Annotated in this window: 124 protein-coding genes, 1 tRNA gene, 4 pseudogenes and 2 riboswitches; of the genes and pseudogenes, 42 read left to right on the forward strand and 87 right to left on the reverse strand. The window is 40.0% G+C overall.

What is annotated here, in order from left to right; genetic code table 11:
• Positions 1 to 287: 287 nt before the first annotated feature.
• The gene (locus KP78_RS17710; RefSeq protein ID WP_041090968.1) at positions 288 to 1202 is read right to left on the reverse strand and encodes a DMT family transporter; all 915 of its coding nucleotides are present in this window, start codon (positions 1200 to 1202) and stop codon (positions 288 to 290) included.
• Between the two features lie 127 nt (positions 1203 to 1329).
• Between KP78_RS17710 and KP78_RS17715 the strand changes: the two genes are divergently transcribed.
• Positions 1330 to 2013: an MgtC/SapB family protein gene (locus KP78_RS17715; RefSeq protein ID WP_041091139.1), complete on the forward strand. Its 684-nt coding sequence runs from the start codon at positions 1330 to 1332 to the stop codon at positions 2011 to 2013.
• 135 nt (positions 2014 to 2148) lie between these two features.
• Here KP78_RS17715 and KP78_RS19490 read toward each other — a convergent pair whose 3' ends face one another.
• A complete protein-coding gene (locus KP78_RS19490) occupies positions 2149 to 2304 on the reverse strand; it encodes a DUF1540 domain-containing protein (RefSeq protein ID WP_084220146.1) in 156 nt (51 codons plus the stop codon).
• Between the two features lie 233 nt (positions 2305 to 2537).
• On the opposite strand from KP78_RS19490, the gene KP78_RS17720 reads away from it, so the two are divergent.
• The 4 genes from KP78_RS17720 to KP78_RS17735 all read left to right on the forward strand — a co-directional run bounded on the left by KP78_RS17720 (position 2538) and on the right by KP78_RS17735 (position 5875).
• On the forward strand, positions 2538 to 3476 hold the full coding sequence (locus tag KP78_RS17720) for an acetamidase/formamidase family protein (protein ID WP_041090969.1): 939 nt from the start codon (positions 2538 to 2540) through the stop codon (positions 3474 to 3476).
• A gap of 206 nt (positions 3477 to 3682) precedes the next feature.
• Positions 3683 to 4120 (forward strand): DUF6376 family protein, encoded by a 438-nt coding sequence (locus tag KP78_RS17725; protein ID WP_041090970.1) that lies wholly within the window; start codon positions 3683 to 3685, stop codon positions 4118 to 4120.
• Positions 4121 to 4452: 332 nt separating this feature from the next.
• Complete coding sequence (locus tag KP78_RS17730; protein WP_157841529.1) at positions 4453 to 5049, forward strand: hypothetical protein; 597 nt, start codon at positions 4453 to 4455, stop codon at positions 5047 to 5049.
• 127 nt (positions 5050 to 5176) lie between these two features.
• Positions 5177 to 5875 carry a site-specific integrase gene (locus tag KP78_RS17735; protein ID WP_084220147.1) on the forward strand — a complete coding sequence of 233 codons (699 nt, stop codon included), beginning with the start codon at positions 5177 to 5179 and terminating at the stop codon, positions 5873 to 5875.
• Positions 5876 to 5971: 96 nt separating this feature from the next.
• Here the strand turns inward: KP78_RS17735 and KP78_RS17740 are convergent.
• Positions 5972 to 6044, reverse strand: a tRNA-Ala gene (locus KP78_RS17740).
• Positions 6045 to 6166: 122 nt separating this feature from the next.
• Between KP78_RS17740 and KP78_RS17745 the strand changes: the two genes are divergently transcribed.
• Complete coding sequence (locus tag KP78_RS17745; protein WP_084220148.1) at positions 6167 to 6949, forward strand: ion channel; 783 nt, start codon at positions 6167 to 6169, stop codon at positions 6947 to 6949.
• Here KP78_RS17745 and KP78_RS17750 read toward each other — a convergent pair.
• The 3 genes from KP78_RS17750 to KP78_RS17760 form a co-directional block, all read right to left on the reverse strand.
• Complete coding sequence (locus tag KP78_RS17750; protein ID WP_041090972.1) at positions 6940 to 7341, reverse strand: YugN family protein; 402 nt, start codon at positions 7339 to 7341, stop codon at positions 6940 to 6942. The genes KP78_RS17745 and KP78_RS17750 overlap by 10 nt on opposite strands.
• Positions 7342 to 7479: 138 nt before the next feature.
• Positions 7480 to 8829 carry a glucose-6-phosphate isomerase gene (locus tag KP78_RS17755; RefSeq protein WP_041090973.1) on the reverse strand — a complete coding sequence of 450 codons (1350 nt, stop codon included), beginning with the start codon at positions 8827 to 8829 and terminating at the stop codon, positions 7480 to 7482.
• 166 nt (positions 8830 to 8995) lie between these two features.
• On the reverse strand, positions 8996 to 10159 hold the full coding sequence (locus KP78_RS17760; protein WP_106388604.1) for an iron-containing alcohol dehydrogenase: 1164 nt from the start codon (positions 10157 to 10159) through the stop codon (positions 8996 to 8998).
• A gap of 143 nt (positions 10160 to 10302) precedes the next feature.
• Between KP78_RS17760 and KP78_RS17765 the strand changes: the two genes are divergently transcribed.
• Positions 10303 to 10548 (forward strand): DUF378 domain-containing protein, encoded by a 246-nt coding sequence (locus tag KP78_RS17765; protein WP_041090974.1) that lies wholly within the window; start codon positions 10303 to 10305, stop codon positions 10546 to 10548.
• A gap of 194 nt (positions 10549 to 10742) precedes the next feature.
• Here the strand turns inward: KP78_RS17765 and KP78_RS17770 are convergent, their stop codons facing one another.
• From KP78_RS17770 to pruA, 3 genes are all read right to left on the reverse strand, one after another.
• Positions 10743 to 11987: a Glu/Leu/Phe/Val family dehydrogenase gene (locus KP78_RS17770; protein ID WP_041090975.1), complete on the reverse strand. Its 1245-nt coding sequence runs from the start codon at positions 11985 to 11987 to the stop codon at positions 10743 to 10745.
• Positions 11988 to 12078: 91 nt separating this feature from the next.
• Positions 12079 to 13272, reverse strand: a complete 1194-nt coding sequence (locus KP78_RS17775; protein WP_041090976.1) for an ornithine--oxo-acid transaminase — start codon at positions 13270 to 13272, stop codon at positions 12079 to 12081.
• 176 nt (positions 13273 to 13448) lie between these two features.
• Positions 13449 to 14996: an L-glutamate gamma-semialdehyde dehydrogenase gene (pruA, locus tag KP78_RS17780; RefSeq protein ID WP_041090977.1), complete on the reverse strand. Its 1548-nt coding sequence runs from the start codon at positions 14994 to 14996 to the stop codon at positions 13449 to 13451.
• 150 nt (positions 14997 to 15146) lie between these two features.
• Between pruA and KP78_RS17785 the strand changes: the two genes are divergently transcribed.
• The gene (locus KP78_RS17785) at positions 15147 to 16532 is read left to right on the forward strand and encodes a sigma-54-dependent Fis family transcriptional regulator (RefSeq protein WP_041090978.1); all 1386 of its coding nucleotides are present in this window, start codon (positions 15147 to 15149) and stop codon (positions 16530 to 16532) included.
• A 29-nt stretch (positions 16533 to 16561) separates the two neighbouring features.
• Here the strand turns inward: KP78_RS17785 and yugI are convergent, their stop codons facing one another.
• The 3 genes from yugI to KP78_RS17800 form a co-directional block, all read right to left on the reverse strand.
• Positions 16562 to 16951: a S1 domain-containing post-transcriptional regulator GSP13 gene (gene yugI / locus KP78_RS17790; protein ID WP_041090979.1), complete on the reverse strand. Its 390-nt coding sequence runs from the start codon at positions 16949 to 16951 to the stop codon at positions 16562 to 16564.
• A gap of 208 nt (positions 16952 to 17159) precedes the next feature.
• Entirely contained in the window at positions 17160 to 17444 is a 285-nt protein-coding gene (locus KP78_RS17795) for a hypothetical protein (RefSeq protein WP_041090980.1), read from the reverse strand.
• 93 nt (positions 17445 to 17537) lie between these two features.
• On the reverse strand, positions 17538 to 17831 hold the full coding sequence (locus KP78_RS17800) for a hypothetical protein (protein WP_041090981.1): 294 nt from the start codon (positions 17829 to 17831) through the stop codon (positions 17538 to 17540).
• 252 nt (positions 17832 to 18083) lie between these two features.
• On the opposite strand from KP78_RS17800, the gene KP78_RS17805 reads away from it, so the two are divergent.
• Positions 18084 to 19421 carry a sodium-dependent transporter gene (locus tag KP78_RS17805; protein WP_041090982.1) on the forward strand — a complete coding sequence of 446 codons (1338 nt, stop codon included), beginning with the start codon at positions 18084 to 18086 and terminating at the stop codon, positions 19419 to 19421.
• Between the two features lie 103 nt (positions 19422 to 19524).
• Here the strand turns inward: KP78_RS17805 and KP78_RS17810 are convergent, their stop codons facing one another.
• The gene (locus KP78_RS17810; RefSeq protein ID WP_200889241.1) at positions 19525 to 19785 is read right to left on the reverse strand and encodes a DUF1871 family protein; all 261 of its coding nucleotides are present in this window, start codon (positions 19783 to 19785) and stop codon (positions 19525 to 19527) included.
• A 300-nt stretch (positions 19786 to 20085) separates the two neighbouring features.
• Here KP78_RS17810 and KP78_RS17815 point away from each other — a divergent pair, with 300 nt between their 5' ends.
• Complete coding sequence (locus KP78_RS17815) at positions 20086 to 21246, forward strand: MalY/PatB family protein (protein ID WP_041090983.1); 1161 nt, start codon at positions 20086 to 20088, stop codon at positions 21244 to 21246.
• A gap of 84 nt (positions 21247 to 21330) precedes the next feature.
• Here the strand turns inward: KP78_RS17815 and gntK are convergent, their stop codons facing one another.
• The 3 genes from gntK to KP78_RS17830 form a co-directional block, all read right to left on the reverse strand.
• Positions 21331 to 22869 carry a gluconokinase gene (gene gntK, locus KP78_RS17820; protein WP_041090984.1) on the reverse strand — a complete coding sequence of 513 codons (1539 nt, stop codon included), beginning with the start codon at positions 22867 to 22869 and terminating at the stop codon, positions 21331 to 21333.
• A 161-nt stretch (positions 22870 to 23030) separates the two neighbouring features.
• Positions 23031 to 23240 (reverse strand): hypothetical protein, encoded by a 210-nt coding sequence (locus KP78_RS17825; RefSeq protein WP_041090985.1) that lies wholly within the window; start codon positions 23238 to 23240, stop codon positions 23031 to 23033.
• 486 nt (positions 23241 to 23726) lie between these two features.
• On the reverse strand, positions 23727 to 24500 hold the full coding sequence (locus tag KP78_RS17830; RefSeq protein WP_084220149.1) for a peptidylprolyl isomerase: 774 nt from the start codon (positions 24498 to 24500) through the stop codon (positions 23727 to 23729).
• Between the two features lie 92 nt (positions 24501 to 24592).
• Between KP78_RS17830 and kapB the strand changes: the two genes are divergently transcribed.
• Positions 24593 to 24994, forward strand: coding sequence for a kinase-associated lipoprotein KapB (kapB, locus tag KP78_RS17835; RefSeq protein WP_041090986.1), 402 nt, complete (start codon positions 24593 to 24595; stop codon positions 24992 to 24994).
• A 49-nt stretch (positions 24995 to 25043) separates the two neighbouring features.
• On the opposite strand, the gene kapD is transcribed toward kapB, so the two are convergent.
• Positions 25044 to 25667 (reverse strand): 3'-5' exonuclease KapD, encoded by a 624-nt coding sequence (gene kapD / locus KP78_RS17840; protein ID WP_041090988.1) that lies wholly within the window; start codon positions 25665 to 25667, stop codon positions 25044 to 25046.
• Positions 25668 to 25951: 284 nt separating this feature from the next.
• Between kapD and KP78_RS17845 the strand changes: the two genes are divergently transcribed.
• Together KP78_RS17845 and KP78_RS17850 are read left to right on the forward strand one after the other, a co-directional pair.
• Positions 25952 to 27124 (forward strand): MFS transporter, encoded by a 1173-nt coding sequence (locus KP78_RS17845; protein ID WP_052474943.1) that lies wholly within the window; start codon positions 25952 to 25954, stop codon positions 27122 to 27124.
• 24 nt (positions 27125 to 27148) lie between these two features.
• Positions 27149 to 28999: a transglycosylase domain-containing protein gene (locus tag KP78_RS17850; RefSeq protein ID WP_041090990.1), complete on the forward strand. Its 1851-nt coding sequence runs from the start codon at positions 27149 to 27151 to the stop codon at positions 28997 to 28999.
• A 57-nt stretch (positions 29000 to 29056) separates the two neighbouring features.
• Here KP78_RS17850 and KP78_RS17855 read toward each other — a convergent pair whose 3' ends face one another.
• Entirely contained in the window at positions 29057 to 29629 is a 573-nt protein-coding gene (locus KP78_RS17855) for a DUF5366 family protein (protein ID WP_041090992.1), read from the reverse strand.
• Positions 29630 to 30035: 406 nt separating this feature from the next.
• Between KP78_RS17855 and KP78_RS17860 the strand changes: the two genes are divergently transcribed.
• From KP78_RS17860 to mnhG, 7 genes are read left to right on the forward strand one after another with little or no spacing between them, the layout of a single operon-like run.
• Positions 30036 to 32441 carry a Na+/H+ antiporter subunit A gene (locus KP78_RS17860; RefSeq protein WP_041090994.1) on the forward strand — a complete coding sequence of 802 codons (2406 nt, stop codon included), beginning with the start codon at positions 30036 to 30038 and terminating at the stop codon, positions 32439 to 32441.
• Positions 32438 to 32863, forward strand: a complete 426-nt coding sequence (locus tag KP78_RS17865) for a Na(+)/H(+) antiporter subunit B (RefSeq protein ID WP_041090996.1) — start codon at positions 32438 to 32440, stop codon at positions 32861 to 32863. Before KP78_RS17860 ends, KP78_RS17865 begins: the two co-directional genes overlap by 4 nt.
• Positions 32863 to 33204, forward strand: coding sequence for a Na(+)/H(+) antiporter subunit C (locus KP78_RS17870; protein WP_041090997.1), 342 nt, complete (start codon positions 32863 to 32865; stop codon positions 33202 to 33204). Before KP78_RS17865 ends, KP78_RS17870 begins: the two co-directional genes overlap by 1 nt.
• Positions 33197 to 34678, forward strand: a complete 1482-nt coding sequence (locus KP78_RS17875; RefSeq protein WP_041090999.1) for a Na+/H+ antiporter subunit D — start codon at positions 33197 to 33199, stop codon at positions 34676 to 34678. Before KP78_RS17870 ends, KP78_RS17875 begins: the two co-directional genes overlap by 8 nt.
• Before the next feature lie 6 nt (positions 34679 to 34684).
• Positions 34685 to 35161: a Na+/H+ antiporter subunit E gene (locus KP78_RS17880; protein WP_041091001.1), complete on the forward strand. Its 477-nt coding sequence runs from the start codon at positions 34685 to 34687 to the stop codon at positions 35159 to 35161.
• On the forward strand, positions 35161 to 35445 hold the full coding sequence (locus tag KP78_RS17885; protein WP_041091003.1) for a Na(+)/H(+) antiporter subunit F1: 285 nt from the start codon (positions 35161 to 35163) through the stop codon (positions 35443 to 35445). The genes KP78_RS17880 and KP78_RS17885 overlap by 1 nt, the downstream gene beginning before the upstream one ends.
• On the forward strand, positions 35429 to 35803 hold the full coding sequence (gene mnhG, locus KP78_RS17890; protein ID WP_041091005.1) for a monovalent cation/H(+) antiporter subunit G: 375 nt from the start codon (positions 35429 to 35431) through the stop codon (positions 35801 to 35803). The genes KP78_RS17885 and mnhG overlap by 17 nt, the downstream gene beginning before the upstream one ends.
• Positions 35804 to 35823: 20 nt before the next feature.
• Here the strand turns inward: mnhG and KP78_RS17895 are convergent, their stop codons facing one another.
• The 5 genes from KP78_RS17895 to KP78_RS17915 all read right to left on the reverse strand — a co-directional run bounded on the left by KP78_RS17895 (position 35824) and on the right by KP78_RS17915 (position 40237).
• Complete coding sequence (locus KP78_RS17895) at positions 35824 to 36192, reverse strand: DUF2188 domain-containing protein (RefSeq protein ID WP_041091006.1); 369 nt, start codon at positions 36190 to 36192, stop codon at positions 35824 to 35826.
• Between the two features lie 63 nt (positions 36193 to 36255).
• Entirely contained in the window at positions 36256 to 36642 is a 387-nt protein-coding gene (locus KP78_RS17900; protein WP_041091153.1) for a hotdog fold thioesterase, read from the reverse strand.
• Between the two features lie 198 nt (positions 36643 to 36840).
• Positions 36841 to 37068 carry a hypothetical protein gene (locus tag KP78_RS17905; RefSeq protein ID WP_041091007.1) on the reverse strand — a complete coding sequence of 76 codons (228 nt, stop codon included), beginning with the start codon at positions 37066 to 37068 and terminating at the stop codon, positions 36841 to 36843.
• Between the two features lie 102 nt (positions 37069 to 37170).
• Positions 37171 to 38499, reverse strand: a complete 1329-nt coding sequence (locus KP78_RS17910) for a Na+/H+ antiporter family protein (protein ID WP_041091009.1) — start codon at positions 38497 to 38499, stop codon at positions 37171 to 37173.
• 232 nt (positions 38500 to 38731) lie between these two features.
• Positions 38732 to 40237, reverse strand: coding sequence for a leucyl aminopeptidase (locus KP78_RS17915; RefSeq protein WP_052474932.1), 1506 nt, complete (start codon positions 40235 to 40237; stop codon positions 38732 to 38734).
• Positions 40238 to 40382: 145 nt separating this feature from the next.
• On the opposite strand from KP78_RS17915, the gene KP78_RS17920 reads away from it, so the two are divergent.
• Together KP78_RS17920 and KP78_RS17925 are read left to right on the forward strand one after the other, a co-directional pair.
• The gene (locus tag KP78_RS17920) at positions 40383 to 40862 is read left to right on the forward strand and encodes a divergent PAP2 family protein (RefSeq protein ID WP_041091010.1); all 480 of its coding nucleotides are present in this window, start codon (positions 40383 to 40385) and stop codon (positions 40860 to 40862) included.
• Between the two features lie 26 nt (positions 40863 to 40888).
• Positions 40889 to 41698, forward strand: a complete 810-nt coding sequence (locus KP78_RS17925; protein ID WP_041091012.1) for a cobalamin-binding protein — start codon at positions 40889 to 40891, stop codon at positions 41696 to 41698.
• Between the two features lie 63 nt (positions 41699 to 41761).
• On the opposite strand, the gene KP78_RS21135 is transcribed toward KP78_RS17925, so the two are convergent.
• The 5 genes and pseudogenes from KP78_RS21135 to KP78_RS17945 form a co-directional block, all read right to left on the reverse strand.
• Positions 41762 to 42418: a 3D domain-containing protein gene (locus tag KP78_RS21135; RefSeq protein ID WP_084220150.1), complete on the reverse strand. Its 657-nt coding sequence runs from the start codon at positions 42416 to 42418 to the stop codon at positions 41762 to 41764.
• 140 nt (positions 42419 to 42558) lie between these two features.
• Positions 42559 to 42885 carry a YuiB family protein gene (locus KP78_RS17935; RefSeq protein WP_041091013.1) on the reverse strand — a complete coding sequence of 109 codons (327 nt, stop codon included), beginning with the start codon at positions 42883 to 42885 and terminating at the stop codon, positions 42559 to 42561.
• A gap of 212 nt (positions 42886 to 43097) precedes the next feature.
• On the reverse strand, positions 43098 to 43229 hold the full coding sequence (locus tag KP78_RS20195) for a YuiA family protein (RefSeq protein WP_235420985.1): 132 nt from the start codon (positions 43227 to 43229) through the stop codon (positions 43098 to 43100).
• A 288-nt stretch (positions 43230 to 43517) separates the two neighbouring features.
• Positions 43518 to 43854 (reverse strand): annotated as a pseudogene (locus tag KP78_RS17940) (NUDIX domain-containing protein); the annotation flags it as partial.
• Positions 43855 to 43924: 70 nt separating this feature from the next.
• Positions 43925 to 45139: an NAD(P)/FAD-dependent oxidoreductase gene (locus KP78_RS17945; protein ID WP_041091017.1), complete on the reverse strand. Its 1215-nt coding sequence runs from the start codon at positions 45137 to 45139 to the stop codon at positions 43925 to 43927.
• Positions 45140 to 45530: 391 nt separating this feature from the next.
• On the opposite strand from KP78_RS17945, the gene KP78_RS17950 reads away from it, so the two are divergent.
• On the forward strand, positions 45531 to 46526 hold the full coding sequence (locus KP78_RS17950; RefSeq protein WP_041091019.1) for an NAD(P)/FAD-dependent oxidoreductase: 996 nt from the start codon (positions 45531 to 45533) through the stop codon (positions 46524 to 46526).
• Between the two features lie 72 nt (positions 46527 to 46598).
• Positions 46599 to 47246 carry an SDR family oxidoreductase gene (locus KP78_RS17955; RefSeq protein WP_041091021.1) on the forward strand — a complete coding sequence of 216 codons (648 nt, stop codon included), beginning with the start codon at positions 46599 to 46601 and terminating at the stop codon, positions 47244 to 47246.
• A gap of 53 nt (positions 47247 to 47299) precedes the next feature.
• Here KP78_RS17955 and KP78_RS17960 read toward each other — a convergent pair whose 3' ends face one another.
• The gene (locus KP78_RS17960; protein ID WP_041091023.1) at positions 47300 to 47662 is read right to left on the reverse strand and encodes a HesB/IscA family protein; all 363 of its coding nucleotides are present in this window, start codon (positions 47660 to 47662) and stop codon (positions 47300 to 47302) included.
• 205 nt (positions 47663 to 47867) lie between these two features.
• On the opposite strand from KP78_RS17960, the gene KP78_RS17965 reads away from it, so the two are divergent.
• Positions 47868 to 48578 (forward strand): DUF2225 domain-containing protein, encoded by a 711-nt coding sequence (locus KP78_RS17965; RefSeq protein ID WP_235420986.1) that lies wholly within the window; start codon positions 47868 to 47870, stop codon positions 48576 to 48578.
• A 48-nt stretch (positions 48579 to 48626) separates the two neighbouring features.
• On the opposite strand, the gene KP78_RS17970 is transcribed toward KP78_RS17965, so the two are convergent.
• Complete coding sequence (locus tag KP78_RS17970; protein ID WP_041091025.1) at positions 48627 to 48863, reverse strand: YuzB family protein; 237 nt, start codon at positions 48861 to 48863, stop codon at positions 48627 to 48629.
• Positions 48864 to 49123: 260 nt separating this feature from the next.
• Between KP78_RS17970 and KP78_RS17975 the strand changes: the two genes are divergently transcribed.
• The gene (locus tag KP78_RS17975) at positions 49124 to 50191 is read left to right on the forward strand and encodes an NAD(P)/FAD-dependent oxidoreductase (protein ID WP_041091026.1); all 1068 of its coding nucleotides are present in this window, start codon (positions 49124 to 49126) and stop codon (positions 50189 to 50191) included.
• A 68-nt stretch (positions 50192 to 50259) separates the two neighbouring features.
• Here the strand turns inward: KP78_RS17975 and KP78_RS17980 are convergent, their stop codons facing one another.
• Complete coding sequence (locus KP78_RS17980; RefSeq protein ID WP_041091027.1) at positions 50260 to 51249, reverse strand: zinc-binding dehydrogenase; 990 nt, start codon at positions 51247 to 51249, stop codon at positions 50260 to 50262.
• 130 nt (positions 51250 to 51379) lie between these two features.
• Between KP78_RS17980 and KP78_RS20200 the strand changes: the two genes are divergently transcribed.
• A complete protein-coding gene (locus tag KP78_RS20200; protein WP_157841533.1) occupies positions 51380 to 51529 on the forward strand; it encodes a hypothetical protein in 150 nt (49 codons plus the stop codon).
• A gap of 295 nt (positions 51530 to 51824) precedes the next feature.
• Here KP78_RS20200 and KP78_RS17985 read toward each other — a convergent pair whose 3' ends face one another.
• The 3 genes from KP78_RS17985 to KP78_RS17995 form a co-directional block, all read right to left on the reverse strand.
• Positions 51825 to 52076 (reverse strand): hypothetical protein, encoded by a 252-nt coding sequence (locus KP78_RS17985; protein ID WP_041091028.1) that lies wholly within the window; start codon positions 52074 to 52076, stop codon positions 51825 to 51827.
• Between the two features lie 459 nt (positions 52077 to 52535).
• Entirely contained in the window at positions 52536 to 52961 is a 426-nt protein-coding gene (locus KP78_RS17990) for a phage holin family protein (protein ID WP_157841534.1), read from the reverse strand.
• A gap of 217 nt (positions 52962 to 53178) precedes the next feature.
• Entirely contained in the window at positions 53179 to 53613 is a 435-nt protein-coding gene (locus tag KP78_RS17995; RefSeq protein WP_041091029.1) for an ArpU family phage packaging/lysis transcriptional regulator, read from the reverse strand.
• Between the two features lie 178 nt (positions 53614 to 53791).
• Between KP78_RS17995 and KP78_RS18000 the strand changes: the two genes are divergently transcribed.
• A complete protein-coding gene (locus KP78_RS18000) occupies positions 53792 to 54133 on the forward strand; it encodes a helix-turn-helix domain-containing protein (protein ID WP_041091030.1) in 342 nt (113 codons plus the stop codon).
• Between the two features lie 118 nt (positions 54134 to 54251).
• Positions 54252 to 54782: an ImmA/IrrE family metallo-endopeptidase gene (locus tag KP78_RS18005; RefSeq protein ID WP_041091031.1), complete on the forward strand. Its 531-nt coding sequence runs from the start codon at positions 54252 to 54254 to the stop codon at positions 54780 to 54782.
• 105 nt (positions 54783 to 54887) lie between these two features.
• Here KP78_RS18005 and KP78_RS18010 read toward each other — a convergent pair whose 3' ends face one another.
• Complete coding sequence (locus KP78_RS18010) at positions 54888 to 55214, reverse strand: YuzD family protein (RefSeq protein WP_041091032.1); 327 nt, start codon at positions 55212 to 55214, stop codon at positions 54888 to 54890.
• Positions 55215 to 55280: 66 nt separating this feature from the next.
• Between KP78_RS18010 and KP78_RS18015 the strand changes: the two are divergent.
• Positions 55281 to 55573 (forward strand): annotated as a pseudogene (locus KP78_RS18015) (NifU family protein).
• Between the two features lie 257 nt (positions 55574 to 55830).
• On the forward strand, positions 55831 to 56343 hold the full coding sequence (locus tag KP78_RS18020; protein WP_041091036.1) for a phosphatidylglycerophosphatase A family protein: 513 nt from the start codon (positions 55831 to 55833) through the stop codon (positions 56341 to 56343).
• Positions 56344 to 56409: 66 nt separating this feature from the next.
• Here KP78_RS18020 and KP78_RS18025 read toward each other — a convergent pair whose 3' ends face one another.
• Together KP78_RS18025 and KP78_RS18030 are read right to left on the reverse strand one after the other, a co-directional pair.
• A complete protein-coding gene (locus tag KP78_RS18025) occupies positions 56410 to 57177 on the reverse strand; it encodes a TIGR01457 family HAD-type hydrolase (protein ID WP_041091037.1) in 768 nt (255 codons plus the stop codon).
• A 131-nt stretch (positions 57178 to 57308) separates the two neighbouring features.
• A complete protein-coding gene (locus tag KP78_RS18030; RefSeq protein ID WP_041091038.1) occupies positions 57309 to 57746 on the reverse strand; it encodes a DUF86 domain-containing protein in 438 nt (145 codons plus the stop codon).
• A 156-nt stretch (positions 57747 to 57902) separates the two neighbouring features.
• On the opposite strand from KP78_RS18030, the gene KP78_RS18035 reads away from it, so the two are divergent.
• Both KP78_RS18035 and KP78_RS18040 read left to right on the forward strand, forming a co-directional pair.
• On the forward strand, positions 57903 to 58169 hold the full coding sequence (locus KP78_RS18035) for a DUF3055 domain-containing protein (protein ID WP_041091040.1): 267 nt from the start codon (positions 57903 to 57905) through the stop codon (positions 58167 to 58169).
• A gap of 51 nt (positions 58170 to 58220) precedes the next feature.
• Complete coding sequence (locus tag KP78_RS18040) at positions 58221 to 58511, forward strand: hypothetical protein (RefSeq protein WP_041091041.1); 291 nt, start codon at positions 58221 to 58223, stop codon at positions 58509 to 58511.
• A gap of 13 nt (positions 58512 to 58524) precedes the next feature.
• Here the strand turns inward: KP78_RS18040 and KP78_RS18045 are convergent, their stop codons facing one another.
• Positions 58525 to 58806: a YutD family protein gene (locus KP78_RS18045; RefSeq protein WP_041091042.1), complete on the reverse strand. Its 282-nt coding sequence runs from the start codon at positions 58804 to 58806 to the stop codon at positions 58525 to 58527.
• Between the two features lie 115 nt (positions 58807 to 58921).
• Between KP78_RS18045 and KP78_RS18050 the strand changes: the two genes are divergently transcribed.
• The gene (locus tag KP78_RS18050) at positions 58922 to 59623 is read left to right on the forward strand and encodes a YhcN/YlaJ family sporulation lipoprotein (protein ID WP_052474934.1); all 702 of its coding nucleotides are present in this window, start codon (positions 58922 to 58924) and stop codon (positions 59621 to 59623) included.
• A gap of 334 nt (positions 59624 to 59957) precedes the next feature.
• On the opposite strand, the gene lipA is transcribed toward KP78_RS18050, so the two are convergent.
• The 29 genes from lipA to KP78_RS18185 all read right to left on the reverse strand — a co-directional run bounded on the left by lipA (position 59958) and on the right by KP78_RS18185 (position 89270).
• On the reverse strand, positions 59958 to 60878 hold the full coding sequence (lipA, locus tag KP78_RS18055) for a lipoyl synthase (RefSeq protein WP_052474935.1): 921 nt from the start codon (positions 60876 to 60878) through the stop codon (positions 59958 to 59960).
• A 243-nt stretch (positions 60879 to 61121) separates the two neighbouring features.
• Positions 61122 to 61229: a methionine/alanine import family NSS transporter small subunit gene (locus KP78_RS19670; protein ID WP_106388602.1), complete on the reverse strand. Its 108-nt coding sequence runs from the start codon at positions 61227 to 61229 to the stop codon at positions 61122 to 61124.
• A gap of 1 nt (position 61230) precedes the next feature.
• Positions 61231 to 62739, reverse strand: a complete 1509-nt coding sequence (locus tag KP78_RS18060) for a sodium-dependent transporter (RefSeq protein ID WP_041091046.1) — start codon at positions 62737 to 62739, stop codon at positions 61231 to 61233.
• Positions 62740 to 63042: 303 nt separating this feature from the next.
• On the reverse strand, positions 63043 to 64677 hold the full coding sequence (locus tag KP78_RS18065; RefSeq protein WP_041091048.1) for a Na+/H+ antiporter NhaC family protein: 1635 nt from the start codon (positions 64675 to 64677) through the stop codon (positions 63043 to 63045).
• 122 nt (positions 64678 to 64799) lie between these two features.
• Positions 64800 to 64981, reverse strand: a riboswitch (Lysine riboswitch).
• A gap of 70 nt (positions 64982 to 65051) precedes the next feature.
• Positions 65052 to 65810, reverse strand: coding sequence for a sporulation protein YunB (gene yunB / locus KP78_RS18070; RefSeq protein ID WP_041091050.1), 759 nt, complete (start codon positions 65808 to 65810; stop codon positions 65052 to 65054).
• Between the two features lie 52 nt (positions 65811 to 65862).
• Positions 65863 to 66960, reverse strand: a complete 1098-nt coding sequence (locus tag KP78_RS18075) for an HD-GYP domain-containing protein (RefSeq protein WP_041091051.1) — start codon at positions 66958 to 66960, stop codon at positions 65863 to 65865.
• A gap of 92 nt (positions 66961 to 67052) precedes the next feature.
• The gene (locus tag KP78_RS18080) at positions 67053 to 68408 is read right to left on the reverse strand and encodes a bifunctional metallophosphatase/5'-nucleotidase (RefSeq protein ID WP_041091053.1); all 1356 of its coding nucleotides are present in this window, start codon (positions 68406 to 68408) and stop codon (positions 67053 to 67055) included.
• Positions 68374 to 69255: a sulfite exporter TauE/SafE family protein gene (locus tag KP78_RS18085; RefSeq protein WP_327063198.1), complete on the reverse strand. Its 882-nt coding sequence runs from the start codon at positions 69253 to 69255 to the stop codon at positions 68374 to 68376. The genes KP78_RS18080 and KP78_RS18085 overlap by 35 nt, the downstream gene beginning before the upstream one ends.
• 17 nt (positions 69256 to 69272) lie before the next feature.
• Positions 69273 to 70121, reverse strand: a complete 849-nt coding sequence (locus KP78_RS18090) for a DUF72 domain-containing protein (protein WP_041091055.1) — start codon at positions 70119 to 70121, stop codon at positions 69273 to 69275.
• Between the two features lie 549 nt (positions 70122 to 70670).
• Positions 70671 to 72068 (reverse strand): Fe-S cluster assembly protein SufB, encoded by a 1398-nt coding sequence (sufB, locus tag KP78_RS18095; protein WP_041091057.1) that lies wholly within the window; start codon positions 72066 to 72068, stop codon positions 70671 to 70673.
• A 43-nt stretch (positions 72069 to 72111) separates the two neighbouring features.
• Entirely contained in the window at positions 72112 to 72549 is a 438-nt protein-coding gene (gene sufU / locus KP78_RS18100; protein ID WP_041091059.1) for a Fe-S cluster assembly sulfur transfer protein SufU, read from the reverse strand.
• Entirely contained in the window at positions 72539 to 73768 is a 1230-nt protein-coding gene (locus tag KP78_RS18105; RefSeq protein ID WP_041091060.1) for a cysteine desulfurase, read from the reverse strand. The genes sufU and KP78_RS18105 overlap by 11 nt, the downstream gene beginning before the upstream one ends.
• Complete coding sequence (sufD, locus tag KP78_RS18110) at positions 73768 to 75075, reverse strand: Fe-S cluster assembly protein SufD (RefSeq protein ID WP_041091062.1); 1308 nt, start codon at positions 75073 to 75075, stop codon at positions 73768 to 73770. The genes KP78_RS18105 and sufD overlap by 1 nt, the downstream gene beginning before the upstream one ends.
• 17 nt (positions 75076 to 75092) lie before the next feature.
• The gene (gene sufC, locus KP78_RS18115; RefSeq protein ID WP_041091064.1) at positions 75093 to 75875 is read right to left on the reverse strand and encodes a Fe-S cluster assembly ATPase SufC; all 783 of its coding nucleotides are present in this window, start codon (positions 75873 to 75875) and stop codon (positions 75093 to 75095) included.
• A gap of 221 nt (positions 75876 to 76096) precedes the next feature.
• Positions 76097 to 76273 carry a YuzK family famiily protein gene (locus tag KP78_RS20350; protein WP_235420987.1) on the reverse strand — a complete coding sequence of 59 codons (177 nt, stop codon included), beginning with the start codon at positions 76271 to 76273 and terminating at the stop codon, positions 76097 to 76099.
• 163 nt (positions 76274 to 76436) lie between these two features.
• Positions 76437 to 76787 (reverse strand): carboxymuconolactone decarboxylase family protein, encoded by a 351-nt coding sequence (locus KP78_RS18120; RefSeq protein ID WP_041091066.1) that lies wholly within the window; start codon positions 76785 to 76787, stop codon positions 76437 to 76439.
• A gap of 117 nt (positions 76788 to 76904) precedes the next feature.
• On the reverse strand, positions 76905 to 77759 hold the full coding sequence (locus tag KP78_RS18125) for a MetQ/NlpA family ABC transporter substrate-binding protein (RefSeq protein ID WP_041091068.1): 855 nt from the start codon (positions 77757 to 77759) through the stop codon (positions 76905 to 76907).
• Positions 77760 to 77784: 25 nt separating this feature from the next.
• On the reverse strand, positions 77785 to 78453 hold the full coding sequence (locus KP78_RS18130) for a methionine ABC transporter permease (RefSeq protein ID WP_041091070.1): 669 nt from the start codon (positions 78451 to 78453) through the stop codon (positions 77785 to 77787).
• Complete coding sequence (locus KP78_RS18135; RefSeq protein WP_041091072.1) at positions 78446 to 79471, reverse strand: methionine ABC transporter ATP-binding protein; 1026 nt, start codon at positions 79469 to 79471, stop codon at positions 78446 to 78448. Before KP78_RS18135 ends, KP78_RS18130 begins: the two co-directional genes overlap by 8 nt.
• 89 nt (positions 79472 to 79560) lie before the next feature.
• Positions 79561 to 79668: riboswitch (SAM riboswitch) on the reverse strand.
• Positions 79669 to 79766: 98 nt separating this feature from the next.
• Positions 79767 to 80096, reverse strand: a complete 330-nt coding sequence (locus KP78_RS18140; protein WP_041091074.1) for a hypothetical protein — start codon at positions 80094 to 80096, stop codon at positions 79767 to 79769.
• A gap of 209 nt (positions 80097 to 80305) precedes the next feature.
• Positions 80306 to 80620, reverse strand: coding sequence for a thioredoxin family protein (locus tag KP78_RS18145; protein WP_327063200.1), 315 nt, complete (start codon positions 80618 to 80620; stop codon positions 80306 to 80308).
• A gap of 18 nt (positions 80621 to 80638) precedes the next feature.
• Positions 80639 to 80983, reverse strand: coding sequence for a toprim domain-containing protein (locus KP78_RS18150; RefSeq protein ID WP_041091075.1), 345 nt, complete (start codon positions 80981 to 80983; stop codon positions 80639 to 80641).
• 197 nt (positions 80984 to 81180) lie between these two features.
• The gene (gene gcvH, locus KP78_RS18155; protein ID WP_041091077.1) at positions 81181 to 81564 is read right to left on the reverse strand and encodes a glycine cleavage system protein GcvH; all 384 of its coding nucleotides are present in this window, start codon (positions 81562 to 81564) and stop codon (positions 81181 to 81183) included.
• A gap of 79 nt (positions 81565 to 81643) precedes the next feature.
• On the reverse strand, positions 81644 to 82003 hold the full coding sequence (locus KP78_RS18160; protein ID WP_041091078.1) for an arsenate reductase family protein: 360 nt from the start codon (positions 82001 to 82003) through the stop codon (positions 81644 to 81646).
• Positions 82004 to 82082: 79 nt separating this feature from the next.
• Positions 82083 to 82379 carry an ArsR/SmtB family transcription factor gene (locus KP78_RS18165; RefSeq protein WP_041091080.1) on the reverse strand — a complete coding sequence of 99 codons (297 nt, stop codon included), beginning with the start codon at positions 82377 to 82379 and terminating at the stop codon, positions 82083 to 82085.
• A gap of 134 nt (positions 82380 to 82513) precedes the next feature.
• Positions 82514 to 84298 (reverse strand): acyl-CoA dehydrogenase family protein, encoded by a 1785-nt coding sequence (locus KP78_RS18170; protein WP_041091082.1) that lies wholly within the window; start codon positions 84296 to 84298, stop codon positions 82514 to 82516.
• A gap of 36 nt (positions 84299 to 84334) precedes the next feature.
• Positions 84335 to 85513, reverse strand: a complete 1179-nt coding sequence (locus KP78_RS18175; RefSeq protein ID WP_041091083.1) for an acetyl-CoA C-acetyltransferase — start codon at positions 85511 to 85513, stop codon at positions 84335 to 84337.
• Positions 85514 to 85716: 203 nt separating this feature from the next.
• Positions 85717 to 88056, reverse strand: coding sequence for a 3-hydroxyacyl-CoA dehydrogenase/enoyl-CoA hydratase family protein (locus tag KP78_RS18180; RefSeq protein ID WP_235420990.1), 2340 nt, complete (start codon positions 88054 to 88056; stop codon positions 85717 to 85719).
• A gap of 296 nt (positions 88057 to 88352) precedes the next feature.
• Positions 88353 to 89270 (reverse strand): proline dehydrogenase family protein, encoded by a 918-nt coding sequence (locus KP78_RS18185; RefSeq protein ID WP_041091087.1) that lies wholly within the window; start codon positions 89268 to 89270, stop codon positions 88353 to 88355.
• Positions 89271 to 89476: 206 nt separating this feature from the next.
• Between KP78_RS18185 and KP78_RS18190 the strand changes: the two genes are divergently transcribed.
• The gene (locus KP78_RS18190; protein ID WP_084220152.1) at positions 89477 to 89701 is read left to right on the forward strand and encodes a hypothetical protein; all 225 of its coding nucleotides are present in this window, start codon (positions 89477 to 89479) and stop codon (positions 89699 to 89701) included.
• Between the two features lie 12 nt (positions 89702 to 89713).
• On the forward strand, positions 89714 to 90034 hold the full coding sequence (locus KP78_RS18195) for a spore coat protein (RefSeq protein WP_041091091.1): 321 nt from the start codon (positions 89714 to 89716) through the stop codon (positions 90032 to 90034).
• 72 nt (positions 90035 to 90106) lie between these two features.
• On the opposite strand, the gene KP78_RS18200 is transcribed toward KP78_RS18195, so the two are convergent.
• From KP78_RS18200 to KP78_RS18215, 4 genes are all read right to left on the reverse strand, one after another.
• On the reverse strand, positions 90107 to 90364 hold the full coding sequence (locus KP78_RS18200; RefSeq protein WP_041091093.1) for a DUF2573 family protein: 258 nt from the start codon (positions 90362 to 90364) through the stop codon (positions 90107 to 90109).
• A 78-nt stretch (positions 90365 to 90442) separates the two neighbouring features.
• A complete protein-coding gene (locus tag KP78_RS18205) occupies positions 90443 to 91264 on the reverse strand; it encodes an ABC transporter ATP-binding protein (RefSeq protein WP_041091094.1) in 822 nt (273 codons plus the stop codon).
• A gap of 282 nt (positions 91265 to 91546) precedes the next feature.
• On the reverse strand, positions 91547 to 91828 hold the full coding sequence (locus tag KP78_RS18210) for a hypothetical protein (protein WP_041091096.1): 282 nt from the start codon (positions 91826 to 91828) through the stop codon (positions 91547 to 91549).
• 53 nt (positions 91829 to 91881) lie between these two features.
• Positions 91882 to 92736 carry a type 1 periplasmic-binding domain-containing protein gene (locus KP78_RS18215; RefSeq protein WP_131272643.1) on the reverse strand — a complete coding sequence of 285 codons (855 nt, stop codon included), beginning with the start codon at positions 92734 to 92736 and terminating at the stop codon, positions 91882 to 91884.
• A 90-nt stretch (positions 92737 to 92826) separates the two neighbouring features.
• Between KP78_RS18215 and KP78_RS18220 the strand changes: the two genes are divergently transcribed.
• Positions 92827 to 93144 carry a thioredoxin family protein gene (locus KP78_RS18220; RefSeq protein ID WP_041091100.1) on the forward strand — a complete coding sequence of 106 codons (318 nt, stop codon included), beginning with the start codon at positions 92827 to 92829 and terminating at the stop codon, positions 93142 to 93144.
• Between the two features lie 132 nt (positions 93145 to 93276).
• Complete coding sequence (locus tag KP78_RS18225; protein WP_041091102.1) at positions 93277 to 94029, forward strand: HAD family hydrolase; 753 nt, start codon at positions 93277 to 93279, stop codon at positions 94027 to 94029.
• 441 nt (positions 94030 to 94470) lie between these two features.
• On the opposite strand, the pseudogene KP78_RS18230 reads toward KP78_RS18225, so the two are convergent.
• Positions 94471 to 95428: pseudogene (locus KP78_RS18230) on the reverse strand (aldo/keto reductase).
• A 316-nt stretch (positions 95429 to 95744) separates the two neighbouring features.
• Here KP78_RS18230 and KP78_RS18235 point away from each other — a divergent pair.
• Positions 95745 to 98831 (forward strand): efflux RND transporter permease subunit, encoded by a 3087-nt coding sequence (locus KP78_RS18235; protein WP_041091103.1) that lies wholly within the window; start codon positions 95745 to 95747, stop codon positions 98829 to 98831.
• A 167-nt stretch (positions 98832 to 98998) separates the two neighbouring features.
• Here KP78_RS18235 and KP78_RS18240 read toward each other — a convergent pair whose 3' ends face one another.
• The 3 genes from KP78_RS18240 to KP78_RS18830 all read right to left on the reverse strand — a co-directional run bounded on the left by KP78_RS18240 (position 98999) and on the right by KP78_RS18830 (position 101054).
• Positions 98999 to 100282 (reverse strand): alkaline phosphatase, encoded by a 1284-nt coding sequence (locus tag KP78_RS18240; RefSeq protein WP_041091166.1) that lies wholly within the window; start codon positions 100280 to 100282, stop codon positions 98999 to 99001.
• Positions 100283 to 100373: 91 nt separating this feature from the next.
• Positions 100374 to 100607 (reverse strand): hypothetical protein, encoded by a 234-nt coding sequence (locus KP78_RS18825; RefSeq protein ID WP_052474938.1) that lies wholly within the window; start codon positions 100605 to 100607, stop codon positions 100374 to 100376.
• A 141-nt stretch (positions 100608 to 100748) separates the two neighbouring features.
• Positions 100749 to 101054: a hypothetical protein gene (locus KP78_RS18830; protein ID WP_052474939.1), complete on the reverse strand. Its 306-nt coding sequence runs from the start codon at positions 101052 to 101054 to the stop codon at positions 100749 to 100751.
• Positions 101055 to 101074: 20 nt separating this feature from the next.
• Here KP78_RS18830 and KP78_RS19495 point away from each other — a divergent pair.
• Positions 101075 to 102073, forward strand: a pseudogene (locus KP78_RS19495) (IS4 family transposase); the annotation flags it as partial.
• Positions 102074 to 102146: 73 nt separating this feature from the next.
• On the opposite strand, the gene KP78_RS18250 reads toward KP78_RS19495, so the two are convergent.
• The 6 genes from KP78_RS18250 to KP78_RS18275 all read right to left on the reverse strand — a co-directional run bounded on the left by KP78_RS18250 (position 102147) and on the right by KP78_RS18275 (position 106775).
• Positions 102147 to 102398: a type B 50S ribosomal protein L31 gene (locus KP78_RS18250; protein ID WP_041091105.1), complete on the reverse strand. Its 252-nt coding sequence runs from the start codon at positions 102396 to 102398 to the stop codon at positions 102147 to 102149.
• Positions 102399 to 102541: 143 nt separating this feature from the next.
• Positions 102542 to 103501, reverse strand: coding sequence for a siderophore ABC transporter substrate-binding protein (locus KP78_RS18255; protein ID WP_041091107.1), 960 nt, complete (start codon positions 103499 to 103501; stop codon positions 102542 to 102544).
• A gap of 31 nt (positions 103502 to 103532) precedes the next feature.
• Positions 103533 to 104291 (reverse strand): iron ABC transporter ATP-binding protein, encoded by a 759-nt coding sequence (locus KP78_RS18260; RefSeq protein WP_041091109.1) that lies wholly within the window; start codon positions 104289 to 104291, stop codon positions 103533 to 103535.
• The gene (locus KP78_RS18265) at positions 104291 to 105235 is read right to left on the reverse strand and encodes an iron chelate uptake ABC transporter family permease subunit (protein WP_041091111.1); all 945 of its coding nucleotides are present in this window, start codon (positions 105233 to 105235) and stop codon (positions 104291 to 104293) included. The genes KP78_RS18260 and KP78_RS18265 overlap by 1 nt, the downstream gene beginning before the upstream one ends.
• Positions 105225 to 106190, reverse strand: coding sequence for an ABC transporter permease (locus KP78_RS18270; protein ID WP_041091112.1), 966 nt, complete (start codon positions 106188 to 106190; stop codon positions 105225 to 105227). The genes KP78_RS18265 and KP78_RS18270 overlap by 11 nt, the downstream gene beginning before the upstream one ends.
• A 144-nt stretch (positions 106191 to 106334) precedes the next feature.
• On the reverse strand, positions 106335 to 106775 hold the full coding sequence (locus tag KP78_RS18275; protein ID WP_041091167.1) for a MarR family winged helix-turn-helix transcriptional regulator: 441 nt from the start codon (positions 106773 to 106775) through the stop codon (positions 106335 to 106337).
• Between the two features lie 186 nt (positions 106776 to 106961).
• Here KP78_RS18275 and KP78_RS20355 point away from each other — a divergent pair, with 186 nt between their 5' ends.
• Positions 106962 to 107138: a hypothetical protein gene (locus tag KP78_RS20355; protein ID WP_200889242.1), complete on the forward strand. Its 177-nt coding sequence runs from the start codon at positions 106962 to 106964 to the stop codon at positions 107136 to 107138.
• A 639-nt stretch (positions 107139 to 107777) separates the two neighbouring features.
• Here the strand turns inward: KP78_RS20355 and KP78_RS19500 are convergent.
• The 6 genes from KP78_RS19500 to hxlR all read right to left on the reverse strand — a co-directional run bounded on the left by KP78_RS19500 (position 107778) and on the right by hxlR (position 112169).
• Positions 107778 to 107912, reverse strand: coding sequence for a YpzI family protein (locus KP78_RS19500; RefSeq protein WP_084220154.1), 135 nt, complete (start codon positions 107910 to 107912; stop codon positions 107778 to 107780).
• A gap of 182 nt (positions 107913 to 108094) precedes the next feature.
• Positions 108095 to 109390: a DEAD/DEAH box helicase gene (locus tag KP78_RS18285; protein WP_041091116.1), complete on the reverse strand. Its 1296-nt coding sequence runs from the start codon at positions 109388 to 109390 to the stop codon at positions 108095 to 108097.
• 176 nt (positions 109391 to 109566) lie between these two features.
• On the reverse strand, positions 109567 to 110484 hold the full coding sequence (locus KP78_RS18290; protein ID WP_041091117.1) for an NAD-dependent epimerase/dehydratase family protein: 918 nt from the start codon (positions 110482 to 110484) through the stop codon (positions 109567 to 109569).
• 468 nt (positions 110485 to 110952) lie between these two features.
• Positions 110953 to 111603 (reverse strand): DsbA family oxidoreductase, encoded by a 651-nt coding sequence (locus KP78_RS18295; RefSeq protein ID WP_052474941.1) that lies wholly within the window; start codon positions 111601 to 111603, stop codon positions 110953 to 110955.
• A gap of 29 nt (positions 111604 to 111632) precedes the next feature.
• Complete coding sequence (locus KP78_RS21010; RefSeq protein ID WP_268747538.1) at positions 111633 to 111761, reverse strand: pirin-like C-terminal cupin domain-containing protein; 129 nt, start codon at positions 111759 to 111761, stop codon at positions 111633 to 111635.
• A 42-nt stretch (positions 111762 to 111803) separates the two neighbouring features.
• Entirely contained in the window at positions 111804 to 112169 is a 366-nt protein-coding gene (gene hxlR, locus KP78_RS18300) for a transcriptional activator HxlR (RefSeq protein ID WP_041091119.1), read from the reverse strand.
• Positions 112170 to 112423: 254 nt separating this feature from the next.
• On the opposite strand from hxlR, the gene KP78_RS18305 reads away from it, so the two are divergent.
• Complete coding sequence (locus KP78_RS18305; RefSeq protein ID WP_041091120.1) at positions 112424 to 113683, forward strand: glycosyl hydrolase family 18 protein; 1260 nt, start codon at positions 112424 to 112426, stop codon at positions 113681 to 113683.
• Positions 113684 to 113843 lie beyond the last annotated feature (160 nt).

The following is a 113843-nucleotide window of genomic DNA, read 5'->3' on the forward strand; positions in this document are numbered from 1 at the left end:
TTGATGTAGCTCTTAAATGTTACTTAAATCAAGAATTAACGTTGACGTTTTAGGTTGTTTAGTTTTCAAGGTTCAAGGTGTTTCTTGCTCGCATTTCATTTATGAGCGACTTTATTATCATACATCCTTCAGATCGTTATGTCAACAACTTTTTTATTGTTCAGTTGTCGTTCAGCGTTTGTCTTTCTCCGCTTTCTTAAGGACGTTCAATAATATATCATGCATAAAAAGATTAAGCAACAACTTTTATAAAATAATTTTTAAAAAATTTTATAATAAATCCCCCTTCATTTTGCCCTTAATACTTTTCTTATGAAAGCAGTGCTCCAGACCTTTTTTCCATCAAGAATAAAAACGGCAAGACCAAGCAATACAATACTGCCTCCCATTACCTGAGTCGCAAACACTTTTTCCCCCAATAATAAATACGCAAGTATTGTAGCCCCTATTGGCTCGAATAAGATGGCCATTGAAATAACAGTTGTACTGATCCATCTTAATGCCCAATTAAATAATGTATGACCAAATAATGTAGGTACCATGGCAAGCAGAATAAAATAGATCCACTCCTCCATTGGCAACGGACCGAAACTCTCCCTTTTGATAAGAACATAGAAGAAAAGAACCGCTGTACTAATACTATATAAGATAAATGTATAAGTCACTATGGAAAGTCGCTTTCTGACATCCTGACCAAATAGAAGATAGGCCGTAACAAGTGCACAGGCAATTAATGCAAGAACATCTCCATAAAGAGCCATTCCGCTTATTTGAAAATCCCCCCAGCTTATGATGATGCTTCCGCCTATAGCAATAACAGCTGCTACAGCTGCTCTCATTGTTATCCGTTCATTAAAGAAGAAGTATGAACCTACAAATGCAAAAAGCGGCTGCAGTGTTACCAAAACTGTTGAACTGGCCACTGAAGTATAATTCAATGATTCAAACCATAAAATGAAGTGAAACGCCAAAAAGATACCAGCAATAATCGAGAAGACCCAATCTCTCCGCTTAAGCTTCTTTACTTCTTTTCTATAGAAAAGAAAAAAATACGGCGACATAATGAGAACAGTGAAAAATAGTCTATAAAAAGCAATCACTCCCGCTTCAGCAGCGGAAAGCTTTACCAAAATAGCAGAAAAGGATACCGACAATACGCCAATTATGATCGCGATATAAGCATTTCGATTTGGATGCTGCATAGTGGAATCTCCTTCTACAAGATATACTAAGATTACGGTACTAATAACGGAGAGCTTGATTGCTATATTGTACATGTCTTATTACCTTTTTGCTATCTGTGTTTAAGGAGGATTGTTTGTGTTTGAAATTGATGAAATTATTATTGTTAAACTTGGGCTTACAGCACTTCTTGGTTTAATTATTGGACTAGAGCGAGAATTAAAACGCAAGCCTGTCGGACTAAAGACAAGCTTAGTCCTTTCTATTGTAAGCTGTTTGTTAACGATCGTCTCGATGGAATCTGCTTATTCTTTTCCTGGAGATGCCGAAGTAAATATTACAATGGATCCGTTACGGCTTGCTGCTCAAATTGTCTCGGGTATTGGCTTTTTGGGAGCAGGCGTGATCTTGCACCGTGGAAATGATACGATATCAGGTCTGACGACAGCAGCCATTATTTGGGGAGCTGCCGGAATTGGCATCGCAGTAGGAGCCGGTTTTTTTATGGAAGCTATTTTAGGCGTTATTCTTCTCATCATTAGTGTTGAACTTATTCCTTTTTTATTAATGTGGATTGGTCCGATGCGCTTGAAAGAGAAAGAAGTATATTTGAAAATTATCGTGCATAATTCCGATTTCATTAATGATATTGTCAAAGAACTTAAAGAAGATAAGATTAAAATAGAAAAGATGAAGTTGAAGGATATGAAAGATGACCTCCACATGCTGGATTTAAGGACATCTGTACATTATAAGCGTTTAACGACGGATATCTACACGCATCTCTCACAGCTCCCCGGTGTCCGCAGCGTAGAAATTGAAAGCAGATAAAGTCATGAAAAAGCCAAACATCCGTTTATATGGACGCTTGGCTTTTTCGTTTCCCGCAAATGAGGCATCATAATCGTTTCAAATGAGATGCTTTTGAAACACCCTCAATTTATTTCTTATGGAGGCGCCGCATGCTTATTCTATCGGTTCAAATGTTTTACAATCCGTTTCTTCCTGTGAAGAAGCTTTTTTCCCTTTATGGCTCACGACAAAAATTTTATTAGCTGCGCATTTTTGTCCTTCACGGTTATAAACACAATTGTTCACTTCGCACAAAACATCCAGGGCCATAATTGAACACCTCCTTTCTCTTTAGAGTTGACCTGCATGCAGAAGATCATACATAAACGCGTGAATTCAAAACAGGCACAGAGCCCTTCTTAATATGAACGAATAATTTCACAACAGTTAAGAAAACACACACTCAACTGCACAAAATTTTATTTTGAGCATTTTTATTGTCAAACTATCAGAAAAATAAGAGAATATAAAAAATGGTGATAGCCATAAAGGAGGAACTACTTTTGCCTAAGACACATACTTTCCCTACTAATATTGTCCATTACACATGGGATGTACAGCACAAGCCAGTATTAACAATTGAAAGTGGAGACACGGTTATGTTTGATACGAGAGAAGTAACGGATAACCAATTCACTATAGATTCAACAACAGCTTCGATTGGTGAGCTTGATTGGAGTCGAGTATACCCTCTCGCAGGGCCTATTTATATCGAAGGCGCTGAACCTGGAGATACCCTTGCGGTTGAAATTCTGGATTTGAAGGCAAAATCCTGGGGATGGACAGCAGTTCTTCCAGGGCTCGGACTCTTGGCCGAAGAATTTCCTGATGCGTATCTTCGCACATTTGATTTATCCGATGGTGAATACATTCATTTCAGAGAGGATATCAAAGTTCCAATCGAACCATTTTTAGGGACGATGGGCGTTTGTCCTAAAGATGCTAACGGCTCCCCAATCATGCCCCCTGGAACATTTGGAGGCAATCTGGACACACGTCAATTAATGATAGGTACGACACTGTATCTTCCTGTTCAAGAAATTGGTGCTCTTTTTAGCTGCGGCGATGGTCATGCCGCACAAGGAGATGGAGAGGTCTGTGTGTCAGCGCTGGAGTGCCCGATGTTTTCCAGTCTGAGATTTACACTAATCAAAGGAAAAACAATCCCTTCTCCACAGTTTCAAACAAAAGGTGCGTTAACACCAAAGGTAAACCATGCAGGTTTCTACGGAACAACAGGTGTTGGACCTGACTTAATGGCAGCTTCTCAGGATGCACTTCGCGGAATGGTAGACCATATTGCCGAAACGTATGACCTGCCAAAAATAGATGCTTATTTGCTTTCAAGCCTATGTGTAGATCTTAAAATATCAGAGATCGTTGATGCTGGTCAGTATGTCGTTAGCGCCGTACTTCCTTTGGCTGTTTTTGAATCTAAATAACAGATTGTCATAATTGATTAGAGTCTATCTTTTTAGATAGGCTCTTTTTTACCTGTGAAACCTATCGTCCTTCTATTCGTGACAATAGTGAGAAAATTGTAGAGAATTCATAAAGTTTGTTCGCAAAAAGAGTGTCTATATAGACAATACTTTCTTTTTAATCGCCACATGGTATGATATTTCTATTCGACTGAAAGGAGAACAACATGAAAAAGATAAGTCTTTTGCTATTAACATGTACATTTTTGATTCTTGGTGGCTGTTCAGTTTTGGAAGAAGTAAACAGCTCTGTAAATTACGTAAACGAAGGAACTGAGTATATAAATGAACTGACTGCTTTCGGTGAAGAAGCTTCTTCACTGCTAAATGACGCAGCTACAAGTCCTGAAGCAAAAGAAGAACTCGAGGAGCAATTGACAGCATTGAGAGCAAACATTGAGGAATTTAATGAAATTGAGCCTCCCTCACTTGCTGAAGATATCCATCAATCAATTGTCAGCAAAAACGAACAACTAATAGAAGAAATCGACCGTGTATATCAAAATGGAGAACTCGCCATTGAACAGCTAAACAATACAGAAATCTTTACGACAATAAATGAACTTAGAGACACACTCAACCAGATCGAAGAATTAGAACTGTAGGAAAAAACAGGAACCCTCTCAGCAATCATTGCCGAGGGGGTTTCTTTCTGTCATTTAGTCTAATAGCAGAAACTATATCTTTTACCATTCATTTATAATGCCCCACTTTCAATATATCCGCTAAGATTGATTATAATTTATAAAAACTTCTAGGATAAAACTACCTTTTCTTTTGGTAGTTATAAACGTAAATAGACAAATATGGTATATTTTCAGAGAGGAGGGATTGTATGGATTTTCTTAAAATGAATAGTTTGAGCTTTCCAGCATCTAATCATTATCATCAAATAAAAATATTGATACCTAGCCACTGTCCCCATTGCTCTCAAGCAATGAAACCGATCACCACAAAATCTCATAGCTATAACTATAATTCTAAGGAAGAAATCAATATTTTCTTACATCAATGTCCTGATTGCTTTAAAAATTTTGTCACTACTCATCTTAGAAAAAACAAAGAAAAAGAAAATATTGAATTTATTTCTTGCTACCCGAGCACAAGAAAGTCTCAATTTAGTAGATTAGTAGAGGATACTTCTCCGAAATTCATCGATATTTATAATCAAGCGTTCAGCTCTGAGCAGCAAAATCATTTTGAGGTAGCTGGTGTAGGCTATCGGCTTGCTCTAGAATTTTTAGTAAAGGATTTTGCGATTAAAGCGCTAAAACAAGACGAGGCAGAAGTAAAATCAAAAAAATTATTTGAAGCTTTAAAAGACTATGTAGATACTCAAGGCGCCTTAACCTCTGAGGAAGTCGTTAGAGTGCTCGGAAATGATTTTATCTATTACGGACAAAAGCAGGAACAGATCGAATTCAATCTGCTGAAGTGGTACCTTGATATCTTTATTCAGCAAATTGAAACAAAGCTTAAGCTTCTTCATCCTCCTGTAGCCTCTCAACAGGTTGAAAAGCAGATTCAATCATGAAAGTTTTTGTTAATATATATTTTCATTGCTTATGTTATAGCGATAACACTCGACTTGATAACGGGATTTGACGCACTCATAATATAAAAAAAGAATATTGTTATTCCTTTTATAAACATGGAAGGTTATCAAAGAAAATCCTCTTGAAGGGGTAAAGGCACCAAGCAGTAGAAGTAATAAATCAGATAATGTTTATTCGGTAGAAGAAGTCAAAACACTAACCGAATTATTAAAAGATGAATTGCTGCACTGGCGTTGTTTTGTCTACCTTGCTGTTTATGGGGGTTTAAGAAAAGGAGAATGCTTGGGGATGACTGTGGATGCGATCGATTTCGAAAACGGGATGGTACAGATTTATAAAACAGTGGTTAAAGGAAGAGGTGGAAAAAGGCATGTCAAAGATCCGAAAACAAAACGTGGAGAACGAACCCTCACTCTCCCCTCTATTGTTATAAGCAAGCTTGAATTGTTAGTAAAAGAAATACGCATAATGAAATTTAAAAGGGGCTCCGCCTATAACCAAAAAGAAAATTGGTTATTCTGTAATGAGAGTGGTGAGGTATTTTATCCGAATACACCTCAAAGATGGTGGAAACGATTCTGCACCAAAACAAATATGCGTTATATTTCTCTCCACGATCTGCGTCATACACATGTTTCCATTTTACTTTTTAGTGGAGTGGATCCGAACACGACATCAAAACGAATCGGTCACGCAAGTTCAACTTTTACATTGGATACTTATGGGCATCAAATCTTCGAAGCTGACAAAATGACGGCAACTAAATTGGACGATGTATTCTCCCCTAAAATTCATCGAATTTAAAAATGGTAACCAAACGGTAACCATGACGGGTACGCTACACAAAAAAAGACAAAAATAAAAACCCTCAAAGCGTTACGCCTCAAGGGTTTCGGGTAGTGGAGCCAAGGGGGCTCGAACCCCTGACCTCTACGCTGCCAGCGTAGCGCTCTCCCAGCTGAGCTATGGCCCCGAATATGTATTTGAACCAGAGAGAAATATTCACCTCAAGGATAAGTTTCTTCAAACGGTACATGTTCCATTATACGGATTATTTCTCTTATGACAATAGCTTTTTGAAATTTTTTTACGAAAATGGCAACACTGTTGATAGAGGTGATGCAGGAGATGGATTGGTCATGGGTCTGGCGCTGGCCGAGATGGTTTTTCTTAATTATTTTGATTGGTGTATTTGTTTTACTTTTTGGTATTGCAATTCATTTTATTGAGCCTAGTACATTCCCTACGGTAGCGGAGGGTGCATGGTGGGTGTTAATTACCATTTCAACTGTTGGCTATGGTGATTATGCACCAACGACAGCAGCTGGACGATGGATGGCGGCTTTTATTTTATTATTTGGTGCAGGGGTTATTTCGAGCTTTTTTTTCACTATTGCTTCAACTGCTTTTACACGTCATCAAAAGTTCTATGAAGGGAAACAGGATTATAAAGGATCTGGGCATGTTGTCATCATTGGATGGAATGCGCGCACATCCTGGCTGCTTGATCAGGACGATGGTTTTTCGTATGTATTAGTCGATGAATCTATAGAGTACCATCCTCGATTTGAATCAGATTTTTGTCAATTCATTAAAGGAAAGGCCATTCATCCATCGACCTTACAACGAGCATCAGTAGATCGAGCAAGTGCCGTTATCATTACTGCCAATCAGCATTTAGATGAAGAAACAGCGGATGCTCAGACTATTTTAACGTTATTAACGGTTAGAGGACTGCATCCAACCATTCCATGTATTGTGGAGCTGCTGACTCATGAACAAATAGCATCTGCGAAGAAGGCCGGAGCGACATCGATCATTGAATCGCATTATACGGTTGGTAACGCGCTCCATCAGTCATTAATTACTTATTCCTGAAGCGCTATTTCTGCTTTTTCAACAATTTCTTTTCCTTGTTGCTCAATTTCCTTTGGTACTTCAGTGTCTGGGTCTGACGGCTTCTGAAACTGATTGAATGAGGCTGTTACATTATTAACATCAGCATGGTCAATTCCCGCCTGATACTGATGGCCGAGTACAAACGGTGTTCCTAGTTCAACTGTGACGCCAGGGGAATCAAGCTCACCCTCAAGCGTGCTAAATGGAAGTCGGACAAAATAATAGGATTCTTCTTTTGATACAGGATAATCAAAATACCCGTGATCGTATTCCCAGCCTCCGCCGATCGAAAAGCCTAAAGGCTTTAAGACGGTTTCAAGCTTATTTAACGTTGTTTTATAGCCCTCTAATGTTGATAAGATTTCAATCATAGCCATCCCTCCTTTGTTGGTTTATTGTCCCCGCTCTGATTTCTGTTATGCAGATTCACACGCTGATTTTAATAAGACAAAAAGGCGAACGCTTGCTGGGGTAACCAGTTTGCACTCGCCTTTTAGTTGAAGATAATATTATTTTAAACGTTTTTCAAGCTCTGCTTTCTTTTCTTCAAAGCCTGGTTTGCCAAGTAAAGCAAACATATTCACTTTATAAGCCTCAACACCCGGTTGATCGAATGGGTTAACACCAAGAAGATAACCGCTCATCGCGCATGCTTTTTCGAAGAAATAAACAAGATAGCCAAATGTATAGGCATCCATTTCTGGGATTTCAACAATAAGATTCGGAACGCCTCCATCCGTATGAGCAAGAAGTGTTCCTTCGAAGGCTTTATTGTTAACGAAATCAACCGTTTCACCTGCAAGATAGTTAAGTCCATCCAAGTCGCTTGAAGCTTCCTCGATTGTTAATTCGTGACGCGCTTTTCCTACTTTTACGACTGTTTCGAAAAGATCGCGGCGACCTTCCTGAACATATTGTCCTAGTGAATGAAGGTCTGTTGAGAAATTAGCAGACGCTGGGAAAATCCCTTTTTGGTCTTTTCCTTCACTTTCACCGAACAGCTGCTTCCACCATTCATTGAAATACTGAAGTCCCGGCTCATAGTTAATGAGCATTTCAATAGTTTTTCCTTTGTTGTAAAGAACGTTTCGAACCGCTGCATATTGATACGCTTCATTTTCAGTCAGTTCTGAAGAGCTGTATGCTTCGCGTGCATCCGCAGCACCCTTCATCATACCTTCAATATCCACTCCGCTCACAGCGATTGGCAATAAGCCTACTGCTGTTAGAACAGAATAGCGTCCTCCAACATCATCAGGTACAACAAAGGTTTCAAATCCTTCATCAGCAGCTAATGTTTTAAGCGCGCCCTTCGTTTTATCAGTTGTTGCATAAATACGTGTACGTGCTTCTTCTGTACCGTATTTATCTTCCAATAGCTTCCGGAAAAGACGGAAAGCAATGGCAGGCTCTGTTGTTGTACCAGATTTTGAAATGACGTTAATGGAAAAGTCTTTTCCTTCTAAAAGATCCATTACATCACGCATATATGTAGAGCTAATGTTGTTTCCTATAAAAATAACCTGAGGAGTTTTGCGCTGTTCCTTTGTTATGGCATTATAAAAGCTGTGATTCAGCATTTCAATTGCTGCACGGGCACCTAGGTAAGAACCGCCGATTCCAACAACTAAAAGCACATCAGAATCTTTTTGAATCTTCGTACTCGCCTCCTGAATACGAGAAAATTCTTCTTGGTCATAGTTAACTGGAAGATCAATCCATCCAAGATACTCGCTGCCTGCACCCGTTCCTTCATGTAATGTATGGTGTGCTTGTTTAACTGTATCTTGAAGATACGTTAATTCATGTTCTCCAAAAAAATCAAGTGCTCTTGAATAATCAAAACGAATATGTGTCATATTGTTCCCCCGTCATTAGTTTTCTTCTACTACACTTTAACGAATGCAAGAGATAGAATCAAGAATCGGCACTGAATGTAACCGCATTCAGATATATTTTTTTGCCGACAAATTTTTCACCGATTAAAAAACAGCTGACAAAATACTGTCAGCTGCCTCTTCCTCATTATAAAGATGCCGTTAAAATTGAAACAACATCTTCTTTTTTCAGTTTATTAAAGTTACCAAATTCACCATTAATCATCGCTTTATCAGCCATCAAATCAATTTTCTCATCTGTGATATCATAGTCTGACAAGCGTGATGGCGCCCCAATGCTTGTCCAGAATGCACGTAACGCATCGGCACCTTCAAGACCGATTTCTTTATCCGATTTGCCTTCTGGGTTCACATCAAATACGCGAACGGCCAGCTGCTTAAAGCGTGCAGGATTTACATCAAGATTGTGTCGCATCCAATTTGGGAACAAGATGGCAAGACCGCCCGCATGCGGAATATCGTATACGGCAGAAACGGCGTGCTCAATATTGTGAGAAGCCCAGTCACCGCGATAGCCCATTTGCAGCATGCCGTTTAGCGCAAGTGTACCTGTGAATAAAATGGTTTCACGATGTTCGTAGTTTTCTAAATCATTTACGAGCTTCGGCCCAGTTTCCATCACTGTGCGCAATACACCTTCAATAAGACGATCCTGCGCTGGTGTATTGGTCGTATTATGGAAATACTGCTCGAATAAATGAGTCATCATATCGACAATACCATAGATTGTCTGGTCCTGTGGAACCGTAAACGTATGCTGTGGATCAAGAATAGAGAATTTCGGGAATGTTACAGGACTTCCCCAGCCGTATTTCTCCTGCGTTTCCATATTGGTAATAACAGATCCTGCATTCATCTCAGATCCTGTTGCCGCCAATGTCAAAACAGTACCAAATGGCAATGCATCATTAGGGATCGCTTTTTTTGTCACTAGATCCCAAGCAGCGCCATCATACTTTGCTCCTGCTGCAATAAGCTTCGTACAGTCAATAACACTTCCTCCGCCTACTGCTAAAATAAAGTCGATGTTTTCAGTCTTGCAAATATCGATTCCTTTTTCAGCCGTGGTAAGACGCGGATTAGGTTCCACACCAGATAGTTCAGAGACATTGGCTCCGATTTCGTTTAGTACTACCATTACTTTATCGTATAAACCGTTCTTTTTTATGCTTCCTCCACCATAAACGACGAGGACATTTTTTCCATATTGAGGAATTTGTTCTTTTAGCTGTTCAAGTTGATCTTTACCAAAAATTAATTTCGTTGGGTTATAAAAAGTGAATGTATTCAAAATTACCGCCTCCATTTCATCATGTTTCATTATCAAGGATTTCCCTTTCCTTTGCAAAATACTTGCTCATTTTAAATGCTGTATGATCTCTTTATTGCGAGACATACTAATATGGATTTCCATCTTAAAAGGAGGGGTAGAGAATGAGCGCTATTCAGCGGATTGCCCTATTGTTAACCATTATAGGTGCTTTAAATTGGGGGCTTATCGGCTTCTTCCAATTTGATTTAGTGGCAGCCATTTTTGGTGGTCAAGATTCTGGTATATCCCGGATCATTTATGGCCTAGTCGGAATCGCTGGTCTTATCAACCTTGGCTTGCTGTTTAAACCATCTCAGGAAGTACAGCGAACACACGAACGTGAGCGCGAGCCGCAGCTGACAACGTAAAAAGACTGACCCATCACATGACACAGCGTTCTTCGTGTCTGTCGCGTGATGGTCAGTCTTTTTTTGTTTTCAACTCTGTTAAACTTACTTGTTGATTTCCGCTTCAGGCGCTCGCTTTCCGAGGGAGTATCGCGCCTTACGCTCCAATCAATATAAGTCCAAAACCAACAATGATTTTTCACATAGCCTTGTTTTTAAACCCAGCCGCGGAATCGGGATGCCTCTGCAGTCTTGCGCACACCAACCATGTAGGCTGCAAGACGCATATTCACTCGTCTGCTTTGGGAAATTTCATACACCTGGTTAAAAGCATCTACAATTTTTTTCTCAAGCTTTTCATTTACTTCTTCTTCTGTCCAGTAGTAGCCCTGGTTATTTTGTACCCACTCAAAATAAGATACGGTAACGCCGCCTGCGCTAGCTAACACATCTGGAACGAGAAGAACGCCCCGCTCATTTAAGCGTTTCGTTGCTTCCTTTGTTGTTGGGCCATTAGCTGCTTCAACAATAATTGAAGCTTTTATATTATCAACATTCTCTGCAGTGATTTGATTCGATACTGCAGCAGGTACTAATATATCACAATCAATTTCTAGAAGATCTTTATTAGAGAGGGTACTTTCGAACAATGTAGTTACGGTTCCAAAACTATCACGGCGATCAAGGAGGTAGTCAATATCCAATCCCTTAGGATCATAAAGAGCCCCGTAGGCATCTGATATAGCAACAACCTTCGCCCCTGCATCATGCATGAATTTCGCTAAGAAGCTCCCAGCATTTCCGAAGCCTTGTACGACTACACGAGCACCTTTAATATCAATTCCACGTTTTTTTGCCGCTTGCTCAATGCAAATAGTTACCCCTTGAGCAGTAGCTTTTTCACGTCCCTGAGACCCTCCGAGAACAATCGGCTTTCCAGTAATAAAACCTGGAGAGTTAAATTCATCAATTCGGCTGTATTCGTCCATCATCCAAGCCATAATCTGTGAGTTTGTATACACATCAGGTGCTGGAATATCCTTGGTTGGGCCCACGATCTGGCTGATCGCCCGTACATAAGCACGACTTAACCTCTCCAGCTCTCCCATCGACATGGTACGAGGATCACAAATAATACCGCCTTTTCCTCCACCGTAAGGTAAGTCAACAATGCCGCATTTTAATGTCATCCACATTGATAAGGCTTTTACTTCTTCCTCATCTACATCCGGATGGAAACGAACGCCACCTTTTGTTGGTCCGACAGAATCATTATGCTGTGCACGATAGCCTGTAAAGACCTTCGTGCTTCCATCATCCATTCTGACAGGCATACGAACGGTTAACATACGCAATGGCTCTTTCATAAGCTCATACAATGATTCTTCATAGCCCATCTTTGACAGTGCTTCGTGAATCGTCTCTTGCGTGGATGTAAAAAGATTTAAATTTTCTCCCATGGTTGCTGCTCGCCTCTTTTTGTTTCAATAATTTGAATCGGCACTATTGTATCATAGACACACTTTCTAGACGACTATTTTTCGTAAATTTCTATCGTGTTAAAACACGTACTATTCTATCGATTGCCCAATCAAGTTCATCTTTCGTAATGACAAGCGGCGGAGCAAGTCGAATGACTGTATCGTGGGTTTCTTTACACAGTAATCCTTCTTGCTTTAATGCCTCACAATATTTGCGTGCAGGTTCGTGTAGTTCCATTCCAATAAACAGACCTCTGCCGCGTATTTCTTTTATTATTGGGTTATCGATTTTCTGTAGAGCCCTTATAAAATGAGCACCCATTTCTAGTGAGCGCTCCGCCAGTTTTTCATCCAGTAACACATTTAATGAGGCTATGGACACTGCACACGCCAGCGGATTTCCGCCAAAGGTAGAGCCGTGTGAACCTGGATTAAAGACGCCAAGCACATCACGGTTCGCCACTACGCAGGAGATTGGGAAAACCCCTCCGCCAAGCGCCTTCCCAAGGATATACATATCTGGATCTACATTTCCCCACTCGCAAGCGAACATTTTTCCAGTGCGGCACAGTCCCGTCTGGATTTCATCTGCAATAAACAATATATTGTTTTCCTTGCATAGTTCACGAGCTGCTTTTAAGAATCCAGCTGGTGGAAAAACAATGCCTGCTTCCCCCTGAATGGGTTCAAATAAAAACGCTGCCGTTTCAGGAGTAATGGCTTCTTTTAGCGCTTCAATATCACCATAAGGTATACGTTTAACCCCTGGCAGCATCGGCCCAAATCCGCGCTTATATTCATCTTCTGATGAAAGTGATACAGCCGTCATCGTACGCCCATGAAAATTGCCATTACAAGCAATTATTTCAGCTTTATTTGGTGCGATTCCTTTTACATCGTATCCCCATCGCCTTGCCGCTTTAACCGCTGTTTCAACGGCCTCTGCTCCTGTATTCATCGGCAGTGCCATTTCTTTTCCAGACAGCTTGCAAATAAGCTCATACCAAGGCCCCAGCTGGTCATTGTGAAACGCACGTGAGGTTAAGGTTACTTTGTCAGCTTGGTCCTTTAGCGCTTGAATTATACGTGGATGACGATGACCTTGATTGACCGCTGAATAGGCACTTAGCATATCCATGTATTTGTTGCCTTCGGGATCCTTTACCCACACCCCTTCAGCCTCTGAAATAACAACTGGCAGCGGATGGTAGTTATTCGCTCCAAATTGTTTTGTACTTTCAATAATCGATGATGATGAAGTCATGCCGTTCCCTCCAATTACGTTTTCATCCTCTAAAAAAGGCCTAAAGATAAATGATTTAGCAGAGAAAAAGGAGAACACCCTTTTTCTCTATTTAAGCGCTAAAGAGTTTTCTTCACTCCATGATTGCGCAATCTCATCTCTTTAGGCCGACTATATAGTGTATGTGAAAATACTATTTACAGCATTTCTGAAGTTGTTTTTGCTTGAAGGTGAAGTAGAAGATAATCCGGTCCACCCGCTTTAGAATCTGTACCAGACATATTAAAACCGCCAAACGGCTGGTAACCCACAATGGCACCTGTACAGCCTCGGTTAAAGTATAGATTTCCAACATGGAAGTCTTCACGCGCCTTCTCCTGGTTCATGCGATTATTCGTGATGACTGCACCTGTCAATCCATAGTCTGTATTATTTGCGATCTCTAATGCATGATCAAAATCTTTCGCTTTCGTAATGCCTACAACAGGACCAAAAATTTCCTCCTGCATAATGCGTGCATCTGGCGCTAGGTCAGCAAATACGGTCGGCTGTATAAAGTAGCCCTTAGCGTCGTCTCCTTCTCCTCCAGCTACTAAGCGCCCTTCTTCTTTACCGATTGAAATGTAGCTTGTAATTTTATCAAATGCAGCCTGATCGATAACTGGTCCCATAAACGGCCTTCCATCCTCAGTATCTCCAAATGTCAGTTCCTTTGTTAATTCAATAACCCGGTCCAGTACTTGATCATAGACCTCTTCAAGAACTACTGCACGTGAACACGCTGAACATTTTTGTCCGCTGAAGCCAAAAGCAGATTTTACGATGGATTGTGCTGCCAGTTCAAGATCAGCCTCTTTATCTACGATGATGGTATCTTTCCCGCCCATTTCTGCAATCACACGCTTCAACCAAATTTGTCCTGGATGCACTTTCGCTGCGCGTTCATAAATACGCGTGCCGACATCACGTGATCCAGTAAAGCTGATAAAACGAGTGCGCGGATGATCGACAAGGTAATCTCCCACTTCTTTTCCGCTGCCAGGTATATAGTTAAGTACACCTTTAGGCAATCCCGCTTCTTCCAGTACCTCTACAAATTTTGCTGCCACAACCGGCGTTGTAGAAGCCGGCTTAAGCAGAACCGTGTTACCGGAGACAAGCGCTGCTACCGTTGTGCCAGCCATGATCGCAAAAGCAAAGTTCCACGGTGAAATAACAACACCCACTCCTAGCGGGATATAATTATAACGGTTAAATTCTCCAGGACGGCTTTCGACCTTCATACCACCTTTAAGCTCCAGCATTTGGCGTCCATAATATTCGAGAAAATCAATGGCTTCAGCCGTATCAGCATCCGCTTCGTTCCAAGGCTTACCTGCTTCCTTTACAAGCAGAGCAGAAAACTCATGTTTACGTCGCCGAACAATCGCGGATGCGCGGAACAAAATGTCTGCACGAATTTCTGGCTTTACTTTACTCCATGATTTAAATGCTTCATCAGCAGCCTGCATCGCTTGTTCCGCAAGCTTCTTGTTTGCTTTTGATACACGACCAACAACTTCTAGTTTGTTCGCGGGATTATAAGAAATAATCTTTTCTTCCGTTGTCACACGTTCACCGTTAATGACAAGGGGATAATCTTGACCTAGATATGCTCGAACAGTTTCAAGACCTAATTCAAAAGCTTTCTTGTTCTCCTCTAATGAGAAATCTGTAAATGGCTCATGCTTGTAGGGAATCATAATATGCCTCCTATATCTAAATTTATTTTGTTAAAACGCAAAAAATATTTGCGTTAATTAATCGCTTACATATATAATAATGCAAAATAATATGGCAATTTTCAACTATTTTTTCTTTTCTGATTATAAAAAACACACAAGGGAGGAAGGCATATGACATTGCCAACGGGAAATAAAGTGAACATACAGATCGTCGCCCAACTTCTTGACCGCATTCAAGAAGGCATACATGTCGTCGATATTAATGGGCACACCTTATTTTATAATGAAAAAATGCGGAACTTAGAGGCTACCGAGGATATGGATTTATTAGATAAACGGTTGCTTGATGTTTTTCGTTTTCACCCTGATGAAAATAGTACACTGCTGCAGGTGCTGGCAACAAAGCAGCCAATCATTAATGTTAAACAGACTTACTTTAACGCGAATGGAATTGAAATTACGACCTTAAACGACAGCTATCCAATTATCGTTGAGGGTGAAATCGTTGGAGCGGTGGAAATTGCAAGAGATGTTTCAACTAAGGAGCAGATAATGAAGAGTCCCGGCAAAACGGTACATGCTCTTTCGTCATTTGATCATTGGACCGGCACTTCTCCACTTATTAGAGATATGATATTCGAAGGAAAAAAAGCGAGTAAAACCAACTCTATGATTTTGCTGATCGGTGAACCTGGATGCGGTAAAGAGAGATTGGCTCAAAGTATACATTTAGAACGGCGGCTGTCATCAGATACCTTTCATGCTATCGACTGCAGGTCAATTCAAGGGGAGCGGCTTCATGAAGAAATTTTTGCTGGGGGAGGCTTTCTGTCAGGAGAAGCAAATGGTACATGGTTTCTAGATCATCTGGAGTACATGGATATTCCTATACAAAAAAGGTTGACCAAAGAGCTAATGGAGTGGAAAAAAAAGCACCGCAATGTACCACATCCATTACTTTATCCCATTTTAACTGTAAGCAAGGATCCAATTGATGCCATTCAGTCAGGACGTTTGGATAAAGAACTCTACTATATGATGAGTGATGTTACCATTTTTGTACCAAGCCTAAGACAGCGAAAAAAAGATATTCCAGCCATTTGCCATTATTTTATCAATAATTTTAATGAAAGATTTCAAACCAAAATTGAAGAGGTCTCTCATGAGGTCATTTCACTCTTCACCCAGTATGAATGGCCAGGAAATGTACGCGAGCTCGAACATGTAATAGAGGCATCCATGTTCTCAATGGGGCATGAAAACATACTCACTTTCACTCATTTGCCGCACTATTTCAGACTAAAATTCAGTGATCCAATGAGCGGGGCACCACCCCTTGATGGTTCTGCATTTATGGTGAGAAAAGGGAAAGCTTCGCAAACTCTTGACGCCTTTTTAAAAGAAGCAGAGTCTTATTATATTCAAAAATCTCTTCAATATCATGATTACAATATTACAAAAACAGCAGATGCCTTAGGAATGAGCAGACAAAATTTACAATACCGCTTAAAGAAAAATAACCTATCAAAAATCAAAAGATCCGGGACACCCATTTAGGGTGTCCCGGATCTTTTGATTTAGCCATATTAGCGCTTCATATCAGACTGATCGATCCACTCTTGAAGCTTGTCTTTTAGGCTGTTAAAGCCAGTTGTGTCTTCAGTGTGAGAAACAGCTTTAGAAGGCTGTGAGCGACGCTCTTTACGAGGCTGTGGCTTCGCAGCTTCTGGTGCTTCTTCAGTTGCACGAATAGAAAGGCTGAATTTACCTGCTTTTTCGTCAACAGAAAGAATTTTCACAGATACTTCCTGACCTACTGAAAGATGCTCATTTACATCACTTACGTAGCCATGAGTAATCTCTGAAATGTGCACAAGTCCTTGTGTATTCTCGTCAAGTGCAACAAATGCACCATATGCCTGAATCCCTGTAACTTTTCCGGTTAATACTTGTCCTGCTTCAAAATTTGTAGACATGGGAACAACTCCTGTTATATATAATTTTTATCGTTTTCACGCAATTATTGATTATAGCACTAATAAGTAAATAAAGCAAAATTCGTTTAAAGTCGTTTTAATCAAATACTAGATTTTTTAGTTATAGACTACTGGTAACCGCAGCCTCAAAATTTAAATACAGAGAATAATCCGAGCAGTCATGAAAAAACAGGTTCGATTCTTTTTATTAAAGAAAATGACTGACATCATATACCACTTTCCAGACCGAGTCTTTACTCGTTAATGAAATAACATGCATAGACTGTGATCCAACAAGGATGACAGCACTGATCCCGACCAACCAGGGCCATTTCTTCCTTTTCCTATTTAGCAGAGCAGATTCATCTTGAAATTCTTCCTCTTTTATCTTTTTCACAATTTCGCTTGGCAGAATATGAGGCTCCATTTTTAAATATAATTTATGAAGCAACAGCAGTTGAATAAGATGCTGTATGCCTGAATCAATCAACATTTTCACTTCATCTGTGGTCTGTTCTAGCACTTCGCTGATTAGTTCAATTTTAAATTGGTGAAAATATATTAATATAACGGCTATTTCTCTTTTTCAGAAAGTTTTTAATGAATGTATGAAGCTGGCGATCATCTGCATATACAAGAACAGATGATCGCTCATCGTACTCTTCATCAAGTCATTTTCCATTTCAGCTTGTTTATGCTCTTCCTGTTTTTTATGATGGTCAGAAATTAATTTAATGGCCTCTTTATATGTATAGATGGATTGCAATTGAGTTAACAGCGGATGAAATGATTGAAGGGTACTTGAATAGACTGATTGCATAATTTGAGTTAATGCTTTACGGTCCACACCCATTTGAAAAATGAATTGTTCAATCCTCATGTGGTCCTGTTCAATGTGTTAATAGGCAAGGTAATTCTCTTCTTTTTCCTGAATACTACGACGCCTATCTTCCTTCAAATGAATCACTTCCTTTCATTAAATGTAATTGCATCTCCAAAAATACTAAAATTGTCTATTTCATTCGAGAAAAATCATTACATATTCATGATATTGTTAAAAAAATATTCTTCTTTGAATCTTTTTGTAGTAGCATGTACAAGTTATTATAAGATTTTAGTTAGGAGAGAAAATATGGGTAGTCAGCAATGGTCTTCAAAATTAGGGTTCATACTCGCAGCAGCCGGGTCTGCAATTGGGCTTGGAGCGATATGGAAATTTCCATATATGGCAGGTACAAATGGTGGAAGCATCTTTTTACTCTTTTTTATCTTGTTTACAGTTCTGATCGCCGGGCCGATCCTTATTGCTGAGTTTACAATCGGCAGAAAAGGAAAAGGTGATGCTGTTAGCACATTTAAAAAGATTGCTCCATCAACAGCATGGCCGGTAATTGGGATTATCGGGACACTTGTAGCCGTGATTATTTTGTCCTTTTATAGTGTGGTAGGAGGCTGGATTCTCTCCTATTTGGTTAGAAGTATGACAGGTGAACTTTCCGGTTTATCACAGGCAGAATATGGGGCGTTATTCGAATCGATTATCGCAAACCCTGCAGAGGTTTTAATCGCACAGCTTATTTTTATGGTCATGACGATTGCGGTTGTCCAAGGCGGGATTCAAAATGGGATTGAGCGAGCGAGCAAATACATGATGCCGGCTCTATTGATCTTGTTCATTATTTTAGCCGTACGTTCTTTATCACTTGAAGGAGCAATGGAGGGCGTGCGATATCTATTTATTCCAGACTGGAGTTATTTTAGTGGAGAAACGATGCTGCTGGCACTTGGTCAAGCATTTTTCGCTCTTAGTGTTGGGGTATCCGTCATGATCACCTACGCTTCTTACTTGAATGAGAATGAAAATCTCGGTCAATCAGCTTTATCTGTGGCGGCATTAAATATCCTTATCTCTATATTAGCCGGTCTTGTCATTTTCCCTGCCGTCTTTGCATTAGGCTTTGAGCCGAATGAAGGAGCGGGCCTTGTATTTGTTGTACTGCCAGCAGTATTTAATGAATTGGCCTTTGGCGGCATCTTTTTATTTGTATTCCTTGTTCTATTATTATTTGCAACCTTAACATCTGCGTTTTCTCTTTTGGAAATTGTAGTAGCTACTCTTACAAAAGGCCGTGAAGAAAAAAGAAAGCCATATTCATGGATGATCGGCGCTGTGATTTTCTTGATTGGTATTCCAAGCGCACTATCCTTTGGTGTTCTTAACGATGTTATAATCGGAGGACGATCAATCTTTGATTTTGCAGACTATCTTACAAGCAATATAGGACTGCCGTTAGGAGCACTCCTAATCAGTCTGTTTATTGGATTTAAAATGAAAAAAGAAGATGTGTTTCAGGAATTGGAAAAAGGAGCTTCTTCTACAGGTTGGATGAATGTTTGGTATTTTGCTATTAAGTTTCTTGCCCCTTTTGCAATACTCATCATTTTCTTGGAATCATTTAACCTTTTGTAAGTTCGATCATAGAAGGGCAAAACGGCTTGGTTAATTTGAACGAAATGTCTATCCATAAATCGACATGAAAAAACCGTCATTCCTATTCGGATGACGGTTTTCTTCAAATTGTGCAGGAGGCCTCCATTTTAACAGCTAAAAGCTTATACGAGATTTTTATACATTCCTGCAAGGGAATCCATTGCTCATATGAAAACTCATAAATAGCTTGTATCCGTTTAGCTAAATCGGAAGGATGATGCATATCATGGACTGCCTGAACCACATCAGCAATCTCGGTATCATATGCCTCTTCTCCCATGTTAAATGGGTCCCAGTCCTGTAAAATAGCGACTAATTTAAAATTCATCTCTTTTATATCCATTTGTCCCACCTAATCTATTGAGATATTCAAAGCAATCGTATTTGTCTTTTGTTTATGTTCCATTATAAAGGATATGAAAATACATAATAACCTCAAGTTTCAAGTTTTACTATTTTACCACAGTTTAATTTCTGACAACTACTAATTTAGCTTAAGCTATTCTCCGTGTGTATGCATCTTAAGTTCCCCTGCAAATTTGGATCTTCACATGAATAAATCTCCATGTCGAGTGAATTTATTTGGTTTAATCGCTTAAATCTTTTACGATAGAATAGAAAAAAGTAAAGGATGTGATCGTCTTTGGAGCAATTTGATCAAGTGATAAATCGAAAAGGCACTCACTCCGTTAAGTGGGATATGACGAACACGGTTTTCGGTGAAGATGACCTTTTACCGATGTGGGTTGCGGATATGGATTTCCCTCCGCCTGGTGCAGTGATGGAAGCACTAGAAGAGCGGCTTCGTCATCCTCCTTTTGGCTATACTTATGTCCCTGACTCAACTGGTGAGGCCATTAAACAGTGGATGGACAAGCGTCATGGATGGTCTATTCACCTTCCCTGGCTACTTTACAGCACAGGTGTTGTCCCCTCCATCGCAACAGTCATACAGGCATTGACGGACGAGGGAGATCAGATCCTTACATTTTCTCCAGTTTATACTCCATTTTTTGATATGATTAAAAAAAATAACCGAACACTTACAACGAGCTTACTGCTCGAAATGGACGGACGCCACCAGATTGACTGGGCTCATCTTGAAGAAAGTTTGGCGAATGGCGTTAAAATGCTTTTGCTTTGCAGTCCGCATAATCCGTCAGGAAGAGTATGGACGAAAGAAGAGCTTTATAGACTTAACAAGCTGTGCAAGGAGCATTCTGTCATCCTCGTATCAGATGAGATTCATTCGGATTTAATTTTCAAAACTGCTAAACATGTCCCAACAGCACTTGCTGCTGAAAATGAAGTGGATCATACTATCACGCTAATTGCGCCGAGTAAAACATTTAATTTAGCTGGCTTGCAGGCATCTTCTATGATCATTCCAAATAAAGAGCTTCGTCAAAAAATACAGGATGCCCAAGGAAAACAAGGATTTTTCACATTAAACACATTCGGGATTAAAGCAATGGAGGCCGCCTATTTAGATGGTGAAGCGTGGCTGGAATCTTTGATTGATTATTTAGAAGAGAACGTTCGTCTCGTTCGCAAAACGATCAAAGAAATCCCCGGTGTTACATTAATGGAGCCGGAAGGTACTTACTTGCTTTGGATCGATTACCGGAACACTGGAAAATCAGATGATGAGGTAAAGGAGCTTCTGTTAAAGAAAGCAAAGCTCGCATTAGAGCCTGGTGATAAGTACGGAGAAGGCGGCAGCGGGTTCACAAGAATGAATATTGCCTGTTCCCGCCAAACCCTGGTGGAAGGGTTAAAACGATTCAAAATCGCATTCAGCTGATATCCATCCATAGACTTATACAGATAAAGGCCCTGCTTTTGGAAATCACCAATAGCAGGGCCTTTCATTTTTCATGTATTCTAATTACAAGTCCAAGTTTTTTTGCAGCTTCGCAATCGCCTCGTATTCTTGTGAAAATAATCGGGATAGGCGGATATAGACAGGTACAATTTGTTGATACGCTTTAACCGCCTGTTCATTCGGCTTATGTGTATAAACAGCTCCAATCATATTTTTCACCTCTTCAAGCTTTTCAATTTCTCCTGACGCATACAAACCCAGTACACAAGCACCAAAGCAGGAGCTTTCATAGCTTTCCGGCACGACCACTTCCATGTCAAAAATATCCGCAATCATCTGACGCAAAAATGGAGACTGGGCAAAACCGCCTGTAGCTTGAATGCGGACCGGTTCACCAATTAACTCTTCCAATGCAATTAACACTGTGTACAGATTATATACGATTCCTTCTAACACAGAACGAACCATATCTGACTTTGTATGATTCAAGCTTAAACCAAAAAAAGATCCTCTTGCGTTTGCATTCCAAAGTGGTGCACGTTCTCCTGCCAAATAAGGATGAAAGATAAGCCCATGAGCCCCAGCTGGAACGGACTGTGCCAGTTCAGTCAGTCCGACATAAGGATTTACACCCAGTTTTTCCGCTTCAAGAGTGATATCCTGACAAAGCTCATCCCGAAGCCATTTAAATATCATACCGCCATTATTTACAGCTCCACCTATTACCCAGTGCCTATCTGTTAAAGCGTAGCAAAAAATCCGTCCTTTTGGGTCTGTAATCGGCCGGTCTGTGACGGTTCGAATGGCACCGCTTGTTCCAATCGTTACAGCCACTGTTCCCGGATCCATTGCGTTTACCCCTAAGTTTGATAGAACACCATCACTTGCACCAAGGAAAAAAGGTGTTTCCGAATGGATGCCTAATTGTGATGCATGTTGAACTGACAATCCTTTAACAGACTTCGTTGTTGGAACTGGTACAGAAAGCTTATCTCGAGTCACGCCAGCTATCTTAAGCGCTTCGTCATCCCAACTCAGCTGCTCCAAATTAAACATTCCTGTAGCAGAAGCAATTGAATAGTCAACCTCATACATCCCAAACCATTTATAAAATATGTATTCTTTTATGGAGACAAACTTTGCTGATTGTTCACATAACTGTGGATACTCACCATGAAGCCAGGCAAGCTTGGAAAGTGGCGACATTGGATGAATAGGGGTGCCTGTACGCAAATAAAGCTCATGACCATTTTGTTCTTTAATTTTCTCAGCATAGGAAGCACTTCTGTTGTCGGCCCACGTAATGGATTTCGTCAGCGGGTTCCCTTTATCATCAATCGCGATCACACTATGCATTGCTGAACTAAATGAGATAAATTCAATGGCTTCAGATGGAAGACGTGCTGCTTTGATTGCTGTATGAATCGCTTTTGTGACAGCATCAAATATTTGATCAGGATCCTGTTCTGCTGTTTCAGGATTATGGGTTAAGAGCGGATACTCAATATTTCCTTTTGCGGTAAAACGTCCACTTTTATCAAAAATCACTGCCTTTGTACTCGTTGTACCTATATCTACACCCATCATATGTGTATTTTGCATTTCCAGCCTCCTCAACATTTTATGTGAATCAACCAGGCTTTCTTTTCATTATTATAGAAGTAACCATGATAAAAGTTCAACATTATACAAAAAACCGAAAAATGGAGTATATTTCCCATTTGTCGGTTTTTAATTTATGATCATTATGTCCCGGGAAATATTCAGGACTTTATTTGCTGCTGGCGCCCACGATTAATCTCTTCTTCCAACTCTTTTGTTTTTTCTTCCTGTTTTTTTGATACACGAAGGATTAATCTGAAAGTTAATACAGTAACCACCATAAAAATGACAAAAGTAATCGCTGCAGGAATATATTCTGACTTATCTTCTGGAAAGTATAAGAACAAGTTTAAAATAAGCCACTGGTGCATAAAAATCCATCCTTTCGCTGCACGTTTAGGTTTATTATATCAAGTGATAGAATCAGATTCCACTTAAGAGACGTGACAGATTCGTGTCAGCAAAAGAAAATGATCAAGGTTTCAGCATAGATAGCTTAACAGCGACAACTCAACCTTGATCATATGAAACGAGTGAATAAGAATTGGAGTTTTTACTGAAATGGCAGATGATAAGGTGGAATTTTAAAAGAACAATCATGATTTAAACATGATTGTTCTTTTTATTTTTTCAAAAGGCTGTATTCAAGCTATTTGTTGATTTTTGCGCGATGTTGATTGGCGCGGATGCGTGAGACTCCTGCTTAGAAAAATGAGTCAATGGGAGATTCCACAGGCGTATAGCACCGAGGAGGCTCACTGACCGCCTGCGGAAAGCGAGCGCCTGCAGCGGAAATCACCCGGCCGGATTAACATAATCCCCAAAAAAGTTGCTTGCAGTCTCTTTTCTAACCGTGTTTATTCTTGAATGACATCGACGCTTTCGATAATAACATCTTCAATTGGCATGTCATTTGCACCAGTCTCAACCGCTGCAATCTCATCTACAATTTCCATTCCTTCAATAACTTGACCAAATACAGTATGTTTAGAATCTAGCCATGGGGTCCCGCCGTTCTTCATATAAGCTTCCACGATCTCTGCTGGAAAGCCCGCTTCCTCCATTTGTCCTTTAAATCCTGGATCAATGTCATTGCTTTGCACAATAAAGAACTGACTGCCATTTGTATTTGGACCTGAGTTCGCCATTGACAGTGCACCGCGAAGGTTAAAAAGCTCCTGAGAAAACTCATCTTCAAACGAGCTACCATAAATGCTTTCTCCGCCCATGCCAGTTCCAGTTGGGTCTCCGCCCTGCAACATAAAGTCTTTAATAACACGGTGAAATTTCAAACCATCATAATAGCCATTTTTGCTGTGCGTTAAGAAATTCTCCACTGTTTTAGGCGCATATTCAGGAAATAATTTAATTTTAATGGCTCCCATATTTGTATTCATGGAAACTAAAGCCTCATTTTCACGTACTTCTGTCGTTAATTGTGGGTACATTGCTGTATTCTCTCCTTCACTTTCTGTACTATTTACTTCATCATTCTGCGTTTCATCTGTTGTGTCATTCTGCTCCTCTGTTTCATTCGAACTCAAATCTGGAATGGAGGAATTATCAGATGTTCCACATGCAGTCAGCAAAAGAATGAAGAAAAAAACAACACTTAGCAAACGAATTTTCATATTGTTCTCCTCCAAACCCTACTTTACATGATCATTCACAAAAAATCATCTTTTGATTTACAATAAGAACAGGAGAGAAAGGAGAATGGCAGATGACTAATTTTCAAGCTGGACAAGTTGTAAGAGCATTTTATAAAACAGGTGCGTATATTGGCGAAATAACAGCCGACAAAGGTTCACATTATGTAGTTCAAATAAAAACCGTGCTAAAGCACCCAAGACAAGGAGATCTTCACAACCCGAATGAAGTTAATGTGCCCTTTTTTCATGAACGAAAAGCACTTGCTTTCAATGAAAGAACCAATATTCCTTCTAACATGATAAAAGCGTTTGAAGGAGAAGTTGCTGACTACTTTGAGTCATTAAAGTCTTCAGTCAATATGCTGGAAAACGAACTGCAAGACTCGACTTCTGACTTTAATGCTAAAAGTCTTGAAGCACTTCAGGGCGTGAAAAAAGAATACGAATTGATGTATTCCATTTCCTTTGCATAGTTAAATAACGCGTGAGCAAGGCCTCTTTCTGCTTTGCTCACGCGTCAACTTATTGAACAAGTAAATTTTGCAGCTTGGCTAAGTCAATACGGTCACCGATCGTCGTTGGCTCAGCCTTGTTTAAGTATCGCTTGTCCTTTTCCACAAGCTGATGTATATGATAGGTCGTCATGGCGTCATCTAACGCTTTATGATGGTTTCCAATCCCATCCTTACCGTATTCTTGTACTGCTTTCCAAAGACCTGTTTGATTCCGGTCCCCAAAAAAACGTTTATACTCCATTGATAAATCCACGAAGTCGCCTGTAAATGGAAATGAAAGACGTGCTTTCTCGCAATTTTGCTTTAACACCTTCATATCCATGTTTCCCCATGTGATCACTGTATTCTGACCGTCGTCATTTATACTTGATAAATGCTTTACTAAAGCAGCAAGCGTAATTCCGCTATCCACATTCTCTTGTGAGATATTTAAAAAAGAACGGCATCTCCTTGATAGACGTTTAAAGACTCGGGGTCTTACATAGCTGGAATATTGATTCATGAGCTTTCTGTCCTTTACACATACTAGCCCTACTTCAATAATTTCCGGAAAGAATCCACTTGATCCACGCCCATCTGGCATTGAAAACTCAAAATCAATGAAGATCAGCGTATTGCTCTGCTCTTTCATACGATCACTCCCCTTTGTAATCCCCTCTTATTCGTTTTCTTATATAATTTTTCCGATATTTGAAGTCATCTATGATTGATTATAACACGCAATGGGAGAAAGCAGAAATTATAGTCTGAATTTTCATACGACAATTACTGATGAGATTCTTAAGTTGCGCTCAAAAAACGATCAGGTATACTTAATACTTAGCAAATCGAAATATTATGTAATTTTACAGAATTATTTTTCAAGCCGAAAAGAAGGTGTTTACGATATCGATTGAAAAGAAAAACTTAGTGATAATGTGGATCGCAAATTTCTTAGTTGCAGCAAGTGCAACGATGGTTCTCCCATTTCTATCACTATATATCAGTACAATGGGAGATTTTTCAGAGCAGTATGTTCAAAAATGGTCGGGATTAGTTTTTGGTATTACTTTTTTAACAGCCTTTTTATTTTCTCCTGTCTGGGGACGATTTGGTGATCGTTTTGGGTATAAACCTATTTTACTAATAACAGGATATGGAATAGCGGCAAGTATTTTTTTAATGGGCTTTATCCAATCTGTAGAGGGACTATTTATACTCCGTATGATCACAGGCATTGTAACAGGCTTTATCCCTACATCTCTAGCACTTATATCCTCTCAAACTCCCAAACACATTGCTGGAAAAACACTTGGGACACTGCAAATGGGAACCGTTACTGGAGGCCTGCTTGGTCCTTTAATCGGCGGAATGATGGCCGATGCATTTGGATTTAGTTATACGTTTATTATTACGGCTGCAGCCATTACCATTGCAGCAACAGTGGTAATGATTTGGATTACAGAAAAAAAAATAACTGCCGATAAAAAGAATAGACAAACCTATTCGAGAAAAGAAGTCATCCGACATATCACAGGACATCGTCTATTGCTGACAGTTATGATCCTCTCTTTCCTTGTTCAGGTTGCAAACTTTAGTATCCAGCCCCTTCTGGCTTTATATGTTGGAGAACTTACATCTGCAGCAAATCTTGCTTTTTTAGCTGGCCTGGCATTTTCAGCTACAGGTTTTGGTAATCTGCTTGCCACAAGATCATGGGGCAGGCTTGGGGATGCAATTGGCTACGAAAAGGTACTGACCCTTTTATTAATTTTGTCGGCCCTCTTTATCATCCCGCAAGCATTTGTTACAGAGCTATGGCAGCTGGTTGTTTTACGTTTCCTATTTGGAATTGCAATGGGTGGAATCATTCCAAGTGTTACAGCTTTCATTCGGAATGCAGCCCCTGTAGCAATGCAAGGAGAAGTACTCGGGTACAACCAAAGCTTTCGTTTCCTCGGAAATGTTGTGGGTCCAACGGTCGGAGGAATTCTCTCCGGATTTATAGGAATTTCGTCTGTTTTTTTTGTCACAGGCAGTTTATTCCTTTGTGCTTTTGGATTGTTATGGTGGAGCCGAAGGCAAATGGTGCAGTTTAATGAAACATAGAATAATTGAAACGAGTGAACAACAATGAGAATGACCGTAGGCTACTTAACTGTGGGAATTTTAACACCACTCTTTTTACTTCTGTTGATTTGGTCTCATCAGGAAGTACAACATGTAAAGGCCTATAATAAAGCGGTGGATAAAGCGGTCGATATTGCTAATGTCTTACCAGAGCAAACAAGCTTTTTACTGGATGCTAATAATAACCGCTTCTCTCAATTAACATCTGAAATGAGGCTTTATGCAAATAGTGAGGAATTGCCAGCATTTCTTAAAGATACGATTGTTCTATCCGAAGATCGAAATTTTTATGAACATGTTGGGTTTGACGCTGGTGCTATTATAAGGGCTGTTGTAAAAAACCTTGTATTTACACATATTCAACAAGGGGGAAGTACAATAACCCAGCAGCTTGCACGCAATTTATATTTAACACAGGAAAAAACATACAACCGAAAAATGACAGAGCTTCTGTATGCAAGTGAAATAGAGAAGACGATGACAAAAGATGAAATTTTAGAAAGCTACCTGAACATTATTTACTTCAGTAACGGTGTTTACGGCATTCGATCAGCAGCATTGTTTTATTTTCAGCAGGATCTATCAGGGCTAACGAATGCGCAGCTAGCATTTCTTGCAGCTATCCCCAATAACCCGGGAAAATATGACCCTCTGTCACACTTTGATGCGGCAAAAGAACGGCAGGAGCGTTTAATTGATTTGATGGTTGAAGAGAAAAAGCTTTCTCCTGAAGAAGGAAACGCACTGAAAGCGGAAGAGATCAAACTGAACATTTTTAAGAGTGTGGATCATTATGCTGACTATGCCGTCTATGTTGAACATGAACTGACAGAACTAATCTCACTCACAGAGGGCTATCATAAAAGGTTAAATGAGGCTGAATCTGAAGAAGCCCGAAAGAAGATTACTGATGAGCTTTATGACCGAGCAGCAGAGGTTAAAAATAGCGGAATTACCATCTACACTGCATTAGACCCAGACCAGCAGCAGCAAAGTATTCAAGCAGTGAAAGCGCATCTTCCTTATGAAGAGGTTGAAGGTGCAGCTGTCGTGATTCGTAATGATACGAGAGAAATTGTCAGCATGGTTGGCGGGAAAAATTACAATAAATATAATTTTAACCGCGCCTACCAGGCTGTTCGTCAGCCGGGTTCAGCAATCAAGCCATTACTTGTATACGCATCTTTCATTGAACGTACCAAGGCTCCCTTATCCCAGCTCGTGGATGCCAGCCATTATTGTAATGGTACTTTCTGCCCTGAAAACTATGGTGGAGTCGATTATGGCAGTATGACCATGTCTCGCGCATTTTTGCTTTCACTTAATACACCAGCAGTTCGATTAATGGAGCAAACTGGAATCGAAAATGCATTTCAATCCATAACACCCTTCCATTTTAATCATGTGGTTCCCGAGGATCACACACTGGCAGCTGCGATTGGAGGGTTTTCATACGGGATGACTCCACTTGAATTGACCGATGCCTATACAAGCTTTATCGATGGCTCCTATCAAGCAGCACATGCTATTCGAAAGGTAACCGACCGGAATGGAAAAACGCTCTTTGAATGGCCTCGTGAACCTGTACAAATCTGGTCACAAGCAACAACTGGAAAAATGAGAGAGCTTTTATCCATTGCTGCCGCTTCCGGTACCGGCAATCCTGCTAATGTGCAAAAGCCGTATGTCGGAATTAAAACCGGGACAACGAACCAATATTTCGACTACTGGACCGTGGGATTAACGAATGAATATACTACTGGTGTTTGGGTGGGACATGACCTCCCTAAAAATATGGAAAGCATTGAACTCGATCGTCCTGCTCATTATATTTGGCGAGATATCATGCGGTAAAAGAATAAAAAAGGTCGATCCCTCTGCTCAATAGGCAGAGAGGATCGACCTTTTTTATTAAGGGATTTGTTCTAAAATCGGCAGACTTGCCATAAGACCGCTATACAGTCTTATTAAAACATAAAACACACTGGACAGCAGCACTGACCAAACAATGACTTCAAAAGAGATAACACCAATCGTTCCAGCTGTCGTTAACGTCTCCCGTATCTTCATCACAAAATAAATAAAATAAATAAATGATGTAATGAAAAAAATGATAATAAGTCCAATAAAAGATTGCATGCTTGCAACTGTAACCAAAGATCCGACAAAATAAATAATTGATCCTGAACGCACTTGTTGCAATGCTTTTCCTTCATTGTCTTTGGAGAAAAAAAGGAGAGAAACCTCGTTGATCGTTTCAGCGATAAGCTTTAATGCTGCAAACACCATAAAAAATACAATCATCAATAAAATTAATATAAATATTTTCAGTTCAAACTCCGATAAAAACTCCCGCATCCCTGCATATATTCCAATCCCTTTAAAAAGTTCAATAAGAACCCCTACTCCATATACAGAGAATGAAAGACTAAACATGAAAATCGAAAAAAGCGGCAAGTAGCCGGTTAAATAAGCATTTTTCATAACTATTCTCCTCATTGTGCTTGAACAATCCTCTACTTTCACTATGATAATCGTTTACTTATCTAAAGAAAAGAGTAATTCAAGCTGAAGAAGTGAATCCTACAAAAATCAAGTATTCTGTTAAATATTTTATTTTTTAAAAAATTCTTTATTTATCGGTTAAAAAACGCCTTCTTTCCTATATGTAGCTACATTATACGAGTGATTTCGCAAACGTTATTATATGCATACTTTGTTTATTTACGTTATACTTTCCATATACGTGAGTGAACAAGTAAATACAGCAAGGTTAAGAGGGGCCTGTATCCTGATATTTAACCAGAATACAATTTCAGGCCTTTTTAAATTTGCAATTAATGGGTAAATCATTGTAGTAATTTGTCGTGATTTAAAAGGAGGGATTTCGTTGTCGCTGCTTCACCTAGCTATTTTACTGCCTTTTCTTTCGGCAGTCCTCATCCCTTTTCTCTTTAAGGGGTTTCGAAATATCCATACGGGATGGTTTGTATTGCTTGTCCCGCTCGTTCTGTTCATCTATTTCATCCAGTACCTTCCACTAACAAGTGATGGTAATACCGTCACGAAAACATTTGAATGGATTCCCTCCCTGGGGATTGATTTTACAGCTCATGTAGATGGTCTTGGATTATTATTTGCGTTACTAATTACAGGGATTGGTTCACTCGTTGTCCTGTATTCCATCTACTATCTCGCAAAAGAAAAAGAAGCACTTCATAATTTTTATGTATATTTATTAATGTTTATGGGTGCGATGCTCGGTGTCGTTCTTTCAGACAACCTTATCGTTTTATATATGTTCTGGGAGTTCACCTCGATTTCATCATTCCTTCTCATTGGCTATTGGTATGATCGAGAGCGTTCTCGCTATGGAGCTCAAAAATCAATGCTTATTACCGTTTTTGGCGGTCTTTCAATGCTTGGAGGAATTGTGCTTCTATACATTATGGGAGGGACATTCAGCATTCAAGAGCTGATTAACATGTCAGAATCATTGATTACTGATCCACTGTTTGTTCCTGCACTTCTCTTAATTTTACTTGGTGCTTTTACAAAGTCAGCACAATTTCCTTTCCATATTTGGTTACCGGATGCAATGGAAGCACCAACACCTGTCAGTGCATATCTTCATTCTGCTACCATGGTAAAAGCAGGTATCTATCTAGTTGCACGTATGAGCCCTGTATTTGCTGAATCAGGTTTATGGCTCTGGCTCGTCGCAGGGTTTGGAATCATCACGTTATTCTGGGGATCTTTCAATGCTGTAAAACAAACAGATTTAAAAGCCATATTAGCCTACTCAACGATTAGCCAGCTTGGTTTAATCATGTCTTTGCTTGGTCTCGGTGCAGCCGCACTTCATTATGACCAATTAGATGACAATATCTACATGATAGCAACCATTGCAGCTGTATTTCATTTAATCAATCATGCAACCTTTAAAGGGAGCCTGTTTATGATGGTTGGCATCGTTGACCATGAAACTGGCACAAGGGATATTCGCAAGCTCGGCGGCCTTGTAAATTTAATGCCAATCACCTTTACAATTGCGATTATCGGCTCCTTTTCAATGGCTGGATTACCGCCATTTAACGGCTTCTTAAGTAAAGAAATGTTTTTAACAGGAATGCTTTCTGTTTTTGAGTTGGATTTGTTCAACTTAAGTACCTGGGGCGTGCTCTTCCCGGTTCTTGCATGGATTGCAAGTGTATTTACATTTGTTTACAGTATTAAGCTCGTATTTAAAACGTTCCTTGGCAAGCCACAATTTGATAAGCTGCCGAAGAAACCGCATGAAGCACCAATTGGGATGCTTATTTCACCCATTATTTTAGTATCGCTTGTTATTATTTTTGGTTTTTTCCCAAATTTATTGTCAAACAGTATGATAAAACCTGCTGTCGAAGCGATTTTGCCAAGTCTGGTTGATTCAGGTCAGACAGTTGATGTTAATATTTACTTCTGGCACGGATTCACGCCTGAGTTATTTATGACGATCGGAATTATTGCTGTCGGAGCTTTACTCTATGCAACACTAGCAAAATGGCAAGGAATCTATAACCGAATTCCTGAGCGCTTTACACTAAACGGTATGTATGATGCGGGTCTTTCTTTGAGTGAAAAAGGTTCTCTGCGTTTATCAAACGCTTATATGACTGGTTTTATGCGAACATATTTAGTGTATATTTTCTCATTCTTTGTAGCGATCTTATTGTCAACACTTCTCATTAAAGATGGATTTGCCATAGATACAACAGACCTTGCTCCAATCGAGTTTTATGAAGTCATACTGGCAATTATTTTGGTCGCTTCAGCCGTAACCGTAATATTTGCAAAATCTCGTATTACCTCTCTAATAGCGGTTGGTGCAGCTGGATACACAGTAGCTTTGTTTTTTGTATTATTTAGAGCACCTGATCTTGCGCTTACACAGCTTGTGATTGAAACCGTTTCTGTATCCTTGTTCCTTCTTTGCTTCTATCACTTTCCAAGGATCAGCAGAAATATTGAGCGCATCGGCTTTAAGCTTGGCAATGCTGTTATTTCTGTATTAGTGGGACTGACCATTACACTTATTTCCATTTCTTCTTTCAGCTCACGCTCATTTGAGTCCATCTCTCAATACCACATTGACAATGTGTATGACTTAGCTGCGGGCGGAAACATGGTAAATGTTATCCTTGTAGACTTCCGTGGATTTGATACATTGTTTGAAATTGCAGTACTTGCTATTGCAGCAATGGGTATTTACGCGATGATTCGATATCGAGCAGCAGGAGGGAAAGAAGAATGAAAAAGACGAACGATGTCATTTTACAAACAGTGACAAAAATCATAACCTTTATGATTATTTTGTTCTCAATTGATTTATTCTTTTCTGGTCACTATACGCCCGGCGGCGGCTTTATCGGGGGACTGATGACAGCTGCAGCGCTATTGCTAATATTGCTGGCATACGACATTAAAACCCTTCAAGTAATATTACACGTTGATTTTAAATTGATGACGGCAACCGGGTTGTTGATCGCCATCTTGACTGGTACTGGTGCATTGTTATTTAACGAACCGTTTTTAAAACATGCCTTTGACTATATAAACCTGCCTATACTGGGGGAAACATCCCTTCATACAGCAGTACTGTTTGACATTGGTGTTTATTTAGTCGTAATTGGCGTAACAATGACCATTATTCAAACAATAGGGGAGAGTGAATAATGGAAATTCTAATGTCTATCGTAATCGGAATTCTGTTTATGTGCGCGACCTATCTTATACTTTCCAAAAGTCTGCTGCGCATTATCTTTGGTACATTGATCATAAGTCATGCTGTTCACTTGCTTGTGCTAACCATGAGTGGTCTTAAAAGAGGAGCAGCGCCAATCTTAACAGATGGGGTTACTGCCTATACAGATCCCCTCCCACAAGCATTGGTATTAACAGCTATCGTTATCGCATTCGGGGTTACAGCATTTTTCTTAGTGTTAGGCTTCAGAGCTTATCAAGAAATTGGCACGGACAATATGGATGAAATGAGAGGGACTGAAGGCAATGATTAATTTACCTTTACTTCCTATACTCATCCCTTTTATTACAGCTGCTGTTTTAATGTTTTTCCCGAAGCGCATTAAAGCCCAGCGTACGATCTCGATCATCTCTTCATTAGGGGCCGTCATTGCATCCTTTGTACTGATTTTTACGATCAGACAAAATGGTATACAAACCGTCAATCTCGGTGGGTGGGATGCTCCCTTTGGAATTACGCTCGTTTCTGACATGCTGTCAGCTCTGCTGGTAGCAGCTACAAGTATTATTACATTATTTGTTATATGGTTTTCATTCTATTATATGGATGAAGGACATGAACGTCATTATTACTACGTAGCCGTTCAATTTTTATTGGTTGGTGTTAATGGCGCCTTTACAACAGGTGATATTTTTAACATGTTCGTATTTTTTGAAGTGATGCTTATCTCTTCTTATGTATTAATTGTTCTTGGAGGTAAAAAAGAACAGCTGAGAGAGTCGTTCAAGTATGTTCTAATTAACGTTATTTCTTCGGCTTTGTTTGTTATTGCTGTTGCTTATTTGTATTCCATTGTTGGAACATTAAATATGGCACATGTATCAGAACGTATTGCTGAAATTAACCAGCCAGGTATATTAACGGTTATTGCGATCTTCTTTTTACTCGTATTTGGTTTAAAAGGAGGTATATTCCCTCTTTACTTCTGGTTACCTGGATCATACAAGGCACCGCCAATTCCGATTCTCGCATTATTCGGTGCATTACTGACAAAGGTAGGTATATATGCGATTATTCGCACATATACACTTTTCTTCTATCACGACACAGGCTACACACATATGATATTAGGTGTACTATCCATGCTTACGATTGTCGTTGGAGTTATTGGTGCATTAGCTTATCGTGATGTAAAAGAAATTATTATTTACAACATCATTATCGCAGTTGGCGTCATTTTATATGGTGTATCTGTCATGACACCAGAAGCAATTGAAGGCTCTATTTTCTATCTGCTTCATGACATGATCATTAAAGCTGCTTTATTTATGCTAGCCGGTATTATGATCGCGATTGTAGGTTCAAGTCATCTTAAAGATATGGGAGGACTGATTAAAGAGTATCCTTGGGTTGGTTGGACATTCTTTATTGCAGCTTTATCCCTTGCTGGAATACCGCCTTTCAGCGGATTTGTCGGAAAACTGCTGATCGTGCAGGGAGGATTCAGAGCAGAAGAATACATTGGACCCGGTTTAATTCTTCTATCCAGCCTTTTAGTACTATATTCTGTAATGAAAATTTTCACGAATGGATTTTGGGGAACGCCGAAGGAATACCACGGTTTAAAGGCTTCGATGGCTTTTAAACTCTGGATCCCTACAGCAGCCGTTGTTGTCATTGCTATTGCATATGGTGTCGGAGCTGAAGCGGTACGTCCGTTTATCACACAGGCTGTAGAACCACTCGTAAACCCGGCAATCTATATAGAAGCTGTGCTAAAGGAGTAATGTGATATGGCATTTCAATTATTATTAAATTTCTTTTTGGCGTTCCTATGGATGTTTTTACAAGACTCACTAACGTTGCCAAGCTTTGTGATTGGTTTCTTCATAGGGTTGATCCTCATAATGGTCATGATGAGATTTTTTGCAACTCGCTTTTATTTGTGGAGAGTCGTTGCTGTCGTTAAATTGACCATTATCTTTTTGTGGGAATTAGTAAAGGCAAATATTCAAGTAATAGGTATAGTTTTAAAACCGAAATTGGATATGAAGCCCGGGATTTTTCGTTATGACACTGAATTGACACATGACTGGGATATCGCTTTATTATCAATGATGATTACGCTGACTCCGGGTACGGTCATCATTGATGTTTCAGATGATAACCGTACATTATACGTTCATACCATTCACGTGCCCGATGCGAAGGCAGCTGTTGATTCGATTAGAAATACCTTTGAAAAAGCAATTATGGAGGTAGAACTGTAATGTTGACAACCATATTATATATCTCATTAGCAGTAATCACCCTCTCGATGCTCGGTGTATTATATCGTGTCATAAAAGGACCAACAGCTCCTGACCGTATCATTGCACTTGATGCTCTTGGGATTAGTTTAATCTCAATCATCGCCATTTTCTCGGCATTATTAAGAACGAGTGCGTTCCTTGAAGTAATCCTATTATTTGGTATTTTAGCTTTCCTTGGAACCGTCGCCTTCTCAAAATATTTAGAGAAAGGAGTGATTATCCAACGTGATCGAAATGAGTAGTTTTTTCATCGCTTTCTTTGTCATTGTTGGTGCATTCCTTAGTGTCGTCACAGCTCTTGGTTTAATCAGACTTCCAGATGTATATACACGAACCCATGCAGCATCAAAAAGTGCCACACTTGGTGTCATGAGCGTACTTATCGGAATTATGATTTTCTTTTGGACACAAGGAGGATTTAACTCCTATTTCGTCCTAGGGATCTTCTTCATTTTAATTACAGCTCCTGTGGGCGGTCATTTGCTTACAAGAGCGTCATATAATTCAGGTGTTAAGCTGTGGGAAGGTTCAGTGCAGGATGATCTTGCAATGGACAAACAGACTCAAGAACAAATCGCAACAAAGAACGAGGAAACCTGATAAATCAGGCTTCCTCGTTTTTAACTTTCATATAGTGTTTGTTCAATCGTATCGTCCTCTCGATGGATCACGAGAACACCATTCTGTTTTGTAACATGCGGCTTTGCTTTGTCAGCTAATGACTGCTTTGTATTTTCAACAAAAACTGCTCGGTCCTGTCCTTCTTTTTTTAGCTGCCAGCCATTGACATGTGTAGTAATATGAAAAATGGGCCGATTAGAAGACAAATTAACGGTTTTCTTAGCTTGTTCAGTTGCGATTGCAATTGCTCTGCCTTCTTCATATCCTTGTTCTTCTATGAGGGCATTGCCAATCTCTATTGCTTTATCACGTACGTGCTTGTCTAAGTTTTTCCATGAATGAGGGTAATCTTTTTGACTCCAAGGCACGATCATCATCCTCCTTTTTATCATTTGGTAATCAATTCCCAAATAAAAAGAGAATGAAACCTATTACTTTCTTTTTTCTACAACTGCGACTGTGCAGCGTGAAATACAAATAAGTTCATTATTTTCATCGACAATTTTTATATCCCATACCATCGTAGTTTTTCCTTTGTGAATGACTGTTGCATTTGCTGTTACGATGCCATCTCGTTTAGATTTAATATGGTTCGCGTTGATCTCCAGTCCAAAACACGCATGGGTTTCCAAATTGATGAGTGCTGCAGCTCCAACGCTGGCAGCCGTTTCAGCCAATGCGACGGAAGCTCCCCCATGCAAAAAGCCAAAAGGCTGATGTGTTCGATTGTCCACTGGCATTGTTGCGATGACTTCCCCTTCTTTTATTGACACAATCTCAATACCGAGTGCTGATAATAATGTGTTGTCATTTCCCATGTTTTCTCGTTTCATTAAATCCCGCTCCCTTTTCCCATTATTCTCTTTTATCTTGCCGATTCAAGAAGGAAAAATCAAGGAATCATTTACAAATGATGCAATAACCAAAAAAACGTTGAATCCCATATAAATAGAATTCAACGTTCTAAACCTTACATTTTTTAGTTTGTTCTTTTAATAAATCCATCTATCTATTTATTAAAAATATGGATAGTATGGCGGGTAAAATGGTCGATAGTAAGGACCAGGACCGTATGGGGGATAACCACCAAACCCAAAACCGCCTCCATAATACGATGGTCTAACAAGTGCACTCCCCAGCACACCACCTAACAAGCCCCCAAGAAATGGTGCACCAAATAGTCCGCCTATAAACCTGTCACCATGTCCAACTCCAGGGTGTCTGTAAACAGGGTATCTCGGCATTCTTTTCCCTCCTTCTGCTTTCCCTATATTCATATGACCAGGGTCTACCAGATGGTTGGGCATCAAATGTAAATGAGAATGAGGCCTACTCTTCAATTATTATTATAGCAATAATGCAGCAGCCCATCCAAATAGAACTAATGGAATATTAAAGTGAATAAAAGTAGGAACACAAGTATCCCAAATATGATTATGCTGTCCATCTGCATTTAGACCAGCAGTAGGCCCAAGTGTACTATCAGAAGCCGGTGATCCTGCATCTCCCAGTGCTCCTGCTGTTCCAATTAAAGCAATGGTTGCCAGAGGACTAAAGCCTAATTCCATTGCGAGCGGAACGAAAATAACCGTAATAATTGGTACTGTGGCAAAAGATGAACCAATGCCCATCGTAACTAGTAAACCAACTAAAAGCATTAATAACGCAGCAATGGCTTTATTGTCTCCAATTATAGAAGAGGCGCCGCTAACTAAATTCTCAATATCGCCTGTTGCCGTTAAAATAGAGGCAAAGCCGTTTGCTGCAATCATGACAAAGCCAATAAACGCCATCATTTTCATGCCATCTATTAATAGACCATCCTGATCACGAAGCTTTACAGTTCCTGAAACAAATAGAATAAGAAGACCAACCATAGCGCTGAATACCATTGACCCTAATACACTTTGAACGACAAGTACGGCAAGAATAGCCAGAATGGTAAATACTAAATTCTTTGTTGAAATTTGATCTGAATTTTCTTCAGCATCTGATACATTGATTCCGATACCAGCATCATAGGTACGAGGCTTGCGATAACTAATGAATATCGCAATAAGCAAGCCCGCTGCCATCCCGATCGTTGGAATAAGCATTGCTTTTGGAATATCCTCCCTTTGAACAGCCAGCCCTCCAACCTCCATATTCGTAGCAATGACCTCATGAAAAATCTGTCCAAATCCATAAGGCAATAACATATATGGAGCGGTTAAACCAAACGTCAGCACCGATGCAATTAAACGGCGGTCGAGCTTTAATTCGTTCATCACCATTAACAATGGAGGAATTAATAATGGAATAAAGGCAATATGAACAGGTACAACGTTTTGCGACATACAGGAAATCAACAAGATTGCCAATACAATGATCACTTTAGGCAACGCCTGCTGACGGGATTCTCCTTTTCTGCTGACTAACTTCACGATTTGGTTTACGAGTAAATTCGGTAATCCAGTGTAGGAAATGGCTACCGCAAAACCGCCAAGCAAGGCGTAGCTAAGTGCGATATTAGCACCCGCACCTACACCATCTGAAAATACAGTGACAACCTCATCCATGGAAAGGCCTCCTAAAAGGCCTCCAACAAATCCACCCACAATAAGAGCAAATACCACGTTTATTCGAAAAAGACTTAAAATTAACATCAGTAAAACCGCTATAATAACAGCATTCAACTCAAACAACCTCACATTCTTTACTTTGGTAAACTATTAGCGTAATAAAATCACCAACATAACTTACCAAACCCCACTGCCCTATGTCAATGTCTTACAAAATAGACGTAATTGTCACACTTTAGTTCGTTGAAGGGGTCAGACCCCTTCAACGAACTAAAGCACCCCTTTCAAAAATAAAAGGACTGCCAAAGCCTTGGCAATCCTACGTTTTCTTTTTTGTTCGTGAGTTTTATTTGTTCGCTGAGAATTGTTCGACGAATAGTGCAAGCGTGCGTGTCATGGCTCCTGTTGCCCCTGCAGGTCCAAGGTCGTGCTCGCTTTTTGTTGTAGCGGTTCCTGCGATATCGAGATGTACCCACGGTGTATTTTCAGCAAATTCACCTATAAAAGCACCTCCCACGATCGCATGCCCCTCTCTGCCCGGAGAGTTGTTTAAATCTGCTACAGGACTGTTGCGTACACGTTTTTTATCTTTTTCTGTATATGGCAGAAGCCAGATGAATTCCCCAGCTTCTGCAGAGGCTTCAAGCACCTGCTCAAACAACGGTTCATGGTTGGTCATTGCTCCTGTTTTATCTAAACCAAGCGCAACAATTACTCCCCCTGTCAGTGTTGCAACATCAATAATGTATTCCGCTCCGTGCTGTTTAGCATAGGTGACAGCATCAGCTAAAACGAGGCGGCCTTCTGCATCTGTATTAAGAATCTCGATTGTTTTACCACTGAGAGATGTGATCACATCGTCCGGTTTAAAGGCTGTAGAGCTGACCAAATTATCAGTAGCTGGAATAACCGCTACTACGTTTTGTTCAGGTCGTAGCTTACCGATAATTTCCATAGCTCCTAGGACAGCTGCTGCTCCCCCCATATCCGCCTTCATCCCGACAATTCCATCCTTAGGCTTAATGGAATAACCGCCTGTATCAAAGGTTACCCCTTTACCAACTAAACCGATGACATCCGTCCACTCTTCTTTTCCTTGATATTTCAAGACGATCATTCTTGGCGGTTCTGAAGATCCTTGATTTACAGCAAGGATAGCCCCCATCCCCATCGATTCCATTTCTTCACGGCCAAGAATCTCTGCTTCAAAACCGTACGTATCAGCAAGTTCTTCCGCATAATCCGCCATTTTCACGGCTGTTAAAAGGTTTGATGGCATGTTTACAAGCGTTCTTGCCGAGTTTGTTCCCTCAGCCAATGCCTGTCCCACTTCAAGTGCTGCTTGAATTTCTTTTTCATCAGCTGACGTGTATACATTCAACTGTTCAATATTCACTTCAGGAAGATTGGATTTTTGACGATATCCTTCAAAGGAATAAGTCGAAAGAATAAAGCTTTCTGTCACGGCTTGAGCAACATCAGACGCTTCCAGTTCATCTGTTGTAAAAGTATCTAGTGCAATAGAAACATTATTCAAACGACTTTTTTTCACTAGCTTAGCTGCTTGTCCAAAGCTTTCTTTCAGGTCATCAAAGGTTAATTTTTTTTCTTTACCGAGGCCTACAAATACAAGGCGTTTTGCCATGCTTTTTCCTAGCGATGGAATTTTCGTGATGGCTTTTACATGTGATGATAAATCTCCCTCTTTGACGAGTGTGGTTAATCCGCCTTCAAAGGATTGATCAAGATCCGCTAAAGTCCCTTCTAGTTTCGATGGTTTGTTCCATAAACCAACAATAAGACAGTCATGTGCAATGGTTAATGGATCTATTATATGTACATTTGTATTCATTTAACACACCTCCACTGCCTATTATACAGATAAAGCATTTACATTTCGATTCCCGATCCAAGTTGAAACGGCTTTCGTTAGATGAATATGGTATAATAACAAAAAAATGTCGTCAGGACGTCATGAGAAAGGATGCAGTCATTACATGGAAATATTCACTAATTTTCCTCTTTGGGCTTCTCTTTTTGCAATTTTATTTGCCCAAGTAGTTAAAGTACCTATCCAATTTATTGCAACAAGAAAAATTGACTGGTCCCTCGTAACGTCTACCGGAGGAATGCCAAGCTCTCATTCAGCAGCGGTTACTGCACTGGCAACAGGAATTGCGCTTGAAACAGGGACATCATCTGCCGTTTTCGCGCTTGCTACCGTATTTGCAATCATCACCATGTTTGATGCAACAGGTGTTCGTTTTCAAGCAGGTGAACAGGCTGCAGTGATTAATCAGCTAATGAAGGATTTTAATAAATTTGTTTCGGAAGCAAAAGGATGGCCCAAGAAGGATGAAGAGGAAAAACGCAAGGAATTAAAAGAGCTGTTAGGTCATAAGCCAATTGAAGTATTTTTTGGCGGACTAACTGGGATTTTATTAACCGTATTTGTCCATTTCATCATAACATTGTAGTTAATATGGAGAGGGGATTACACTAAATGAGACTTGTTTCCATTTGTCCCAGCAATACCGAACTCATCCATTACCTTGGATTGAGCTCTTCTCTTGTTGGAGTGGATGATTTTTCTGATTGGCCCAAGACCATTCACCATCTCCCTAGATTAGGACCTGACTTATCCATAAACATGGATCTACTGGAATCACTGTCACCTGATCTTGTCTTAGCGTCCCTTAGTGTGCCTGGAATGGAAAAAAATATAGAGGCTTTAATCGAGCGAAACATTCCTCATATTGTATTAAATCCTCAAAGCTTAGATGAGATTGGAACAGACCTTTTAACAGCTGGAAAAGCTGTTAACAAAGAAAAACACGCTCAAAATGTGTATCAAACCTACTTGGATACACTGGCACTATTTAAACATACAGTAGAAAAGATACCCGTAACTCCTTCATTATATTGGGAATGGTGGCCAAAACCCGTTTTTACTCCGGGAGCAATAAACTGGCTGACTGAAGTAAGTGAGCTTGCCGGTGGAAAAAACATTTTTGAAGGTGTTGAGCTAGCAAGCGTTCAAACGGATTGGGATGATATCTTACAGCGTCAACCGGATCATATTTGCTTGGCTTGGGTTGGGGTACGCATTGAAAAGGTTCAGCCTGATATCGTAAAGAAACGACCAGGATGGAATCGCTTGGATGCTGTTTTGCAGAATCGCATTCATGTACTGGAAGAATCCTTATATTGCCGTCCTTCTCCAAGGCTACTTCAAGGTATCTTACAGCTTGGAAATATTCTTCATTCTTCAGCCTATCGACATATTGAGCTTCCTGCACTCTTTCGTACATAGTAGGTCTTCACGATCATTAAAAAACTCGCGCAGCGGAACAATCTCTCCCTCTGCGCGAGTTTTTTATCGATTATTTAATTGTGACAGCTCTTCTTCTGTAAATGTTCCATCTCCTACTTCAATTACGTAGACCATCACTTCTTTCTTTCCCCATTCTTGAAATACTTCATCGACCGTATCGTAATACAAATCAATAATATTTCCTTTTATCGCACTTCCTGTGTCAGCAACTACTCCATAGCCGTACCCAGGAATATAAAGAATGGATCCAATTGGAAATACATTTGGATCGGCTGCAATCGTTGAGTACATATCCCTTGTCACTTCGACTCCTGAAAAGGTGATCCCGTAAAGAGGATGACTTGAATTTTTACCAGTCGATTCCTCTCCCGCTGTATAACCTGTCGCAGTTACAGCTGCTGAAGGAAAATTATTGCGTATATGATTGGGTACCTCTGTCAGGCTTGAAGAAGTCATTTTTGATGCCACCAGTATACTCGATACCTCTTCAACCATTAATGTTTTCATTTCTAGTGACAGATCCCGATCCTGAATAACCGGTTCAGTGAGCTGTTCTCCCATTTGCATGTTTTCAGTTGGATAATCACTACTCCAATTTTGCTGAATTTCTGCCTTCACATGCTTTGGATTCTGTATAGTGGTCACCGTTAGTATTAGTATTACTGACATGCAAAGAACAAGTTGAATTGTATGTTTCATTTACTGCTCACTCCTCATAAGCTTTTCATTCCCTAATTCTCAAAAACATAATCATAAATAAATGAAATGTAATCTGCTTTTAATGATTCAGAATAAACGAAACAAACAAAATAAAAAAGCTCCGCTAATGTTTGGGAGCTTTAAAACATTCGGTAACCTTTAGCACGAAGCCACTTCATGACGAGACCCGCCACAATTGCTCCTGCCATACCGCTTGATAAAATTAGAATATCCGCTAATGCTAATGAAGCAAATCGTTCTCCAATAGCCGAAAAGGATTCATCAGGTGCTCGGAAATATTGTATAAAACGAACCTCATCAACGATTAAAACCGTAATTATTGGATAAATTACAGCCATAATCCACGTCATTCGCAGCAACATATTTAACAAAAACCCGATACCAAAAAATAAAATTAAAAATAGCAGCATCGAAATCAATAATTGAGCAAGCCCAAAATTAGCCATAAGGACACCTCCACATTCACTTAAAACAGTCTAACCCATTTAAGTGATGGGTGCAATCCTCACCCTTCATTATTCATGGTCCTGTCACAATCGCTTGACAGATTTGTTCAAAAGTCAGAGATTTCTTTCGTATAAATTGTTTATAAAATTTTTACTTAACACAAATAAAAACCTGATGTCAGTACACTCAGGTTTTCAGCTACTCATTATATTTAACAGGTGATTACTTTTCCGCTTCCGCCGCAGCATGGGCATGTTTCTGAACCGCCTAGACGCAGCTGGAAGTAACCTTGACCTGAACAATAGCCGCATAATTTAGTATTATTTCCTGGTGTCTTTTTCATCGGGAACATCCCCTCTCAATTGTGGTTGAGAGTTACTATAGCATGGACCGCTCTATAAAGAAAAGAAGCATATAAGCTTATATTCCTCCATGTAAGCGAATACAATAAGGTTTTTCTCTTGTTTTCTTATATTTTCAGAATATTATAAAAATAATTGATAATGAGTGTATTGGAATTGTTTCCCAGGATCCATTGTGGGTTGCCTCATCAAGCCAAACTCTCTTTTATTGTCCACTATTTTTGGTAGCATCTTAGAAATGTCATTACGAAGAGCTAATTCACTGGGCTCCATCCAAGCAACTTCCTCCAGTTCATCCTCCTGCACCTGAATCCTATGATTCTCTTCTACTGGTCTCATAGAAAAGATAATCATATTATCGCTAATTTGATTTTTAATTACGCCAGTACGAACTCCCATAATATAGAGAACCTCTGCTTTAATACCCGTTTCTTCTAATACTTCTCTTTGAACCGCTTGGTCTATGGTCTCACCCATGTTAACAAAGCCTGCTGGCAAAGACCAGGTTCCCTTTAATCCACCATATTTTTTCTTAACGACCAGCCATTCTCCTCTATCATTCTCAACCAGCCCTGCAACAGCTAGCCAGACATTTCCTCTCGTCATGTCTATCTCCTCCTACACGTGATATAAAAAAAACAGAGCAACGAAAAGCTGCTCTGTTGTAATAGATCTTTTAAAGCATTTTCAGCTTGCCTTTTTTAAATACAAGCCCAGGTCCGCCAATAATAAGTAAAGCACGGTTATCGATTACTTTTTTCATAAATGCGGCGCGTTTACCAGTGATTTTGCGACCAAATACTTCACCAATCGCATCATCGCCGCCTAATGAACAAACGGTTCCTTTAAGATCAGGTGTAAATGATTCTAGCTCTTCACCTTTTAATAGAGCTACAAGGTTATGCGCTACATGTGCACCTTGCTGCATCGCGATTTGGGCAGTTGGAGGATATGGACGATTAACCTCTTCGTTAATCATTAGCGCACAGTCCCCAACGATAAATACATTATTATGGCCAGGCGCACGTAGATCCGGATCTACTTTTACGCGGGCACGCATGTTTTCAAAGCCAGCTTTTTCAATGATTGAGTTACCGCGAACACCCGCTGCCCAAACCACTGTAGCTGATTTAATTTCCTCAAATTGATCTTCACCTTTTTTAATCTTAACACCTTCTTCTGTTGCTTCAACAACTGGTGTTCCGATTGAAAACTCAATTCCTTTGCTCTCAAGGTGGGCAACTGCGTAATCCACAAGCTCTTTATCAAAACCTGGAAGAACCATAGGAGCTGCTTCCACGCATAGGATACGTACAGCCTTAGGATCAATATCATACTCTTTGCAAAGCTCAGGAACACGTTCTCCAAGCTCCCCTAAGAATTCAATTCCAGTAAAACCTGCTCCCCCAACAATAATGGTTAAACGGGAAGGATCTTTTACTTCTTCTAAACTGTAGGTTGCAAATTGATATTCAATATGCTCACGAATTTGACGAGCAGCTTTAATATTTGCAATCGAAAATGCATGCTCTTTTAAACCAGGAATTCCAAATGTCTCTCCCTCAAATCCTAAGCCAACTACAAGATAATCGTACGCGATTTCTGCACGATCAGTGATAACTTTTTGTGCAGCAGTATCGATATTTTCTACTGATGCTTTAACAAAGCTTACTTTCCCTTTGTCCAATACTCCGGCAATGTCGTAGCGGACTTTGTCATGATGCATTGTTCCAGCTGATGCCTCATGCAGCCAAGTTGTTTCATAGTGATAGTCGTTTTTATTTACCAATACAATGTCAGCCTCATCAGAACCAATTAACTTTTGAAGCTTTGTGATAACGGATAAACCGCCGTAACCTGCTCCTAGTACAACCACTGTAGGTCTTTTCACTTGATCACTTCCACCTTTTCATTAAATTGCGATGGTTTTTAAAGGCCGCCATCGCCTAGCCATCAATCAAAAAGTTTGTGATACTCTTCACGATCAAAGTCGAAAGAGTACCCTGTATAAGATAAACGTAGAAATCATATCTCCTCAATAATAGTCTTTTTTTGTCGCGTTTTCAAGATGAATATAGGAAATCGGAATACTTTGCATTTTTTTCACTCCATCAAAAGACTGAATTATGAACATGCCCAGAGAGCTTGCTAGAGATTTCACAATATAATATGATAGAATACATTCATCGTTTCCTTAATTTGTAACGATACAATGGAACAAGTGCTTACATAGTTTACCTCAGGCTCTTGTTTTTTATTTATATTATTTGGAGGGATGTTACTTGAAGGAAGATACACAAATTTATGATATTACAGTGATCGGTGGAGGACCGGTTGGAATGTTTACCGCTTTTTATGGTGGCATGCGACAAGCAAGCGTAAAAATCATTGAAAGCCTGCCACAGCTGGGCGGCCAGCTATCCACGCTTTATCCTGATAAATATATTTATGACGTTGCTGGTTTCCCGAAAATTCGAGCGCAGGAGCTTGTCGATAATCTTGAGAAGCAAATGTCTCGCTTCGACACAACGATCTCCCTTGATCAAGAAGTAGTAGGCGTTGAAAAATTGGCGGACCAAACATTCACCATTACAACAGATAAAGAAATTCACCATACACGAACAATTATTATTACAGCAGGTAATGGCGCTTTTCAAGCACGGAAGCTGGAGCTTGATGGCTTAACTGAATTTGAAGACAAAAACCTGCACTATTTCGTTCCTAACCTTCAGGCGTTTGCAGGAAAGAATGTTGTACTATGCGGAGGAGGAGATTCTGCTGTGGATTGGGCATTAATGCTTGAGCCGATCGCAAAATCAGTGACTCTGGTTCATCGACGCGACAAGTTCCGTGCTCATGAGCATAGCGTGGAGCAGCTCATGAATTCCTCAGTGAAAATTAAAACTCCCTATACACCAGTTGGCTATAAGGCTGTTGAAGGGATGCTCACTGAACTTGTTCTGCAAAAAGGACGTGAGGAAGATACGGAATCAATTGAATTTGATGATTTGCTTGTCAATTATGGATTTGTTTCCTCTCTAGGTCCAATTAAAAACTGGAATTTAGAGATTGAAAAGAATTCAATTGTCGTCAATTCACGTATGGAAACAAATATTCCTGGTATTTATGCTGCAGGTGACATTTGCACATACGATGGAAAAGTAAAGCTTATTGCTTCAGGGTTTGGCGAAGCGCCAACGGCAGTCAACAACGCGAAGGCATCGCTTGATCCAAAAGCTAGAGTTCAGCCGATGCACAGTACATCCATGTTTGAATAGTCCGTTGCTTGTTTAACTTCTCACCTCCCGGGTATGGTACAACTATACAACAAATCCGGAAGGTGATGACTTATGCACGTACTGGTAATTGGAGCAAACGGTACAACTGGCAAGATGGTCGTTGAAAAGCTCGCAAATAGTGAACAGCATCTGGTTAAAGCAATGGTTCGGAAAACTGAACAGGCACCCGACATGGAAAAGCTTGGCGCACGCCCAATCATCGCGGACCTTGAAAAGGAATTTGATTATGTGATGGAAGACGTCAACGCCGTCATTTTTGCGGCAGGATCAGGACCTCATACAGGACCTGACAAAACGACTTCTGTTGACGAGGAAGGCGCAAAAAAAGCAATTGACTATGCACAGCAAAAAGGAATCGAGCTGTTTATTATGCTAAGTGCTGTAGGAGCCGATAATCCTTCTGTCGCTGAGGGAAGAGGCAGCATGGAGCATTACTTGAAAGCAAAGCATGCAGCGGATGAGCATTTGTTAAACAGCGGATTGAACTATACGATCGTTAGGCCTGGTTCGTTATCAGATGATCCTGCAAAAGGCCGAATCACTGCTGCGCATAAGCTCGAAAGCACTGAAGGAACTATTACACGTGAAGATGTGGCAACGATCCTGGTAGAAGCATTGTTATTTAACAACCTGCATAACAAAACATTTGAAGTGTTAAACGGTGAGCATAAGATTGAAGAAGCGTTAAGCTCAATATAACAGAAAAGCCCCCATTGCAAAACGCAAATAGGGGGCCTTTCTTATTTATACTATCAGCAATTCTCAGGTGTACCTGCTTTTGCCGCTGTCCGGAAAGAAGATCCACACCCGCATGATGCAATGGCATTCGGATTTTCAATGGTAAATCCTCCGCCCATAAGTGATTGTTTATAATCAATTTGCGTGCCATTCAAAATATCAGCATCATTCTTCTTTACGAGGACACGAATTCCATGATGCTCCTCCTCCTGATCATCAGCTGCTATCTCATGCTCAAATCCCATACCATAAGATAAGCCGCTGCACCCGCCGCCTTTTACGGCAACACGAAGGTAGGCATTTTCTTCTTCCGCTTCTCTCATCATATCTCTTACCTGCAAAGCTGCTGCTTCGGACAATTCGATCACTGTGCTCATTTTAGCACCTCCTTATTTTCCCTTGTAATATCAGTATATCGATTATTGATTCTTCTCTCAAGCATTTGAATTACCTCCCATTCGATATTCCATAAATTGAAAAAAGAAAAATAGTATTATCTATACCAAATAGCCTATCTTCGTATATAATATTGTGTAAATATAATCATTAATATTAGTTCATTTACCTATATATATATACCCAATGAAAGAAGGTAAGATCGTGGAAATTACTCCCTTATATGAAAAAACGATCAAATGTCCTCTATGTTCAAATTCCTTTAAATCATCAAAAATTCGTTCACGATTTATTCGCGTTCTGGAACAAAAAAGCGATTTTCAGACCGTTTATCAAGATCCAGCCATTAACCCTTCTTTGTATTTTATTCAGGTATGCAATTATTGCGGCTATTCATTTTCAGAAGATTTCACACCTTATTTTCCACCTGCAACAAGAGAACTGATTAATAGTAAAGTCAGTGAGAAATGGAGCGGTAAAAACTTTTCATCTATACGAACTGAAAGAATGGCCATTCAAGCGTTTAAATTAGCAGCATATTGCGCACAATTAAAAAGAGAAAAGGAAATTACGCTTGCTGGTTTATACCTTAGATTGTCTTGGCTTTATAGAGAAATTGATGATCTGGAGCAGGAAAAGCGATTTCAGCGTTTAGCCGTTCAATCGTATATCACATCATACTCTAATGATGATTACCGTGGTACGAAGATGTCAACCGTTCGTATCCTTTATATTATTGCGGAACTATCTCTTCGACTGGACAATGAGCAGCAGGCAACCAGATATTTTTCCATTATTATCGAAAAGCAAAAGCAAGCGACTGAGCCCAAGATCGTGCAAATGGCCAAAGAACGATGGCAGGGGCTTCGAGAATCACGTAATCATGCACCCATATAAAAAACCCCAATTGGAATCATCCGATGGGGGTTTACAATAATCCAGTGATTAAAACATTGGATTTTCTTCTAAATATATATAAATCTCATCGACTAGCTCTTTGGGAGAGTTGGCTTCAACAATTTCTCCATTTACTAAAGCAAAATGAGAAGATGCACATATTCCGCAATATCCAAGACAGCCATACTCTATGATATCGAGATTTGGATCACGTTCAAGTATCTCCAGTGCTTCCTGGGACCCGCTAGCCAAATTGCTCAAACAAAATTCAATAATAGGTTTCATCTTTCTTCACCTCTCACTACCCGTCTATCCTACCTTGTTTTGATAGGTTCGTCAACGAATTAAACCACAAGAAAACGTTTCCAGTAAATAATTGAATGTGAATGATTCCCCTTATAATTATTGTACATTTCGTGCTAATCCGCTATACTTTTCAATGAATGATTTCCGATATATTCATCTTAATATTACACTGTGCATCATATTGAAAGTGCTTACCTTTATTTGCACATCCAATACTGAGTATGAAGAGAGGGTTACCCATGAAACAATTAGTCTTACTTGGTGGCGGCTATGGTAATATGCGTGTCCTGCTGCGTCTTTTACCAAACCAGCTCCCTGATGATGTGACGGTCACCTTAATCGATCGCAATCCTTATCACTGTCTTAAAACTGAATATTACGCACTCGCTGCTGGAACGATCTCGGACAAAGAAGTAAGAGTAACGTTCCCGGAACACAAGAATTTGTCCATTCGCTATGGTAATATTTCAAAAATCGACACAGACAATCAGCAAATTGTGCTTGATCATGGAGAAAGTGTTCCCTATGATGATCTTATTGTTGGACTTGGCTGTGAAGACAAATATCATAATGTACCAGGTGCAGATGAATATACATACAGTATCCAATCAATCCATCAGTCACGGGCAACTTACGAAAAGTTATCAAATCTTCCTTCAGGTTCCGTTGTAGGGATTGTTGGAGCAGGGTTGAGCGGAATTGAATTAGCCAGTGAGCTCAGGGAAAGCCGCAGTGATTTAAAAATTAAACTATTTGACCGCGGTGCTCGTATCTTACCTGCATTTCCCGAAAGGCTAAGTAACTATGTACAAAAATGGTTTGACGCTAACGGAGTAGAAGTAGTCAGCAACTCAAATATTACAAAAGTAGAGCCTAGCATGCTTTACAATCACGAAGACACCATTCCGGTTGATGTTTGTGTATGGACTGCAGGAATTCAACCTGTTGAAGTTGTCCGCAGCATGAATACAGAAAGAGGATCTTCAGGACGGTTAGTCGTCACTACCCATCACAATTTGCCGGATGATGAGCATGTATATATTGTTGGAGATTGTGCGGAATTACCATTTGCACCAAGTGCACAATTAGCTGAAGAACAGGCAGAGCAAATCGTCAAAGTACTTCTTATGCGCTGGAAAAATGAAACGCTTCCTGAACAGATGCCAAAAATTAAATTAAAAGGCTTCATGGGCTCATTAGGGAAAAAACAAGGATTTGCCTACTTAGCCGATCGAACCGTAACAGGTAGGATTGCCCGATTGCTGAAATCTGGTGTTCTTTGGATGTATAAGTATCATAATGGATGATGTTTTAAAATCGATACCATTAAAAAGCCACGCTCTAAAAATAGAGCGTGGCTTTTTTCGCCGAAAAACTAAATATATAGACCAATTTTCCCAAGCTGAGCCGCTCTTTCCAATCGATCAAAGGCTTTTCCAAATTCACACAATGAATACATCTGATCCAAAACAGGCTTGATTTGATGTACTTGAATAAATTCGAGCATCTCATTATACTCTTCAGCACTTCCAAGAGTGGAGCCTAATAAATTAAATTGTCCGTAGAAGAATTTACGGATATTAATTTCAATATCATCTCCAGCTGAAGCACCAAATGTTACAATGGTACCTCCAGGCCGTAGCTGATCAAGCGATTTATTAAAGGTAGCGGCACCCACGCATTCGATGACGAGATCCATTTTTTCTCCGCCAAGCGCCTGTTCCCAGTCTCCATTGCTGTCAATTGCTTTGTCGGCACCAAGCTTGATCGCTTTTTCACACTTATCCTTTGAACGTGAAGTAACATATACGCTTGCACCCACCGCTTTTGCAAATTGCAATAAAAACGTTGCAACCCCGCTGCCGATTCCAGGAATCAATACTTTCATATCCTTATGTATTCGGCCTCTTGTAAACAATACCCGGTACGCCGTGAGTGCTGCCAAGGACAATACTCCTGCTTCTTCCCATGTTAAATAGGCTGGCTTCGATGCCACATTGCAAGCAGGAATCACGACTTTTTCAGCAAAGGTCCCGTGAAACGGGTGGCCGAGCACTTCAAAGCCTTTCGGGGGAGCATCACTATTTTCGTTCCATCCTAGAGCAGGATTGATGATCACTTCATCTCCAACCTGGAAATTTAAAACCCCTTCTCCAACAGCATCGATGATACCAGCTCCATCCGAACCAATAATTAACGGAGGGTCGGTCGGTTTATGGCGATCAAGCACAAAAAAGTCTCGATGATTTAAACCAACTGTCTTCAGCTTTATTCTCACTTCGCCTTCTTTTGGCGGCAACTCTTCGATCTCTCGATAAGAAAGCCCCCCGAAACCTTGGTGATCTGCATGTACGACTGCTTTCATCAAATCCCTCCAATTTAATCTTTTTTAAAAATTTAGGTAAAAAGTTTTATTTTAATCATGCGGGGTATAAGTAATAAGAATCAAATCAGTTGAAATTATAACGTAAGCAACGTTAAATGAGGTGTTGATTATGATCACAAAAGAAGAAATGCTTATTTTTCAAAGAGAGATAGATAAGCTGAAAGATGACTATCAAAACTGTAAAGACTTTTGGATAAAAAGAATCATGAAAAATGAGATAATTGAATTAGATTATATCTTATTCTTTTTTAAAAAATAGATGTATCAGCCATAAATAGAAATGGCATGCAATTCTGCTGTACAGATTAAGTTCATGACTCAATCTACTTTTTAACTGCAGATTTATTTTTTCACAACAATCTCTATAACCTGTTCATCCTCTAATTTTTCATTCGTCTCAAGAAAACCAATATTTTTATAAAACGAAACGGCACTCTTATTTTCTGGAACAATTGATAACCGAATTCGTTCACAGTCTTAATGCTTTCAAATAATTTCGATGATTTTCTACATAGCTTTTCTTGCGTAGCCTTTTTCCCGGAATTGCCCTCCAATCATAAATCTTGGAATCCAATGTTTATCTTCCTGGTCATTGGCCAGAATGTATTCGACTGCACAAACACCAATGACAGCACCTCCATCACAGATCGCATAAGGTGTATAGTCAGAATCGACATATACCCAAGAAGTGGTAGCAAGGTTTGTCGCAATATATTATATTGCTTTTGTGCTTCTGCCACCTGCAGCTTTGCACATGCCCTTATGTTTTCTTGTGTAATTGGTCTGATTTCAATATTGTTATCCATCATCGTTCTCCTATTCTGATAAAAATGATACTTATCTCATCATTATCTTAAAGATAACTGTTTTTATCTATCAATTCAACAAACAAATTAGTATATTCATAATTTATTTAGTATTTTGATATTATGATAATTTTTCTGGGTTATCGTTAACGGAACTATTTTTTTATGAAAACAAGCATTTCCTATGGTTATTTAGTATTCACCATTGAATTCAATTTACAATAAACGAAATTAACGAAATAAAATATTTTTTCGGAATATTATTGACACTGCATTTTTCCTGATAATCTACTATTTAAATTCTATGAAACGAATCCACTCCAAACCGTTTTAACGGACGAAGATTATGAGAATAAACGAGGAGCGTAGGGTATTTAGCTGTTTATGAGCCTCACTTCCACATTTTGGGTCTTTATTTAGTATTTAAGGCCTTCGTCTATAATTTATGGTCCAAAGTTGTCAATCGTCACAGCTTTTTTCATTCTTGTCTGCTGCATCATTCTCAGATTGTGCATTTGATGATTCCTTTAATTGCGCAAAGTACTGATATATATGGGGGGGGATGGATACGCCTAAAACACGTAAGCTTTGAGTAAAACCAATACCTTCCACACTAATTAAAAACATAATGGTGGCATTCCGTATAAACTGTTCACTGTTTCCTGTGATCTTATCAAGCTGGACAGCTGCGATGATAATAAAAAGCATGCAAGTTTTCCTTTTTAACTCAGAACAGATTTTTATCTTATTGCGACCGAGACTGACCATTATTTTTGATGCAAGTTCGAGCATAGCAAGAATTATATAAGCAGTTATCAATTCATCAACCCCGCCTACCAGATAAGATCCTATGGACAAGCTTCCTAAAGCAACTTTTTCCTTCATCCAAACTTCACTCCTTTTCATCAGTTCAAAATTTTTGCATTTCACAAAAAAAACACCTTCCATTGGAGGTGTTTTCAACTTTGATCATGGTATTTTAAGCCTTCCTGCTCGAAACGCAATATCTTTTTCTATTTCTATACTATCACTTTACTACACAAAAATAAGAACAAACGTTCTATTTTTTGCCGTTATTCTGCCAGCCTTTTTATTAGATCGATTATTTATATTGTTCAATACCAAGCGCAAGTGCAAGCTTCAAAAAAGCTCGAGCTTTAATCCTATAGTACTTCCTTTCACTAATCAGTAATTTATTGTACAGCTGATAGTCATATACATCTTCTTTTTCTAAGTATCTGCTGATCATTATCGTTCTTTCTAGTGAGGATAATCGATTCACAGCATTTACCATTCTATTAATATTGTCAATCCGTTCATTTTCGTAGTCCACATTCGCAATGGCTGCTGATTCAGTAGAAGAGTGTGAGGATTTGATGGTGATAGCTGGGACAAACAAACAGGATTGTGTAATCTTCGGCATGCGATCTAATGATAATGTTAAAAGATACATCCTGTATTTTCCAATGGCTGCTTCTACCGCTTTTTTTGTTTTTACACGATCAATGTCTGGTAAATAAAGATCTGTGATAGACATCTTAATTCCTCCCTCTTTTAGCAACATTTTGTTTCCTTTATTAATAAACATTATAAAAGCAACATATAGTTACTGTCAAACGAAGGAACATTGATTAGATTCATCAACATGTAACACAACGTTGCGATATAATAAAGGGAGAGAAATTGAGCGTGCTTACAGAAAGGAGAGCCTCCATATGTTTGGCGAAAGGTTAAAGCAATTACGTTTACATAAAAAAAAGACCCAGCAGGATATGGCGGCTCTTTTAGGCATTTCCCGACAGGCTTATGGCTATTATGAAAATGGTTCAAGGCAGCCAGATTATAATGCTATTAAGCTTCTAGCTGATTATTTTGAGGTTTCGATTGATTATTTAATAACTGGAAAACAGGGAAATAAAAAAGAGGATGGAATTTGGGAAGAAGTATTGGACCCGGAGATCGAGCTCTTTTTTAAGGATTTACTTGATGCACCTGAAGAAAAAATGGCTGAGCTGCGAAGAATATGGGAAATCATCAAACGGCTCGATCGTACGTGATCACATAATCAGCTTTTACTTTCCCTGAAAACTTCTCCTTTCATTTGGAGAAGTTTTCTTTTATACTGATAAGTACATACTTATACGAACGTACGTTCTTATCATTAGAGGTGATACTATGAAAACGATCTATACACCATTAGAAGATTTCATTAAAACTCTTTACAATCAGCTTTCGATTACACAGCCTCAACAGCTAAAAATGCTCGATATCGCATCAAAGCTCAATATATCCATCCATTTTCATGACGGTATGAGTGCAGCAATTTCACACAAAAAAGAACAATTTATATTTCTTAATAACAAGATAACTCAGGAGGAGCAGTGGGAGATTTTCGGACACGAGCTGGGGCACATACTTATGCATGCTGGTAATCAGCTCTATTTGCCTAAATCCTATATTCAATTTCAAGAATACAAGGCACAAAACTTTGCTCTCCATTTCTGCATCCCTGGTTTTATGCTTGAAGCCATACCATTACGATACCGAAAAGAAGAAATGGTACAAGCAATCGCGGCTTCCTTCGGCGTCACTGAATTGACTGCAAAAAAACGCTATGAACATTGGTTCAGACAGCGGGAAAATGAGTATATTCAAATGAAAGTGAAAGAATCAATTCATTGGCCTATTGTGGATATTGATCAATAGAGGATCCATTATTTAAAGACAGTGAAACGAAGATTATGTTGAAATAAAATCTATCTAAGCAGAACGATAATTGGATTATCTTCTGCTTAGACAGAAAATACGTTGTTACGCTTTTTTGTAACCGTGCCTTTCGAGCTCAGCAAATACTGTCTTTAATCGTGGATTTCCTTCGCCAACTATTTCTTCTTCAATCAAGACAACAGGATAAAATAAATCATCCTCCACCACTTTATTAGCAAATGCTGTCTTTTTTTCATTAGCAGGTGGATTAAAGATATCAACATAGTCCATCTTAAAAGGCTGTTTTGGGAACTTACGGCTAATGGCAGCTTCGAGCCACTCATAGGTCTCCATTGAGGATGGAGCTCCAACACAGCTTGGACAGGTCGTCTCAGCACCATAAACGGTTACTGTAACAGGTTTTACTGGCATCACACACACTTCCTTTCAAAGCGTAAGAATAATTGTTGAATATAATAGATGATTTGAAATCCATGGATGGATTTTTTTGCTCACTCTTATTATAATAGTATACAGGAAGGGAGTCGATTCGAATGACAGAAGTTGAAATGAGAGATTCAGTTCAAGATGTACTCGATAAACTTCGTCCATTCCTTCTTCGCGATGGCGGAGACTGTGAATTAGTGGACGTTGAAGACGGAATTGTAAAATTGAGACTGCTAGGCGCTTGTGGATCATGCCCAAGTTCGACAATCACTCTAAAAGCAGGTATCGAACGTGCTTTGCTTGAAGAAGTACCGGGTGTCGTTGAAGTAGAGCAAGTATTTTAATTCAGGTCTTATATATTGACAAAACCCCCTCATTTTAGCTGAATGCTGAATGAGGGGGTTTTGTTATTTTTTGGATCATAGTTTTTTCTCAAGGTAAACTTCTATGTATAAATATATTTGATTAGCATAAGACATGAAGATTTTTATCCTTCAAGGCAGCCTTGATTCTTCCAATCCATAGCCTACATGATATCGCGTATTTTGCATATACTAGTAGGAACTTCAAGAGTAACGTATAAATGAAATGAGGTATGTATATGGATCGATCACATTCTCCACTTGAGACTGCTGCGCGGGAAAGTCTTCAAAAGCGCGGAGTTTCTTTAACCGATATTGCAGAACTGGTCATGTATCTTCAAAAGCCTTATCATCCTGACCTTTCCATTAACCATTGTGAAGAAAACGTTGAAAAGGTACTGCAAAAACGAGAAGTTCAAAATGCTATTTTAACCGGGGTTCAGCTAGATTGTTTAACAGAGGAAAAAAAACTTTCTTCTCCTTTACAGGAAATGATTGAGGCAGATGCGGGATTATACGGGATTGATGAAATATTAGCCTTTGCGATCGTAAATGTATATGGTTCTATAGGCTTTACAAACTACGGCTATGTTGATAAACAAAAGCCCGGAATCTTAAAGCGCCTAAATGATAAATCAACTGGAGAATGTCATACTTTTTTAGATGATATTGTTGGAGCCATAGCTGCAGCTGCTTCCAGTCGACTCGCACACACTTACTCTAATTCAGATACAGCTAAAGAAGATGTATAAAATAAGCTGACTCACATCGGCCCTTAAGCAATTAAGGGCATCGACTTGGAGTCAGCCTTTACTTCGTTATTTTAAAGGCCATTCAGCTAATGAATGAATCGCATATGTTGGCTGAATTGTTTTATCTCGGAGCGCTTCTGGTGTTGTTACACCAGTATGGACCATTAATGTATCCATTCCGACGTTAATTCCTGCCATAATATCGGTATCATAATAGTCCCCAACCATGATGACATCTTCCTTTGGCAGCCCTAGAACCGCGAGCGCTTGTTCCATAATGATCGCTTCAGGTTTTCCGATAAACACTGGATTTGTTTCTGTAGAAACTGTAATTACAGAGGTAAGAGAACCATTTCCAGGCAAAAAGCCCCGCTCTGTTGGAAGAGCAATATCTCCATTTGTTGAAATAAATTTAGCTCCACCTCTTACTGCTAAACAAGCGAATGCCAGCTTTTCGTACGTAATTTCACGATCCAGTCCAACAACCACATAATCCGGCGATTCCGTGATGATTGTCATTCCTTTTTCCTGCAGTGCAAGCTTAAGACCATCACCACCGATCATATATACGCTGGCTCCTTCTTTTTCATCTGCAATGTAAGCAGCTGTTGCCATTGCAGATGAGAAAACTTGATCTTTTGTAGCAGGCACATCAAACCCTTTAAGATGTTCCGCCACCTGTTCAGGCGTTTTAGATGAATTATTCGTTACAAATAGATAAGGAATTCCTTTTGCATTTAGCTGCTGAACAAAATGAACAGCTTCTTCTATTTTTTCACTCCCCCGATAGATGGTACCATCGAGATCAATTAGATATCCTTTATAGTCTTTCATAGGTGTTTCATCCTTCCTTTCAATTGCTTCAGCTTTACTCATTCTACTTGATCATGTCATATGAAGATCAATTCATCAAATATTAAACACAAAAAAAATGCTTTCAATAAATGAAGGAGCTTTTTTGATGGTTAATTTTTAAATGCAGATACTGGACCCAGCTCATTTTGCAAAAAATCTCGAACCACTTCAGGAAATTTCTCTAATGTAGGAAGTGCGCTCATAAAAATCCGCTGTATGTACTCATGATCAATGCTTGTATAGTTCTGAACAAGCGACTTCCTGCACTCCACTACTTTCTTTAGTGGTTCAATCATCTCTTTTGTGATCACTTTTTCATCATCTAAAATATCAATAATATCCTCATAGCTTCCAGGATCGCGCATGATAAAACCATCAATCATAGCATTCCCTACATCTAAAATGGCCTCAATGGTAACATGTCCAAGACGCTCGAGAACAAGTTGATGCGCATGACTCGTCCATGACGATTGGTTTTTTAGAAAATCGAGCTGTTTTTCCATATACTTCAGCGTTTGTTCTATCATTTCACGATCAACAAAATACATCGTTAACACGCTCCATTACTTTAGGTTTAAGGTATTTATACTTTCAGTTTACCATAACCACTTGTTACATTGGGATTCCTTTACTGTTTACCTGCTTTATCTTTAACTCGCTCACCGTTATAATTTTAGAAGAGAGAAAAGAGAGGCGGGAAGAAAATGAGTGAACGTTTTTATTTATATGATGATGTGGAGCAAACAAAAACGCGCTTTGTAAGCTTTATGGGAGAACAGCAGCGCTATGACTTAGCCATTATGCAATCAGATCGATACTACGGTAAATCATTAGTGATGGACATTCAAGGAGGACGCTTTGCGGTCATCGGTCAGGATGATTTAGAGGAGCCCGGTTATCTAGAGCATGTATACAAATTAAAGGAAGAAGATGCACAAGAGCTAAGAGATTTTCTATCTGAAATTGTGTAATGCATAATCGAAAGGATTTAGGTGACGCTAATTTAAAGGAGTTGATGACCTATGTCTGGTAAAGATCAACCGTATACAGATGTGTCTAATGTGGAAGCAGGACAAAATTTCCTTTTTCCAGAGTCATTGCCAGAAGGAGCATATGGTTCGCCAAGAGGCAAATTTACCCCAGTTCAAAATAAGGAAGAGCCTTGGAAAAAAGGACAGCGTTATTATAGTGCCTTTAATTATGAATTTAAATCTCTTCATCAAAATCTTCCACGTTTGGATCCCGGTGCTCATCCTCCTCATGATGATCCCGTTAAAGATGAGGAACCTCCTTTTGGAGGAACAAAAAAATGACCAATCAGCTTGGTCATTTTTTTACTTCTACTTTTTTCAAGACGAAATACGGACAGCCAAAGTTACAGTACTCATATAAATAATCCTTTACCGTCGAAATTTTTGTATCAAATGAAGATTTTTGGTTTTGATCATCAAAGAAGCCTTTTAATCGAAGCTGTCCATAACCCCAATCCCCAACGATATAATCGTACTTATGTAAGATTTCGCTGTATCGACCTTCAAATGCTTCTTCATTAAACGCCTCGCGGAATTCCTCCACAATCTCATAGAAGTGATTATGAATCGTAATCACGAAAATACACCACCCTCATTTCAAACTCTTGTCATCATTATACCGCAAAAACCATCATTTACTATGAAAAAAAGGTCTCCACATTGGAGATTCTATCATTAGGGAGGCGTAAAAAATGAAAAAAATGCTTTTGATGTTCTCTTTCACCGGTTTACTGGTAAGTGCCTGTTCTACTCCTTTTGCCACAGAAGAAGATTCAGCACAGTCCAATTTGCTGCAGTTATCGAATGAGACATCAAATGACGATCTCATGGTGGATCATTCTGACGGGGACATTTTTGGTTACTCACGTCATCAAGCAAGTCCATTAGGGAACGGCCCGGAACAGCAAGTTGACCCCGAATCATATTCCATTGACCGTCAGGTAGCAGCTAATGCGATCAGCAGGCTAAGCACCGATCTTCCCGGTATAGAGGATGTAGCTACATTAGTTACAGATGAAGAGGTATTAGTAGCTTATCGCCTAGATCCGGATGCTGATATTGACCGTAACGAAGCTGCAGACCGTGTGAAAAGAACAGCGATTTCTCTATTACCAAGATGGTATCATGTCTATGTAACGGATGATCCGAAACTACAAACAAATATTGAAAATCTTTCTGTTTCTTCACAAGGGATGAAAGAAACAGAAGAAGCAATTGCATCAACGATTGCCATGATGAAGGAACGTTCTCCTCAAGGTTATCGAATTGATGAAGGTGAAAACGCAAATGGAGAAACAAGGGAAGACGAACGCGACCAAATGAGCGAGAAAGAAATGATTCAACTGGCTCCGGCTGCCATGGATATTGGACAAAATAGAGCAGCAGATGCTTAATCTGCTGCTCAGACTGTTGACAAACGCTCGCTTTCTTCGAAGTCTAGCTACAGCACCTAGCCCCTCTAGGTCATAAATCACAAATGAATTGAAGACAGAGAACGTCTTCTATTCATTCGCGTCTTAAGTTTTTCGGGGCTGGTCAAGGCGCTTCCGCTTTTGGTGTTACTCACCTTGCAACGGTGCTCATTACCAACCCCGGTAACTCCGCTCCTCACAAGGCTTCGTGCCTCGAAAGACAAGCGTTTGCAATTCAGTCTGAAGGGTACAATTTTACTTGGTCTACACACTGAAAGCAGCAGATATGTAATCTGCTGCTTTAGTTTTAACATGTTTAAACTCCTTGCTCTTGCTTTTCACCCTGCGCCTGTCGTTCTCTTGAAGCAGCATTTACCTGCTCATCTGCATGATAGGATGAGCGCACAAGCGGTCCTGCCTCACAATGCTTAAATCCTTTGCTCATGGCAATTTTACGCAGCTTACCAAACTCTAACGGTGTGTAGTATTTTATAACTGGCAAGTGTTTTTTTGTTGGCTGCAAATACTGCCCGATTGTCATAATGTCTACATCGTGTGCACGAAGATCATCCATTGTTTGAATGATTTCTTCTTCTGTTTCACCAAGTCCAATCATTAGACTTGATTTAGTTGGGATATCCGGTTGCATTTCTTTTGCACGTTTTAAAAATTCAAGTGAACGTTGATATTTAGCACGGGCACGAACTCTAGGTGTTAAACGCTCAACCGTCTCAATATTGTGATTTAAGATATCTGGGCGTGCATCCATAAGCATTTCAAGATTCTCACGTAATCCTCCCATATCGGAAGGCAGCACTTCGATTGTAGTGAAAGGATTTTTTCTTTTAATTGCGCGAACAGTTTCTGCAAAAACGGCTGCCCCGCCATCTTTAAGATCGTCACGCGCAACAGCTGTAATAACCGCATGCTTTAAATTCATTAGCTGAACAGAATCTGCTACACGCTCTGGCTCAGCTAAATCAAGCTCAGTTGGTAAGCCAGTCTTTACCGCGCAAAAACGGCAAGCACGTGTACAAGTGTCCCCAAGGATCATAAATGTAGCTGTTCTTCTTTCTCCCCAGCATTCGTGTATATTAGGACAGCGCGCCTCTTCACAAACCGTATGTAGATTATTTTCTCTCATCATTTTCTTTAAGCCTGTATAGTTTTCATTCGTATTAAGTTTGATTTTCAACCATTCAGGCTTTCGCAAATATTCATTCTTTGTTGTACTCACGATACTCGCTCCAATCTTATATATTCTATAACAAGATTTAGATCTGAATTTAATAAAAGATGTACAAATAATTGGATTTTCAAATTGAGAAATTCATGATTTTATAGTCTATCCAACCTACTCTACCTGATGTCACTTTATCACACTGAATTATTGAAAACAAGGCTGACCGTACCAATTTTGACAGTCAAAAAATTCATACAAAAAAGAGACTGCCAATGACAGTCTCTTTCCATTCAAAAATCAAGAAGCTTTTTTTGATTTCATCACTGCATTAATAATGCTTGCCGCAAGTCCACCCCAAATAATAAGAACACCCAGGACCATCATGACAATTGCGCTTATTCCCATATCAAGATACCTCCTTCTTATTACTTGATGATTGAACTGAATTGCCGCTCCATTTCTTTACTGAGAATAGTGTCGCAAGCAAAATCACTCCAATAGCAACACTCCAGCCAAAGTTGAAAATGAATTCGCGCGGATAGTCGCCGTATTCTGCAGTAAGGTTTTGCCGTAGATTATCGTACATCGTATAGCCAAGAACTACCGGCGTAATAATGCCTAGACAAACCTTCCACCAAAGTCCAAGACGAATATCGGAAACTGAATTAGCGTGTTTTTGCAGCGGATCTAGCTGTTTAATATACCAGGCAATAAACACCACTTCGATCAATCCCGCAAAAGCAATACCAAACTGATTAACAAAGTAGTCTACTACATCAAGGAAATTCAACCCACCTTGCGTTGCAAATAATAAGGAAATAATTGCGGCAATACCGCCACCAACAATAACTGACGTAGAGCGTTTAACATTGAATTTTTCTTGAATGCCTGCTACATATGTTTCTGTGATCGAAATGAGAGATGTTAAACCTGCCAGCACCAAAGAAGTGAAGAAAAGGAAACCGAAAAACTCGTTGAAGGCAGGAAACTCATTAATGATAGCCGGGAATACGGCAAAGGCTAAAATAACCCCGCTGCTTACCACTTCTGAAATCGGAACACCTTGCTGTGCAGCCATAAAACCAAGTGCTGCAAATACACCAAAACCGGCAAGCAATTCGAAAGAAGAGTTAGCAAAACCTGTTATAAAGGCATTATTTGTAATATCTGCTTTTTTAGGCAGGTAGCTTGAATACGTAATCATAATGGCAAAGGCAATCGATAAACTAAAGAAAATTTGCCCATAAGCCGCTACCCAAACTTTACCATCTGTAATCATTTCCCAGTTTGGCTGGAAGAATGCATTTAATCCATCCAATGCTCCTGGCAAGGTCATAGCTCTAATAACAATAATTAAGAATAAGACGACAAGGGTTGGGATCATAATTTTGTTGGCACGCTCGATTCCTCGTTTAACACCTGCAAATAAAACACCAAGCGCCACACCCCAAACAATTATTAGAGGAATTAAAACACCTGGAACCAGTGAACCGACGGCCCCTGCTTCTCCTACCTGCAAGTAATCAACAAGCAGGAAGGTTTGAGGATCGTCTCCCCAAGCATTGCTGAATGAAAAATAAGCAAATGACATCGCCCATGCAATAATGACCGCATAATAAGTAGAAATGACGAACGCGATTGCGACTTGCCACCAGCCAATCCATTCTGCTCCTTTACTCATACGGCTGTATGAAAGGGGTGCAGATCCACGATATTTCTGGCCGATCGTAAATTCCAGGATAAGGAGCGGAATTCCAGCAGTTAATAAAGCGAATAAGTACGGTAAGAAAAATGCTCCTCCTCCATTTTCATAAGCGACCCCAGGAAAGCGCCAAATGTTACCTAGTCCGATAGCTGAGCCCACAGCAGCCATTATAAATCCAGCACGCGTTCCCCATTGTGGACGATTTTCCATACTAGTCCCCCCTAATGTACTCCCTATATATATCCCGGAAGTTTCCGTATATTCAGATTATTTAGTTTAATATAAAATTAGTATAGCACTTGTTACCTAATTGTAAAGTAATATTTAAAAAATAATATGAATTATATGAAAATAATTATTTTCAATCATTACTTTATTCCAAATTAGGATTTTTATATAATAAAACAATATTAATATGATTTTTCCCCACTCTAATTGTACTTTTACATGCTATCACAATAATCCTTTAAATTGGAAAAGGAAGCTAACCGATTAACGGCAGCTTCCTTTCAATTAATTTTCTTCAGTAGATCTAACATTATTATTAGTTGAAATTTTCCCCATAACGATGGCGAAAACAATTAGTAAAAGAACGACCAAACCAAGCGCCAGTAACGTGTTGTCTGTAAAACCAAGCACTACGTATCCAGCTGCAGCAATGGCAGCGGCTGTTAACGCGTATGGAATTTGAGTGAGTACATGGTCCATATGATTGCTTCCTGCTCCCGTTGACGAAAGAATGGTTGTATCGGAAATTGGTGAGCAATGATCACCGAATACTGCTCCTGCCAAGACAGCCGCTAATGCCGGTAATAATAGCTCAACATCAGTAACAGCCGTAATTTGTCCAGCGATTGGCAGTAAAATACCGAATGATCCCCATGACGTTCCTGTAGAAAATGCCATAACCCCTGCCGTAAGGAAAAGAATGAGAGGTAACCAAGCTACATTCAGGTTAGAGGCTTCAACAAGACTAGCTAGATATTCACCTGTTTGCAGTTCTCCAATAAGCCCTACAAGCATCCATGCAAAAATAAGGATATAGATGGCTGGCAGCATTGATTTTACCCCTTCTTTTAAAGCAAGAATAAATGCTGTTCCCCCTATTTCGTTTGTACGCTTCATTTGGTTGATAAGTAATATAATCGCAACAACTAAACCGACAAGACCACCATATACTAATGATTTTGCTACATCCGTATATTCAAACATTTGTATTAAAGAAGCAGCCTGACCAGTGTCTTCTCTGTAAAGCTGGCTGCCTGTCCACATCATAGCACCGACCGTACCAATAACAAGTGCAATAATCGGCCATACAAGATCGCCTACAGTTCCATGGCTACTCGTCGGTAAATCATTCTTCAATTCCCCTGGAATTTCTTTTGTTTCATCATATACATGACCCGTTTCAATGGCACGAAGCTCATGCTTGCGCATAAGGCCAAAATCAACACCTCGCAACGCGACAATTAAAACAATACCAAGTGTTGCCCATACATATAGATTCATCGGAATTATTTGCATAAAGGCCGAGAATGCAGAGTAATCAGTAATTCCATGATGAACTAAAATACCGCCAATAATGGCAATAATATAGGCTCCCCAGCTAGAAATAGGTGATACAACACATACAGGCGCGGCTGTTGAATCAATGATATACGCTAACTTTGCACGTGAAACTCTATGTCTGTCTGTCACGGGTCTTGCAATCTGTCCAACGGCTAAACTGTTAAAATAATCATCTATAAATATAATAATACCAAGCATTGCTGCCAGCAGCTGTGCCCCAGCTCGTGTTTTTACACGTTTCATCGCCCAGTCTCCAAACGCTCTTGCACCGCCTGAAACATTAATAAATGCCGTAATAACACCCAGAATCAATAGAAATAGAATAATAAAGATATTCCAAAGATTTAACTCACCAGGAGCGCCATCAGATCCATAGGACCAGAATACGCCGCTAAATGTCAGCCAAAGGCTTTCCAACGTTGATAATTCGTCTCCAGATGCTTGAAAAAAATTAAAGCCCGTTACAAGCAATGCAGCCGATACGATTCCTGCACCAAGAGACAGCAATACTCTTCTTGTCAGCAATACCATTAAGATCGCAATAATCGGCGGTATTATTGAATAAATTGTTCCTTCCATATTGTCCTCCTTAAATATAGATCGGGTAGAACAGAGTGTACATGATGTAAAAACGCAAAAAAGGGCAATGATAGAGGTCTCTACCATTACCCTTGTGTTCGTTAAGTAATGTATGCTCCATCACGATCTGTAGCTCCTCATTGCAAAAATTTTCTGCAATGAGAGTGTTATCCTTCTTAAAGATAACCCCAGTGATAGGCCCTTGACGGATCATTATCACTTCGGCAATTCTTCCCTTTCAGCTGCGATCATCGTTGTCATCCTTACACAGCGTACTCTTGAAGACTGCTCCTCTACCCCATCGAATTATGATGTGGTGATCTATTCTTTTTTTACTAATTCATACTACCAGTCCCCGCTGCTCCTGACAAGTGTTAATTTGTAGGCAATGGAACCTCAAGTGATGGAGACATGCCTTCTCCAATATTATAGATCTCAGGAACCTGTCCTTGAATCAAACCCATTGCAACCGGAATATCCTGTTCAATGGTGGTAATGCCAGTAGCAAATGGCACGATGATCTGTACGTTCACAACAAGGTGGATTGAAACCTCCACATAAGCGTTATTTATGCCAAACTCCCGTATATCTGATTTGATGTTTGATTGGACATCCCCAACAGCATGAAAGCGAATGGGGATTTTGGGGCCAAGGTTCCCAATCAAAGCATTATTGGCGGCTTGGCCAAGCGGGATCGTATAGACAATTCCTTCCATATCACCTGATTCTTCTACCTCAATATCAAGCTCCGTCAAAGAACGTAATACCTTTGTATCCCCCCGCTCGATGGCACGTAAATGCTCCTGTACAAGCTCAGTGGTTTCTGATAAAACCCGATTAATAATTTCTGTATTGAATTTAGTGGTAACCATCTCGGCTGAATCTGTCGGAACGTTATCAATAATATCATTTATATCCATAACATTTGCAATTTCACGGTTTATCGCTTTGCTAATAACAAGCGAGCCTATTTTTCTTGTTTGTGATTCCGCATATGTCATTAACGCTGGCTTGATACCCGTATTGATCATCCATAAACCAAGTAGTGTAAAGACCACAAACATAATACATGACAACAGCCAAACATATCGGACTGGCCATGCACCCCTTATCTTTTGCCGATTCCATTTCACAAAAAAACGCCCTCCTTCACAATTAGTGTATGCGAAGGAATAGGCGTTTTTCCTAGAGATCTGATAAAACAATATCCGTATTAGTGATTTCCACATTAAGCATTTCTATTAAACTAATCTCGTATGGATTTTCTATAATCTCTTCACCGTTTTGCATGATCCTTATGTTAGGACGAGTAGCAAAGCCTTTATTTTGAGAAGAAATAATCCCTCTTCTGCCGTCATTCAATTCAACAGACAGACCGTTTGGAAAAATGGCAACAGCCTGTTTAAAGGCTTTTATAACCGTCTTATCAAATAACCTGCCCTCACCATCATGAAGAATTTCCAACCCTTGTGATGGCAGCATTTTTTTTCGATATACTCGATTTGATGTTACGGCATCAAATACATCTGCAACGGCCATGATTTTTGCATATGGATGAATGTCCTTTGCTAAAATACCGCGTGGATAACCAGAACCGTCTAAACGCTCGTGATGCTGAAAAGCACAGTGCGCCACTAAAATCGATACAGAATGTAAATTTCTAAGAATCTCAAAACCGTGCGTTGTATGATCTTTTATCATTAGAAATTCATTCTCAGTTAAAGCCCCAGGCTTTAACAGAACTTCTTCAGGTACCATAATTTTACCGATATCATGAAGAATGGCTCCCATTCCAATTAGTTCAAGCTGCTGCTGAGGAAGCTTAAGCTGCTTTGCGATTGCTAGCGTATACAAGGTTACATTAAAAGAATGATGAAATATGTATGAATCATAGATATAGGCATCTGAGAGTACGGTTAAGAGATCAGCATTGGAGTGTAGATCGTCCAATACCTCACGTACAATATTTCGAAATTCTTTTGATTTTTGATCCAGTATGTAAGGTACAACCTTTCCTTTGCTGTCCGTCACTGACTTAAACGATTCCTCCATTTGTGAAAGAGCCTTTCTTCGCACCTCTACAGACACAGATTCCTTTACTTCTATTCCTTTTGATCGTTCATCATCAATATACACATACTGAACACTGAGTTCTTTCAGACGCCCGATCATCCGCTCCGTCAGCAGGACATTTTCTTGGAGAAGGGGCCGCTCGGAAACATTGTAAATGGTATTGCCAAGTACCATTCCAGTGCGAAGCATCTTTGTTGAAATCAATCTCACACCATCAACCTACTTTTCAACGATTTTGTAACGAATACTTTACCTTATTTATCGGTTGAATCTTAGGAGTTTTGACCTTTTCTTTCATTTTCTTACTTTATACGCTGTTTCAATAGATCACGGAGAAATTCCGGCATGAAATAATGTTTTTTTGCACGCTGTAATTCAGGGAAAAAATAACCGAATGTAAACATATCAACAGTCGCAACTCGATATAGTTGGTCGTTTATAATCGGTTCATGATTTACTAAAAATTGATTTGTATCTGCTACAAGCTCAATTCCATCATAGATAAAAGCCCCTAAAATCGTTCCTCGAAACCCCAACCCTTTCACTTCCATTGTCGGCCACTCCGCGTTTTTTGATTGACGTAGAACTTCCTTTAGCTCTGCACCACTGAGTTCAACTAGGCAGGGATTGATGGGATGCGGTAAAATACGGTGCAAATCATATTCTGTAACTGGTCCTTCAGGTAATGCATCAAGCAATAAGCCGCCTGTCAGAAATGCACAATCAGCCTTGCACCATTCTTTAAGCGCAGAACATAGCAGTTGTGACAGCGGTGATGTAGATAATGGATTGTGTTCAAGCGGTTTCTCCAGTGTTGTGATAGCCGTTGAAAGCAATTCCTTCCCTTGACGTTCCCACTCGCAAAGTTCTTCTTCCTCCTGCAATGATGCTGGCAATAAGGCAGTTTCTACAAGTTTAGCCGATCGTGCTGTTACACGTTTTATTGAATGATCAAACTCGATTTCCACCTGTCCCACATACATACCGTATTTCCCCGCTGCAGCTAGTAAGGTTTTATTATGAAACTTTCCATCTTCCAATACATGGTGAGTATGCCCACCCATAATAATATCAATATCTGGACATTCTTCAGCGACCCATTCATCTTCACGTATGCCTAAATGAGATAAAAAAATTACGATATCCACTTTCTCCTTTAACACTCTTACTTGTGCTTTTAATTCATCCTTTGCAGAAGTGACTCTCCATTTTAACCGTTCATAAAAGGGACCATATTCAGCCGTCACCCCAACAATGCCAAGCTTTGTTCCCTTTGATGTCGTTAGGATTGTGTATGGCTTGGCCCATTCAGGTCTGACACCTTTTTCTGTAAAAAGATTTGCCACAACCACTGGAAATTCAGCCTCATCATAAAGATGCTGCAGTTGATTATGTGAAAAAGTGATTCCTTCGTTATTTCCGATTGTGACGGCATCATAACCCACCTCATTCAATAAGCGAATATTCTCTTTTCCTTTTGAACCTTCTGTAAGGGAATGAGAACGATCAACATGATCACCGATATCAAAAAGAAAAACATTCTCATTCTCAAGTTGATGATATTTTTTTCTTTGACCTATAAAATCACGTATTCGAGGCCAATTTTCAAAATGACTATGGAGATCATTTGTATGGTATAAATAAATCTTTTCTTTCAACTGAAAAAAACCTCCTTTCCATCAGCCAATCATGCCTACCGGTATTGAACGCACTCCCATTACAACCAGAAGAATCTGTAATAAAAGGACCAGCTTGTCCGACTGCATTCGCACATTTAACCCAAGCTCCAAGCTTAGCGCCAAACCATGCACCAGCAGCCAGTAGAACCGTATATAGCCAATCGACATTTCCTAAATAAATATGAGTAGCTGAGCCTGTTAATGCAGACAGAAGCACTATAAACATGGATGTCCCAACCGCCACGTGTGGAGGAAATAAAAATGCTAAAATCATAAGCGGCACCATCATGGTCCCACCGCCAATGCCAAATAGACCGGAAGTAATACCAACAGCAAATGCCGCAATAGTAGCGAATAAAGGAGGAAATCCATATGTAAAAGTTTTTCCATGAGGATCAACAATTGTACGTTGGAATGAAGCTGATTTAAATCGTTCAACCGGCTTCAATCGACTTCGAATCATTAGAATTAAAGCAAGAAAGATCATGAATATCCCAAATGCAAGATGGAATGAATCTAAAGACACTCGTTGGTTTATCCATGCTCCAAAAATAGCTCCTGGACCGCTACCTATAAAAAAGATTAACCCGCTTTTAAGATCAACTGTTTTTGCTTTAAGATAAGCAAGCGTTGATGAAAATCCAGTAACGATCATTACGACTAATGAAATCCCTACAGCAGAATGAGACGTAATGCCTGTTAATATTGGTATTGCTGAGCCAAAGAATAAAAGTGCAGGAACGACAATTATTCCTCCCCCAAAACCTAGCAAAGCACCTGTAACACCTGCTGCCAATCCGATCAGCGGTAATAAAATCCATTCCATAACTTCAACTCCAAAGGTTAAAATAGGTCAAGCTGTCTAGGCGCCAGATCCTCATATTCAATTCCTAGAAGCTGCATCAATTGCTTCGCGTTATGTGCAGCGTCCCCACCAGAATTATTATTAAAAAGTATGTAGAGATCCTTCGACTGCTGCTGTAGTTCACGAATGATTCCAACCCACTCAGAAAGCTCCTGTTCATTATATTTATATAAATATCGAACTTCTCTCCAGTTATCCCCATTCCCTTTTCGTGTCCAACCGTGCATATTTCGGCCATGAAAACGAATGAGTGTTGCTTTGGTATTCGTCGAGACCGGAACAATTGGGATCGAACCCTCTCCAGCCTGTGGCTCATCACAGACACTATGAATCCATTGCCCGTGCTCCATAAAGGAAATGGTTTTTTTTCTGAATATAGGAGAATACCACGTTTGATTACGAAATTCTAATGAAATCGGTACATCGCTTAACATGTGCTGGCAATAACGCAAATAATCCACATGAGCCTTCGTACAATTAAACCAAGGTGGAAACTGTAACAGAACCATCGCAAGCTTTCCCTCATCAATAAAGGGCTGAAGCGATGCTCTAAACGCTTTAAACATCACTTCTTTTGAATCAAAAGGAATATCTCCACGCTGATGTCCCGTTATTCCCTGATAGGCTTTTATCACAAATTTAAAAGAAGAAGGCGTCTCATTAACCCACTTTTCAGCATGTCGAACCGGCTGCACTGCATAAAAGGATGCATCCAGCTCGACAACTGGAAAATGACTCCCATAATCCTTCAGCTTATCTCGCCCAGCAGACGCTGGCATATAAAGACTAGGATGATCCCCCCACCCAGTCAAGCCAATATAAATCATACTATCACCCACCATATATATAAAAGCATTGTAACATATTAGAAAAGCGAAGGCGCCCGTTTAGACCCGACGCGCATAAGACGCAATGCCCCAGTTGGCACTCTTTTCCAACTGGGGCATTGGGGCTTATGACCTCGAGGGACTGGGCGCTGCAGCTGGACAATGAAAAGCAGAGGCTCACGTTTAGACCCGGCGCGCATAAGACGCAATGACGACTGCTTTATTGATGTTCAAGTTCAAATTTGATTTTATCGAAGCCCTTGTACAATTAATCGAAGCTTATAGCTGATTTACCGAAGCTCGAACACAATTTATCGAAGTTCAAAAAATCCCATCTGCTATTTGGGAGTTTTGAACTGATTATCACCTTCTTAAAAAGAGTGCAAATATCGAGTTACTCCCCCGACTTCTCACACCACCGTATGTATACGACAGTTACATCTATGTCTGAAGTAATTGTCAATATCTTAGAAAAAGACTTTTCAACCCGGGCGTATAAAAAAACGACAGGACTCTTTAATAAGAGTCCTGTCGTTAGGTGATTCAATATTAACCGATTGAACCTTCCATCTCGAACTTGATTAGACGGTTCATTTCTACCGCATATTCCATCGGCAGTTCTTTTGTAAATGGCTCGATGAAGCCCATTACGATCATTTCAGTTGCTTCTTCTTGAGAAATACCACGGCTCATCAAGTAGAACAATTGCTCTTCTGATACCTTTGATACTTTTGCTTCGTGCTCAAGTGAAATATTGTCATTAAGGATTTCGTTGTAAGGGATTGTATCAGAAGTAGACTGATTATCCATAATCAACGTATCACACTCAATGTTTGAGCGTGCACCATGTGCCTTACGTCCAAAATGAACGATACCACGGTATGTTACTTTACCACCTTGTTTAGAGATGGATTTAGAAACGATTGTTGAAGATGTATTTGGAGCAAGATGATGCATTTTAGCCCCAGCATCCTGGTGTTGACCTTTACCTGCTAGTGCGATGGACAATGTCATACCACGTGCACCTTCACCGCGAAGGATAACGGCTGGGTATTTCATTGTTAGTTTAGATCCGATGTTTCCATCGACCCATTCCATTGTTGCATTCGCATCACATACCGCACGCTTCGTAACAAGGTTAAACACGTTGTTTGCCCAGTTTTGAATCGTAGTGTAACGGCAGTAAGCATCTTTTTTAATGATAATCTCAACAACTGCACTGTGAAGTGAGTTTGTTGTGTAAACAGGAGCTGTACATCCCTCAACGTAATGAACGCTTGCGCCTTCATCAACAATAATTAGTGTACGCTCAAACTGTCCCATATTTTCTGAGTTAATACGGAAGTAGGCTTGAAGCGGAGTATCTACCTTGATTCCTTTTGGAACGTAGATAAATGATCCACCAGACCATACGGCCGAATTAAGAGCCGAGAACTTATTATCGCTTGATGGAATAATCGTTCCCCAGTGCTCTTTGAAAATTTCTTCGTTTTCTCTAAGAGCTGAATCCGTGTCCTTGAAGACGATGCCCATGTCTTCAAGCTCTTGTTTCATGTTGTGGTAAACAACCTCTGATTCGTACTGTGCAGAAACACCTGCAAGATATTTTTGCTCAGCTTCAGGGATCCCAAGCTTATCAAATGTAGCTTTGATTTCTTCAGGAACCTCATCCCAGCTGCGCTCACTCTTTTCTGATGGCTTTACGTAGTACGTAATTTCGTCAAAGTTCAATCCACTCATATCGCCGCCCCATTGTGGCATTGGCATTTTGTAGAATTGTTCTAGCGCTTTTAAACGGTAGTCCAGCATCCATTGCGGTTCTTGTTTCATACGAGAGATTTCTTCAACAATCTCACGAGTCAATCCACGCTTAGAACGAAAAATAGATACATCTTTATCAGCAAATCCATATTTATAATCGCCTATTTCTGGCATTTTTTTCGCCATGATGATTCCTCCTTTTTATTGTGAGAATCGTGTCATAAAAGCACTATTCCGGCTTTTCGTTAATTCCCTTCTCCATTGCTTTCCACGCAAGCGTGGCGCATTTTATACGTGCCGGGAATTTTGAGACTCCTTGTAAAGCTTCAATATCACCAAGATCAATGGAATCGTCATAGTCTTTCCCTTGCATCATATCGGAGAATATTCCGGACATTTTCAAAGCCGTCTCTATATCTTTTCCTTTGACTGCCTGAGTCATCATTGATGCAGATGCCATTGAAATGGAACATCCTTCTCCAGTGAATTTGGCTTGGTTTACCACACCATCTTGAACGTCCAGCGTTAAATGTATGCGATCTCCACAGGTTGGGTTATTCATATCAATCGTGACACTGCCATCCTCAACTGCCCCTTTATTACGAGGGTTTTTGTAATGATCCATAATGACTTGACGATAGAGGGTATCAAGATTATTAAAAGACATCGCTAAAATACTCCTTTGTTTTCACAAGCCCGGCTACTAACCGATCAATGTCCTCTTCTGTATTGTACAGGTAGAAGCTTGCACGCGCCGTAGAAGATACATTCAGCCACTTCATTAATGGCTGAGCACAATGATGACCTGCACGGATGGCAATCCCCTCAGCATCCAGAACGGTTGCTAAATCATGAGGGTGAACATCATCAAGGTTGAACGTAACCAGACCTGCTCTTTGCTGAGGATCTTCCGGACCATAGATGGTTAATCCATTTATGGATGACATGCGATCCAACGCATAGGCCGCTAAATGATGCTCATGCTTCTCAATCTCATCCAAACCAATATCCTCTAAGAAATCGATCGCCGCACCGAGACCAATTGCACCTGCAATGATTGGCGTACCACCCTCGAATTTCCAAGGAAGCTCTTTCCAGGTAGATTCCTGCAATCCAACGAAATCAATCATTTCTCCACCAAATTCAATGGGTTCCATTTTTTCGAGCAGGTTCTTCTTTCCAAATAAAACGCCAATTCCTGTTGGACCAGCCATCTTATGTCCGGAAAATGCGAAGAAATCACAATCAAGTGATTGCACATCCACTTTCATATGCGGAGCGGCTTGTGCACCGTCAACGACCATAACAGCACCATTTTCATGTGCGATCCTTGTGATTTCCTTAATTGGATTCATTGTACCGAGTACGTTCGATACCATCATAATCGATACAATTTTGGTTTGAGGTGTTACCGTTGAACGAACATCTTCAAGAGACAATGTCCCGTCCTCTTGAAGAGGAACGTATTTTAACGTAGCACCTGTTTCCTTGGCAAGTTGCTGCCAAGGAATGATATTACTATGATGCTCCATATGAGTAATAACAATTTCATCGCCTTCACCAACATTTGCACGGCCATAGCTTGCAGCCACCGTATTGATCGATGTTGTCGTTCCACGAGTAAAGATCACTTCTTGAGTGGAGGAAGCATTTATAAATTTCCTTACCTTCTCGCGAGCACCTTCATATCCGTCTGTTGCTCTCGTCCCGAGCGTGTGAACACCCCGGTGTACGTTGGAATTATACCCATTGTAATAATCTCCAAGTGCTTGGATGACAGACAGCGGCTTTTGAGAAGTCGCTGCACTATCCAAATATACAAGCGGATGACCATTAACTTCTTGATCGAGGATCGGAAACAGTTTACGGATCTCTTGAACGTTCATTAATTAACTTTCCTTTCGATTACCTCGCTTAATTGTCGCTTAACTCCCTCAATTGGAAGCTGCGTTACAACAGGAGCAAGGAATCCGTGAATGACTAATCTTTCAGCCTCATGCTGAGAAATACCACGGCTCATCAAATAGTAAAGCTGCAATGGATCTACCCGTCCAACAGACGCAGCGTGTCCAGCTGTTACATCGTCCTCATCGATCAACAGAATTGGGTTTGCATCTCCACGAGCTTTTTCACTTAGCATAAGCACACGAGATTCTTGTTCTGCATTCGATTTTGTTGCTCCATGCTCAATTTTGCCAATTCCATTAAAGATGGATGAAGCTGAATCCTTCATTACACCATGCTTTAAAATATAGCCTTCTGAGTTTTTACCCCAGTGAATAACTTTAGTCGTGAAATTTTGCTTTTGGGTTCCGCGTCCTACTACAACAGACTTCGTATCGCCAAAAGAATTATCCCCAACAAGATGCGTCACGTTTTCTGAAATCGTATCGCCATCATTCATCAAGCCAAGCGCCCAGTCAATTCTTGAATCGCGTCCAATAATTCCGCGGCGGTTTACATATGTCGTAACACCTGCAGCTAGATTATCAACCGCTCCGTAAAGAACACGGGCATTTTGCTTCACAATGACTTCTGCCGCAATGTTGACCACTGCGTCAGACTGTTCTTCCGTTGAAATATAGTTTTCAACGTATGTCACTGAACTATTATCATCAACCACAACGAGTACATGATTGAACAAAGATGCATCTTTTTGATCATGCACATATACCGCTTGAATCGGCTCTGCAACCTCAACGTTTTTCGGTACATATAAAAATACTCCGCCATTCATTAAAGCTGCATGTAAAGCAGTAAGCTTATGCTCATCCACTTTAACAGCATCCTTCATGAAATACTGCTCAACAAGCTCAGGATGCTCCTTTGCCGCTGTAATAATATCCGTGAAAATAACACCTTGTGCTTTTAGCTCATCGGATACAGATAAAAATGCCGGTGTATTGTTGCGCTGAATATATATATTTTGCTGCTTTTCAATATCAACTAACGCCTTGATACTGTCTGGCAGCTCTGTTAATGAAGCAAAAACCTCACTGACTACTGTATGTTGAGCAAACTGTGTGAAGTTCCATTTGTCAATTTTCGTTTTGTCCGGTCTCGGCAATGAGAGCTCTTCCGCTTTGGCAAGTGCATCCAATCGAAGAGATGACAGCCAGCTTGGCTCTTCGTTCTTCTGTGAAAAAGCCTGTACCGCTTGCTGATCAACCGGCAATTTCATTTGTGTTGTCATGTCCATCCTCCTAACGGTTACGCTTCTTGACCAACAGTTTCGTCTTCAATACCAAGTTCTTGCTTAATCCAATCATAGCCTTCTGCCTCTAAACGCTGAGCAAGCTCAGGTCCGCCTGATTTCACCACGCGCCCTTGCATCATTACGTGAACGTAATCTGGCTGGATGTAGTTAAGAAGACGCTGGTAGTGTGTGATAATGAGGCAGCCAAAATCTTCGCTGCGCATTTTATTAATTCCCTTAGATACAACTTTGAGTGCATCGATATCCAGACCAGAGTCAATCTCATCTAAAATACCAAATTCCGGTTTAATCATCATCATCTGAAGAATTTCATTACGTTTCTTTTCTCCGCCAGAGAAACCTTCGTTCAAGTAACGCTGTGCCATATTAGGATCCATTTCAAGGAATTCCATGTTTGCATCAAGCTCTTTAATAAATTTCATCAAAGAAATTTCCTGGCCTTCTTCACGACGTGCGTTAATTGCCGAACGCAAGAAATCAGCATTTGTTACTCCTGTGATTTCACTTGGGTACTGCATAGCAAGGAATAGTCCAGCAAGTGCACGCTCATCTACTTCCATTTCAAGAACATTTTCTCCATTAAGAAGAACTTCGCCTTTTGTTACTTCATATTTAGGATGTCCCATAATTGCGGAAGCAAGTGTAGATTTACCCGTTCCATTTGGGCCCATGATTACATGAATTTTGCCGCTGTCAAGCTCAAGATTTACACCCTTTAATATCTCCTTGCCTTCAATTTCGACATGAAGATCTTTAATAACTAACGCTGAAGCCATAACAAATACCTCCGTTTATATACAATTTTGATATGGAATAACCATTCTCAATTTATTCTCATTCTAATTTTATAACAAATTAAAACTAGAATCAAATCCTATCGAATTTTATACTTTTTTCATTCTCATGAAGCGTTAGGCAATTGAGAAAATGCCTAGCCCAACATTTAAAACAGTAAAAAAGCCAGTGTAATAAACACTGACTAATTTAACCTTCTCTATTATATATTACTGTGTAGTTTACTATCAAGGTCGGCGACTAGCAGGCGTCCTTTTTTATATTCTTTTTCCCTTTTGAACTCCACTTCCATTCGAACATCATGCTTTCTCATATAGATTTCATACCCGACTCCATGAGCGCTTTGCATTGCTTTCTCCATTTCTGTTGTGTACTCCATCTTTACAAAATTGATAATGAACCATTCCTTTCTATTTTTATCCGTGGCTTACTAACAGGGTTATTCAACGTATACCCTTACTCGTAATGGATAAACGAAAAAAACAAACATTTTATTGTTGTTCAATAAAAGTTCAACGAAATGACTAATAAAACTGCTGAGATTACTCCTCATCAAAGGAACCGAGCGTCCATTCCACCTCTGTCGCCGCCTGAGCCATTACTGCCCCTGCCTGTACAGCAGAACTTACAGCAGCAACCTCACGAATTTGAGCTGACGTCAAATCATGCTCGATACAACCTGCCACGTGGTAGTGAATACAATATTCGTCATGTGTAGCGAGACTTACACCAAGGGCAATAAGCTGTTTTTCTCTCTGAGTCAATTCTCCTTCTGCAAAACACTTTTCTGTAAATGTATGATAAGCCTGCATAATAGAAGGCATCTTATTGCTCAGCTCTCCAATGGCTTCTTTTAACGTAAAGAGTTCTTCATCAGTAATTGGATGATCCATCTTGACACCTCTTTTTGAAAGAATAAAGATAGTATGGACCTTTGAGATTTTGTCATTCACATTTTGAATAACAATACAAAAAGCTCCTGCTATAAACGCAGGAGCTTTCGTATTGTATTATTCAGCTGTTACAGGGATAACAGAACCTTCATATTTTTCATTAATAAAATCTTGAATTTCTTCAGAAGTTAACACTTCTACAAGCGTTTTAATTTCTTCTCTATTTTCATCACCTGCACGAACAGTAATAATGTTAGCATATGGTGACTCTGATTTTTCAATCGCGATAGAATCATTAATCGGGCTAAGCCCAGCGTCAATTGCATAGTTTGAGTTGATTACAACCGCATCGCCTTCGTTGTTTTCATAAAGCTGAACAAGCAAGGATGCTTCGTAATCTGCTTCAAAGTTAAGGTTCTTCGGATTTTCAATAATATCCTCAAAAGAAGCTGTTACCTTGTCTACTTCTGGATCAAGCTTAATTAGACCTTCTTCTTCAAATACAGAAAGAATACGCCCGTGTTCACCAACAGCATTTCGCATTAGGATGGTTGCACCATCAGGAAGCTCGTCAAGTGAATCGTATTTTTGAGAATATACAGCGATTGGTTCAATATGAATCGCTCCTGCATTAACAAAATCGTAGTCATTTCCTTCTTCTGCAAGTACTGAATTCAAGTAAGGTACGTGCTGGAAGTAGTTTGCATCAATTTCGCCTGAATCAAGATCTGTGTTTGGGAAGATATAATCTTGATATAGTTCGATTTGAAGGTCAATTCCTCTTTCTGCAAGCAATGGTTTTGCTTCTTCAAGAATTTCACCATGAGGTACATTTGAAGCACCTACTACTAATTCAACCGGCTCGTCTGATTCTTCAGCTCCGCCATTGTTTGTTGCTTCTTCATCTGAACCGCATGCTGCTAAAGCAAAAATACTTGTTGCCGCGAAGGCAGTCGCTAACCATTTTTTCATTTTATTTCTCTCCTTTTATAAAAATTTATCGTTTATCCAATCGATTCGTGAAAAAGTCACCAATGAATTGAATGATAAAAACAATAATCAATATTATAATTGTTGCCGCTAATACGACATCATCCCGGCTACGCTGAAAACCGTCCAAGAAAGCTAAGTTTCCAAGACCCCCAGCTCCGATAACACCTGCCATTGCTGTGTAGCCAACAAGCGCGATAGCTGTCACAGTAATACCCGATACAAGCGCTGGTTTGGATTCAGCAAGTAAGACCTTGAAAATAATAGTATTAACGGATGCACCCATTGATCTTGCTGCTTCAATCACACCTTTATCAATTTCACGAAGCGCAATTTCAACCATTCTTGCGTAAAACGGTGCTGCTCCAATGACCAATGCCGGCAATGCCGCGTTTGCTCCTCGAATCGTGTCGAGCAAGAATCGAGTAAACGGAATTAATAGGACAATCAATATAATGAACGGAATGGAGCGGAATATATTAACGAGCGCACTCGTGATCACGTACACCACTCGGTTTTCCCACATATTTCCCTTTGAGGTCAGAAACAGCAGCAGTCCCAGCATGATCCCTAAAATCGCTGTGATCGCGACAGCTATGATCGTCATATAGATTGTTTCATACGTAGCATCCCACATTGTTTCCCAATTAACATTCGGGAAAAATTGTTCAATCATGCGTGATCACCTCCACGCCGACAGTTGCTTCTTCAAGAAAAGCAACGGCCTTATCTACTTCTGCCGGCAAGCCGTGAAGATGGACAAATAGCGTGCCATAAGCACCATTTTGTGTTTGAGAAATTTTCCCTTGAAGTATATTTACCTGTACGTCGAATGATCGTATTAAGTTTGTGATCAGCGGCTGTTCGGCTGATTCCCCTACAAAGGAAAGCTTCACTACTTTGCCGTCCTGATACTCTTCAACCAAATGCTCAATGGTTTCACGGGTTTCTTCCGGCTCCGTAACCTGCTGAACAAAACGTTTTGTGATGGGCTCTTGAGGATTCTTAAATACGTCAAGCACCTCACCAAGCTCAACGACCTTACCATTTTCCATTACCGCTACACGATGACAAATTTTTCGAATTACGTGCATTTCGTGCGTAATGAGGACAATGGTTAAGCCTAATCCTTTATTGATATCAACAAGCAGCTCCAGGATTGAGTCGGTTGTTTGCGGATCCAGTGCTGAGGTTGCTTCATCGCAAAGCAATACTTGCGGATCATTGGATAATGCGCGCGCAATGCCAACCCGCTGCTTTTGTCCGCCGCTTAGTTGTGAAGGGTAAGCATCTCCTCTACCTTCAAGCCCAACCACCTTAATAAGCTCTTCAACCTTTGCTTCACGATCCTTTTTATTTACACCTGCAATTTCAAGAGGAAACGATATATTTTCTCTCACTGTGCGTGACCACAGCAAATTAAAATGCTGAAAGATCATGCTGATTTTTTGTCTGGCCTGTCTAAGCTCACGGCCTTTACTGCTTGATATCATTCGGCCGTTCACATTTATCGTTCCGGAACTTGGTGATTCCAGTCCATTCAGCATTCGAATAAGCGTACTTTTTCCTGCTCCGCTATATCCGATGATACCGAAGATCTCACCTTCTTGGATGTCTAACGTGACATTATCAACTGCATTGATGGTGCCACTCTTTGTATCAAATAATTTTTTCACATTCGAAATTGTAATCATGTAATCACCTTCTTTCTTTTACATTAAACGAAAAATAAAAACGCCTTTCCGCAAAAGGAGCAGAAAGGCGCGATAAATAAGCATCCTTTCTCTCATCTCCCAGGTATCTCTCCTGTGTGAATTGGCACCTTTACAGTTTAAAAACTGACGGTTGCCGGGTTTCATCGGGCACATCCCTCCACCTCTCTTGATAAGAGCGTTGAATCATTGTATTTGATTGTCGATTTTTTAATCTGTGTGTCATATTATCATGGAGATAAATTCTGTGTCAACAAAAAAGTTAAAATGGTGTATTTTACCTATTTTTTTCGCTACTATTCCGGGTTACCAATTGCATAAATGCTTCCAGAAGCAGCTTGTCCCTAAAGGATCCGTCAATGTTCACAATCGCATCAGAATCCCCTGATAAAAGCTTAAAACACTCTTCCTCTGATCCGGTAATAATCACCTCTTTTGCATGTTCTATCCTTTGATAAAGAGGTAATATTTCACAATCGTTAATACACCACTGTTCTTTTTTACCTGCTATGTGAAACGTTATAATGAGTGGATATGTCAAAAACAAGTGACGAACATGCATTTTGGATTCATATGTTTTTTGAAGCTTCACCATAAATGCTTTCATAACCCCACCCCATGTATTGACGTCGATTTATGATTATTTTCAACGGTTTAATAGCAAATCCCTTTATTTTATGTACCACAACTTATGAAGATGGGCTCATTAAATAAACAAAAAGCTATGTTAAAGCCCATTATTGATGTTTGCACAGCGTTGATTGGAGCGGAAATCAACAGACACATTTAACAAAGCCAATCAAAAAATCACCTGTTTCATAACAGATGATTTTTAAGTGTTTCATATATGGTCGGCACGGATTCAAATGCATAAATCTTTTGGGCAAGGTCCCCATTCTTCCAAATAAGCAAGCAGGGGACACTTTCAATTTGATATTTCTTTGCAAGTGATTCCATATAATTTAAGTTTGCTTTTCCGTATGCATAGTCCGGGACAATGCCAGCAGCAATATCAAGCATTCTTCCAGCAAGCTGACAGGTTCCGCACATCGGGGTATATAAATAAAGAGCAGTATGAGAATGAGCATCAATTGCTTCATTCATCTGCTGGGCTGTCCATTCTGTTATCATTTATGAGTTCATCCTTTTTTATAAATACTCGGTATATACGTCTATATCTGCTCCAAATAAAACAGAAGCTAAATGCTGATCCGGTGCTGATGCCACTTCCCGATAGTTTCGATCTATATAAAGATGCTCGGCATCAGGAAATTCCCGTCTAAACTGCTTTCTGAGCTTTTCTCCGGCTTCGTCCGCATCTACTAATATATAGACATCCCTATTCACTAATTGTTCGACAAGTTCATCCATTTTAGAAAAGCTGATTGTACCATTTGTACAAATGATATCAACTGGCTCGCGAATGATTGGCAGTACTTTTCGTTTATCAGAGGTTCCTTCGACAATGATGACCTTCTCGTTTCCATCATTCATCCCAGATCACGCCCTATCATCCAAAATAGTCCTTATCCACCTTCAACATCAATGAGGATCGCAAGTTCCTTACGTTAGTATATGATGTTACTTTCATTTTCGCTTTTTTCATACAGAAATGCAAATGCTAAAAAGGATTGTCATCTTTAGCCTCAGCCTTAGATGACAATCCTTCTACACTACTACTTATGTAGTTTTTATTCCTCGTTGATCATTTGGTCATATTGTTCAGCTGTCAAAAGACTATCCACTTCATCCGTACTAGCCGGTTCTACAACAACCATCCATGCTTTTTCATAAGGAGATTCATTAACAAATTCAGGGCTGTCATTAAGCTCTTCGTTCACTTCTACAACCTTGCCGCTGATTGGCGCATAAAGCTCGGAAACTGTTTTTACTGATTCCACACTTCCAAAAGGCTCATTTTTTGTCAATTCGTCTCCCACTTCAGGTAGTTCTACGAAAACAATGTCGCCCAGCTCAGATTGAGCAAATGCTGTAATACCAATGCGCACTTTGCCATCTTCAACCTTAACCCATTCATGCTCTTCAGAGTAACGTAATTCATTCGGTGAACTCATGTTTATCCCTCCAAATTCAATCTACTACTTAATCTTTGCATATTCAAAGCATGAACACAAGAATTGTTTTATGAACTAGTTATCGGCTCCAATACTGTTCAAATTCCTGTTCCTTGAATCCAACTGTAGCCTTTGAGCCATCTGTTGTTAAAGGGCGCTTAATGAGCATACCATCAGAAGCCAATAGAGAAAGTTTTTCGTCATCAGACATTGTATGAAGCTTATCTTTCAGCCCCAAATCACGATATTTCATCCCGCTTGTATTAAAGAATTTCTTGATATCAAGCCCGCTCTTTTGATAAAGCTCCTCTAATGTTTCCTTTGAAGGCGGAGCATCCACCAGATGAACTTCTTCAAAAGAATTTCCATTCTCTTCAAGCCATTTTTTCGCTTTACGGCATGTACCGCATTTCGGGTAGGTATAGAATGTAATTGCCATTAAAATCACCTCTCTACTAAATTTTGATCGCCAAAGAAAATCGGCTTTCTTTATTATAGAGGTTTTTGGATAGGAATCTCTACAAACAATGATTTTCCATCGTATTTAAAAATGATTTTAATTGATTAATCATTCCCTCAAGCGTTAGCGAATAATAATGCTGGGTCCCCTTCTGTTCCATGTTGAGGAGCTGTTCTTCTCGTAAAATTTTAAGATGATGAGAGACGGCTGGGCGGGACAAAGGAAGATTTTTTGTTATCTCATTAACGGTGAGTTTTTTTTGCTCTATAAGTAATAAAATAATATCTTGTCGACATGGATCACTTAAAGCCTGAAAAAGAGGAATAGATGTGCGAAAAACTTCTTGCTGCCCCATATGGAGCCCCCTCTCTTATGTACCTTTTTTATTATACGTTGTTTCCTAATGAAGGGATAAATAATCATCCATGACGACAAAAGAACAAAAAAAGCCGACCTGCACATCCAAGCCGGCTTGTAAAATACGTATTTTTATACAACAAATTTCTCTGCTTCAATCAGCTTTAACGCTGCTTCACGCTTCTTCGGAATCAAATTAACCGGTGTATAGCGAGTGAATTTGCGAAGCGCTGACAACATCATGCGGAGAGTATCTCCACCCTCAACAGCAATAAGTGTCTCTTTTGCATGCTGTTCAATTTGATTAAAAGCTTCCTGGCAGAAGATTTGAGTGTATAGGATCTTTTGTTGATTTTTATCCACACCATTTCGTTCTACCGCTTTTGCTGTACGGAGTAATGCAGATTCCATTGCATAAGCAAGTGAAACAATGTCAGCAATATTAACCAAGACTTCTTGTTCAGCCTCTAGCGCTTTTCCATACTTCTGTGCTGCAAGTCCCGCAGCCAACAAGCCAATTTTCTTCGCATTTTTAACAAGATATGTTTCTTGAGCTAACGGCTCATCCCCTACCTCTTCAGGCATCATCGACATGAGCTCATTCTGAAGCGCCTGCGCTTTTTGAAACAGCGGCAATTCTCCTTTTAATGCTTTACGAAGATAGGTGCCTGGTACAAGAAGACGGTTAATTTCATTTGTTCCTTCAAAAATACGATTAATACGTGAATCGCGGTAAATTCTTTCTACCTCGTACTCTTGCATAAATCCATATCCTCCATGCAGCTGAACGGCTTCATCTGCAATGTAATCCAGTGTTTCTGTACCGAACACTTTATTCAGTGAACACTCAATTGCATATTCTGCGATTGATTTCGCCACTTCTCTTCCATCTTTAATCTCTTCTTCACTCAGCTGGCTCATTCGATCTTCAAATAAACCAACCGTGCGGTAGACTGAGCTTTCTGTTGCATAAAGTCTTGCTCCCATTGTAGCCAGCTTCTCCTTTGTCAGGTTAAAAGAAGAGATTGGTGTTTTAAATTGCTGCCGCTGGTTCGTATATTTTACAGCCAGCTCAAGCGCCCGTTTTGAGCCTCCTACAGTACCTACACCAAGCTTGTAGCGGCCGATATTTAAAATATTAAACGCAATAATATGACCTTTTCCAGCTTCGCCCAAAAGATTTTCTACAGGGATTTCAGCATCCGAAAGAATCAGCGTACGCGTCGATGAACTCTTGATTCCCATTTTTTTCTCCTCCGCTCCAACGGATACACCTGGGTAATCACGTTCTACAATAAACGTTGAGAAGTGCTCGCCATCAATTTTCGCATACACAACGAATACATCCGCAAAGCCGGCATTTGTAATCCATTGCTTTTCACCATTCAACACATAATGGGTTCCTGCTTCATTAAGCTTTGCTGTTGTTTTAGCTCCTAATGCATCTGATCCCGATCCAGGTTCAGTCAATGCGTATGCAGCAATTTTTTCACCGGTTGCAAGTCCAGGAAGATACTTTTTCTTTTGCTCTTCATTGCCGAAAAGAACAATGGGCAATGATCCAATCCCAACATGCGCCCCGTGTGTAATTGAAAAGCCTCCTGCACGAGCCATTTTTTCTGCTATTAGTGCTGAGCTTATTTTATCAAGCCCAAGACCGCCGTACTCCTCAGGAACGTCTGCCCCTAAAAGTCCAAGATCACCTGCTGATTTTAATAATTTTACAGATCGGTCAAATTCATGGTTTTCAAGATGCTCGACTTGTGGAACGACTTCATTCACAACATAGTCTTCCGTTGTTTTGGCAATCATCTTTTGCTCATCTGAATAGTCTTCTGGTGTAAAAACACGATTCGGTTCGATATCCTCGATTAAAAAACTGCCACCCTTAATTACTGATTTTGTTTCGTTACTCATTGTTAGTTCCTCCCCTTTGTTCGTAGTAAATATATGTTAGTTAATCATTTCAAAGACGCCTGCTGCACCCATTCCGCCGCCAATACACATGGTGACAACACCAAATTGCTGCTGTCTTCTTTTTAACTCGTGTAATAGAGACAGCGTTAGTTTCGCACCTGTACAGCCAAGCGGGTGACCTAACGCAATCGCTCCGCCATTAACGTTTACAATCTCTTCATTCAAACCGAGCTGGCGAATAACCTGAATGGATTGAGATGCAAACGCCTCATTTAATTCGAACAAATTGATATCGGACATAGACAATCCAGCTAGCTTTAACGCCTTTGGCACTGCTTCCACTGGTCCCACTCCCATAATTTCAGGCGGAACGCCACCTACAGCAAAAGAACGAAATTTAGCAATTGGTTTTAAGCCTAATGATTCTGCTTTTTCACGGTCCATTACCATGACGGCTGCTGCCCCGTCACTTGTTTGTGAAGCATTTCCTGCGGTAACTGAGCCTGTTATAGAGAAAGCAGGTCGCAGCTTGCTTAATGATTCCACAGTTGATCCTGCCCGAACCCCTTCATCCTGAGAAAACTGAATGGTTCTTTCTTGCAAGCGGTTCTGAGCGTCTACATTTCTATATGTCACATCAACTGGAACAATTTCATCATTAAATTTTCCTTCTGCTAATGCCCTTGCCGCTTTTTGATGGCTCCTGACCGCAAATGCATCCTGATCTTCACGTGTAATGCCATATTTTTTAGCTACTTCTTCTGCTGTATGCCCCATACTCATATAATATTCCGGCATCTCTTCGGCAAGCCGTATGTTCGGCCGCACTGTATGTCCCATCATTGGAACAAGGCTCATTGATTCTGCACCGCCGGCAATGACCGTGTCCGCATGACCTAGCATAATCCGTTCTGCGCCATACGCAATCGACTGCAATCCTGATGAGCAATAACGATTAATGGTAATCGCCGGCACCGTGTGAGAAAGTCCAGCCAGTGCACCGATATTACGCGCCATGTTCATGCCTTGCTCCGCTTCTGGCATCGCACATCCGATAATTAAATCATCAATTTCTCCATCATAATTTCCGGCTCTCTTTAGCGTTTCTTTTACAACAAGTGCCCCAAGATCATCAGGACGCACCTGAGCTAAAGATCCTTTTTTTGCTTTTCCGACTGGCGTTCTTGCACCTGCAACAATCACTGCTTCACGCATTGTGCTCCCCCTTTAATATTAAACGTGTCTGTTGATTTCCGCTTCAGGTGTTCGCTTTCCGCAGGCGGCCAGACGCTCCTCGGCGCTTTGCGCCTGTGGGGTCTCCCTTTGACTCGCTTTTCTAAGCAGGAGTCTCACGCATCCGCTCCAATCAACCTAGTGTCAAAATCAACAATTTCTTAACATAGCCAAAAAATAAAGCATTAGTTACGCAGCGGCTTTCCCTTTACAAGCATATGCTGCATCCTCATTTGGGACTTTGGTTCTGCGATTAAACTTAAGAACGCCTCACGTTCAAGCTGCAGCAAATATTCCTCATCCACTTCCGTTCCAAAAGGAACTTTTCCGCCTGCAAGAACATATGCAAGCTTCTTTGCAATTTTCAAATCATGGTCTGAAATGTACCCTGAGTGATGCATCGTTTGTGCTCCTAGTAAAAGCGTTGCATATCCCGTTTCCCCAACAACTTGTACCTTTCGTTTAACAGGCGCTGTGTAGTTTTCAGCTAAATGAAGAACCGCTTGTTTGGCGTCATAAATAAGATGATCACTATTCACACTGATTCCGTCGGCTTGTGTAAGAAAATTGTGGTCCTTCGCTTCCGATGCAGACGTAGAAACCTTCGCCATTGCAATCGTTTCAAAAACTTTATTCGCCACCTTTTGCAGGTCAAAATCCACACCCTGCGGCAGACTATTTAAATAGTTTAAATAAAGCTCTTTATTGCCACCTCCGCCAGGGATCAACCCAACACCGACTTCAACAAGGCCCATATAGGTTTCCATTGATGCCTGTACGTGGTCAGCTGGCAAGCAGACTTCGGTTCCCCCACCTAACGTCATGCCAAATGGAGCAGCAACGACCGGGAATGAACTGTATTTTAATAGCATCATCGCTTTCTGAAATTGCTTTACAACCATATCAATCTCAAAAATGTTGTCATCCTGCGCTTCCATTAATATCATGGCAAGGTTTGCTCCAACGCAGAAGTTTTTACCTTGGTTTCCAATGACAAGGCCTTTGTAGTTTTTTTCTACTTCAGCCACAGCGAAATTAATCATTTGAATAATGTCCATCCCAATGGCGTTGTTCGGTGAGTGAAATTCAAGAAGCGCAACACCATCACCTAAATCAATTAAACTCGCTCCAGTGTTTTTCTTAATGACACCATGTTTTTTCTTCCAGCGTTTTAGATTGATGATCTTTTCATTTTCTTTCACAATCTCATAGCATCCTTGATGGAAAAATGTTAACCCGGCATCTTCTTCCTTATAAAAAGAGGAGTAGCCTTCACTCAGCATTTTCTCTACCCACTCAGGAACTGCTTTTGCTTCTGCTTTCATGCGTTCAACAGATTTTTCAACCCCAATCGCATCCCACATTTCAAACGGACCCATTTCCCAGCCGAAGCCCCACTTCATAGCCTGGTCAATTGAAACGATATCATCTGCAATTTCTCCTGTTAGCTCGGCTGAATATAATAAGACAGGTGACAGAATGGACCATAGCAGCTCGCCTGCCCGGTCATTGGCATATACAAGCGCTTTCATTTTATCGGAAAGTCCTTTTTCCTGCTTAGCCATTTCCATTGATGGTGCTCTCAGCTTTTTGCGTTCTACATACTCTAGTGTTTCAGGATTGAGTTCAAGGATTTCCTTCCCTTGCTTCAAAAAGAAGCCTTGCCCAGATTTACTTCCAAGCCACCCATTGTCTCGCATTTTCAGCATAAAATCAGGTACCTTAAACACCTTTTTCTCATCGCCGTCATTGACTTGATCATAAACGTTTCGGGCTACATGAATAAATGTATCAAGCCCTACCACATCCAATGTACGGAATGTTGCACTTTTTGGCCGTCCAATTAACGGGCCCGTTATGGAATCAACCTCTCCGACGCTAAAATTTCTTTTCAGCATTTCCTGAGTGGTAACAAGCAATCCGTAAGTACCGATTCGATTGGCAATAAAATTCGGCGTATCCTTTGCTAGTACAACACCTTTTCCAAGCGTATCCTCTCCAAAACTCTTCATAAAATCCACGACTGAAGGATCTGTATCAGGTGTGGGTATAATTTCCAACAGCTTTAAATATCTCGGTGGATTAAAGAAATGTGTTCCAAGAAAGTGTTTTTTAAAATCATCTGAACGCCCTTCTACCATGGCATTAATCGAAATACCGGATGTATTTGAGCTAACGATACTGCCTTCTTTGCGATGCTGCTCTATTTGCTCAAATACCTTTTTCTTAACATCCAAATTCTCGACGACGACTTCAATAATCCAGTCCACTTCTTTTAGCCGGGATAGATCATCTTCCAAATTTCCAGCTTCAATCAATCCACTGTTCTTTTTCGTTGCCAGCGGTGCAGGCTTTTGCTTGAATAGCTTTTGGATCGCCTGAGCACTTAAGCGATTTCGAACCGCTTTATTCTCTAAAGTAAGCCCCTTCGCCTCTTCCTGATCTGTCAAAGACTTCGGCACAATATCCAGTAGTAATGTCGGGATACCAATATTTGCTAAATGAGCTGCAATCCCAGATCCCATTACACCGGAACCAATGACTGCTGCCTTTTGGATGTGTCTGGCCAAGTTAATTCCTCCCTTAAAAACTTTTGAATGAATACTCATTCATTTTTTAATTAAAAAAATATTTCCAACTCTCTATAATTCTAATGATAATAGATATGCTTCAAATTCGCAAGACAGGATCAGCAAATTTTCTAAAAATTAACTAAAGGCTGAGGCGGGCTTGCTCATTAACGAACAGCATAAGACACTTTCCAAGCAAATAGTTTTCCCGCTCTTGGAAAATGTCTTTTAGGATCAAGCTCCTCTATATTCTATTTAATCATCATCCCTTTGGCGACAAAGGCAACATTTGCCGGTCGCTCCGCTAATCGGCGCATGAAATACCCATACCAGTCACGACCAAATGGCATATACACACGCATTTTATATCCTTCTTTATGAAGCTCACGCTGACGTTCATCACGAATACCGAATAACATCTGGAATTCAAATTGGTCATTTGAAATACCATACTCCTTCACTAAATCCTTCGTGTATTGAATAATGGCATCGTCATGTGTTGCAATCGCTGTGTAATGACCGTTTAATAAGTGCATTTTTATTATTTTTTTGAAGTTTTCATCAACATCTTTCTTTTCTGGAAATGCTACTTCAGGCGATTCCTTATATGCCCCTTTAACCAGGCGAAGATTTGGACTAAAGGAGCTTAGCCTCTCTATATCTCCTTCCGTGCGATATAAATAAGATTGGATAACAGTACCAATATTGTCATATTCAGATTTTAGCTGTTTGAAAATATCAAGCGTACGCTGACACCGCTCGTAATCTTCCATATCAATGGTGATGAAAACATCATGTTCCACAGCCGCATCTAGTATTCTTTTCATATTTTCCAGCGCAAGCTCATCAGAAATATCAAGACCCATCGAAGTTAACTTTAAAGACAGCTGTGAATTTAAATGATTTGTTCCAATTGCACGAACCGCTTCTATATAATGCACGGTAGTTTCATTTGCTTCCTGCTCGTTATCAACAAATTCGCCAAGATAATCAAGCGTTACACATAGTCCTTCACTATTCAGCTTTTTTATTGAATCAACTGCTTGAGATACTGTTTCTCCAGCTACAAATCGAGAAGCACCAAAACGAAGACCATATTGCTTTGCTGCTTTCGTCATTGGTTTATTTTTGGATAAAAACAAAAAGAATTCACGCATTACTCGTTCCAAAAAGTCCTACCTCCCAAGCCCAATAATTGTAATGAAAACGCTATATTAATTGTTAAAAAAAAGAAATCCATGTATAAATCTACCTTATTTTAACATACAGAAATAGATTTGAATACTTTTCTCATATAGAGAAATGAAAATTTTTCTCTGGAATAATGGAGAAAAAGTTGGGAAAGTTATATAGGAGTTTAAAAGGAGGAATGATCATGCCACAAAATCAAACACTCTCAACAAAAGATGCGTTATATATTGAGGATATGCTGGCCTGGAATTTACTAGCTGCAAAAAAAACACATCATGCGGCTTCAGCCTGTCAGCTGCCCGCTTTAAAAGCGCAGCTCGAGGCTTGCTGTCAAATGCATTCGCAGCACTACCGGCAGCTGTCTCAATTTTTATCTGGAACCGCACAATCTAGCACAACGGTGCAATAAGGGAGGATCAAGATGCAAAATATAAATACAACGCAATCCAACCAAAATATGACTGCAGCTTCATCCATGACTGATCGTGACTGGGCAACGGATGTCCTTTTACTTCTAAAACATATGAATGTCAGCTACAGTACAGCATTAAATGAAGCAAGCACTGAACCTTTATCCAATCAAATTATGACGTTTTTCAATGATACCCAAAAAGCACAGCACACTCTTTTTCAAATCATGCAACAGCAAGGATGGTATCAAGTGAAACCAGAAACACCAGCAGCGCTGCAGCAAACAGCCCAAAAGGCACAGCAAGATCAGCAGCAGCTTCCAGCGCATTAATAAAAAAGACTACCTCTGCTTTCCAGTCTTCTCCCAAACCTCTTTAAACGGTGGGGAATAAGGGATGTAGGGTTAGTCTTTATTTTGCTGTGATGCTTTCATTTCTGTATTTTTCTTTTGAATGCTTAGCACAATTTCTTTTATTTCTTCTTTGCTTTCAGGGTATAAAGAGTTCCAGTGCTTAGCTAAAGAAGGCATTGATTTTGCGATATGATTATACACAATCCATTGTGTAACTTTATTTTGCCACTCCTCTGATGTTTCATCGATGAGCAGTTCTGAATATTTTTCAATCATTGCTTGCAGCTGTTGGTCTAATTGTTCGCTCATTTGCTTCAGCTCCTTCAACGTTTTTAGATTTCAGATAAAAAATGAAACCGTCTCACGAGTAGACGGTTTATGTTATCGTTATTGAGCAGCGGCTACGCTTACACTTGCTTCTTGTACGATACAGCGGCCTCTTCCATGCGGAATACATAGAGGAGTCCCAAAAAGCGGATCAGTTGTCACCTGGCAATTCATATCAAATACATGTCTTACCATATCACAGCTGATTACTTCTTCAGGTTTTCCTTGCTGATATACTTTTCGATCCTTTACTGCAATCAAATTATGTGCATATCGACATGCCAAATTCAGATCATGAAGAACCATCACGATTGTACGGTTTTCATTTTCATTTAGATCAAATAGCAAATCAAGAATCTCAATTTGATGTGTCATATCCAAATAAGTAGTAGGTTCATCAAGCAAAATAATATCCGTGTCTTGTGCTAGCGTCATGGCAATCCATGCACGCTGACGCTGTCCTCCAGACAATTCATCTACAAAACGATCCTGTAGCTCTTCCATTCCAGTCGCTTTGAGTGCATTTTGAACACATTCTTCATCTTCCTTGGACCACTGATGCATAAAGCCTTGATATGGATAGCGTCCTTGTTTAACAAGCTGTAAAACCGTTAAACCTTCAGGTGCTGTAGGAGATTGTGGCAGTATAGCAAGCTCCTGTGCCACTTTACGTGTCGAATAACGGCTAATCTCTTTACCATTTAACTGCACACTGCCGCTTTGCGGTTTCAAAAGACGTGCCATAGAACGCAAAAGTGTAGATTTCCCGCAGCCATTTCCTCCAATTAATACGGAAATTTCTCCTTTAGGAATCGTTAAATTAAGCTCTTCTATTATAATGGAATCTCCATAACTAAGCGTTAATGATTGAGTTTTAAGCATATGCTGCTAATCTCCTTTGTCTCTCATCTAGAGGCTATAGCCTCCACCGGGTCATCCTTCTCAAAACGGTTAATTTTCGTAACTAATTGATTACTCTCTTCCAGTTTAGAGGACAAAAGAGAATTCGTCAATGACTTTGAGAATCATTATCAGCATTTATTTCATCTATTAACTGAAAAGTACGGCGTTTCTGTTATCAGAATCAGTTCATCAATAGCTAATTTGATTGTATCTTCAAAAAATCCTCAATCTCTTTTGAGTGAATGTCACAAGGTGCCAATCTCATCGATCCATAATGAAGAAAAACCTCTTTTTCGAAATCCCTCTAGAAGTAACAACATTATATAGCCGTTTCACATGATCAAAGAAAAATTCAGGAGACATCAAACGGTAACTCATTCCTAAGATGTAATAATTATGTGTTAAGTCGCGTATGAGATTATTTTTTCTTTGTTTCATATAGTCAATTGGAAGCTCAGGATCATCAAGCTTTATTGACTCTACAACCCCTTGGATGGAATAATCTGTAGCCTCTTCATATTGTAATGGGAGATGTAAGTCCATATGTCACCTCATTTCATTTTTCCTATAAAAGTTTTTATGTACCTTTAACTAGTCTAAACGGGGGTGGCGGCAGATTGTGTCCAATCAGCACGCTCCTCAATTCTATCAATCAATCGGCTTGTCGAACGTTCTGCTAACATTTCAATTGGCTGTTCGACCGTTGGAAAGGAAAGAAACATTGAAATTGGCTGGTGGTCAAAACCTAATACAACGAGCGTACTGCTTGAATTACGGTATAGTAGATAGCCTGTTGCCGTTTGATCAGAGCCAGTAAAAACAGTTTTTGGCTGTTCATCTATTTTGTCCAGTTTCTCATGCAACTCAATCCCATCAAACATACCAGTTCCACTTGTTAATTTAATCACCCTTTCTTCTTTGAAACCGAGCCCGTTTGCCATTATATAATCCTTATAAGCTGCGAGGCGACCGTTTCTTACAATTCCTGTTTGTCCATGAAGACAAACAGCAAGCTTTGAACATCCTATTTCTTCATGCAGAAAATGAAATCCCTCAACTGCACTTTCATAATGGTCCATATAAACCGAAAACCTGGAGAGATCAGAGAATGGCAGATTGCTACAGACGATAATCGGTAATTGTTCCATCTCTTGTCGAATATCTTCCGGTTCGTAAATCAGCTCTGTAAAAAGAAGGCCATCTGGCCGCTTTTGCTGAAGAAGCTGAATAAATTCCTTTTCTTTTTCTATATTTCCTGAAGTTTGACAAATCATTAGTTGTATACAAGATCTAGATTTATACGTTACAACATGCTCAAGAAGGGCACTAAAATAAGGATGGTCAATAGCTGGGACAACAAAATCAATCGTGTTCGTTTGTCTCTTTTTTAAATTCACAGTATGAATGTCAGTAACTTCTATTATTAAACCATTTTTAATGAGCGTAATCATATCATACTATGAGATTGGAGATGGGATGAAGGCAATTGTTTTGCCAATTTTTCAAAGAAAGATTATGATCGAGGCCAGGAGGGATGAAAAATGCAAGAAATTAAAACAAATGAATTATTTAAAGAAGTCGTTGAGAGCAAGGATGCTGTAATCATAAAATTTACAGCTGGCTGGTGCCCGGATTGCCGTAGAATGGATATGTTTATTGGTGATATTATGGAAGAACATAACGAGTATAAGTGGTATGAAATCGACCGCGATGAATTTCCCAAGCTTGCTGAGAAACATCAAGTAATGGGAATTCCGAGCTTGCTTATTTTCAAAGATGGTGAAAAACTCGCCCACCTTCATTCAGCAAACGCAAAATCGCCAGAGCAGGTTACAGAATTTCTTTCAGCCCAAAAATAGTTCGACAACAAGCGGCCAAGTTGGCCGCTTTTTATACCCTATCAGAATAATAGTGAAATTGGCTTTACACTCTGCAAAATCGACTTTATGCTAATATACATAACAAAATGCATTCAATGGGGAGTGAGCCAAATGGAAAAAAGAAAAATCATCATCGACGGTGAAGTTGTATCAGCTTCTGTTATTGCCTTTGATAAGGATGGGACATTATTTCAAGCTGAACCTTTCTGGCTTGCTTTAAATGATGAGAGAAAAAAACACTTCATGGCTATAGCGGGGGAAGAATACGGACATGAATGGGATCATATGATGGGGGTTAACGGAAATAAGGTTGATCATCACGGACTTCTCGCTATTGCTGGTGAGCAGGAAGAACAAATAGCCATTGCCGCATTGCTCTATAAATCCACTAAGATCCCTTGGATAGCCTGCGTAACGCAGGCAAAGAAATTGCTCAATAAAAGCAATCAGGAATTGGACATCCAATCCTCATTTCAACCTTATGATGATGCAGTAGCGTTAATGCGTTCCCTCAAGCAAGCCGGCTACGTCGTTGGAATCGTCACCTCTGATCAACATGCCAGAACCATTGAATGCCTTAAACTGATCGGAATGGAAAAAGAAATGGATTTTGTCGTTACCCCTGCTGATGTACAAAATGGAAAACCAGCACCGGATATGCTCAAAAAAGTATGTAGAAACTTTACCATTCCAAGTGAAGAGTTACTCGTAATTGGTGACAGTATTGTAGATTCGCTGATGGCGAGAGCAGCAGGATGTAAAAGTGTCGCCGTCCACTCACACGAAAGCATGCGTCAAGCCTTATTAGATTCTTCCAACTATGTGATCGAACGACTTTCAGAGATCTCTGTTAAGTGGGAATAGGCTTTAAGTATTCACTTTTGACTTATTAGCATATGATTGTATGAAAAAGTGAAAAGCGTTATTATGCGGCTAATAGTAAGAGGCGATTCCTGCTGCCAATTATACTAATAAAGGAGTTCTATCTATCTTTCAAGACGTCATAAAAAATGGAGATAACTCCTAAAAATAGGTTTTAAAGGGAGTCCTTCATTCACATTCAAATGGTTTGATCCAGCCTCATTGACTCATCGCTTTAAGCAAAAAAATCGGAGAGGTTGATCACAATGCTATGGATGAAAATTGTGATGATCGGAATGTTTTCCATTACTGCAATCAGCTTGTTTGTTTTTCAAAGTATAGAAATCTTTCAAGCTTTCTTGGAGATCATGAAAAAGAAGTAAACAGTCGTAAAGGAGCGAATAGAAACAAGTCCATTCACTCCTTTTTCCTTGTGAAATTTTATTAATTGTCCCAATTTGGCAGCTCTTCCTCTGAATAGCGCAATCCTGCAGTTACTGTCTTAGGTGCCACAACTCCGTTTGTGCCAATTCCTCTTTCGTTAGTTCAATATCAGCTGCTTCAATATTTTCTTCTAAATAATTGACTCGTTTCGTACCAGCAATCGGAACGGCATCCTGAGCCAGCAGCCATGCCAATGCCAGCTGGGAAGACTTGACTCCTTTTTGATTAGCAATTTCCTCTATTCGTTTAACTAAATCAAGGTTTTTATAGAAATTCTCTCCTTGAAATCGGAGAGAACAACGACAGTAATCATCTTCTGCTAAATTGTCAAAGTGCTGAATTTGTCCAGTGAAAAAATCTTTACCAAGCGGACTATAAGCGACAAAATCAATCCCGATTTCTTTACATTCCGGTAGAATTCCATCTTCTACATCCCTGCTCCATAGAGAATACTCCGTTTGCAATGCTGTAATTGAATGAACAACATATGCCCTTTTTATCGTACTTGGAGAAGCTTTTCAGATAAACCTAATCAACGCACTTTTCTTTCTCTCACCAAATCACTCATTGCCCCAACCGTTTCTTCGATAGGCACATCAGGATCCATACGATGCTGATAATAAAGATCAATGTGATCCACACCTAAGCGCCGAAGACTTGCTTCACAAGCTGATTTGACATATTCGGGCCGGCCATTCACACCTTCATAAGACCCTCCTTCACCTCTTACACCCCCGAACTTCGCAGCCATCACGGCGCACCCTATTAGCTCTTCGTGCTTGCCAGTTCCATGTATATCCGCTGTATCCCAAAAGTTAAGACCTAAATCCAACGTGCGCTGAATCGTTTTAATCGATTGATCGTCATTTTGTCCACTATAAAAATTCGAGATTCCCATACACCCTAAACCGATCACAGATACTTCCAATTTACTCGTTCCCAGTCTTCTTTTCTTTATTCACGATCCACATTCTTTTCAACGGCTTATCGTTAATCAGCATCCCTTTATCCACGCTAAAAAACACTAATCAAAATTTCAACCATACATCCTAAAGATCAATGTAAATATATGCAAAAAGCAACTTGATCGAAAGAGCACAAGATAAAACCGGCTTATTATTGACACTCCTGTCGAAAACGATACAATGAAAGTGAACGAACACATGCCACATAATAAACATTGATATATATGTATTTTCGTACGCTTTCGTTCGCTAAAGGGGTCTGACCCCTTTAGCGAACGAAAGCAAAGCGATTATAAAGGAGGAATTGAGATGTTGGAGTGGATTTTGAAACGATCGAAAATTTTTATGGTTCTGATTGTATTATTTTTACTTATTGGTGTGATGACTTTTTTTCAGCTTCCACAGAGAGAAATTCCTGAGACGTCTGTAAATATTGGGACAGTTTCAACTTTTTATCCAGGTGCGACACCTGAGACGGTTGAAAGAACCATTACAAATCCGTTAGAACAAGAGATTTTATCGATAGATGGTGTTGAAGAAGTGTCTTCTTCCTCTGCCTCCGGTTTTTCTACCATATTGATTACGGTCGAAGAGAATGCTGATATAAAGGAGGTTTTTGCAAGTATCCGCCAGGAAGTATCTGATTCATCTTCTTTGTTTCCGGAAGAGGTCTTCCCCCCCACTGTCAAAGAGGCTAGTATTAATTTCCCTATTGTTTCGTACATGCTAACGAGCGAAAACCCAGATGACTTAGCCAAGCTAAAGCCGCTTTTGGATAATTGGCAAGACGAAGTAAGCGAATTACCAGGTGTATCAAACACAATTGTGAAGGGGGTTCAGGAGGAAGAAATAGTCCTTACGCTAGATTCTGCGGCACTTTCTGAAAATGGACTTTCAATTCCTGCTGTACTTTCAGCAATCGAGGATGAATTTAATCCGGTTCCTCTCGGTAAACAGGATATTGAAGGAACCGTGTATCAGCTTTCCATTGATTCATATCGTTCTTTCGAAGAAATGAAACAAGTGATCATCGGTCAAAACCAGCAAGGAAATACAGTTACACTCCTTGATATCGGGACTGTTAACCTGACTCCTAAAAAGTCGCAGGATCTGATTACCTACGATGGTACACCCGCCCTATCCTTCACTGCTTTTGTTGAAGAAGGTCAGGATATTCCATCTATAGATCAAACGGTTGTCAGTAAGGTTGAGGAATTAGCTGAGACATTGCCAAGTGAAGTTCAGCTTGTTCAATATTATTCGCAGGCAAGCTTAGTTAACGATATCTTTAGCAGCTTATTTACATCGCTTGCGATCGCTGTCATTGCTGTTGTCGTTACGAGTACAATCGGGCTAACGCTAGGTGGTGCTGTTATTGTGACGGCAGCTGTGCCAATGTCTGTACTCATTGGCATCATTCCCTTGCCATTTGCCGGAGTCGATTTAAATACCATTTCGATCATCGGCGTCATTATTGCGCTTGGAATCTTGGTGGATGACTCCATCGTCGTAAATGATAATATTCAGCGTCGTTTTCAAATGGGAGACTCTGCGTTGCAGGGTGTTTTAACAGGCGTAAAAGAAGTTTGGAAAACCATTGTCACCTCTTCATTAGCCATCGTTTTTACGTTTTTGCCGCTTGTCTTTTTATCAGGAGGAAACGGTGCATTTATTCGTGCTTTACCCGCTATTTTAATTACGACCATCATTGCTTCAACCTTTGTGGCATTGTTTTTTGTACCAATGATGCGTTATCGCTTTTACAAATCAACAAACAAAAAAGTATCAGATTCTCCTGGTTTATTAGGTCGTCCGCTAAATTGGATTGCAGATTTCTATGCTGATCGAATTTTAACGAAAACCTCTAAGCATCCTTTTTGGACTGGGTTTATTGGACTTTTCATTTCCACTGCTTTGTTTGGATTAATCGTATTGACGCCATTCGAATTTTTTCCGGCCGCGGATCGCGAGGAGGTAACGATTGATGTGACATTGCCAATCGGGACTCCACTCAATGAGACATTAAACAAGCTGGAAGAGATGGAAGCTTTGATTAAAGAGGATGAAGGCGTTTATGAGACTTCTATTTTTGCTGGTACAGGATTACCGAATCTTTTTAACAGTTCATTGGAAGTTTCAGGTGATTACACAGGGCAAATTGTTGCACGTGTGGATCGTGAAAACCAAACGACTAAAGGGTTAATTGACGAATGGACGGACCCATTAAGAGAACAATTTCCTGAAGCGGTGATTTTTCTGGAAACCATTCAGCAAGGACCACCAGTAGGTGCACCTGTAACCGTAACGATTAAAGGTCCGGAGATGGATCAGCTTCTAACTCTTCTCAACACAATCAAAGACGATATTGAAGCACTTGGTACTGATCTGGTACTTGATAATATCGGTAAAGAAGAACCCACTATTTTATATGTGCCAAATCGTCCTGTCCTGGAAGAAAACAATTTGACAGTCAAACAAATCAGTGAACTAATTCGTCTTGTGACGGAAGGAATTCCAATGGCTGGATTTGATGATGGTGTGAATGAGTATGATATGAGGATCACCATGGATCCTGCTGAACAGGGAGAAGACATTGATTTAAGCAGTCTATCATTGCCTTCAGAAAACGTGAATCCCCAAGGTCCTCCTGCTTTTGTGACATTGGATAATCTCGTCACAGCTCAGAAGTCAGAGCAGCTGCAGCGTATTCCTCATTCAGACGGTGAACGTTCGATTACACTGCGGGCATTTCCAGGAGAAGTGGAAGAATTAGATACAAAAGTTCAAAGAATTGTAAACGACGTAAGATCTGAGTTAAACGATGATAACTACAGCATCTCCGTTGGCGGTGAAAATGATGCCCAAAATGACTTTTTCTCTGAAATCATCTTTTTGTTCACCATTGTTTTATTCTTGGTGTATTTATTATTTGCTTTCCAATTTAATTCGTTATCATTGCCTTTCCTTATTTTAATTGCCGTGTATTTAGCTTTAGCTGGAGCGATTTTGGGATTATTCATAACACAAACCCCTATCAGCTTCCTCGCAGTGATGGGAATGGTTTCGTTAACTGGAGTTGTGGTAAGAAACTCGGTAATGTTAGTTGAATTTATTGAACAAGGATTGAAAAATGGTATGAAGGTCCGAGATGCTGTCATTGAATCTGGACGTATTAGAATACGGCCAATTCTACTTACTGCCATCACGTCCATAGTAGCATTAGCTCCTGTAGCAATAAGCGGAGATCCGCTCTTTACTCCGTTAGCCATTACGATTATTTCAGGCATTCTGTTCTCTACACTGCTGACCCTAATTATCGTACCAATGCTCTACCTTGTGTTACTTAAATTCAGAAGACGCGGAAAAGAACTGAGGGCTTCAGGACAAATAGAATAAATAGGAAGAGGCATGAGCGATGCGCATGCCTCTTCCCTTTTTTCATATTTTCATATACCAGCGAACAGTATAATTCAGTCCTGGCAAGGGTTCAATGACACTTTCGTTCGTTAAAGGGGTCTGACCCCTTTAACGAACGAAAGTGTTTCTTGTCATGTTCTATTCGATTACAAATTAAAGTCCATTGCTTCTGCAAGCTTGTGAGCGATGTCGGTGTTATTGATAAGTCCCGCAAATTTTTCATACTTTGGTCCGTATGCATATACGGGTACGTCGACGCCGGTATGAACGCTTGTTGTCCAACCGATAAGTGCTTTATCACTGATAATACGATTAATAGTCATAGGCAGATTCTCTTCCGTAGCCTCTTTAATTAGTTGTTCCTGTTTATCCGTTATCTTAAGTGTGGTATTTTTTTCAACCACTTCGCGTGCATTGGAACGATCATTTGAAAGCTCTTCTGCCATTTTATCGCCAGTAGCTATAACATTTCTGATGACATCCATATTAACATCATATTGATCGTTTGAGCCGACAGTCATCCCTCCTGTTTCGTGATCTCCGGCAATCACGACAAGGGTTTGTTTATCTTGTTCTGCAAAATTCAATGCGGCTTTTACTGCTCCTTCAAAATCCTTTATTTCATGCATGGACCACGCAGCATCATTTGCATGACCTGCCCAGTCGATCTGGCTGCCTTCAACCATTAAGAAAAAACCATCTTTATTTTGTGTAAGTATCTCTATGGCTGAACTCGTCATTTCTGCAAGGCTCGGTTGATTTTTTCTAGAACGCTCAAGTGCTGTAGCAAGCGCTTCTTCAGTAAACAGACCAATGACCTTATCCATTTCCCCACTCTTTTTCAACGCATCTCTTGATTTAATAATCGTATAGCCTTTCCCTGCAGCACCCTTCATCATACTCTCTGAGAAGTATCGTGCTCCACCGCCAAAAAGAACGTCGATATCTTGTTCAATTAACTGCGGTGCTATTTTCTCTTGATCTGATCGTGAAGCCACATGAGAGCCAAAAGCCGCTGGTGTCGCATGTGTAATGGCAGATGTCACCACTAAACCGGCTGCTTTTCCGTTTTCTTTGGATTCTTCAAGTATCGTCTTGAATTCCTTTCCATTCGGCGACATGCTAATCATGCCATTATTTGTTTTCTCTCCAGTCGCCATCGCCGTACCTGCTGCTGCAGAATCTGTTACTGCTGTATTTGCTGAATATGTTTTCATCATTCCGACGAGATGCATATCCATTATGCTGTTTTCTCCCTTAAACCAACGATAAGCGGCAGCTTGAGAAGAAGAAAAGCCATCTGGAATCATTAAAATAACATTTTTCACAGCTGCGTCTTCTGTCTCTTTTTTTGTCTCCAGTTGGGTTGCACCGATAGATCCTCCAACAACTAAGCCTGCTGCAATCATAAAAACGAATAATTTTCGCATAAAAATAAGCTCCTTTCTTAACGAATGGATGGTTTTCACACGATTAGTATGTACAGCCTTTCTATGATGAACAATCGTTTTATCATTTCTTTTAACGGAATAAAAACAATTCATTTGCTGAACCAATGAATGCGCCGATATCCATTGCAAATGTATTAAATTGTTCTTTTGCTGCCGCAATTTCTTCTTCGTCCTGTGCAACTACTGCAGCCACTAACACACCTTCTGCTTCAATATGATTTTCTGTCCAAACCTTTTCAAATGCAGCCGCACCTTCATCACCATAAATGGATGCAATGGCTCCTTTAAAGTCAGCAGTATGCAAAATCTGCTGCCCATGTTACAAAATCATAATCAGCAGCCCCATAACCACAAATGCGTAGTGTTCTGAAGCTAGATTATTTAACATTGATCGCAGTTCAACTGCGGGAGCATCTATCGTATCATCAACAAATTTCTCAGGAAATTACGCAACAATAGCTCCAGACAATTTCGTTGAAATATCAAACATACGGTCGTAGCCTTCAGCTGTAAAGCTCTCAAAAAAAGAGATGACGTCTGCTTCATGTGCTCGAATCGCTTCTTCAGCTGCGGCTTGAGGAAGATTTCCTTCAGTTGCGGCATCAAGGAATCCTGCAAATTCTACAACAAATGCTGCAGCACCCTCTTCACCATAAATTGATGCGATTGCTGGTGTCATATCTGCTGCATTTTGATCAAGGCCAGTGTTTACAGCTTCTGCATCAGCCGCATCCGAAAAAGATTTTGTCATAGCATTTGTTGCTAATACAGTTTGATCGCAATCGGAGTATACAGGTCGAGTTACTTGCCCGTTGTTTTGATCACGCTTCTCTTAAAATGCGATTTTATAAAGGATTTCGAATGCTTACATTAGGTTGGCCACACGGTCACACATTTATGCCAATCGACTTCTCTTTACTAAGCTCAAAAACATCTTCTATATAATGGAATCAACGAAGAAGTTGATAAACGATGTTCTGAGTATAAACGACGCAAAGAAGCGCTCCAGTCTGCCCCTGATCAAATCCCAGCGATGATTGAACGGGCATTATCCAAGGGAATTGAAGCTTCTTACGTTTTGATGGATACAAGGTTTACTCAACAACCTCTCATAAAGCCATTGTCGAACAAGGACTGGATGTCATTGGAATGGTGAAGAATGCCAAGCAACGCTATCAGATTAATGGCCGAATGGTTTCATTAAAGAACTCGATCGGTCTGCATCGCCACTTCAAGGCAAGAAAGGGCTTCTCCGTTCGATTACGACCACGATGGCAAACGGCGTACCTGTAAAAGTCGTGTTTGTTCAAAATCGTAATAAGAAAAGGGAGTGGCTTGCCATTTTAAGCTGGGATTGCACACTTTCTGAACAAGATATCGTCCGCATTTACGGGAGCCGTTGGGATATTGAAGTGTTCTTTAAGACGACAAAGTCGCACCTTCGCTTACAAAAAAAGTTCCAAGGTCGCTCGTATGACTTACTCATCAGTCATACAACCATTGTTTTTACTAGATACATTGTACTTTCATGGCAACACCGTTGTCACACGGATGAACGGACACTAGAGCTTATTTTACGACCTCTGTGACGAAGTGAATGAACTCGATTGGTCTGTTTCATTGCAGCAACTAATCGAGCTTCTTCAAGATGTATTGAAGAAGACGAATAAACAAACCCAACAACTACTTGAAAATCAACGATCACAATGGCTTGCAGGTGTACCAAGCTACATCAGGGCGTACCTGCCTACTTTGGTTTGCGAAAGTTGAGTAAATAACTTTAAAAAGCAAAAATGCCTGTATTGAGATCGACTCTCTATACAGACATTTTTTCTATCACCCATTATGACTGTTTCATGCCGTATTTTTTCATAAAGCGCTCAGCACGACCATCTTTATCAGCAAATTTTTGTCTTCCTGTATAGAACGGATGAGTGTCAGAGCTGACTTCTACCTTGATTAGCGGGTAGGTGTTCCCATCCTCCCATTCGATCGTCTCGTTCGAGGATTTCGTTGAGCCTGTTAAAAATTTAAATCCTGAATTTGTGTCCAGGAAAACGACTTTATGGTAGCCAGGATGTATCGTTGGTTTCATGTTTATTCCTCCTAAAAAAGTAATACAATCATTTAATCGTAATGATTACGATTATCTTTTAATAAGATAACATACTCTTTACTCTTTGTAAAACAAAAAGGACATCTCCTTTTACAGTAGAAAACTGTAAAAGGAGATCATCCTTATAAACCTGCTTCGATTTCATTCACCATTTCCTGAACAGAGACTAATCCTCCGCCAGAAAGATACCAATAGTCTGGATCTAAATAAACGATATGATCATTTTGGAAGGCTTTTGTTTTTTGAACGAGTTCATTTTCAACAACCTGTTTAGCTGAAGACTCTCCATCAGCAACAGCAGCTCCGCGGTCAACGACGAATAAGTATTCTGGATCTTTTTCGACAATATATTCAAATGAAATACTCTGTCCGTGTGTAGATACCTCGATATTTTCATCCACTGGTGTAAAGCCGAATACGTCATGAATGATTCCAAATCTTGAGCCTGCACCATACGCGCTTACTTTCCCATCATTCGCTAATGTAATCAGTGCATTCTTTCCTTCTGCTTTCACTTTTTCCTGTAGCTGATTAATTGATTGCTCTATTACTGCAAGCTGATCTGCTGCTTCTTCCTCTTTTCCAAAAATCTCACCTAATGTCGTTACATTTTCTTCAAAAGATTCCATGTAGCGTGAAGTGTCGACTCCCATAAAAATCGTAGGAGCAATTTCGTGAAATTCATCGTATAGCTCTGCTTGACGGCCTGAAATAATAATAAGGTCAGGCTGCATTTCATTTATTTTTTCAAAGTCCGGTTCTTTTAGGCTCCCGGTGTTTTCATATTCACTGCCTTCATATTTTGAAAGATAGGATGGCACATTCTCTTGTGGAATACCCGCTATCTCAACACCCAATGCATCGAGTGAATCAAGTGTACCGAAATCAAAAACGACAACGGATTCAGGATTTTTTTCAAAAGTAGTTTCACCAAGTTCATGTGTGATCGTCATTTCTTCCTTTTCTGACTCAGCTGCTGCACCTGACGTGTTTTCTTCGTTTGCTGAATCACTTGATGCTCCGCATGCCGCAAGTATAATGGCAAATAGCCCGATCATGATCATAAATAATTGTTTTTTCATTATTATCTTCCTCCTATTTTTGATTGAATCTTTACGCATAATAAACACAAATTTTATTGTCATTGACATCTTTAATGTCAATATCCATGTCATAAATCTCCTTAAGGATATCCGGCTGAATAATCTCTTTCGTTTCTCCTTCCCTCAGCACCTTTCCATCTTTCATTGCGATAATATAATCTGAATAGCATGAGGCAAAATTAATGTCGTGTATGACAATTGCAACAGTTTTTCCTAAATCGTCCACAAGCTTTCGCAGCACCTTCATCATCTGAACGGCATGCTTCATATCTAAATTGTTTAATGGTTCATCGAGCAAAATATATTCCGTATCCTGTGCAATGACCATAGCAAGGTAGGCACGCTGCTTTTGGCCTCCGCTCAGCTCGTCCAAATATGAATCCTGCATGTCGGTTAATTCCATGTACTCAATCGCTTTATTGACATGGTGCCAATCCTCCTTCGTCAATTTCCCCTGAGAATATGGAAAGCGTCCAAAAGAGACAAGGTCCTTCACAGTTAATCGAAGCGTAATATGGTTTGCTTGTTTTAATATGGAGATCTTTTTAGCAAGATCATTGCCCCGGCAGCGTGCGATATCCAGCTCGTCGATTGTGATCTCTCCCCCGTCCGCTGTCAGCAACCGGCTAACCATCGAAAGCAGCGTGCTTTTCCCAGCTCCATTCGGACCTATTAGCGAGGTGATTTTTCCTTTTTGAAGTGTAATGGATACATCACCAACCACCTTTTTTTTACCAAACATTTTAAAAACACCTTTTGCTACGACCATTATTTCCTCTCCTTTAACAATAAATATAGGAAGTATACGCCACCGACAAAGTTAATGATGACACTTAACGTAGTGGAAAATGTAAAAACATGTTCTACAAGAAGCTGTCCCCCAAACAATGCAATAATACTGAGAAAAACTGAAGCGACTAAAAGATAGGAATGGCGAAAGGTTTTCATCACTTCATATGTAAGATTAGCAACGAGGAGACCAAGAAACGTGATCGGTCCGACAAGCGATGTTGCAATGGAAATAAACAGTGCAATGACGAGAAATAATCGTTTAACTACATGGTCGTAATCAACCCCCAGATTGATTGCTTGCTCTTTTCCTAGTGAAAGAACATCTAAATACTTTAAGTAAGGCCAAACATACAATATTCCTATGCCGATTATGACAATCGAAAGCCAAACAAGATCTGTATGGATATTGTTAAAGCTTGCAAACATTTTATCTTGAACAATCTGAAACTCATTTGGATCGATCAATACCTGCATAAAGGTTGAGATGCTGGAAAAGAATGTCCCAAAAATGAGACCTAATAATAGAAGGAAATAAATGTTCTGTCCCTCTCGTTTAAACAAAAGCCGGTAAAGAATACCCGAGAACAGCACCATAACGATTACTGAAAGAAGAAAGTTCACATTCTTATTCATAATGGTTGCGCTTTGTGACCCTATGAGAAAAATCACAGTTGTTTGAAGCAGCATGTAAAGAGAATCCAAGCCTAATATACTAGGTGTTAATATTCGGTTATTCGTAATGGTTTGAAATATAACAGTGGAAATGGCGATCGTACCGCCTGTAATAACAATGGCGACAATCTTTATTCCTCTTCTCGGCAATATGTAGTCCCAATTGCCTCCTCCATTTATGAACATGTATAAACCAATTAGACATAGCGACAACATAGCCAGCAAAACAATTTTTATTTTAAGACGCATTAGACTTACTCCCTAACTTACTTCTCAATAGTAAATACACAAAAATCCCACTTCCAATTACCCCCACTGTCAAACTAATCGAAAGCTCATATGGAAAGATAACAATGCGCCCGATGATGTCACAAAACAGCACAAACAATGCACCAAGCAGAGCGGTATGAGGCAGATTTTTCTTTAAATGATCTCCTTGATAAATACTGACTATATTCGGAATAATCAAGCCGAGAAAAGGTATCATTCCAACCGTTAAGACAACAGAAGATGTAACAAAAGCAACAATCACTAGTCCAATATTCACGACGGTTTTGTAATTCAATCCAAGACTCTTTGAAAAATCTTCCCCCATTCCCGCAATGGTAAATTTGTTTGCAAACACATAGGCAAGGATCATGATCGGAATGCTGATATACATTAGCTCATACCGCCCGGACATGATCATCGAAAAATCACCCTGCATCCAAGAGGACATATTTTGGATTAAGTCATTTTTATACGCAAAAAAGGTGGCAATTGAGCTAATGATATTTCCAAACATTAAGCCGACCAGCGGAACAAAAATGACATCCTTAAATTTAATCCGGTCTAGGATTTTCATAAAAATAAATGTGCCAAGTAGAGCAAAAAGAAAAGCAATACTCATTTTTTGAAGCGGACTGGCGGAGGTGAAGATCATTAATGACACTAATACACCCAGTCTTGCTGAATCCATCGTACCTGCCGTAGTTGGAGACACAAATTTATTCCTGGTCAGCTGCTGCATGATCAATCCACAAATACTAATACTGGCTCCTGCGATTAAAATACTCACAAGACGCGGAACCCTTGAGACCCATAGAATATGTGCCTGATCCTCCGTTAGACTAAAAAGGTCAAGCGGTGTTAAGTCCGTTACCCCTATAAAAAGTGAGAGAACAGAAAACAGCAGCAAGGCACTTACTAAATAGCGTTTCTTCATAAGATATCCCATCTCTCTTTCATTGGGAAAAATTTTAGTGATAAAGAGAATCATTATCAATGAGTGTTAAAAAAATAAACGTTCAATGGTACTTCTTTTCTCAAACTAATACTTGTTGCAACAAGTATTAGTGTCAAAAAAGAATTATTCAAGATTTTTTCTTATTTGATCAAGTATGCGCAATGTGATTTCCAGTTCCTTCGGATCAATATTCATCGAAGCCTGATTAATCGTCATCGTTGCTAAAGCTTCCAACTCATGCTGTACTGCCTTCGTCTCTTCCGTTAAATAAATTAAATTAACGCGACGATCATCCTTTTGAGGAACGCGTCTAACAAGGTTGCGCTTAATTAAATTATCGATTAAACGAGAGATACCAGCTTGATCTCGTTCGTTTCGAATCGCCAATTGATTTTGCGTCTGACCATCCTCATCAAATAAACGGCTCAATACCTGCCACTGCTCATAGGACAAATTAAAATCATTGTCCTTGAAATTACGATTTAATCGACTGTTCATAAGTCGTGACGCTTGAAATAACTTGTATCCAAGGGAATCATCTAAATGATAATCATTTCGCTTCATATTCACAATTCCTTCTCCATTAAGTACAAACCTTATAGTAAAGGAAAATACTTGTTGATACAAGTATTTTTTGAAAACTCATTCTTTTTACGAGTATTTTTGATTTCCAAGCTAATCGAACATACTATCTTAATGCTTCCTTTTCATCTATAATTATTTATACAATCATACAAGGAGTTGATGAACATGAGTGATCAATCAAAAGCAAAAATGAGCCTGCAGGAAGCCGTAAAGCAGCAGCTTGCAAACAAAAAGAAACAAGCACAAAACAATGCATCCGCCAATAGCAGCACCTCGACTAAAAAATTAACAAGTCAACAAACAAAAAAAGTAAACAACCAACGCAGAAAAACGGGGTCATAAGAAAAGCGGAAAGCGGTCGTTCAACTGCGACAAGCACAAGACGAGCCGACATATTGGCGCTCTTTGCCAATATGTCGGCTTGACTTGTGACTTCGAGGGACTGGCCGCCGAAGCTGGATCTCATGAAAAGCGGAGGCGGCTCGCTTAGTCCCGACAAGCATAAGACGCAATGCCCTGGTTGGCATTCTTTACCAACTGTGGCGTTGTAGCTTGTGACCTCGAGGGACTGGCCGCCGAAGCTGGATCTCATGAAAAGCGGAGGCGGCTCGCTTAGTCCCGACAAGCATAAGACGCAATGCCCTGGTTGGCGTTCTTTGCCAACTGGGGCGTTGTAGCTTATGACCTCGAGGGGACTGGCCGCCGAAGCTGGATCTCATGAAAAGCGGAGGCGGCCTAATTTTTACAGACAGGAAGCATTTACAGGCCGGCGTGGAGCATTTGCAAGCCGTTAGAAAAATTTACAGGCCGTCGTGGCACATATACAAGCCGCTAGAGAAATTTACAAGCCGTGCTCCGTTATTTACATTTCGTCATCGAAATTTATCTGAATAAGAAAGCAATCGATAAACTCCTACAGTAAAAAGAGGATGATTAGACGGAATTTGATCCAGCTAATCACCCTCTAATCATTTATTCAACCTACTCCTCTATACTCTTACCTGCTTCTCCCTCTTTTTCAAGTCTGGCTGAGCCTGGGTAATGCAGGGCTTGGTCACGATCTGATTCCACTTTCTTTTTTTGTTTGAGTTTTTTCTCTTGTCGGTCTTTTCCCATTGTTATCACCTCTATTTATAAAGTTTCCAAGGGAGAGGTTTTTATTCTTACTTTTCTAACGATCGAAGATTCTCTTCCTCCCATTTGATTTTCACTGTCATCGCTAATTCACGATCGATGGAGGAATCATTTTCAAAAAAAACATGAATTCACATTGCTTTCACAAGGAATTCATGGCTATTTTATTTACTTCTATTACTGCCTCTTTTAGAAAGGGCAGGCTTTGGTGCGGTATGACCACCCAATCGCTGGTTTCTTTTTTTATTTTTTTCAATCTTCTCTTCGCGGCGCTCTTTCGGACTCATCGTACTTTTTTTAGCATTCTTGTCTTCTGGGTGACGATCATCCTCCGACGCATCTACTTCAACAACTTTTCGTTCAATTGTTTTTTGAATTCCTCGTTCAATGTCAGCAATCGCTTGCTTATCTTTTGGTGTGACGAAGGTAAAAGCAATTCCATCCTCCCCGGCCCGACCGGTTCGCCCAATTCGATGCACGTATCCTTCCACATCCTCTGGGACATCATAATTAAACACATGCGTTATACCCTCTACATCGATCCCGCGAGAAGCAACATCCGTAGCAACGAGAAGCTGGATTTTTGCAGATCGGAACCGCTTCATCACAATTTCACGTTTCGACTGTGACAAATCGCCATGCAGCTCGTCCACTTCATAGCCTTTTGCACGGAGCTCCCCATATAGCTTACTTACCCGGCGAATCGTTCTGCAAAAAATTATACCTAGAAACGGCCGAACCTCATCCACTGTTTTGCATAGCGCCCCAAGTTTCTGACGATCCGATACTTCAATAACAAAATGCCGGATTTCCTCAACCATATCCTCTTTGTCTTGAATATGAACAGTTTTTGGAGACGTCATATAACGTTTTGCTAATTTGCGAATATCCTTCGATAATGTCGCAGAAAACAGCGCCATCTGTTTATCAGCCTGTGTTAGCTCTATTACTTGCTCTACGTCCTCAAGAAAGCCAAAATGCAGCATTTGATCTGCCTCATCAAGCACAAGTGTAGAAACATGAGATAGATCAATCGTTTCTCTTCTCACATGGTCCAATAAACGTCCTGGTGTCGCTACTACCACATGGACCTGCTTCGCTAGCCGTTTAATCTGCTTATCTAAATCCTGTCCACCGTAGATTGAAAGGACATTAGGATACCCTTCTACTTGCAGCTTCTTTAGTTCCTCCGTTACCTGAATCGCAAGCTCTCGCGTCGGTGTTAAAATAAGAGCCTGTATATGTGTTTGAGCTGATTGAAGCTTTTCTATTACCGGCAATAAAAAAGCGAGCGTCTTACCTGTACCTGTTTTTGCCTGTACAAGTACATCCTCTCCCGCAACTAACAGCGGAATACTCTCTATTTGTACTGGAGTCGGTGATAAAATCATCTGCTCCTCTAATTTTTCACACAATGTCTGTTTAATTCCTAACGATTGAAAATCCTTCAAATCATTCACCTCTTATCTCTATTATACCTTTTTCGCCCCGTGTATAAATAGCGGATCCTTTCATTACGATTTGCTAGTGCAGAATGGGCTTATTAAATGGATAAAAGCAAGCTCAATAAAGAACTCGCTTTTATCCATTTAATAGAGTGATGAACAAGTAAAGTATGATGCCTGCTAACGTCAATTCAGTCGTGTTTTACTACAGAAGCATATGTGTTTTGCAACCCGTTCCAAATGTCCATTTCAGGTTTCCATTTTAAGAGATATCGTGCTTTTTTATTGTCAAGACAGCTATGCAGAATATCACCGGCTCTGCCGCTAGTGTAAGCTGATTCTATAGGTGCTTCTCGGATTGACTGCAGCATGCCAAATAGTTGATTGATGGAAACCTTCTGAGCCGTGCTGACTTGAATTGTTTCCTGGTCGCCATGGTCTATTGCCGCCATATTGGCACGCACAATATCCTTTACATGAATAAAATCTCTCGTCTGCTCTCCATTCCCATGAATGATCAGCGGATGATTATGTTTTATCCGATCTAAAAAAATGGCGATAACCCCACCTTCTCCTTTGGCTGTTTGACGCGGACCATATACATTGGCAAAGCGAAGAATCGTGTAACGCAATCCAAACATCTGGTAATAATAACGGACATACGATTCCGCTGCCCACTTTGAAAGCCCATAGCCGGATACAGGATCTGGCTTTTCTTCCTCTGAAATAAGCAGCTTATCATTTAGTCCATACACTGCGGCGGTTGAAGCCATTATTATTTTTTTTACTGAAGCTTCTCTGCACGCGTCCAGCACCATTAGCGTACCTGTAATATTAACAGCAGCATCATAAATAGGATCTGCTACTGAGCATGCTACATCAGCCTGAGCAGCTAAATGAAACACTAGGTCCGGTTTCACCTTTAAAATAATTTCTTTCGTTTGCTCTTTTCGAATATCTGCAAAATGAAAATGGGCTTCTTCCGGAATGAACTTCTCATTTCCGGAGCTTAAATTATCAATGATATGAACCTCTATACCTGACGCTAGTAATTCGTCTACCAAATGAGAGCCGATAAACCCTCCTCCACCAGTAACAACTGCCTTCATACTCCAAACTCCTTTTATCCTTTTTGTATTCTATGATGATTATTTCAAGGCGTACAAGTCATCTATCACAAAACAATGAAAAAAGGATAATTAACTGAAGCACCCTATAGGAAAGTAAATAATAGGAAAGGTAAATTGGAAGAATGAAGGAGTGGTCTATTAATCTTATTTCACAAAACTTTATCGCATACAAAACATATACAGAAATAACAAAAATTAAGTAATATTAGCTTTTTAAATATCAAATATGTACTCGATACCAAAAATATGATGAAAACGGTAAACAATCTCTAGGTTCTCAATGAAGGTGACGAACAGATCAAACTTATTTGCAAAATGAAAAAAGGCAGAATGCTTTTCAGCACGCTGCACTTTATCTTAATCAATTAAACTGGACTAGAATAGTACCGTACGGACGATAATTCAGATCTCCGAATAAATGTTTTCAGTTCGCCATTGGATGACCTATCAAACGGTCTTTTCGTTCTCTTCGTCCCATACTTTATTTAATACTTGAAGAAATGCTTCACTCGGCTGCGCACCGGATACCGCATACTTTTGTTGGAACACAAAGAAAGGAACACCGCTAATCCCAATTCTGCCCGCTTCCTGGACATCGTTTTGAACATGCTCTTTGTAGTTGTCTGATCCCAAAACAGCAAGTGCTTTTTCTTGATCAAGCCCGACTTCGGATGCAAGCCTGGCAAGGGTTTCATGATCTCCTATGTGAAGCGAATCCGTAAAGTAAGCCTTTAATAGACGCTCGGTAAGTTCTTTCATTTTTCCTTGCTCCGCTGCATAATGAGCCAAACGATGCGCGTCATACGTATTTGTATGAATCATTCTATCAAAATAATAATCCAGCCCAACCTCTTTTGCTTGCTGAGCGACTTGTTCATTCATTGTTTTTGCTTTTTCACGGCTCATGCCGTATTTTCCTGCAAGGACATCATGAACATCTTGATCAGGATCACGTTTTGCATTCGGATCAAGCTGGAAGCTCTTATACACAACCTCAACTTCATCACGATGTGAAAATTGAGAGAGGGCTTCTTCAAATCTGCGTTTTCCTATATAACAAAACGGACATACATAATCGGACCAAATTTCTACTTTCATCGAAAACACTCCTAAACTCTTTTTATACTTTAAGAGATTTTATCGAGAGAACCAAATTTTCCCTCTTGATCATCGCGACAGGCTTGTAGAATTTCTGCCATACTGCTCATCACAAAAGGGCCATATGCGACAATCTCTTCTTTTATTGGAACACTCAAGTATACAAGAATTTCCCATGCATAACCTTATGCTTCCCACTCTTAGTTAGCTGACTCATTTCTATCACCTTCATTAAGCTCGACTGTTTCCATATAATTTTTACCCCAGTTATACATTGATTCAAGAATAGGCATAAGTGTTTTTCCTTGTTCTGTCAAAGAATATTCTACTTTTGGAGGAACGACAGGGTAAACTTTACGATCTACAATAAGGTCTTCCTCAAGCTCTCTCAGCTGATTTACAAGCATTCTCTGAGTAATTCCCGGCATTAACGACTTTAATTCTCCAAACCGTTTTGTCCCTTCTTTACCTAAATGCCATAAAATCAACATCTTCCATTTACCACCTATAACAGAAAGCGTTAGCTCTTTTTCACAATTAAACATTTTATCTTGCATACGTGACATTTAATCCACCTCCAACTCTATTATAAATCATAGTATACTTTTTAACACTATGTAAATCAAAAGTATGTACTTACATAAGAAGTAATATTATTTTCTGACTCAATAAAGGGTAATAAAACGGATTCTAAATAAGACTTTTAGCAAATAAATCAACTCTATTCAGTCGTATAAATGTTCAAACCAGCATATGATGTTTCGATTATTTCTATAAAATTTCTCTTATCAGCAGCTTATCACAAAGGAGAATAAAACCCATGTTTATTTACACAGTTAAACAAGGCGATTCATTGTTTTCGATCAGCTCAAAATACAATATTGCACTCGATACTCTTCGCCAGGCTAACGGATTAGTGGAAACGAACATTGTACAGGGGCAGGCCCTGCTTATTCCGATTTATACGTATATAGTTCAGCCTGGGGACAGCATTTACTCCATTGCACAAATGGCGTATGTTTCGGTAGACCAGTTAACCGCTGCAAATCCCTCCATTAATCCAAATGCTCTGCAGCCGGGAAATCGAATTACAATTCCTGATATTTCGAATTACACCGCGAGCACATTAGGGTATTATGTTGTACGATCTCCACAATTGGACCAAGCGGTAATCAATGATTTTGCCCCCTACTTAACGTATCTATCATTATTTGAGTACCATATCTACAATAATGGCTCTTTAAGTGATTTGAATGATTCTTTAGCTATTGAAACAATATGGAGCCGGCGTGTAACACCTCTTGCAACGATTACGAACCTTACCGAAACTGGATTTAGTCCCCAGCTCGTAAGTCAGGTGCTCAATAACCCTGCTACGAGGCAAACCTTAATCAACAATATTTCATATCTGCTTACAATAAAAGGATATGGAGGAGCAAACATTGATTTTGAAAATGTACTGGAACCAGACAGGAACCTCTTATCCGGCTTTCTTACCGAACTAAAACAACGTCTTGCTCCAGCAAATCAACTATTAACGATAGCCGTTCCCCCAAAAACAAGTGAAGACATTCCATGGCTGCAGGGCTATGACTATGGTGCAATTGGTTCTGTCGTTGATCTGATGTTTATTATGGCCTATGACTGGCATCACGGAGCAAGTGAGCCTGGACCAGTTGCCCCGATTAATGAGGTAAGAAATACGATTCAGTATGCATTAAACCAAATGCCTCGCGAAAAAATATTACTTGGCGTACCGCTTTACGGGTATAACTGGACGCTTCCTTATCAACCAGGGACGGTTGCACCCGGGATTTCCAATTTAGAAGCTACTCGGTTAGCTATGAGGTATCAGTCTCCAATACAATATTCAGAGGAATACCAGTCTCCCTTCTTTGAATATGTTGACGATCAAGGGCAAAGGCATATCGTTTGGTTTGAAGATGCACGAAGCATAGCCCGAAAAATGCTCCTTGTTCGTGAATATCGTCTTGAAGGGCTCGGTGCGTGGCAATTAACGCTTGGTTTTCCGCAAGGGTCATATTTGCTAACAAAATTTTTTCGTATTAGGAAGGTATAGAATCAAGATCCGCCGGGGAATACACTTTCTCGGTGGAGATTTAAATAGAGGCGTGGGAAGCATTTAAGCTGTTGCTCAGCCATTATATGCTTTATTTAGCTCTAGAATAAAATTCTATCAATATATTCCTTCCTGACTTGATCAATAAATAAAAAAGATT

The organism is Jeotgalibacillus soli, assembly GCF_000829435.1.
Classification (GTDB): domain Bacteria; phylum Bacillota; class Bacilli; order Bacillales; family Jeotgalibacillaceae; genus Jeotgalibacillus; species Jeotgalibacillus soli.

What these genes read in the sequence shown, in the direction of transcription:
- KP78_RS17710 (WP_041090968.1), bottom strand. Translation starts at nt 1,202, where the DNA reads ATGCAGCATCCAAATCGAAATGCTTATATCGCGATCATAATTGGCGTA.
- KP78_RS19490 (WP_084220146.1), bottom strand. Translation starts at nt 2,304, where the DNA reads ATGGCCCTGGATGTTTTGTGCGAAGTGAACAATTGTGTTTATAACCGT.
- KP78_RS17725 (WP_041090970.1), top strand. Translation starts at nt 3,683, where the DNA reads ATGAAAAAGATAAGTCTTTTGCTATTAACATGTACATTTTTGATTCTT.
- KP78_RS17730 (WP_157841529.1), top strand. Translation starts at nt 4,453, where the DNA reads ATGAAACCGATCACCACAAAATCTCATAGCTATAACTATAATTCTAAG.
- KP78_RS17745 (WP_084220148.1), top strand. Translation starts at nt 6,167, where the DNA reads ATGGCAACACTGTTGATAGAGGTGATGCAGGAGATGGATTGGTCATGG.
- KP78_RS17750 (WP_041090972.1), bottom strand. Translation starts at nt 7,341, where the DNA reads ATGATTGAAATCTTATCAACATTAGAGGGCTATAAAACAACGTTAAAT.
- KP78_RS17755 (WP_041090973.1), bottom strand. Translation starts at nt 8,829, where the DNA reads ATGACACATATTCGTTTTGATTATTCAAGAGCACTTGATTTTTTTGGA.
- KP78_RS17765 (WP_041090974.1), top strand. Translation starts at nt 10,303, where the DNA reads ATGAGCGCTATTCAGCGGATTGCCCTATTGTTAACCATTATAGGTGCT.
- KP78_RS17770 (WP_041090975.1), bottom strand. Translation starts at nt 11,987, where the DNA reads ATGGGAGAAAATTTAAATCTTTTTACATCCACGCAAGAGACGATTCAC.
- KP78_RS17775 (WP_041090976.1), bottom strand. Translation starts at nt 13,272, where the DNA reads ATGACTTCATCATCATCGATTATTGAAAGTACAAAACAATTTGGAGCG.
- KP78_RS17785 (WP_041090978.1), top strand. Translation starts at nt 15,147, where the DNA reads ATGACATTGCCAACGGGAAATAAAGTGAACATACAGATCGTCGCCCAA.
- yugI (WP_041090979.1), bottom strand. Translation starts at nt 16,951, where the DNA reads ATGTCTACAAATTTTGAAGCAGGACAAGTATTAACCGGAAAAGTTACA.
- KP78_RS17795 (WP_041090980.1), bottom strand. Translation starts at nt 17,444, where the DNA reads ATGTTGATTGATTCAGGCATACAGCATCTTATTCAACTGCTGTTGCTT.
- KP78_RS17800 (WP_041090981.1), bottom strand. Translation starts at nt 17,831, where the DNA reads ATGAGGATTGAACAATTCATTTTTCAAATGGGTGTGGACCGTAAAGCA.
- KP78_RS17805 (WP_041090982.1), top strand. Translation starts at nt 18,084, where the DNA reads ATGGGTAGTCAGCAATGGTCTTCAAAATTAGGGTTCATACTCGCAGCA.
- KP78_RS17810 (WP_200889241.1), bottom strand. Translation starts at nt 19,785, where the DNA reads ATGGATATAAAAGAGATGAATTTTAAATTAGTCGCTATTTTACAGGAC.
- gntK (WP_041090984.1), bottom strand. Translation starts at nt 22,869, where the DNA reads ATGCAAAATACACATATGATGGGTGTAGATATAGGTACAACGAGTACA.
- KP78_RS17825 (WP_041090985.1), bottom strand. Translation starts at nt 23,240, where the DNA reads ATGCACCAGTGGCTTATTTTAAACTTGTTCTTATACTTTCCAGAAGAT.
- KP78_RS17830 (WP_084220149.1), bottom strand. Translation starts at nt 24,500, where the DNA reads ATGAAAATTCGTTTGCTAAGTGTTGTTTTTTTCTTCATTCTTTTGCTG.
- kapB (WP_041090986.1), top strand. Translation starts at nt 24,593, where the DNA reads ATGACTAATTTTCAAGCTGGACAAGTTGTAAGAGCATTTTATAAAACA.
- kapD (WP_041090988.1), bottom strand. Translation starts at nt 25,667, where the DNA reads ATGAAAGAGCAGAGCAATACGCTGATCTTCATTGATTTTGAGTTTTCA.
- KP78_RS17845 (WP_052474943.1), top strand. Translation starts at nt 25,952, where the DNA reads ATGTGGATCGCAAATTTCTTAGTTGCAGCAAGTGCAACGATGGTTCTC.
- KP78_RS17850 (WP_041090990.1), top strand. Translation starts at nt 27,149, where the DNA reads ATGAGAATGACCGTAGGCTACTTAACTGTGGGAATTTTAACACCACTC.
- KP78_RS17855 (WP_041090992.1), bottom strand. Translation starts at nt 29,629, where the DNA reads ATGAAAAATGCTTATTTAACCGGCTACTTGCCGCTTTTTTCGATTTTC.
- KP78_RS17865 (WP_041090996.1), top strand. Translation starts at nt 32,438, where the DNA reads ATGAAAAAGACGAACGATGTCATTTTACAAACAGTGACAAAAATCATA.
- KP78_RS17870 (WP_041090997.1), top strand. Translation starts at nt 32,863, where the DNA reads ATGGAAATTCTAATGTCTATCGTAATCGGAATTCTGTTTATGTGCGCG.
- KP78_RS17875 (WP_041090999.1), top strand. Translation starts at nt 33,197, where the DNA reads ATGATTAATTTACCTTTACTTCCTATACTCATCCCTTTTATTACAGCT.
- KP78_RS17880 (WP_041091001.1), top strand. Translation starts at nt 34,685, where the DNA reads ATGGCATTTCAATTATTATTAAATTTCTTTTTGGCGTTCCTATGGATG.
- KP78_RS17885 (WP_041091003.1), top strand. Translation starts at nt 35,161, where the DNA reads ATGTTGACAACCATATTATATATCTCATTAGCAGTAATCACCCTCTCG.
- KP78_RS17900 (WP_041091153.1), bottom strand. Translation starts at nt 36,642, where the DNA reads ATGGGAAATGACAACACATTATTATCAGCACTCGGTATTGAGATTGTG.
- KP78_RS17905 (WP_041091007.1), bottom strand. Translation starts at nt 37,068, where the DNA reads ATGCCGAGATACCCTGTTTACAGACACCCTGGAGTTGGACATGGTGAC.
- KP78_RS17915 (WP_052474932.1), bottom strand. Translation starts at nt 40,237, where the DNA reads ATGAATACAAATGTACATATAATAGATCCATTAACCATTGCACATGAC.
- KP78_RS17920 (WP_041091010.1), top strand. Translation starts at nt 40,383, where the DNA reads ATGGAAATATTCACTAATTTTCCTCTTTGGGCTTCTCTTTTTGCAATT.
- KP78_RS17925 (WP_041091012.1), top strand. Translation starts at nt 40,889, where the DNA reads ATGAGACTTGTTTCCATTTGTCCCAGCAATACCGAACTCATCCATTAC.
- KP78_RS21135 (WP_084220150.1), bottom strand. Translation starts at nt 42,418, where the DNA reads ATGAAACATACAATTCAACTTGTTCTTTGCATGTCAGTAATACTAATA.
- KP78_RS17935 (WP_041091013.1), bottom strand. Translation starts at nt 42,885, where the DNA reads ATGGCTAATTTTGGGCTTGCTCAATTATTGATTTCGATGCTGCTATTT.
- KP78_RS20195 (WP_235420985.1), bottom strand. Translation starts at nt 43,229, where the DNA reads ATGAAAAAGACACCAGGAAATAATACTAAATTATGCGGCTATTGTTCA.
- KP78_RS17955 (WP_041091021.1), top strand. Translation starts at nt 46,599, where the DNA reads ATGCACGTACTGGTAATTGGAGCAAACGGTACAACTGGCAAGATGGTC.
- KP78_RS17960 (WP_041091023.1), bottom strand. Translation starts at nt 47,662, where the DNA reads ATGAGCACAGTGATCGAATTGTCCGAAGCAGCAGCTTTGCAGGTAAGA.
- KP78_RS17965 (WP_235420986.1), top strand. Translation starts at nt 47,868, where the DNA reads ATGAAAGAAGGTAAGATCGTGGAAATTACTCCCTTATATGAAAAAACG.
- KP78_RS17970 (WP_041091025.1), bottom strand. Translation starts at nt 48,863, where the DNA reads ATGAAACCTATTATTGAATTTTGTTTGAGCAATTTGGCTAGCGGGTCC.
- KP78_RS17975 (WP_041091026.1), top strand. Translation starts at nt 49,124, where the DNA reads ATGAAACAATTAGTCTTACTTGGTGGCGGCTATGGTAATATGCGTGTC.
- KP78_RS17980 (WP_041091027.1), bottom strand. Translation starts at nt 51,249, where the DNA reads ATGAAAGCAGTCGTACATGCAGATCACCAAGGTTTCGGGGGGCTTTCT.
- KP78_RS20200 (WP_157841533.1), top strand. Translation starts at nt 51,380, where the DNA reads ATGATCACAAAAGAAGAAATGCTTATTTTTCAAAGAGAGATAGATAAG.
- KP78_RS17985 (WP_041091028.1), bottom strand. Translation starts at nt 52,076, where the DNA reads ATGGATAACAATATTGAAATCAGACCAATTACACAAGAAAACATAAGG.
- KP78_RS17990 (WP_157841534.1), bottom strand. Translation starts at nt 52,961, where the DNA reads ATGAAGGAAAAAGTTGCTTTAGGAAGCTTGTCCATAGGATCTTATCTG.
- KP78_RS17995 (WP_041091029.1), bottom strand. Translation starts at nt 53,613, where the DNA reads ATGTCTATCACAGATCTTTATTTACCAGACATTGATCGTGTAAAAACA.
- KP78_RS18000 (WP_041091030.1), top strand. Translation starts at nt 53,792, where the DNA reads ATGTTTGGCGAAAGGTTAAAGCAATTACGTTTACATAAAAAAAAGACC.
- KP78_RS18005 (WP_041091031.1), top strand. Translation starts at nt 54,252, where the DNA reads ATGAAAACGATCTATACACCATTAGAAGATTTCATTAAAACTCTTTAC.
- KP78_RS18010 (WP_041091032.1), bottom strand. Translation starts at nt 55,214, where the DNA reads ATGCCAGTAAAACCTGTTACAGTAACCGTTTATGGTGCTGAGACGACC.
- KP78_RS18020 (WP_041091036.1), top strand. Translation starts at nt 55,831, where the DNA reads ATGGATCGATCACATTCTCCACTTGAGACTGCTGCGCGGGAAAGTCTT.
- KP78_RS18025 (WP_041091037.1), bottom strand. Translation starts at nt 57,177, where the DNA reads ATGAAAGACTATAAAGGATATCTAATTGATCTCGATGGTACCATCTAT.
- KP78_RS18030 (WP_041091038.1), bottom strand. Translation starts at nt 57,746, where the DNA reads ATGTATTTTGTTGATCGTGAAATGATAGAACAAACGCTGAAGTATATG.
- KP78_RS18035 (WP_041091040.1), top strand. Translation starts at nt 57,903, where the DNA reads ATGAGTGAACGTTTTTATTTATATGATGATGTGGAGCAAACAAAAACG.
- KP78_RS18040 (WP_041091041.1), top strand. Translation starts at nt 58,221, where the DNA reads ATGTCTGGTAAAGATCAACCGTATACAGATGTGTCTAATGTGGAAGCA.
- KP78_RS18050 (WP_052474934.1), top strand. Translation starts at nt 58,922, where the DNA reads ATGAAAAAAATGCTTTTGATGTTCTCTTTCACCGGTTTACTGGTAAGT.
- KP78_RS19670 (WP_106388602.1), bottom strand. Translation starts at nt 61,229, where the DNA reads ATGGGAATAAGCGCAATTGTCATGATGGTCCTGGGTGTTCTTATTATT.
- KP78_RS18060 (WP_041091046.1), bottom strand. Translation starts at nt 62,739, where the DNA reads ATGGAAAATCGTCCACAATGGGGAACGCGTGCTGGATTTATAATGGCT.
- KP78_RS18065 (WP_041091048.1), bottom strand. Translation starts at nt 64,677, where the DNA reads ATGGAAGGAACAATTTATTCAATAATACCGCCGATTATTGCGATCTTA.
- KP78_RS18085 (WP_327063198.1), bottom strand. Translation starts at nt 69,255, where the DNA reads ATGGAATGGATTTTATTACCGCTGATCGGATTGGCAGCAGGTGTTACA.
- KP78_RS18090 (WP_041091055.1), bottom strand. Translation starts at nt 70,121, where the DNA reads ATGATTTATATTGGCTTGACTGGGTGGGGGGATCATCCTAGTCTTTAT.
- sufB (WP_041091057.1), bottom strand. Translation starts at nt 72,068, where the DNA reads ATGGCGAAAAAAATGCCAGAAATAGGCGATTATAAATATGGATTTGCT.
- sufU (WP_041091059.1), bottom strand. Translation starts at nt 72,549, where the DNA reads ATGTCTTTTAATAATCTTGATACCCTCTATCGTCAAGTCATTATGGAT.
- KP78_RS18105 (WP_041091060.1), bottom strand. Translation starts at nt 73,768, where the DNA reads ATGAACGTTCAAGAGATCCGTAAACTGTTTCCGATCCTCGATCAAGAA.
- sufD (WP_041091062.1), bottom strand. Translation starts at nt 75,075, where the DNA reads ATGACAACACAAATGAAATTGCCGGTTGATCAGCAAGCGGTACAGGCT.
- sufC (WP_041091064.1), bottom strand. Translation starts at nt 75,875, where the DNA reads ATGGCTTCAGCGTTAGTTATTAAAGATCTTCATGTCGAAATTGAAGGC.
- KP78_RS20350 (WP_235420987.1), bottom strand. Translation starts at nt 76,273, where the DNA reads ATGGAGTACACAACAGAAATGGAGAAAGCAATGCAAAGCGCTCATGGA.
- KP78_RS18120 (WP_041091066.1), bottom strand. Translation starts at nt 76,787, where the DNA reads ATGGATCATCCAATTACTGATGAAGAACTCTTTACGTTAAAAGAAGCC.
- KP78_RS18125 (WP_041091068.1), bottom strand. Translation starts at nt 77,759, where the DNA reads ATGAAAAAATGGTTAGCGACTGCCTTCGCGGCAACAAGTATTTTTGCT.
- KP78_RS18130 (WP_041091070.1), bottom strand. Translation starts at nt 78,453, where the DNA reads ATGATTGAACAATTTTTCCCGAATGTTAATTGGGAAACAATGTGGGAT.
- KP78_RS18135 (WP_041091072.1), bottom strand. Translation starts at nt 79,471, where the DNA reads ATGATTACAATTTCGAATGTGAAAAAATTATTTGATACAAAGAGTGGC.
- KP78_RS18140 (WP_041091074.1), bottom strand. Translation starts at nt 80,096, where the DNA reads ATGAAAGCATTTATGGTGAAGCTTCAAAAAACATATGAATCCAAAATG.
- KP78_RS18145 (WP_327063200.1), bottom strand. Translation starts at nt 80,620, where the DNA reads ATGATAACAGAATGGACAGCCCAGCAGATGAATGAAGCAATTGATGCT.
- KP78_RS18150 (WP_041091075.1), bottom strand. Translation starts at nt 80,983, where the DNA reads ATGAATGATGGAAACGAGAAGGTCATCATTGTCGAAGGAACCTCTGAT.
- gcvH (WP_041091077.1), bottom strand. Translation starts at nt 81,564, where the DNA reads ATGAGTTCACCGAATGAATTACGTTACTCTGAAGAGCATGAATGGGTT.
- KP78_RS18160 (WP_041091078.1), bottom strand. Translation starts at nt 82,003, where the DNA reads ATGGCAATTACATTCTATACCTACCCGAAATGCGGTACATGCCGTAAA.
- KP78_RS18165 (WP_041091080.1), bottom strand. Translation starts at nt 82,379, where the DNA reads ATGGGGCAGCAAGAAGTTTTTCGCACATCTATTCCTCTTTTTCAGGCT.
- KP78_RS18170 (WP_041091082.1), bottom strand. Translation starts at nt 84,298, where the DNA reads ATGAGTAACGAAACAAAATCAGTAATTAAGGGTGGCAGTTTTTTAATC.
- KP78_RS18175 (WP_041091083.1), bottom strand. Translation starts at nt 85,513, where the DNA reads ATGCGTGAAGCAGTGATTGTTGCAGGTGCAAGAACGCCAGTCGGAAAA.
- KP78_RS18180 (WP_235420990.1), bottom strand. Translation starts at nt 88,056, where the DNA reads ATGGGATCTGGGATTGCAGCTCATTTAGCAAATATTGGTATCCCGACA.
- KP78_RS18190 (WP_084220152.1), top strand. Translation starts at nt 89,477, where the DNA reads ATGCCACAAAATCAAACACTCTCAACAAAAGATGCGTTATATATTGAG.
- KP78_RS18195 (WP_041091091.1), top strand. Translation starts at nt 89,714, where the DNA reads ATGCAAAATATAAATACAACGCAATCCAACCAAAATATGACTGCAGCT.
- KP78_RS18200 (WP_041091093.1), bottom strand. Translation starts at nt 90,364, where the DNA reads ATGAGCGAACAATTAGACCAACAGCTGCAAGCAATGATTGAAAAATAT.
- KP78_RS18205 (WP_041091094.1), bottom strand. Translation starts at nt 91,264, where the DNA reads ATGCTTAAAACTCAATCATTAACGCTTAGTTATGGAGATTCCATTATA.
- KP78_RS18210 (WP_041091096.1), bottom strand. Translation starts at nt 91,828, where the DNA reads ATGGACTTACATCTCCCATTACAATATGAAGAGGCTACAGATTATTCC.
- KP78_RS18215 (WP_131272643.1), bottom strand. Translation starts at nt 92,736, where the DNA reads ATGATTACGCTCATTAAAAATGGTTTAATAATAGAAGTTACTGACATT.
- KP78_RS18220 (WP_041091100.1), top strand. Translation starts at nt 92,827, where the DNA reads ATGCAAGAAATTAAAACAAATGAATTATTTAAAGAAGTCGTTGAGAGC.
- KP78_RS18225 (WP_041091102.1), top strand. Translation starts at nt 93,277, where the DNA reads ATGGAAAAAAGAAAAATCATCATCGACGGTGAAGTTGTATCAGCTTCT.
- KP78_RS18235 (WP_041091103.1), top strand. Translation starts at nt 95,745, where the DNA reads ATGTTGGAGTGGATTTTGAAACGATCGAAAATTTTTATGGTTCTGATT.
- KP78_RS18240 (WP_041091166.1), bottom strand. Translation starts at nt 100,282, where the DNA reads ATGCGAAAATTATTCGTTTTTATGATTGCAGCAGGCTTAGTTGTTGGA.
- KP78_RS18830 (WP_052474939.1), bottom strand. Translation starts at nt 101,054, where the DNA reads ATGACAAAATCTTTTTCGGATGCGGCTGATGCAGAAGCTGTAAACACT.
- KP78_RS18250 (WP_041091105.1), bottom strand. Translation starts at nt 102,398, where the DNA reads ATGAAACCAACGATACATCCTGGCTACCATAAAGTCGTTTTCCTGGAC.
- KP78_RS18255 (WP_041091107.1), bottom strand. Translation starts at nt 103,501, where the DNA reads ATGAAAAAACAATTATTTATGATCATGATCGGGCTATTTGCCATTATA.
- KP78_RS18260 (WP_041091109.1), bottom strand. Translation starts at nt 104,291, where the DNA reads ATGGTCGTAGCAAAAGGTGTTTTTAAAATGTTTGGTAAAAAAAAGGTG.
- KP78_RS18265 (WP_041091111.1), bottom strand. Translation starts at nt 105,235, where the DNA reads ATGCGTCTTAAAATAAAAATTGTTTTGCTGGCTATGTTGTCGCTATGT.
- KP78_RS18270 (WP_041091112.1), bottom strand. Translation starts at nt 106,190, where the DNA reads ATGAAGAAACGCTATTTAGTAAGTGCCTTGCTGCTGTTTTCTGTTCTC.
- KP78_RS18275 (WP_041091167.1), bottom strand. Translation starts at nt 106,775, where the DNA reads ATGAAGCGAAATGATTATCATTTAGATGATTCCCTTGGATACAAGTTA.
- KP78_RS20355 (WP_200889242.1), top strand. Translation starts at nt 106,962, where the DNA reads ATGAGTGATCAATCAAAAGCAAAAATGAGCCTGCAGGAAGCCGTAAAG.
- KP78_RS19500 (WP_084220154.1), bottom strand. Translation starts at nt 107,912, where the DNA reads ATGGGAAAAGACCGACAAGAGAAAAAACTCAAACAAAAAAAGAAAGTG.
- KP78_RS18290 (WP_041091117.1), bottom strand. Translation starts at nt 110,484, where the DNA reads ATGAAGGCAGTTGTTACTGGTGGAGGAGGGTTTATCGGCTCTCATTTG.
- KP78_RS18295 (WP_052474941.1), bottom strand. Translation starts at nt 111,603, where the DNA reads ATGAAAGTAGAAATTTGGTCCGATTATGTATGTCCGTTTTGTTATATA.
- hxlR (WP_041091119.1), bottom strand. Translation starts at nt 112,169, where the DNA reads ATGTCACGTATGCAAGATAAAATGTTTAATTGTGAAAAAGAGCTAACG.
- KP78_RS18305 (WP_041091120.1), top strand. Translation starts at nt 112,424, where the DNA reads ATGTTTATTTACACAGTTAAACAAGGCGATTCATTGTTTTCGATCAGC.